This is a genomic window from Kribbella koreensis (genome assembly GCF_039525325.1).
Classification (GTDB): Bacteria; Actinomycetota; Actinomycetes; order Propionibacteriales; family Kribbellaceae; genus Kribbella; species Kribbella koreensis.
Map to the genome: position 1 here is coordinate 55631 of NZ_BAAAHK010000011.1, position 114175 is coordinate 169805.

The 114175-nt window shown below is 67.9% G+C and carries 109 protein-coding genes and 1 tRNA gene (2 of these 110 cut by a window edge); 41 read left to right on the forward strand and 69 right to left on the reverse strand.

Annotated features, from left to right (window positions below; translation table 11 throughout):
- Positions 1-82, forward strand: the end of a protein-coding gene (locus ABD116_RS22215; RefSeq protein ID WP_343973347.1) for an Imm1 family immunity protein. It extends 365 nt beyond the left edge of the window; the window shows 82 of its 447 coding nt (coding positions 366-447); its start codon lies off the left edge, out of view; it ends in the stop codon at positions 80-82.
- Between the two features lie 51 nt (positions 83-133).
- Here the strand turns inward: ABD116_RS22215 and ABD116_RS22220 are convergent.
- The 3 genes from ABD116_RS22220 to ABD116_RS22230 all read right to left on the reverse strand — a co-directional run bounded on the left by ABD116_RS22220 (position 134) and on the right by ABD116_RS22230 (position 1600).
- Positions 134-214 (reverse strand) — tRNA-Leu (locus tag ABD116_RS22220).
- A 307-nt stretch (positions 215-521) separates the two neighbouring features.
- Entirely contained in the window at positions 522-1085 is a 564-nt protein-coding gene (locus tag ABD116_RS22225; RefSeq protein WP_343973350.1) for a peptide deformylase, read from the reverse strand.
- A gap of 8 nt (positions 1086-1093) precedes the next feature.
- Entirely contained in the window at positions 1094-1600 is a 507-nt protein-coding gene (locus tag ABD116_RS22230; protein ID WP_343973353.1) for a glycine cleavage system transcriptional repressor, read from the reverse strand.
- 103 nt (positions 1601-1703) lie between these two features.
- Here ABD116_RS22230 and ABD116_RS22235 point away from each other — a divergent pair, with 103 nt between their 5' ends.
- The 3 genes from ABD116_RS22235 (at position 1704) to ABD116_RS22245 (ending at position 5925) form a co-directional block, all read left to right on the forward strand.
- Positions 1704-2828, forward strand: coding sequence for a sensor histidine kinase (locus ABD116_RS22235; protein WP_343973355.1), 1125 nt, complete (start codon positions 1704-1706; stop codon positions 2826-2828).
- Positions 2825-3490, forward strand: a complete 666-nt coding sequence (locus ABD116_RS22240) for a response regulator transcription factor (RefSeq protein WP_343973357.1) — start codon at positions 2825-2827, stop codon at positions 3488-3490. The genes ABD116_RS22235 and ABD116_RS22240 overlap by 4 nt, the downstream gene beginning before the upstream one ends.
- Before the next feature lie 86 nt (positions 3491-3576).
- A complete protein-coding gene (locus tag ABD116_RS22245; protein ID WP_343973360.1) occupies positions 3577-5925 on the forward strand; it encodes a GH92 family glycosyl hydrolase in 2349 nt (782 codons plus the stop codon).
- A gap of 27 nt (positions 5926-5952) precedes the next feature.
- Here the strand turns inward: ABD116_RS22245 and ABD116_RS22250 are convergent, their stop codons facing one another.
- The 3 genes from ABD116_RS22250 to ABD116_RS22260 all read right to left on the reverse strand — a co-directional run bounded on the left by ABD116_RS22250 (position 5953) and on the right by ABD116_RS22260 (position 9724).
- Complete coding sequence (locus ABD116_RS22250) at positions 5953-7260, reverse strand: NAD(P)/FAD-dependent oxidoreductase (RefSeq protein ID WP_343973362.1); 1308 nt, start codon at positions 7258-7260, stop codon at positions 5953-5955.
- Positions 7261-7455: 195 nt separating this feature from the next.
- A complete protein-coding gene (locus ABD116_RS22255; RefSeq protein WP_343973364.1) occupies positions 7456-8286 on the reverse strand; it encodes a uracil-DNA glycosylase in 831 nt (276 codons plus the stop codon).
- A 19-nt stretch (positions 8287-8305) separates the two neighbouring features.
- A complete protein-coding gene (locus tag ABD116_RS22260) occupies positions 8306-9724 on the reverse strand; it encodes an MFS transporter (protein ID WP_343973366.1) in 1419 nt (472 codons plus the stop codon).
- Positions 9725-9832: 108 nt separating this feature from the next.
- On the opposite strand from ABD116_RS22260, the gene ABD116_RS22265 reads away from it, so the two are divergent.
- The gene (locus ABD116_RS22265) at positions 9833-10411 is read left to right on the forward strand and encodes a TetR/AcrR family transcriptional regulator (RefSeq protein ID WP_343973368.1); all 579 of its coding nucleotides are present in this window, start codon (positions 9833-9835) and stop codon (positions 10409-10411) included.
- Here ABD116_RS22265 and ABD116_RS22270 read toward each other — a convergent pair.
- The 6 genes from ABD116_RS22270 to ABD116_RS22295 all read right to left on the reverse strand — a co-directional run bounded on the left by ABD116_RS22270 (position 10388) and on the right by ABD116_RS22295 (position 15256).
- Positions 10388-11362 (reverse strand): Ppx/GppA phosphatase family protein, encoded by a 975-nt coding sequence (locus tag ABD116_RS22270; protein WP_343973950.1) that lies wholly within the window; start codon positions 11360-11362, stop codon positions 10388-10390. The genes ABD116_RS22265 and ABD116_RS22270 overlap by 24 nt on opposite strands.
- Before the next feature lie 22 nt (positions 11363-11384).
- Entirely contained in the window at positions 11385-11870 is a 486-nt protein-coding gene (locus ABD116_RS22275) for a DUF501 domain-containing protein (RefSeq protein WP_343973371.1), read from the reverse strand.
- Complete coding sequence (locus ABD116_RS22280) at positions 11867-12301, reverse strand: FtsB family cell division protein (RefSeq protein WP_343973374.1); 435 nt, start codon at positions 12299-12301, stop codon at positions 11867-11869. The genes ABD116_RS22275 and ABD116_RS22280 overlap by 4 nt, the downstream gene beginning before the upstream one ends.
- Before the next feature lie 195 nt (positions 12302-12496).
- A complete protein-coding gene (eno, locus tag ABD116_RS22285; protein ID WP_328328397.1) occupies positions 12497-13777 on the reverse strand; it encodes a phosphopyruvate hydratase in 1281 nt (426 codons plus the stop codon).
- Between the two features lie 38 nt (positions 13778-13815).
- Positions 13816-14376 carry an RNA 2'-phosphotransferase gene (locus ABD116_RS22290; protein WP_343973377.1) on the reverse strand — a complete coding sequence of 187 codons (561 nt, stop codon included), beginning with the start codon at positions 14374-14376 and terminating at the stop codon, positions 13816-13818.
- A gap of 7 nt (positions 14377-14383) precedes the next feature.
- A complete protein-coding gene (locus ABD116_RS22295; RefSeq protein WP_343973380.1) occupies positions 14384-15256 on the reverse strand; it encodes a LysR family transcriptional regulator in 873 nt (290 codons plus the stop codon).
- Positions 15257-15326: 70 nt separating this feature from the next.
- Between ABD116_RS22295 and ABD116_RS22300 the strand changes: the two genes are divergently transcribed.
- Complete coding sequence (locus tag ABD116_RS22300; protein ID WP_343973382.1) at positions 15327-15812, forward strand: hypothetical protein; 486 nt, start codon at positions 15327-15329, stop codon at positions 15810-15812.
- Between the two features lie 151 nt (positions 15813-15963).
- On the opposite strand, the gene ABD116_RS22305 is transcribed toward ABD116_RS22300, so the two are convergent.
- Genes ABD116_RS22305 through ABD116_RS22325 form a run of 5 tightly spaced genes read right to left on the reverse strand, consistent with a single transcriptional unit; the run spans position 15964 to position 22511 of the window.
- Positions 15964-16956 carry a nucleoside triphosphate pyrophosphohydrolase gene (locus tag ABD116_RS22305; protein ID WP_343973385.1) on the reverse strand — a complete coding sequence of 331 codons (993 nt, stop codon included), beginning with the start codon at positions 16954-16956 and terminating at the stop codon, positions 15964-15966.
- A 4-nt stretch (positions 16957-16960) separates the two neighbouring features.
- Entirely contained in the window at positions 16961-17602 is a 642-nt protein-coding gene (locus ABD116_RS22310; protein WP_343973388.1) for a hypothetical protein, read from the reverse strand.
- Positions 17603-17631: 29 nt separating this feature from the next.
- Complete coding sequence (mfd, locus tag ABD116_RS22315) at positions 17632-21255, reverse strand: transcription-repair coupling factor (protein ID WP_343973391.1); 3624 nt, start codon at positions 21253-21255, stop codon at positions 17632-17634.
- A gap of 13 nt (positions 21256-21268) precedes the next feature.
- Complete coding sequence (gene pth, locus ABD116_RS22320) at positions 21269-21844, reverse strand: aminoacyl-tRNA hydrolase (RefSeq protein ID WP_343973394.1); 576 nt, start codon at positions 21842-21844, stop codon at positions 21269-21271.
- Positions 21845-21887: 43 nt separating this feature from the next.
- Positions 21888-22511: a 50S ribosomal protein L25/general stress protein Ctc gene (locus tag ABD116_RS22325; protein WP_343973397.1), complete on the reverse strand. Its 624-nt coding sequence runs from the start codon at positions 22509-22511 to the stop codon at positions 21888-21890.
- 343 nt (positions 22512-22854) lie between these two features.
- Between ABD116_RS22325 and ABD116_RS22330 the strand changes: the two genes are divergently transcribed.
- The 9 genes from ABD116_RS22330 to ABD116_RS22370 all read left to right on the forward strand — a co-directional run bounded on the left by ABD116_RS22330 (position 22855) and on the right by ABD116_RS22370 (position 32285).
- Positions 22855-25422: a TIGR03773 family transporter-associated surface protein gene (locus ABD116_RS22330; RefSeq protein ID WP_343973400.1), complete on the forward strand. Its 2568-nt coding sequence runs from the start codon at positions 22855-22857 to the stop codon at positions 25420-25422.
- Positions 25423-25454: 32 nt separating this feature from the next.
- A complete protein-coding gene (locus ABD116_RS22335) occupies positions 25455-26951 on the forward strand; it encodes an anchored repeat ABC transporter, substrate-binding protein (protein ID WP_425552120.1) in 1497 nt (498 codons plus the stop codon).
- The gene (locus ABD116_RS22340; protein ID WP_343973403.1) at positions 26948-27745 is read left to right on the forward strand and encodes a TIGR03773 family transporter-associated surface protein; all 798 of its coding nucleotides are present in this window, start codon (positions 26948-26950) and stop codon (positions 27743-27745) included. Before ABD116_RS22335 ends, ABD116_RS22340 begins: the two co-directional genes overlap by 4 nt.
- Positions 27742-28545, forward strand: coding sequence for an anchored repeat-type ABC transporter ATP-binding subunit (locus ABD116_RS22345; protein ID WP_343973405.1), 804 nt, complete (start codon positions 27742-27744; stop codon positions 28543-28545). Before ABD116_RS22340 ends, ABD116_RS22345 begins: the two co-directional genes overlap by 4 nt.
- Positions 28542-29402 carry an anchored repeat-type ABC transporter permease subunit gene (locus ABD116_RS22350; protein WP_343973408.1) on the forward strand — a complete coding sequence of 287 codons (861 nt, stop codon included), beginning with the start codon at positions 28542-28544 and terminating at the stop codon, positions 29400-29402. Before ABD116_RS22345 ends, ABD116_RS22350 begins: the two co-directional genes overlap by 4 nt.
- The gene (locus ABD116_RS22355; RefSeq protein ID WP_343973411.1) at positions 29389-30030 is read left to right on the forward strand and encodes a choice-of-anchor M domain-containing protein; all 642 of its coding nucleotides are present in this window, start codon (positions 29389-29391) and stop codon (positions 30028-30030) included. The genes ABD116_RS22350 and ABD116_RS22355 overlap by 14 nt, the downstream gene beginning before the upstream one ends.
- On the forward strand, positions 30027-30665 hold the full coding sequence (locus tag ABD116_RS22360) for a choice-of-anchor M domain-containing protein (protein ID WP_343973414.1): 639 nt from the start codon (positions 30027-30029) through the stop codon (positions 30663-30665). Before ABD116_RS22355 ends, ABD116_RS22360 begins: the two co-directional genes overlap by 4 nt.
- A gap of 68 nt (positions 30666-30733) precedes the next feature.
- Positions 30734-31597: a cobalamin-binding protein gene (locus ABD116_RS22365; protein ID WP_343973417.1), complete on the forward strand. Its 864-nt coding sequence runs from the start codon at positions 30734-30736 to the stop codon at positions 31595-31597.
- 10 nt (positions 31598-31607) lie between these two features.
- On the forward strand, positions 31608-32285 hold the full coding sequence (locus ABD116_RS22370; protein ID WP_343973420.1) for a PhzF family phenazine biosynthesis protein: 678 nt from the start codon (positions 31608-31610) through the stop codon (positions 32283-32285).
- Here ABD116_RS22370 and ABD116_RS22375 read toward each other — a convergent pair.
- Genes ABD116_RS22375 through ABD116_RS22390 form a run of 4 tightly spaced genes read right to left on the reverse strand, consistent with a single transcriptional unit; the run spans position 32216 to position 36417 of the window.
- Entirely contained in the window at positions 32216-33010 is a 795-nt protein-coding gene (locus ABD116_RS22375; RefSeq protein ID WP_343973423.1) for a class I SAM-dependent methyltransferase, read from the reverse strand. The two genes, ABD116_RS22370 and ABD116_RS22375, sit on opposite strands and share 70 nt — an antisense overlap.
- Positions 33003-33767 carry an NAD(P)-binding domain-containing protein gene (locus tag ABD116_RS22380; RefSeq protein ID WP_343973426.1) on the reverse strand — a complete coding sequence of 255 codons (765 nt, stop codon included), beginning with the start codon at positions 33765-33767 and terminating at the stop codon, positions 33003-33005. The genes ABD116_RS22375 and ABD116_RS22380 overlap by 8 nt, the downstream gene beginning before the upstream one ends.
- 17 nt (positions 33768-33784) lie before the next feature.
- Positions 33785-34417, reverse strand: coding sequence for a response regulator transcription factor (locus ABD116_RS22385; protein WP_343973429.1), 633 nt, complete (start codon positions 34415-34417; stop codon positions 33785-33787).
- Complete coding sequence (locus tag ABD116_RS22390; RefSeq protein WP_343973431.1) at positions 34405-36417, reverse strand: sensor histidine kinase; 2013 nt, start codon at positions 36415-36417, stop codon at positions 34405-34407. Before ABD116_RS22390 ends, ABD116_RS22385 begins: the two co-directional genes overlap by 13 nt.
- A gap of 143 nt (positions 36418-36560) precedes the next feature.
- On the opposite strand from ABD116_RS22390, the gene ABD116_RS22395 reads away from it, so the two are divergent.
- On the forward strand, positions 36561-37211 hold the full coding sequence (locus tag ABD116_RS22395; protein ID WP_343973434.1) for a hypothetical protein: 651 nt from the start codon (positions 36561-36563) through the stop codon (positions 37209-37211).
- Here the strand turns inward: ABD116_RS22395 and ABD116_RS22400 are convergent.
- From ABD116_RS22400 to ABD116_RS22435, 8 genes are all read right to left on the reverse strand, one after another.
- Positions 37208-38188 (reverse strand): ribose-phosphate diphosphokinase, encoded by a 981-nt coding sequence (locus ABD116_RS22400; RefSeq protein ID WP_328328431.1) that lies wholly within the window; start codon positions 38186-38188, stop codon positions 37208-37210. The genes ABD116_RS22395 and ABD116_RS22400 overlap by 4 nt on opposite strands.
- A complete protein-coding gene (glmU, locus tag ABD116_RS22405; RefSeq protein WP_343973438.1) occupies positions 38185-39651 on the reverse strand; it encodes a bifunctional UDP-N-acetylglucosamine diphosphorylase/glucosamine-1-phosphate N-acetyltransferase GlmU in 1467 nt (488 codons plus the stop codon). The genes ABD116_RS22400 and glmU overlap by 4 nt, the downstream gene beginning before the upstream one ends.
- Positions 39652-39737: 86 nt before the next feature.
- Positions 39738-40964, reverse strand: coding sequence for a hypothetical protein (locus ABD116_RS22410; protein WP_343973440.1), 1227 nt, complete (start codon positions 40962-40964; stop codon positions 39738-39740).
- Positions 40965-41003: 39 nt separating this feature from the next.
- A complete protein-coding gene (locus ABD116_RS22415; RefSeq protein WP_343973443.1) occupies positions 41004-41576 on the reverse strand; it encodes a redoxin domain-containing protein in 573 nt (190 codons plus the stop codon).
- A gap of 117 nt (positions 41577-41693) precedes the next feature.
- Entirely contained in the window at positions 41694-41909 is a 216-nt protein-coding gene (locus ABD116_RS22420) for a hypothetical protein (protein ID WP_343973446.1), read from the reverse strand.
- An 18-nt stretch (positions 41910-41927) separates the two neighbouring features.
- Entirely contained in the window at positions 41928-42569 is a 642-nt protein-coding gene (locus ABD116_RS22425) for a hypothetical protein (protein WP_343973448.1), read from the reverse strand.
- A gap of 13 nt (positions 42570-42582) precedes the next feature.
- Complete coding sequence (locus tag ABD116_RS22430) at positions 42583-43035, reverse strand: aminoglycoside phosphotransferase family protein (RefSeq protein WP_343973451.1); 453 nt, start codon at positions 43033-43035, stop codon at positions 42583-42585.
- The gene (locus tag ABD116_RS22435; protein ID WP_343973454.1) at positions 43019-43468 is read right to left on the reverse strand and encodes an aminoglycoside phosphotransferase family protein; all 450 of its coding nucleotides are present in this window, start codon (positions 43466-43468) and stop codon (positions 43019-43021) included. Before ABD116_RS22435 ends, ABD116_RS22430 begins: the two co-directional genes overlap by 17 nt.
- 34 nt (positions 43469-43502) lie before the next feature.
- On the opposite strand from ABD116_RS22435, the gene ABD116_RS22440 reads away from it, so the two are divergent.
- Positions 43503-44018, forward strand: coding sequence for a DinB family protein (locus ABD116_RS22440; protein WP_343973457.1), 516 nt, complete (start codon positions 43503-43505; stop codon positions 44016-44018).
- A 49-nt stretch (positions 44019-44067) separates the two neighbouring features.
- Entirely contained in the window at positions 44068-44427 is a 360-nt protein-coding gene (locus ABD116_RS22445) for a YciI family protein (RefSeq protein ID WP_343973460.1), read from the forward strand.
- Between the two features lie 534 nt (positions 44428-44961).
- On the opposite strand, the gene ABD116_RS22450 is transcribed toward ABD116_RS22445, so the two are convergent.
- Entirely contained in the window at positions 44962-45465 is a 504-nt protein-coding gene (locus ABD116_RS22450) for a DinB family protein (protein WP_343973463.1), read from the reverse strand.
- 98 nt (positions 45466-45563) lie between these two features.
- Here ABD116_RS22450 and ABD116_RS22455 point away from each other — a divergent pair, with 98 nt between their 5' ends.
- Positions 45564-46226 carry a DUF3558 family protein gene (locus ABD116_RS22455; RefSeq protein WP_343973466.1) on the forward strand — a complete coding sequence of 221 codons (663 nt, stop codon included), beginning with the start codon at positions 45564-45566 and terminating at the stop codon, positions 46224-46226.
- Between the two features lie 10 nt (positions 46227-46236).
- On the opposite strand, the gene ABD116_RS22460 is transcribed toward ABD116_RS22455, so the two are convergent.
- Positions 46237-46719 (reverse strand): DUF6326 family protein, encoded by a 483-nt coding sequence (locus ABD116_RS22460; RefSeq protein WP_343973469.1) that lies wholly within the window; start codon positions 46717-46719, stop codon positions 46237-46239.
- 505 nt (positions 46720-47224) lie between these two features.
- Between ABD116_RS22460 and ABD116_RS22465 the strand changes: the two genes are divergently transcribed.
- Complete coding sequence (locus ABD116_RS22465) at positions 47225-48202, forward strand: acyl-CoA desaturase (RefSeq protein WP_343973472.1); 978 nt, start codon at positions 47225-47227, stop codon at positions 48200-48202.
- 52 nt (positions 48203-48254) lie between these two features.
- On the forward strand, positions 48255-48896 hold the full coding sequence (locus ABD116_RS22470; protein ID WP_343973475.1) for a TetR/AcrR family transcriptional regulator: 642 nt from the start codon (positions 48255-48257) through the stop codon (positions 48894-48896).
- Here the strand turns inward: ABD116_RS22470 and ABD116_RS22475 are convergent, their stop codons facing one another.
- A complete protein-coding gene (locus ABD116_RS22475; protein ID WP_343973478.1) occupies positions 48897-49760 on the reverse strand; it encodes an NmrA family NAD(P)-binding protein in 864 nt (287 codons plus the stop codon).
- A gap of 84 nt (positions 49761-49844) precedes the next feature.
- Here ABD116_RS22475 and ABD116_RS22480 point away from each other — a divergent pair, with 84 nt between their 5' ends.
- The 5 genes from ABD116_RS22480 (at position 49845) to ABD116_RS22500 (ending at position 55882) form a co-directional block, all read left to right on the forward strand.
- A complete protein-coding gene (locus ABD116_RS22480; protein WP_343973481.1) occupies positions 49845-50549 on the forward strand; it encodes a TetR/AcrR family transcriptional regulator in 705 nt (234 codons plus the stop codon).
- A 72-nt stretch (positions 50550-50621) separates the two neighbouring features.
- On the forward strand, positions 50622-51836 hold the full coding sequence (locus tag ABD116_RS22485; protein ID WP_343973484.1) for a sensor histidine kinase: 1215 nt from the start codon (positions 50622-50624) through the stop codon (positions 51834-51836).
- Positions 51833-52504, forward strand: a complete 672-nt coding sequence (locus ABD116_RS22490; protein WP_343973487.1) for a response regulator — start codon at positions 51833-51835, stop codon at positions 52502-52504. Before ABD116_RS22485 ends, ABD116_RS22490 begins: the two co-directional genes overlap by 4 nt.
- A gap of 135 nt (positions 52505-52639) precedes the next feature.
- Positions 52640-53419, forward strand: coding sequence for an ABC transporter ATP-binding protein (locus ABD116_RS22495; protein ID WP_343973490.1), 780 nt, complete (start codon positions 52640-52642; stop codon positions 53417-53419).
- A gap of 3 nt (positions 53420-53422) precedes the next feature.
- Positions 53423-55882, forward strand: coding sequence for an ABC transporter permease (locus ABD116_RS22500; RefSeq protein ID WP_343973493.1), 2460 nt, complete (start codon positions 53423-53425; stop codon positions 55880-55882).
- On the opposite strand, the gene ABD116_RS22505 is transcribed toward ABD116_RS22500, so the two are convergent.
- Both ABD116_RS22505 and ABD116_RS22510 read right to left on the reverse strand, forming a co-directional pair.
- Positions 55883-56230 carry a VOC family protein gene (locus tag ABD116_RS22505; protein ID WP_343973496.1) on the reverse strand — a complete coding sequence of 116 codons (348 nt, stop codon included), beginning with the start codon at positions 56228-56230 and terminating at the stop codon, positions 55883-55885.
- Positions 56230-57018: a trans-aconitate 2-methyltransferase gene (locus ABD116_RS22510; protein ID WP_343973499.1), complete on the reverse strand. Its 789-nt coding sequence runs from the start codon at positions 57016-57018 to the stop codon at positions 56230-56232. Before ABD116_RS22510 ends, ABD116_RS22505 begins: the two co-directional genes overlap by 1 nt.
- A gap of 96 nt (positions 57019-57114) precedes the next feature.
- Here ABD116_RS22510 and ABD116_RS22515 point away from each other — a divergent pair, with 96 nt between their 5' ends.
- Positions 57115-57612 carry a MarR family winged helix-turn-helix transcriptional regulator gene (locus tag ABD116_RS22515; RefSeq protein WP_343973502.1) on the forward strand — a complete coding sequence of 166 codons (498 nt, stop codon included), beginning with the start codon at positions 57115-57117 and terminating at the stop codon, positions 57610-57612.
- A 420-nt stretch (positions 57613-58032) separates the two neighbouring features.
- On the opposite strand, the gene ABD116_RS22520 is transcribed toward ABD116_RS22515, so the two are convergent.
- A complete protein-coding gene (locus tag ABD116_RS22520) occupies positions 58033-59841 on the reverse strand; it encodes an ABC-F family ATP-binding cassette domain-containing protein (RefSeq protein ID WP_343973505.1) in 1809 nt (602 codons plus the stop codon).
- A gap of 12 nt (positions 59842-59853) precedes the next feature.
- Positions 59854-61713, reverse strand: a complete 1860-nt coding sequence (locus ABD116_RS22525; protein WP_343973508.1) for a GTP-binding protein — start codon at positions 61711-61713, stop codon at positions 59854-59856.
- 171 nt (positions 61714-61884) lie between these two features.
- Here ABD116_RS22525 and ABD116_RS22530 point away from each other — a divergent pair, with 171 nt between their 5' ends.
- Complete coding sequence (locus ABD116_RS22530; protein WP_343973511.1) at positions 61885-64383, forward strand: NB-ARC domain-containing protein; 2499 nt, start codon at positions 61885-61887, stop codon at positions 64381-64383.
- Here ABD116_RS22530 and ABD116_RS22535 read toward each other — a convergent pair.
- The 11 genes from ABD116_RS22535 to rsmI form a co-directional block, all read right to left on the reverse strand.
- The gene (locus ABD116_RS22535; RefSeq protein WP_343973514.1) at positions 64380-65306 is read right to left on the reverse strand and encodes a 4-(cytidine 5'-diphospho)-2-C-methyl-D-erythritol kinase; all 927 of its coding nucleotides are present in this window, start codon (positions 65304-65306) and stop codon (positions 64380-64382) included. The genes ABD116_RS22530 and ABD116_RS22535 overlap by 4 nt on opposite strands.
- A gap of 9 nt (positions 65307-65315) precedes the next feature.
- Positions 65316-66134, reverse strand: coding sequence for a 16S rRNA (adenine(1518)-N(6)/adenine(1519)-N(6))-dimethyltransferase RsmA (gene rsmA / locus ABD116_RS22540; protein ID WP_343973516.1), 819 nt, complete (start codon positions 66132-66134; stop codon positions 65316-65318).
- Between the two features lie 87 nt (positions 66135-66221).
- Complete coding sequence (locus ABD116_RS22545; RefSeq protein ID WP_343973519.1) at positions 66222-67334, reverse strand: resuscitation-promoting factor; 1113 nt, start codon at positions 67332-67334, stop codon at positions 66222-66224.
- Positions 67335-67531: 197 nt separating this feature from the next.
- Positions 67532-68146: a nitroreductase family protein gene (locus ABD116_RS22550; RefSeq protein WP_343973522.1), complete on the reverse strand. Its 615-nt coding sequence runs from the start codon at positions 68144-68146 to the stop codon at positions 67532-67534.
- Positions 68147-68158: 12 nt separating this feature from the next.
- Positions 68159-69061: a hypothetical protein gene (locus tag ABD116_RS22555; protein WP_343973525.1), complete on the reverse strand. Its 903-nt coding sequence runs from the start codon at positions 69059-69061 to the stop codon at positions 68159-68161.
- Positions 69055-69969, reverse strand: a complete 915-nt coding sequence (locus ABD116_RS22560) for a TatD family hydrolase (RefSeq protein ID WP_343973527.1) — start codon at positions 69967-69969, stop codon at positions 69055-69057. Before ABD116_RS22560 ends, ABD116_RS22555 begins: the two co-directional genes overlap by 7 nt.
- Before the next feature lie 18 nt (positions 69970-69987).
- Positions 69988-72231 (reverse strand): hypothetical protein, encoded by a 2244-nt coding sequence (locus tag ABD116_RS22565; protein WP_343973530.1) that lies wholly within the window; start codon positions 72229-72231, stop codon positions 69988-69990.
- Between the two features lie 12 nt (positions 72232-72243).
- Entirely contained in the window at positions 72244-72669 is a 426-nt protein-coding gene (locus ABD116_RS22570) for an SRPBCC domain-containing protein (RefSeq protein WP_343973533.1), read from the reverse strand.
- Positions 72670-72754: 85 nt separating this feature from the next.
- Positions 72755-73666 (reverse strand): NADP-dependent oxidoreductase, encoded by a 912-nt coding sequence (locus tag ABD116_RS22575; RefSeq protein WP_343973536.1) that lies wholly within the window; start codon positions 73664-73666, stop codon positions 72755-72757.
- 81 nt (positions 73667-73747) lie between these two features.
- Positions 73748-75319: a methionine--tRNA ligase gene (metG, locus tag ABD116_RS22580; protein WP_343973539.1), complete on the reverse strand. Its 1572-nt coding sequence runs from the start codon at positions 75317-75319 to the stop codon at positions 73748-73750.
- Positions 75320-75341: 22 nt separating this feature from the next.
- Positions 75342-76205, reverse strand: a complete 864-nt coding sequence (gene rsmI, locus ABD116_RS22585) for a 16S rRNA (cytidine(1402)-2'-O)-methyltransferase (protein WP_343973542.1) — start codon at positions 76203-76205, stop codon at positions 75342-75344.
- 38 nt (positions 76206-76243) lie between these two features.
- Between rsmI and ABD116_RS22590 the strand changes: the two genes are divergently transcribed.
- On the forward strand, positions 76244-77920 hold the full coding sequence (locus tag ABD116_RS22590) for a dolichyl-phosphate-mannose--protein mannosyltransferase (RefSeq protein ID WP_343973545.1): 1677 nt from the start codon (positions 76244-76246) through the stop codon (positions 77918-77920).
- On the opposite strand, the gene ABD116_RS22595 is transcribed toward ABD116_RS22590, so the two are convergent.
- Positions 77917-78588, reverse strand: coding sequence for a DUF1707 SHOCT-like domain-containing protein (locus ABD116_RS22595; RefSeq protein ID WP_343973548.1), 672 nt, complete (start codon positions 78586-78588; stop codon positions 77917-77919). The genes ABD116_RS22590 and ABD116_RS22595 overlap by 4 nt on opposite strands.
- Positions 78589-78662: 74 nt before the next feature.
- Positions 78663-80051, reverse strand: a complete 1389-nt coding sequence (locus ABD116_RS22600; RefSeq protein WP_343973551.1) for an alpha/beta hydrolase family protein — start codon at positions 80049-80051, stop codon at positions 78663-78665.
- Positions 80052-80204: 153 nt separating this feature from the next.
- Here ABD116_RS22600 and ABD116_RS22605 point away from each other — a divergent pair, with 153 nt between their 5' ends.
- The 3 genes from ABD116_RS22605 to ABD116_RS22615 are packed head-to-tail and all read left to right on the forward strand — an operon-like array spanning position 80205 to position 82311.
- Entirely contained in the window at positions 80205-80561 is a 357-nt protein-coding gene (locus tag ABD116_RS22605) for a YciI family protein (protein WP_343973554.1), read from the forward strand.
- A gap of 2 nt (positions 80562-80563) precedes the next feature.
- A complete protein-coding gene (locus ABD116_RS22610) occupies positions 80564-81769 on the forward strand; it encodes an RNA polymerase sigma factor (RefSeq protein ID WP_343973557.1) in 1206 nt (401 codons plus the stop codon).
- 35 nt (positions 81770-81804) lie between these two features.
- Positions 81805-82311, forward strand: coding sequence for a hypothetical protein (locus ABD116_RS22615; RefSeq protein WP_343973560.1), 507 nt, complete (start codon positions 81805-81807; stop codon positions 82309-82311).
- 169 nt (positions 82312-82480) lie between these two features.
- Here ABD116_RS22615 and ABD116_RS22620 read toward each other — a convergent pair whose 3' ends face one another.
- The 16 genes from ABD116_RS22620 to ABD116_RS22695 form a co-directional block, all read right to left on the reverse strand.
- Positions 82481-85351, reverse strand: coding sequence for a S8 family serine peptidase (locus ABD116_RS22620; RefSeq protein WP_343973563.1), 2871 nt, complete (start codon positions 85349-85351; stop codon positions 82481-82483).
- A 94-nt stretch (positions 85352-85445) separates the two neighbouring features.
- Positions 85446-86591, reverse strand: coding sequence for an MFS transporter (locus ABD116_RS22625; protein WP_343973566.1), 1146 nt, complete (start codon positions 86589-86591; stop codon positions 85446-85448).
- A gap of 47 nt (positions 86592-86638) precedes the next feature.
- Positions 86639-87451 (reverse strand): Rossmann-like domain-containing protein, encoded by an 813-nt coding sequence (locus ABD116_RS22630; RefSeq protein WP_343973569.1) that lies wholly within the window; start codon positions 87449-87451, stop codon positions 86639-86641.
- Complete coding sequence (locus ABD116_RS22635) at positions 87448-88206, reverse strand: phytanoyl-CoA dioxygenase family protein (protein WP_343973572.1); 759 nt, start codon at positions 88204-88206, stop codon at positions 87448-87450. Before ABD116_RS22635 ends, ABD116_RS22630 begins: the two co-directional genes overlap by 4 nt.
- Before the next feature lie 9 nt (positions 88207-88215).
- Entirely contained in the window at positions 88216-89262 is a 1047-nt protein-coding gene (locus tag ABD116_RS22640; RefSeq protein ID WP_343973575.1) for a pyridoxal-phosphate dependent enzyme, read from the reverse strand.
- Positions 89259-90896, reverse strand: a complete 1638-nt coding sequence (locus tag ABD116_RS22645; RefSeq protein WP_343973578.1) for an ABC transporter ATP-binding protein — start codon at positions 90894-90896, stop codon at positions 89259-89261. The genes ABD116_RS22640 and ABD116_RS22645 overlap by 4 nt, the downstream gene beginning before the upstream one ends.
- A complete protein-coding gene (locus ABD116_RS22650) occupies positions 90893-91699 on the reverse strand; it encodes an ABC transporter permease (RefSeq protein ID WP_343973581.1) in 807 nt (268 codons plus the stop codon). The genes ABD116_RS22645 and ABD116_RS22650 overlap by 4 nt, the downstream gene beginning before the upstream one ends.
- Positions 91696-92634, reverse strand: coding sequence for an ABC transporter permease (locus ABD116_RS22655; RefSeq protein ID WP_343973585.1), 939 nt, complete (start codon positions 92632-92634; stop codon positions 91696-91698). Before ABD116_RS22655 ends, ABD116_RS22650 begins: the two co-directional genes overlap by 4 nt.
- Positions 92635-94173 (reverse strand): ABC transporter substrate-binding protein, encoded by a 1539-nt coding sequence (locus ABD116_RS22660; RefSeq protein ID WP_343973588.1) that lies wholly within the window; start codon positions 94171-94173, stop codon positions 92635-92637. It abuts the gene before it with no gap.
- Positions 94174-94378: 205 nt separating this feature from the next.
- Positions 94379-94942 carry an NADPH-dependent FMN reductase gene (locus ABD116_RS22665; RefSeq protein ID WP_343973591.1) on the reverse strand — a complete coding sequence of 188 codons (564 nt, stop codon included), beginning with the start codon at positions 94940-94942 and terminating at the stop codon, positions 94379-94381.
- Positions 94943-95026: 84 nt separating this feature from the next.
- Positions 95027-95488: a MarR family winged helix-turn-helix transcriptional regulator gene (locus ABD116_RS22670; RefSeq protein WP_343973594.1), complete on the reverse strand. Its 462-nt coding sequence runs from the start codon at positions 95486-95488 to the stop codon at positions 95027-95029.
- Between the two features lie 30 nt (positions 95489-95518).
- The gene (locus ABD116_RS22675) at positions 95519-96283 is read right to left on the reverse strand and encodes a copper resistance D family protein (RefSeq protein WP_343973597.1); all 765 of its coding nucleotides are present in this window, start codon (positions 96281-96283) and stop codon (positions 95519-95521) included.
- A 353-nt stretch (positions 96284-96636) separates the two neighbouring features.
- On the reverse strand, positions 96637-97146 hold the full coding sequence (locus ABD116_RS22680; protein ID WP_343973600.1) for a copper resistance CopC family protein: 510 nt from the start codon (positions 97144-97146) through the stop codon (positions 96637-96639).
- A gap of 2 nt (positions 97147-97148) precedes the next feature.
- Complete coding sequence (locus ABD116_RS22685) at positions 97149-97835, reverse strand: YcnI family copper-binding membrane protein (protein ID WP_343973603.1); 687 nt, start codon at positions 97833-97835, stop codon at positions 97149-97151.
- A 40-nt stretch (positions 97836-97875) separates the two neighbouring features.
- Entirely contained in the window at positions 97876-98721 is an 846-nt protein-coding gene (locus tag ABD116_RS22690) for a hypothetical protein (protein WP_343973606.1), read from the reverse strand.
- Between the two features lie 103 nt (positions 98722-98824).
- Entirely contained in the window at positions 98825-99667 is an 843-nt protein-coding gene (locus tag ABD116_RS22695; RefSeq protein ID WP_343973609.1) for an alpha/beta fold hydrolase, read from the reverse strand.
- A gap of 76 nt (positions 99668-99743) precedes the next feature.
- Here ABD116_RS22695 and ABD116_RS22700 point away from each other — a divergent pair, with 76 nt between their 5' ends.
- From ABD116_RS22700 to ABD116_RS22735, 8 genes are all read left to right on the forward strand, one after another.
- On the forward strand, positions 99744-100271 hold the full coding sequence (locus ABD116_RS22700; protein ID WP_343973612.1) for a SigE family RNA polymerase sigma factor: 528 nt from the start codon (positions 99744-99746) through the stop codon (positions 100269-100271).
- Between the two features lies 1 nt (position 100272).
- On the forward strand, positions 100273-101007 hold the full coding sequence (locus tag ABD116_RS22705; RefSeq protein WP_343973615.1) for a hypothetical protein: 735 nt from the start codon (positions 100273-100275) through the stop codon (positions 101005-101007).
- A gap of 36 nt (positions 101008-101043) precedes the next feature.
- Entirely contained in the window at positions 101044-101889 is an 846-nt protein-coding gene (locus ABD116_RS22710) for an ROK family protein (protein WP_343973618.1), read from the forward strand.
- 26 nt (positions 101890-101915) lie between these two features.
- Positions 101916-102605 (forward strand): pentapeptide repeat-containing protein, encoded by a 690-nt coding sequence (locus ABD116_RS22715; RefSeq protein WP_343973621.1) that lies wholly within the window; start codon positions 101916-101918, stop codon positions 102603-102605.
- An 84-nt stretch (positions 102606-102689) separates the two neighbouring features.
- Positions 102690-104006 (forward strand): MFS transporter, encoded by a 1317-nt coding sequence (locus tag ABD116_RS22720; RefSeq protein ID WP_343973623.1) that lies wholly within the window; start codon positions 102690-102692, stop codon positions 104004-104006.
- 4 nt (positions 104007-104010) lie between these two features.
- Positions 104011-104673, forward strand: a complete 663-nt coding sequence (locus ABD116_RS22725) for a response regulator transcription factor (protein WP_343973626.1) — start codon at positions 104011-104013, stop codon at positions 104671-104673.
- On the forward strand, positions 104670-106034 hold the full coding sequence (locus ABD116_RS22730; protein WP_343973629.1) for a sensor histidine kinase: 1365 nt from the start codon (positions 104670-104672) through the stop codon (positions 106032-106034). The genes ABD116_RS22725 and ABD116_RS22730 overlap by 4 nt, the downstream gene beginning before the upstream one ends.
- Positions 106031-107050 (forward strand): TAXI family TRAP transporter solute-binding subunit, encoded by a 1020-nt coding sequence (locus ABD116_RS22735; protein WP_343973632.1) that lies wholly within the window; start codon positions 106031-106033, stop codon positions 107048-107050. Before ABD116_RS22730 ends, ABD116_RS22735 begins: the two co-directional genes overlap by 4 nt.
- Here the strand turns inward: ABD116_RS22735 and ABD116_RS22740 are convergent, their stop codons facing one another.
- Both ABD116_RS22740 and ABD116_RS22745 read right to left on the reverse strand, forming a co-directional pair.
- The gene (locus ABD116_RS22740) at positions 107051-110584 is read right to left on the reverse strand and encodes a discoidin domain-containing protein (RefSeq protein WP_343973635.1); all 3534 of its coding nucleotides are present in this window, start codon (positions 110582-110584) and stop codon (positions 107051-107053) included.
- Positions 110585-110647: 63 nt separating this feature from the next.
- Positions 110648-111382, reverse strand: a complete 735-nt coding sequence (locus ABD116_RS22745; protein ID WP_343973638.1) for a TetR/AcrR family transcriptional regulator — start codon at positions 111380-111382, stop codon at positions 110648-110650.
- Between the two features lie 57 nt (positions 111383-111439).
- Between ABD116_RS22745 and ABD116_RS22750 the strand changes: the two genes are divergently transcribed.
- Positions 111440-112240: an alpha/beta fold hydrolase gene (locus ABD116_RS22750; RefSeq protein WP_343973641.1), complete on the forward strand. Its 801-nt coding sequence runs from the start codon at positions 111440-111442 to the stop codon at positions 112238-112240.
- Here ABD116_RS22750 and ABD116_RS22755 read toward each other — a convergent pair.
- Positions 112230-113252 (reverse strand): metallophosphoesterase, encoded by a 1023-nt coding sequence (locus ABD116_RS22755; protein WP_343973644.1) that lies wholly within the window; start codon positions 113250-113252, stop codon positions 112230-112232. The genes ABD116_RS22750 and ABD116_RS22755 overlap by 11 nt on opposite strands.
- Before the next feature lie 107 nt (positions 113253-113359).
- Positions 113360-114175, reverse strand: the 3' portion of a protein-coding gene (locus tag ABD116_RS22760; protein ID WP_343973647.1) for a LuxR C-terminal-related transcriptional regulator. 171 nt of this gene lie beyond the right edge of the window; 816 of the gene's 987 nt are visible here — the last part of the coding sequence; its start codon lies beyond the right edge, outside the window; the stop codon is at positions 113360-113362.

A 114175-nucleotide genomic window follows, 5' to 3' on the forward strand; every position in this document is an offset into this window, starting at 1 on the left:
CGCAGTCGCCGAATTCCTCGAGAGCGGTGGCGACCGACCGACCGCATTCGAGTGGTCCGAGTGGCCGACGGATATTGCCTGATGGACGACATTCCGCGGGTGGTTCTCCGCGGAGGCGTCGGTATGAGCGTTGTGCCCGGGACGGGATTCGAACCCGTATGCCTTTCGGCTGCGAGGTTTAAGCTCGCTGCGTCTGCCGTTCCGCCACCCGGGCCTGCGACCAAAGGAGCACCCTACAAGTAGATCCTGGTCACGAACACAGGGTAAGCGGGTGAGGTTGCGTTGGTATGTGCGGACATCCCCTTCTGCAGGTGCTGAGCCAGCGGGCGATGACAGTTCGTACGCGCATGACGTTAGGCACGGGGTGGGTGGGCGGGGAAACCACAGCCGCCCTACCCCAGACGTTTACCCCGCGGGCGGGTGGGCGGGGAAGCCACAGTTGGCTGACACCACACGTCACCCCGACTTGGGTGGTTCGGAGGACGAGGGTTGGTTGCTGGCGGTTCGGCGTACCGGGGTGGTTACAGGTAGACCTTGCGGGGGTAGATGGCGTGGGCGCCGGCTACTCGGTCTAGGAAGAGGGCTCCGGAGCAGTGGTCTATTTCGTGTTGTAGGGCTCTGGCCTCGAAGGCGTCTGTGGTGATGGTGAGTTGGTCGGTGGTGCCGGGGAGGGTGCCGGTGATGGTTAGGCGGGTGGCTCGTTTGACGTCGCCGGTCAGGTCGGGGACGGACATGCAACCCTCGCGGGCCTTTTCCTGGCGGGTGGCTTCCACGATGACGGCGTTGCAGAGGACGAAGACGCCGTGGCAGGTGCGGGTTTTGGGGTGGCCGGTGACGTCCAGGGCGAACATCTGGGCGGCGACGCCGACTTGAGGGGCGGCTAGGCCTACGCAGCCTGGGGAGACTCGCATGGTGGCTACCAGGTCGGCGGCCAGGGCCAGCATCACTGGGTCCAGGGGGTCGACCAGGGCGCCCTCGGTGGCCAGGACGGGGTGGGGGGCTCGGACGACCTCGAGGACGTCGCCGGTGAGGCCTAGTTGGGCGGGGCTCCAGCTGGCGACGGTCTGGTTCAGATGGGCGGTCACCGGGGAGCTCACAGATCGTCGCTTTCGGCCGGGCGCAGGGTTACTCCGACGCCTAGTTCCTCGGCGGTGATCTCCAGGGCGCGCTGGAGCATGCCGAGCTCAGCCGCGGCGGGCAGCTCAACCTCGGCGGTCAGGACGTACAGGGAACCGCTCAGCCGCGTTGTCTGGTCGGTGATCGTGCCGCCGACGCTGGCGATCATCCGGGTCACGGCGGAGACGATCCCGGGGCGGTCGGCGCCGTGCACGCTGAGGATGAAAGGCGCGCCGATCGGGGCGTGGGCGTGTTCTGGGCCCATTTCACGGACGGTGATGACGAGTTCGCCCCGCAGCGGCTCCAGGGCCTCGCGTACCTCGGGGAACGATCCGGAGCAGACGATCATCATCGCGAAATGGCCGCGCAGGAGCGTCATCGTCGAGTCCTCGAGGTTGACGCCGGTCTGGGCGAGGGCCTCGGTGACGTCGGCGATGATGCCCGGGCGGTCCGGGCCGATGACGGTGACTGCGAGCTGACTCATGGGCGGAAACTTACCCGGACCAAAGTCTTTACCCGGTCAAACTTCGGTATCCGGACGGCCCACCCGGCCACAATCCCGCCCAAAAGCTAGTTAGATTCGACCCATGGCAGGTTCAGAAGGTCCGAGGCGCAGCGCCCGGGACTGGGTGGTCGACAGCCTGAGCTTCGTCCTCGCGATCCTGATCAGCCTGGTCGCCTACGACAGCGGCCGCAAAGACCCGATCCCCGGGTGGTTGCACGACGTCGACTTCGTCCTCGGCCTGGCCTTGTGCCTGACGCTGTGGTTCCGGCGGCGCTGGCCGGTCCAGCTGGCGCTCGTCGCGGCCGCGATCTCGGCCTTCTCCGACGCCGCCGCCGGCCCGACCCTGATGATCATCCTCACGGTGGCGATCTACCGGCCGTTCCGGACCACGGTGCTGATCTTCGGCGTCAACACGGTCAGCCTGGCCATCTACATCGCTGTCCGGGACAAGCCCGAGTCCATCCAGGTGACCGCCGGCTGGGCGATCCTGATCTACTGCGCCCTGGCCGGCTGGGGCCTGTACCTCCGTTCCCGCCGCCAACTCCTCCAGACCCTCCGCGACCGAGCCGACCGCGCCGAGGCGATGGCTCTCCTCCAGGCCGAGCGCGGCCAACTGAGAGCCCGTGAGGAGATCGCCCGCGAGATGCACGACGTACTGGGCCACCGGCTCTCCCTGCTCAGCGTCCACGCCGGCGCCCTCGCCTACCGCCCAGACGCCAGCACCCAAGAGGTGGCCAGCGCGGCCGAGGTCATCCGCGCCAGCGCCCACCAGGCCCTCCAAGACCTGAGAGAAGTGATCGGCGTACTACGAGCCCCCGTCGGCGAACTCCCCCAGCCAAGCTTCGCCGACCTCCCCGCTCTGGTCGACGACTCAAGAAAAGCCGGCCTCCCCGTAGCCCTCGAACTCGATGCCCCCGGCAACCTCCCCGAGCACGTCGGCCGAACCGCGTACCGGATCGTCCAGGAGGGCCTCACCAACGCCCTCAAACACGCCCCCGGCGAGCCGGTGAAAGTAAAGGTCGTCGGCTCCCCAGGTAACGGCCTCACAGTCGAGCTGAACAACCCAGCCGGCCAAGCACGACGCGGCGACGGCCAAGGCCTGATCGGCCTGACCGAGCGCGCCCAACTCGTCGACGGCCGGCTCGAACACGGCCGTACCCCCGAGGGCGAATTCCGTCTCGCCGCTTGGCTACCGTGGCCCGCATGACCATTCGGGTGCTGATCGTGGACGACGACCCGCTGCTGCGGGCCGGCCTGCAACTGATGCTCGGCGGCGCGCCGGACATCCGCGTGGTCGGCGAGGCCGGCGACGGCAGCGGCGTACAGAGCCTGATCGACAAGCTCTCCCCCGACGTCGTGCTGATGGACATCCGGATGCCGAACACCGACGGCCTGACCGCGACCGAATCCATCCGCAGGCGGCCGGGCGCCCCCGAGGTCGTCATCCTGACCACGTTCGACGCCGACGAGCACGTACTCCGCGCGCTCCGCGCGGGCGCCGCCGGCTTCATCCTCAAGGACACCCCGCCGGCCGAGATCGTCGAGTCCGTACGCCGGATCGCCGGCGGCCAGCCGGTCCTCTCGCCAGGCGTCACGAAGCGCCTGATCACCCGCGTCGCCGCCTCCGGCCAGGACCAGCGCAAGAGCAAGGCAGCCGAACGCCTCAAGGACCTCAACGACCGCGAACGCGACATCGCCGTAGCCGTCGGCGAGGGCAAGTCGAACGCCGAGATCAGCGCTACCCTCTACCTCAGCATCCCGACGGTGAAGACACACGTCTCCCGCATCCTCACCAAACTCGACCTGAACAACCGCGTCCAGATCGCCCTCCTCGTCCACGACGCCGGCCTCCTCGACGACACCCGCTGATCACCGAGCCTTCACCCGCGCAGACACCACGAAGAACCGATCCGCACTAGCCTCTAGGGGTTTCGTCCGCCCTTGGAAGGTTTCAAATGCGCCTGCTCGTCGGAGGTCTCGCTCTAGCCCTGCTCCTCCCCGCCCTGCCAGCCCAGGCCGTCGATCAACTCGTCACAGACCCGGCCGCGTACGTCGACCCGCTGGTCGGCTCCGCCCGCGACGGAACGACCTGGCCAGGAGCCGTCCGCCCGTTCGGCATGATCTCGTGGAGCCCCACGAGCACCCGCGGCGATCAGACCAGCACGGGTGCCGCCAACGGATACCAGTACGACGTGACGCGGGTGCGCGGCTTCGCCCTCACCCACGTCAGCGGCGCCGGCTGCAACCCGGGCGCGGCCGGCGACATCCCGATCATGCCGTACGTCGGTACCGTCGACACCTCCCCCACCGCCGACACCAAAGACGCCAAGTACGCCAGCGACTTCAGCCACGCCGACGAGATCGCCAAGCCCGGCCGGTACACCGTGAAGCTGGCGAACGGCGTCAAGTCCGACCTCGCCGTCACCACCCGAGCAGGTGTCGGCGACTTCGCCTTCCCGACCGACGGCCAGCCGAACCTGCTGTTCCGTACGTCGAACTCGCTCAACGGCAGCGAGGACGCCGAGATCACCATCGACGCGGCAAACCGCAAGGTGACCGGCTCGGTCCTGACCGGCGCCTTCTGCGGACGTCGCGCCAACGGTGGTACGAACAACCGGAAGACCTACTACCGCCTCTACTTCACCGCCTCCTTCGACCAGCCGGTCGTTGCCACCGGCACCTGGAAGGACGGCACGATCACCCCGGGCGGCACCCAGACCACTGGTGGCGAGGGCTACGCGACCGGCGCCGACCGTGCGGGCAAGGGCTCAGGGGGTTACGTCAGCTTCACCCCCGGCGCCAAGGTCAAGATGCGGATCGGCATCTCGTACGTGAGCGCGCAAGGCGCTGAGGACAACCTCGCCGCCGAGATCCGCCCGGACGCGACCGTCAACCGGATCGCCAACGACGGCTACAAGGACTGGAAGAACGAACTGCAGAACGTCCGGATCACCGGCGGCAGCGACGCCCAGCGCAACACCTTCTACACCGCCCTGTACCACGTACTCCTGCAGCCGAACGTGTTCAACGACGTCGACGGCAAGTACCTCGGCAGCGACCAGCAGATCCACGAGCTGGCGCCGGGCCAGCGGGCGCAGTACGGGACGTTCTCGGGGTGGGATCAGTATCGGGCGCACATCCAGCTGCTCGCGTTGCTGAAGCCGGAGATCGCGGGTGACTTCGCGCAGTCGATGTACCAGTTCGCCCAGCAGAACAAGGGGATCTGGGATCGCTGGCTGCACAACAACGGCCCGACGCACGTGATGACGGGCGACCCGGCCGCGCCGACCCTGGCGACCTTCGCGGCGATGGGGGTCACGAACTTCGATGCCGAGGGCGCTTACGACTCGCTCGTCCACCAGGCGACGGTGCAGAACGCCGATGCCGAGAACGATGGCGGCTGCCCAGGACAGTGCACCGGGCAACGGCCGGCGCTCAACACCTACTTGGCAAAGCACTACGCGCCGCAGGACGCCTGCCACTGCTGGGGTGGAGCGGCGGAGACGCTGGAGAACTCGCTCGCGGACTTCTCCCTTGCCCAGTGGGGATCCCGGCTCGGCAAAGACACCCAGGACCTCGCCGATCGCGGCACGTGGTGGAAGAACACGTACGACCCGGCAGTCGGCTACCAGCGTGCTCGCAAGGCGGATGGGACGTGGCAGCCTGGGTTCACGCCGTCCACCGATGTGGGATTCGCGCAGGGTTCCAGTGCGACGTACACGTGGATGGTGCCGCAGGATGTCTCCGGCCTCGGCGCGGTGATGGGCGGCGATGCGGTCACCAGGCTCGACGGCTTCTTCCACGATGCAGCCGGCAACTGGGCGGTCAAGGGTGGCAGCGCGCTCCGCTATGACCCAACCAATGAGCCGGGTCTGCACACGCCGTGGCTCTACAACGGGCTCGGCGTCGCCTGGAAGACGCAAGCGACGACGCGCGAGATCGTCGACACCGTCTACGGCACCGGGCCGTCAGGCCTGCCGGGCAACGACGATCTGGGGACGCTCTCGGCCTGGTATGTGTTCGCGGCGATCGGCCTCTTCCCGCAGACGCCTGGGAGGGCCGAGTTGCTGGTCGGCAGTCCGCTCTTCCCGAAGGTCGAGTTGAAGCGCAGCAACGGCGTACGGCTGACCATTGAGGCGCCGCAGACGTCAGACGCCAACCAGTACGTCGAATCGCTCGCCCTCAACGGCAAGCCGCGCACCGAGTCCTGGCTGCCGGAGTCGTTCATCACCAGCGGCGGCCGGATCAACGTACAGATGGGAGCGGCACCCACAAGCTGGGGCACCGCTCCCATCGACCACTGAAAAGCAAAAGCAAGGAGGGCGGGGGAATCAGCTGTCGGTAGCCCTGCGGAACTCCTCGCGGGGAGTCTGCAGGCTACCGAGGCTGGTGACCTCACGCCGGAAGAACAGCGCGAGGGTCCAGTCCAGGATGACCCGGGCCTTGCGGTTGAAGGTGGGCACGCGGGACACGTGGTACGTCCGGTGCAGGAACCAGGCCGGCCAGCCCTTCACCTTCACGCCGTACAGCTGGGCGACGCCCTTGTGCAGGCCGAGGCTCGCCACCGAGCCGACGTACTTGTGCTTGTAGTCCTGCGGCGGCTGACCGTCGACCACGCGGAGGATGTTCGCCGCGAGACGGTTGGCCTGCCGTACGGCGTGCTGCGCGTTAGGTGCGCAGTACGCGCCGGTCTCGGACGTCAGGTCCGGTACTGCGGCGTTGTCGCCGGCGGACCAGGCGTCGCTGACCCCTTCGATCCGCAGGTTGGCCAGGCACTTGACCCGGCCGCGCTCGTCCAGCGGGAAGCCGGTCTGGGCGAGCGCCGGGTTGGCCTTCACGCCGGCCGTCCAGACGATGGTGTCGGAGTCGAACTCCTCGCCGTCGCTCAGTACGACATGGCCCTTCTCGCAGGACTCCAGCCGGGTCTCGAGCTTGATGTCCATGTTCCGCTTGCGCAGCTGCTCGACGGTGTACTGGCCGAGTTCCGGGCCGACCTCGGGCAGGATCCGGTTGGTGGCCTCGACGAGCACCCAGCGCATGTCGTCGGGCGTGATGTTGTCGTAGTACCGGGTGGCGTAGCGGGCCATGTCCTCGAGCTCGGCGAACGCCTCGATCCCGGCGTACCCGCCGCCGACGAAGACGAAGGTGAGCGCGGACTTGCGCAGCGCGGGGTCGGGCTGCGAGGACGCGACGTCGAGCCGGTCGAGCACCTTGTTGCGGAGCGCGATCGCCTCTTCGACGTTCTTGAACCCGGTGGCCTCCTCGGCCAGCCCCGGGATCGGCAGCGTGCGCGCGATCGAGCCGATCGCGATCACGATCTGGTCGTAGGCGAGCTCGTAGTCGGGGCCCTCCTCGGGCATCACCTGGGCGACCTTGCGCTCGTGGTCGACGCCGACCACGCGGCCGGTGACCACCCGGCAGCCCTTCAGCGTCTTGCGCAGCGGCACCACCACGTGCCGCGGCTCCACCGAGCCGGCCGCGGCCTCGGGCAGGAACGGCTGGTACGTCATCACCGAACGGGGGTCGACCACGGTGACCCGGATCTTGCCCCGGCGGGCGGCCTTGCGCAGGCCGTACGCCGTGTACATCCCGACGTAACCGCCTCCGACGACGAGGATGTGCGGTACCTGGGCTGCCATTGCCTTCACTCTCCCTGAGTGCTGTTCGAACTTCATGTCCACTTCAGGATACCCGGCTCGTGAAAACTTTCACAAACCATCTTCCGGGTGATCTCAACCACCGGAAGTCCCCCATCAGGGGGACCTTCGTCCCCTATCCTGCGTCCTGCCCCCGCCCACACCTAGCGCTGACCCCACCGGTAACACAACCGCAAGTCACAGACCGGCGATCGTTTTGGCTCGGGTGAGGACCGCGTCGGTCATGGGTTCGGTGAGTTTGCCGGTGAAGGTGTTTTGCTGGCTGGGGTGGAAGCAGCCGAGGACGGTGACTTCGCCGTACGGACCCGGTACTACGTACTCCACCGCGTGCCCGAATTTCGGACGAGGGCTGGGCACCACCCCGCCGACGGCTTGCAGCGCGTTGAGCAGCACGTCGAACCCGAACTTCCCGAGGCAGACGATCGCCCGAGTCGACGGCAGCACCAGCTCCAACTCCGCGTGGAACCAAGGCGCGCAGTTGTCGCGCTCCTCCGGCGTCGGCTTGTTGGCCGGTGGCGCGCACCGGACGGCCGCCATCATCCGCGCGCCGATGAGCCGCAGCCCGTCGCCGGCGTGCTCGCTCGTCGGCTGATTGGCGAGACCAACGCGGTAGAGCGACGCGAACAGCCAGTCGCCCGAGCGATCGCCGGTGAAGACCCGGCCTGTGCGGTTGCCGCCATGAGCCGCGGGAGCCAGGCCGGCTATCAGCACTCGCGGCGACGGGTCTCCCCAGCCAGCGATGGGCCGACCCCAGTACGGCTGGTCGGCGAAGGACTTTCGCTTGCCGAGAGCAACATCTTCGCGCCACTCGACCAGCCGGGTACACGCACGGCAGACGGACACCCTGGCGTCGAGTTCCGCCAGGTCGTCCGTCTGCGCGAGTTTGAGGACCTCGGCCGCGTCGCGTGCGGCCGGAGTACCAACTGCCGCTGGATCTTCGGGCCAGCCGGTTCCCGGTGGTACCGGACTGTCGAACAGCTCCCCGGTCAACGGGTGCGGCAGCTTCATGCCCTCAGCGTAGAGCCGATCAGCTGACCAACTCTTCGAGGACCGGAGCCGGCGTAGCGATCCGGCGAGCGGTCGGGATGGCCAGCGCCAGCAGGACCGCGGCCGCCGAGAAGGCTGCGAGCAGGTAGAAGGTGTCGGTGAAGCCGGATTCGGCGGGCAGACCCGACGGCTGGAGGTGGCCGGTGATGACGGAGCTGGCGACCGCAGTACCGATGGATCCGCCGATGGTGCGGATGTTGGCGTTCATCCCGGTGGCCGCGCCGGTCTGCTCCCGCGGCACGTTCTGCACGATCAGGCTGGTCATGGATGCGTACGCCAGGCCTAGCCCGATCCCGAAGAGCGCCGTCGAGAGCGCGAGCTGCCAGGGCGAGTCGTGGAGCCGCGCGAACAGCAACGCCGCGACCAGGCTCAGCGACGATCCCGTGACCACCTGAGCCTTCGGCCCGAAGCGCGGCGCCAACGGTCCACTGAGCGAACCGGCGACGGCCATGGTGACCAGCATCGGCAGCATCAGGAGTCCGGCCTGCGTCACGCTCGAGCCGAATCCGAAGCCCGCGGCCTTGGGGATCTGCACGAACTGAGGCACGAACGCATAGACGGCGAACATCGCGGCGCCGAAGAGCAACGCCACCAGGTTGGTCGTCCAGACGGCCGGCAACCGCATCATCCGCATGTCGATCAGCGGGTTCTTCGAGCGGAGTTCGACGGTGATCCAGCCGACCAGGAGGACGGCGGCTGTGACGAAGAGGCCGATGGTAAGGGCCGATCCCCAGCCCCACGAGCGGCCGGTGCTCAACGGGAGCAGCAGGGCGATCAGCCAGCCGGACAGCAACAGGGCGGCGAGCCAGTCGATCCGGCCGGGGACGCGATTCGGCGACTCGGGGACGTACCGGCGTACCAGCACTGCGGCCGTCGTGACGACGACGAGCGGGATCCAGAACAGCCAGCGCCAGCCGAGCGCCTGGACGATCGGGCCGGCCAGTACGATGCCGAGCCCACCGCCGGCCGCGATCACGGCCGACACCAAGCCGACCACGGACGGGACTCGCTCGGTCGGGAACTCGTCGCGGATGATGCCGAACGACAGCGGGAAGACCGCGCCGCCAAGGCCTTGGACAACACGAGCTGCGATCAGTACGCCGATGTTCGGCGCGATCGCCGCGAGCAGACAACCGACCGCGAGGGCGACCAGAGCAATGAGCAGCGTGCGCTCCTTGCCGACCATGTCGCCGACCCGGCCGAGCAGCGGGGTCGACACCGAGACCGACAGGAGCAGTGCGGTGAATACCCAGGTGACCAGCGCCGGGCTGGTGTGGAGGTCGTGCTGGATCAGCGGCAGGGCTGGGGTTACCAGCGACTGCAGCATGGAGAAAGCAGCCACGACGGACGCGAGCACAGCCAGCGTCGTACGTGGTGAGTTATGCCTGATTCTGGGCATGCAGAAGTCCTTCAGGAGAGTGTGGGTGTACCCCGATCTGCTAAAGTCGAGGTATGCCTCCAGTATAGCGGAGGAGTGCCTCCGGTTCTAGTAGATAGGGTTGCTGGGGTGACCGAGACCACAAGTGCCCGCGGAAGTCTGGGCGTCGCGATCAAGCGCCCGCACCGCGCGGACGCCCGCCGCAACTTCGACGCCCTGCTGGCCGCCGCCCGGGACGCCTTCGCCGAGCACGGCTCCGGGGCGTCGCTGGAAGACATCGCGCGCCGCGCCGGGGTCGGCATCGGGACGCTCTACCGGAACTTCCCGACCCGGCAGGACCTGTTCGACGCCGTCTACTTCGGCGAGATCGAGGAGCTTTGCCAGGCCGCGGACGAGGTCGCCGATCTGCCACCATGGGAGGCCTTCGAGACCTGGCTGCAGCGCTTCGTCGGGTACGCCGCCACGAAGCGAGCCATCTACGAGGAACTGAACCGCGACTCGGACCTGTTCCGTACCGCCCGCGAGGCGATGTACGACGCCGGTCAGCCCCTCTTCGACCACGCCCAGCAGTCCGGCGCGATCCGCCCCGACACCAACTTCGACGACGTCCTCCGGATGGTCAGCGGCCTGACCGCCGCCGGCTTCGTCGACGACGCCCAGCGCACCCGCGTCCTCAACCTCGCGCTAGACGGTCTCCACCCGCGCTAGCGCCAGGGCCACGCCGTCGAGGATGTCGTGTTCGGAGACCAGGACGCCGTCGTAGTCGAGGCGGTCGTGCAGGCGTTGGAGGATCAGGGCGCCGGCGCCGATGACGTCGACGCGGCCGGGATGGATGGCCGGTACTTCGGCGCGCGCCATTCTCGTCGAGCCCATCAGCCAGGAGGTGGTGTCGAGGAGCAGGTCGGCGGGGATCTTGGCGTGGTGGATCACGCCGGGGTCGTACTCGGTGAGCTTGAGCGCGACGGCGGCCACCGTGGTGACCGTGCCCGCGACGCCGATCAGGCAGCGCGCCTTCGACAACGGCACCACGGTCGAGTCGAGTAGTGCGTCGACGTCCTTGGTCGCGGCGGCCATCTCCTCGACCGTTGCGGGGTCGGAGTGGAGATGCCGTTCGGTCATTCGGACCGAGCCCATGTCGAGGGACTCCGACGCGATGACGCCGTCGGCGTCGCCCAGAACCAGTTCGGTCGAGCCGCCGCCGATGTCGGCCACCAGATACGGACCCGGCACCTCCAGCGCGGCCAGCCCGCTCGTCGCGCCCTGGAAGCTCAGCGCGGCCTCTTCGGCGCCCGAGATGATGTCCGGCATGACTCCGAGCCGCTCGGACACCCCGGCGAAGAACTCGTCCCGGTTGCTCACATCCCGCGCCGCCGACGTCGCGACGAACCGCAGTCGGTCCACACCGGCAGCGCGCACGATTTCGGCGTACTCCGCGCAAGCGGCGAAGGTCCGTACCAACGCATCGGCTGCAAAGGCGCCCGAAGCATCGACGCCCTGCCCCAGCCGAACCACCCGCATCTGCCGATCGACCTCGGTCAACTCGCCATCGGCATAGTCCGCGATCAGCAGCCGGATCGAGTTCGTCCCACAGTCGATCGCAGCGACCCGTACCGACTCCGCCCCACCAGCGGCGTCCGAATCGGCCGAGCCGCCAAGCACATACCCCTCGCCCGGCGCGGCGTCAGACACAGGGCCCCCGTCGGCCCCAGTCGGGGAGCATCGCCAGGGCCTCATCGCCCAGCGGATTCACCCCAGGCCCGGCCGCCAGCGAGTGCCCGACCAGCACATGCAAGCACTTCACCCGGGTAGGCATCCCACCCGCGCTGATCCCCATGATCTCGGGCACGTCGTCACCGAGTGCCTCGCGCCGACGCAGGTAGTCCTCATGCGCCGACCGATACCGAGCAGCCAGCTCCTCGTCCTCCGCCAGCCGGTCCGTCATCTCCTTCATCACGCCGTCCGCCTCCAGCGTGCCGATCGCCGACGCCAGTCGCGGACAGGTGACGTAGTACGTGGTCGGGAACGGCGTGCCGTCGGGAAGCCGCGGCTCGGTCTCGACCACATCGGGCAGCCCGCACACACAGCGATGAGCGATCGAACGGATCCCGCGGGCGGGGCGGCCGAGTTGCTCGCTGACGGCCGTGACGTCCTCGGGTGTAACGCTCACCTGCTGCCCTTCGGTGGTGCGGTCAGTACCGGTTTGGGGGTCGGCTTCGGGGTGGCCGGTTTGGCCGGCGCGGGCGGATTGCCGGCGCCCTCGACGCTCCCCCACAGCTTCGTGTACCAGGTCGGCTTCTGCGGATCGGCATGCGGATCAGCCGGCCCCGCGGGCTCGGGCGGCGCCCCGACAGGCTTGCCGTCCGCGCCGATCACCCGGTACCCGACCTCGCCCGGCATCACCCAGCCGAGCCGCTGCCGGGCCTGCGCCTTGACGTAGGCGTCATCGTTCCAGCGCTCGACCTCTTCGCCCAGCTGGTCGACCCGCGTCTCGCGATCGCGGATCTCCTGCTGCAACGCGCTGATCTGCTGGTGCTGGTCGAACCAGACCCGCAGGCTCTGCGCGTACGAAACGATCAGCGCCCCGAGCACGAGCAGCACGACGGCTGCCCGGCCGGTGAGGTTGCGCGAACCCCTGGTCCGGGGCGTGCCCGGACCAGGGGTTCCCGTCGTACGACGTTTGGGCTGGTTGCCGTCCCTGCGGGCAGGCGGGCGCGACTGGCTACGACTCGTCGGTCGCGAGCCTGGGCGCGCACCTGGATCCCGGCGGGAGGACATCTCCAAAGCCTACGTCGGTCAGCCCTTGAATCGCGGGAAGGCCGAGCGACCGGCGTACCGGGCCGCGTCGTCGAGCTCTTCCTCGATCCGGAGCAGCTGGTTGTACTTCGCCGTACGGTCGGACCGGGCCGGCGCGCCGGACTTGATCTGGCCGCAGTTGGTCGCCACCGCGAGGTCGGCGATCGTGGTGTCCTCGGTCTCGCCGGACCGGTGGCTCATCATGCAGGCGAACCCGTTGCGGTGGGCCAGGTCGACGGCGTCCAGCGTCTCGGTCAGCGAGCCGATCTGGTTCACCTTGACCAGCAGGGCGTTGGCGGCCTTCTCGTCGATGCCGCGCTGCAGCCGCTCGACCTGGGTGACGAACAGGTCGTCGCCGACCACCTGGATCTTGTCGCCGAGCTGGGCGCTGAGGTTCTTCCAGCCGTCCCAGTCCTCCTCGTTCAGCGGGTCCTCGATCGACACGATCGGGTACGCCGCCACCAGGTCCGCGTAGTACGCGATCATCTCGTCGGCCGACTTCTTGCCGCCCTCGAACGCGTACACACCGTCGGTGTAGAACTCGCTCGCGGCCACGTCCATGGCCAGCGCGATGTCCTCGCCCGGCTTGAAGCCGGCCCGCTCGATCGCGACCAGGATCAGGTCCAGCGCGTCCCGGTTGCTCGGCAGGTTCGGGGCGAAGCCGCCCTCGTCGCCGAGGCCGGTGGACAGGCCCTTCTCCTTCAGCACGGCCTTCAGCGCGTGGTAGACGGTCGCACCCTGCATCAGGGCGTCGGAGTACGTCGACGCGCCGATCGGGGCGATCATGAACTCCTGCACGTCGACATTGCTGTCCGCGTGCGAGCCGCCGTTGAGGATGTTCATCATCGGCACCGGGAGCACGTGCGCGTTCGGGCCGCCGACGTAGCGGTAGAGGTCCAGGCCGGCGCTCTCCGCGGCCGCCTTGGCGACGGCGAGGCTGACGCCGAGGATGGCGTTGGCGCCCAGCTTGGACTTGTTCGGCGTACCGTCCAGGTCGATCAGGGCCTGGTCGATCAGCCGCTGCTCGTGGACGTCGTAGCCGACGATCTCCTTGTCGATGTCCTCCAGGATGGCCGTGATGGCCTTCTGGACACCCTTGCCGCCGTAACGGGACTTGTCCCCGTCACGCAGCTCGACGGCCTCGAACTGGCCGGTGGAAGCTCCCGACGGCACTGCCGCCCGGGAGACGGTGTCGTCGTCGAGGAGAACCTCGACCTCGACAGTGGGGTTACCGCGCGAGTCAAGAATCTCGCGGGCGCCGACGGCCTCGATGGTGGCCACATCTACTCCCTTGTTCACACCTGATGTCAGCCCCGAGCCTAGCGGCCAGACCAGTCGGCCCCGTGGACCGCGTCGGTCTTCAGCACTTGGGAGATCGCTCCAGGAGGCACCGACCGGACCAGCAGAACCCCGTTGGGAGCTTGGAAAACCGGCTGATCGAGCTTCGCCGGATCGATCCCGAGCAGCACGTCGACCCTGGATCGCCTGCCCACATGGCTGTTCCGGCTCGGCGCGAGGTGGACGTGGGTACGCCGCCCGGGCTGTAACCCTTCGCGCAGAATCGCCTCGAGGACTGCTTGATTCGTCCCATGCCAGAGCTCTTCGACAGGCCGAACCCGTCGCCAACTGTTCTCCAAAGCTTCACGGGTGACCGGCATTCCCGCCGCGGAGTGCCCCTGACATGCCCGAATTCGCTCTCCGTCGACCTGCAGGCGCGCCTTGTCGTTCTGCTCGACGGCCGCTGCGAGCGCAGTACGGTCCATCTCGAGGAGTTTGCAGACGTCTTCGATCAGCGCCCAGCCGTCAGCACTCATCGCGAGCCCCCGCTCACCGCCTGTATGCCTGAGCAACCTCGAAATCGCCCGGCTGTCCTTGCTCACCGACTCATCATTTCAGGACGTGGCGCTGGAGTAGCTCGCGCAGCAGGTCGAGGCGCTGGTCGGCCGGGCGGTTGCGGCGGGTGACGAGGTAGTAGCGAATCGGTGGGAGGTCCTTGACGGGGATGGTTCGCACGGCGGCCGGCGTACGGACGAAGCCGTTGACGACGGCCGGGCCGACGCCGAGCCGGACGAAGTGGACCAAGAGATTCCAGCCTTCGGCCTCCACCGCGACGGTCCAGTCGACACCGGCGTCGAGCAGGCTGCGTTCGAGCTGCTGCCGATGGGGGCGGGTCTTCGGCGGTACGACGAGCGCCTCGCCATGGAGATCCTTCAGCCGGACCGTACGCCGGTCCGCCAGGCGGTGGCCGGGTCGAACCGCGAGCACTTGCGGGTACTGCGCGAGCGGCTCGCAGTCGAGGTCGTCCGGCGGGATGGTCAGCGCCGTGACCCCGAAGTCGGCGCTGCCGTCGCGGATGGCGGCGACGGTGGCGTCGGAGTCCGTCGTCATCAGCCGAAGACCGGGCTCACGGGCGAGGTAGCGGCGGAGGACATCGCCGATGACATACAGGTATGCCCCCGAACCGGCCGCGAGGACAAGCGGTCGCGGCGGCAAGACGTCGAGCTCGTCGAGGAACGCTGCGGCCCGAGCACGGCTGTCGTTGGCGAAGGCGGCCAGCTGATCACCCGTCGCCGTCAGCAACAGCTTGCGCCCTTGGCGCTCGTACAGCTGTTTCCCCAACGTCTGCTCGAGTTTGCGGACCCTCGCATGCAGCGCGGGCTGGCTCACATGCAACTCGCCGGCCGCGTGCGTGAAGTTCCGATGCTTGGCGAAAACAGCGAAGGCTTCCAGGTCCTCAGCCACCAACCGATCCAGAATCATCACCTCAAACTATAGCTGCGGCGTCTATTAATAGTTCTGTCGACATAGTTCCCCAGCGCACGATCACCCCATGAACAGATTGGGAATCGACATCGGCCGCGTCATCATCAACAGCCCTCCCGGCCAGGACACCGCCTTCTTCGGCGGCACCCCCGAAGCCGCCCTCCACACCCCCGCCGTCCCCGGCGCCTTCGACACCATCCCCCGCCTGGTAGACCTCTTCAACGGCCAAGCCTGGCTCATCTCCAAGTGCGGCCCCCGAATCCAGCAACGCTCCCTAGCCTGGCTCCACCACCACGGCTTCTTCCCCCACACCGGCATCCCCGCCGAAAACATCCGCTTCTGCCTCCGCCGCCCCGACAAAGCCATCCACTGCGCCGACCTAGCCATCACCCACTTCATCGACGACAAGGCCGACGTCCACGCAGCCCTCCGCGGCTTAGTCCCCCACCGCTACCTCTTCGGCCCCCAAAGGTCCGTCCCAGCCGACCTCACCCACACCCCCACCTGGCCCACCGCCGAGGCCGCAATCCGCACTGACCTCGCCCCCAGCTAGGCGATCGGGCGGGCCACTCAGCGGCGACTGGCGGGTTCTTCGACCGCTAGCGCCCTGTGCAGCGCCAGCGGCCGAATAACCCGCCAGCGCCCGCGAGTTGCCGGTCAACCCAACGCTCCACAAGACGGCCGTCGGGCCTGCGTCGGAGGAATTAGCCGGATTCGGCGGTTCGTACCTGGTTGGCTAGGTGGTGGGTTGCTGTGCGGAGGGCTTGTTCTGGGTCTACGCCTAGGGACCGGGCCTGGCGGACCAGGTTCAGGAGCTCGGCTCCGATGCGGGCGTCGTCGGGCGCGGTCGAGGGGGCGGCCGCGAGTGGGGCGTCAGTGGGGAGGATCTTTGCGGCTCGGCCTAGGACTTTGTCGGCCAGGGCCAGGGCGGGGAGGGCCAGGGGGATGCCTTCCAGGACCGAGGTGCGTTGTTTTTCGGCCGCCTTGATGGATTCCCAGTTGGCTTCGACGGCGGCGGAGTCGGCCGCGGTGACGTCGGCGAAGACGTGGGGGTGGCGGCGGACGAGTTTTTCCACCAGGCCGCCGGCTACGTCGTCCATGGAGAAGCCGTCGTCTTCCTCGGAGACCTCTTCGGCGATGCGGGCGTGGAAGGCTACCTGGAGCAGGAGGTCGCCCAGTTCTTCGCGGAGGTGGATGTAGTCGCCGGAGTCGATCGCTTCGAGGGTTTCGTAGGTTTCCTCGAGGAGGTAGCGGGCGAGGCTTTCGTGCGTCTGCTCCTGGTCCCAGGGGCAGTTGCGGCGCAGGCGGTCCATCACGCGGACGAGATCGATCAGGCGGGCACCCGGTACGTCGTACGAGCCGTGGACGATCTCGACCTCGTACTCCGGTCGCGGCTCCCGGCTCAGCTCGTCGGCGATGGTTCGGAGCAGGGCGGGCTCGCCGTCCTCGCCGACCAGCCAGGCGACGCGGTCGCCGGCGGAAGCGGCGGCGACAAGCCAGGCCCACTGCTCGGCGACGTCGCCGTCGATGTGCTGGACGACGAGTCCGGACCCGATCAGCGCCTGGACGTCAGGCCGTGAAGGCCCGGCGGAGGCGCCGATCGCAGAAGCGTCGGTGAAGACCTGCCAGGCGGCCCGGGTGAGCAACCCGGGCGCGACCCGTGGACTGGTCAGGACGACCTTGATCGAACCCGTCAAAGGCTCAGCCCTGCGGCTCGGCCGGCGGCTGCTCGCCCTGGGGCGCGGTCGGCGTCGGCGAGCTCTGCGGGGAGAGCTTCGACAGCGATCCCGAGCCTTCCTTGAGCTGGGTGCCGTCCCAGGTGCCGTAGCGCGGGGCGATGTCGACGGTGATGTTCTTCGACGCCTCCTCGATCAGCTTGGCGCCCTCGGTGCTCTGCTGCTGCGCGTTCGGCTCGGTGACCGACCCGGTGCCGCCGGCCAGCTTGATCTGACCGACCACCGCGCGCGCCGCGGCCCGCAGGAAGTCGTTGGTGACCGGGTTCGCCGCGAACTTCGGGTACAGCGACTGGTCGACGACGACCTTCATGGCCGGTTCGATCTCGGCGTCGCTGACCTTGATCGAGCGCTGGTCGAGGACCTGCGCGGCGACCTCGTTGTTCACCAGGATCTTCAGCACGGCGGCCGGGGCGATCTGCTGCTGCCCGCCGACCGCGCTCTGGATCGCGGCGGTGCTCTTGTCCAGATCGGAGACGCTGATCTCGTTGTCGCCGATCGTCGCCGCCGCGCCCGGGTGGGTGCCCGCGGCGCAACCGCCGAGCAGCAGGACCGAGGCCAGGCCCGCGCCGACTACCTGCGTCGCCCGAAGCCGTCGCGAAGTGCTCACCGAATCTCCTCGAATCTTCCAGTTCGTGGTCATACTGTCGCGCCGACCGGTTCGGCGATCACGTCGTCGATCAGTCTCGCGCACCATTGCAGCAGCTCCTGGTCGCGAAGCGGCTGACCGGCGACCGGCCGGGTGGCAGGTCTCGGCACCAGGATCGTACGCAGTTGCGGCTTGACCAGACTCTTCGGGTACAGCCTGTTCAGCCGGAGCACCTTCGAATCGGGCAGCTCGACCGGCCCGAACCGGATCAGATTGCCCTGCAGGGTGACGTCGTGGAGCCCCGCCCGGCGGGCGTGGTTGCGGAACTTCGCCACCTCGATCAGGTTCAGCACCGGCTGCGGGATGTCGCCGTACCGGTCGTGCAGCTCCTCGACCAGCTCGGCGATGCCGTCCTCGTCCCGTACGGCGGCCAGCCGCTGGTACATCTCCAGCCGCAGCCGCTGCGACGGCACGTAGTCGTGCGGCAGGTGCGCGTCGATCGGCAGCTCGATCTTGACCTCGGGCTCGTCGGCCTGGGTGTCACCCCGGTACTCCGCGACCGCCTCGCCCACCAGCCGGACGTACAGGTCGAACCCGACATCGGCGATGTGCCCCGACTGTTCGCCGCCGAGCAGGTTGCCGGCGCCGCGGATCTCGAGGTCCTTCATCGCGACCTGCATCCCGGCGCCCAGATCGGCGTGCTGCGCGATCGTCGCCAGCCGGTCGTGAGCCGTCTCGGTGAGCGGCTTCTCCGGCGGGAAGAAGAAGTACGCGTACGCCCGCTCGCGGCCACGCCCGACCCGGCCGCGCAGCTGGTGCAGCTGGGACAGCCCGAGCAGGTCGGAGCGCTCGACGATCAGCGTGTTCGCGTTGGAGATGTCGATGCCCGACTCGACGATCGTCGTACAGACGATCACGTCGGACTCCTTCTCCCAGAACCCCTGGATGACCTGCTCGAGCTGGTGCTCGGGCATCTGGCCATGGGCGACCGTGACGCGAGCCTCGGGGACCAGCTGGCGGATCCGGGCGGCCGCCTTCTCGATCGTGTTGACCCGGTTGTGGACGAAGAAGACCTGGCCCTCTCGGAGCAGTTCGCGCCGGATCGCGGCTGTCACCTGGCCCTCTTCGTACGCGCCGACAAACGTCAGCACCGGGTGCCGCTCCTCCGGCGGGGTGGCGATCGTCGACATCTCGCGGATGCCGGTGATCGACATCTCCAGCGTCCGCGGGATCGGCGTCGCCGACATGGTCAGTACGTCGACAGCCGTCCGCAACTGCTTCAGCTGCTCCTTGTGCTCGACCCCGAAGCGCTGCTCCTCGTCGACCACGACCAGCCCGAGATCCTTGAACGCGACCTCGCCGCCGAGCAGCCGGTGCGTACCGATCACCACGTCGACCGAGCCGTCGGCCAGCCCGTCCAGGGTCGCCTTGGACTCCTTGTCGGTCTGGAACCGCGACAGCGGCGCCACGTTGACCGGGAAGGCCGCATACCGCTCGGCGAAGGTCGCGTAGTGCTGCTGGACGAGCAGCGTGGTCGGCACCAGTACCGCGACCTGCTTACCGTCCTGCACCGCCTTGAAGGCAGCCCGTACTGCGATCTCGGTCTTGCCGTACCCGACGTCGCCACAGACGATCCGGTCCATCGGCGTGACGCGTTCCATGTCGTGCTTGACGTCGTCGATGGTGGCCAGCTGGTCCGGCGTCTCCACGAACGGGAACGCATCCTCCAGCTCGCGCTGCCACGGAGTGTCCTTGGCGAACGCGTGCCCCTTGGTCGCCTGGCGCGCGGCGTACAGCTTGATCAGCTCGCCGGCGATCTGGCGGACCGCCTTGCGTGCCCGGCCCTTGCGCTTGGCCCAGTCGCCGCCGCCCATCTTGTCGAGCGTGGGCTGCTCGCCGCCGACGTACCGGGTGACCTGGTCGAGCTGGTCGGTCGGCACGTACAGCCGGTCGCCGGGCTGGCCGCGCTTGCTCGGCGCGAACTCGATGACGATGTACTCGCGGGTGGCCTTCTGTGCGCCGGTACCAACGGTGCGCTGGAGCATTTCGGCGTACCGGCCGACGCCGTGCTGTTCGTGCACCACGTAGTCGCCCGGCGCCAGCTCCAGCGGGTCGACCGTCTTCTTGCGGCGGCTCGGCATCCGTTGCTGGGAACGCCGTTCGGCCGCCGAGCGCTGGCCGGCCAGGTCGTTCTCGGTGAGCACCGCGAACTTGATGCCCTCGGCAATGAACCCGCGATCGAGAGCGCCCTGCGAGATCTGCACGACACCCGTCGGCGGGATGCCGTCGATGCTGTCGACGGTCCGCGCGGGCAGCTCCGCCTCGGAGAACACCTCGGCCAGCCGCTGGGCCGGACCGTGTCCTTCGGTGACGCAGACGACGCGCCAGCCGTCCCGCAGCCAGCCGCGCACATCCTCAACGGCAGCGGCGGTTTCGCCGCGATACGGGTCGACCTCATGGGCCGCGACGATCCGGCTGCGGACCGCGCCGGCGTCCGGGTCGATGTCGAAGGAGACGCGCTCGCCCATCGAGTCGCGCAGCTCCGGCGCATCGGTCGGCGCGATCGCGAACGGCGACATGCTCCACCAGGCCAGGCCCTTGGCCAGCGCGTGAGACCGGACATCGGCCAGCGACATGTACGCCGCTGCGCCAAGGTCGATCGGAGCGTCGCCACCACCGGCGGCCGCGGCCCAGGATGCCTCCAGGAACTCCTGACTGGTCGCGACCAGGTCGTGCGCCCGCGCCCGGACCCGCTCAGGATCGCTGACGACGACGTGCGTGCCGGCCGGCATCAGGTCGACGAGCAGCTCCATGTCGTCGACGAGGACGGGCGCGAGCGACTCCATCCCCTCGACCGCATGTCCTTCGGCCAGCTTCTCGAACAGCTCGGACAGCTCCGGGTGCTCCTTGGCCAGTACTGCGGCCCGCGCGCGCACCTCGTCGGTCAGCAGCAACTCACGGCACGGGGGCGCCCACAGGCCGTGCTGGGCGATCTCCAGGGACCGCTGGTCGGCGACTGCGAAGTACCGGATCTCTTCGACGTCGTCGCCGAAGAAGTCGACCCGCAGCGGGTGCTCCTCGGTCGGCGGGAAGACGTCGATGATGCCGCCGCGGACGGCGAACTCGCCCCGGCGCTCGACCAGGTCGACACGGTTGTACGCCGCTGCCGCCAGCCGCTCGGTGACGTCCTCGAGCTCGACCGAGTCGCCGACGTGCAGCTGGACCGGGCGGAGATCGGCGAGCCCGGCGACCTGGGGCTGCAATACGGACCGTACGGGCGCGACGAGGATCTTGATCGGGCCGGTGGTCTCGTCCGACGGGTCCGGGTGCGCGAGCCTGCGGAGTACGGCGAGACGGCGGCCGACCGTGTCGGAACGCGGTGACAGGCGCTCGTGCGGGAGCGTCTCCCAGGCGGGGTAATAGGCGACGGTGCCGGGCTCGACCAGGCACTGCAGCGCCTCGGAGAGCTCCTCGGCCTCGCGGAAGGTGGCGGTGACTGCCAGGACGGGCCGATCCGCGCCCTGGGCGGCCGCGAGGGCAGCCATCAGCACCGGGCGGATCGGCCCGGGTGCGCTCAGGTCGAGGGTCGTGATGCCGTCGTTCTTGGCGTCACGAACGGCCTCGGCTACCACCGGATCGGTGATCAGGGTGTCGACCAGGCCGGCCAGTTTCACGAGTTGTCCCTCACTAAGAGTTGAACCGTCCTTGGGTTACTTCCAGGCCATCCGTCATCAGGGACTCGACCGCGTCGGCTGTCCGGTCGACAGCGAACGGGAGGTCCTTGCGTTCGGCTGAGGAGAACTCGTTGAGGACGAAGTCTGCGGGGTTCTGCCGGCCGGGCGGGCGCCCGACGCCGAACCGGACTCGATAGTAGTCGCCGGTGCCAACCGACTTGCGGATCGACTTGAGCCCGTTGTGCCCGTTGTCGCCGCCGCCGAACTTGGCCCGGAGGACGCCGAAGTCGATGTCCAGCTCGTCATGCAGCACGATCATGGACTTCGGCTCGACCTTGAAGAACTTCAGCAGGCCGGAGACCGGTCCGCCGGACTCGTTCATGTAGGACCGGGGCTTGGCCAGGATCGTCCGGATGCCGCTGATCCTGGCCTCGACCACCTCGGCCTTGGCCTGCTTGTGCTGTTTCCAGTTGCCGCCGACCCGGGAGACCAGCTCGTCGGCGACCATCTGGCCGACGTTGTGCCGGGTCTTGGCATAGGAAGGGCCGGGATTCCCCAGCCCGACGACCAACCACACGTCGTCCGCCACGAATCCCGGCCCTTCCTGTTGAAGCTGTTGTACTGCGTACTGCTTACGCCTCGGCGGCGACCGGCTCGTCGCGCTCGATGCCGGCCTCGGCCTCGGCCTCGGCCATCTCGGCGTCGGCCTGGGCCGCGGTCTGCGCGGCGGTGATGTTGACGATCAGGGTCTCCGGCTCGACGGCCAGCGTGGTCCCGGCCGGGAGCTTCAGGTCGGACGCGTGGATCTGGGCGCCGGCGTCCAGGCCCTCGATGGAGACGGTGACGCCATCGGGGATGTGGGTGGCCTCGGCCTCGACCAGAACGGTCGCGTTCTCGAGCACGACCAGGGTCTCGCTGACGGCGTCGCCCTCGAGGTGGACCGAGATCTCGACCTGGACCTTCTCACCGCGCTTCACGATGACCAGGTCGACGTGCTCGATGGTGTTCTTGATCGGGTCGCGCTGGACCTGCTTCGGCAGCGCGAGCAGGCTCTCCGAGCCCTCGACCTCGATCAGCAGCAGGGCGTTCGCGGTCTTCAGCGCCAGCATGGTGTCGTGACCGGGCAGCGTGATGTGCACCGGGTCCGTGCCGTGGCCGTACAGAACGGCGGGCACCTTGTGGTCCCGGCGGATACGGCGGGCAGCACCCTTGCCGAACTCCGTGCGCGACTCGGCTTGGATCTTGACCTCGGCCACGAGATGAACTCCTCAAGTGCGTTGCGGTGATTAATCGTCGGTGGTGTTACAAAGTTGCTAGAGCCTCAGCGGGCACGTCTTGACTCCCGTACAGGCGTCAGGCAACGAACCACCGCGTCGATCACGGAGCCGCTCCCGACAGTTCGCGCGTGAGCGCGACTGTGTCCGGGGGGCGTCCCTCGCCGAGGCAACCAAAACAGTTTACCCACGACTCAGCCCAGACAGGAAATCCGTTCTGGGGGTGACTTTGTTCCCTCTGGATCGTGACGACTTTCGGGCGCCGTCCGGGGCAGTTTCGGCATCGCTTACTGAAAATGATTGTCAGATCAGTTAAGTTCCTCCCGTGACCGCCACTCACCCTCGCTCCCCCCTGCCCACCCGCCTCCGAACCCAACTCAGCACCCTCCTGCGCGCCCGCCGTCGCCCCGGCCCGCTCTCCGCCGGTCTCCGCGCAGGCTTGCTGGCAACTGGCGCGGCGCTCCTGGTGCTCGCTCTCGCGCTGGGCATGGCGCTGCAGCCGTTGCGTTCCTATGCGGGCGGGGCGCCGGAGGTGTTGCGGGCGGTCCATACGGACGCTCTGCACACGACGTACGACGGATCGGTACTGCGGCTGAGCACCCGGATCGGCCTGGGCGAGTACCGCGAGGCGGATCCCGCGAATCTGATCTTCAACCTCGAGGACAAGGCGTCCGCCCGGGTCGAACTCCCCGACCTCCCCGCCTTCGCCTTCCTCGGCAAACCCGGCGACCCGGTCTGGATCGCCCCCGAATCCCAGGACCCCGACCTGATCTGGCCCGGCTGGGACACCGAAACCATCACCCCCGGCACCCTCGCCGGCGATGCCGTAGACCTAACCCTCCTGTCGGCATCCGGCCCAGGAAACGTAGAGATCTTCTTCAACTACGACGACTTCACCGGCACCGCCCAACGCCTCTTCTCCGCCGCCGACCCCACCCTCCGAACCCTCCACCAACCAGTAGGCCGCCACGTCCACGCCAACTGGTCCTTCACCGCCCTAGGCACCTACCACCTAACTTTCCAAGCCACCGCCACCACCACAACCGGCACCCCAATCGCCTCCACCCCCACCACCTACACCTTCGTAATAGGCCCCTACACCCCACCCAGCACGCCCACCACCCCACCCAGTACTCCCGGCACGCCCACCACCCCACCGGGCACCCCGCCGACCACCTCGACCCCTTCCAACACCCCCACCGCCACACCAACCGGCCCAGGCCACCCGACCCCCACCGGACCAGAACACCCCACCCCAACCGCCCCCGGCCGAACCACCCCGACCCCGACCGGACCGACGGGACCGACTGGACCGACCGCTCCGACGCCCACCTCAACCCGCACCACCACGCCCACTCCGGCGCCCACCTCGACCCGCACCGCCACACCCACTCCGGCGCCCACCACACCCCCGTCGGCCCCGCCCAGCACGCGCCCGCCCAGCACACCCCCGACCTCGACCCCCACCCCAACCACTCCCCTCTCGCAGCCTCCGCGCTCTTCTGCTTTTTCCGGCGGCGATGAGGAGCACGCGACAAGCGATTCCCCGCCGAACCTCAACAACAGCAACCCGCCACCCGGCTCCCTCCCGCCCTGCCCAACCACCAGCACCCCACCAACCAACCCGACCACCCAGAGCAACCCCACAACCGCACAAACCAACCCACCCGGCACAACCAACTCACCCAGCCCCACAAACCCCTCAACCACCGGCCCGACAAACCCTGCCAACCCCACCAGAACCACCCTCGACAACGGCCACGCCGACTACGCAGTACGCCTCGAAAACGGCCATCTGAACTCCCGCATAAAGGACGGCACCAAACCCGGCACCCCCATCTGGCGCGACCCCTCATCCGTCACCATCAAACTCACCCCAGCCTCAGCCACCCACGCCCCCGGCGGCGCCTTCAACTTCCTCGGCCCGGCCGGCTCCCCCCTCTGGCAGATCCCCCAAACCCAGAAGGACGGCGTAATCTGGCTCGGCTGGAACACCGAAGAGCTCACCAGCTCCCAGCTCTCCACCCCAGTCGACTGGCGCCTGACCAAGGTCACCGGCCCCGGCACCATCGCCGTCTTCGAGTTCGACTCCTTCGGCCAACCCAAAATCATCTTCAACAGCCGGGACGGCCTCCCCGACACCTACAAAATCCCCCTCGGCACCCACGCCCACGGCAACTGGTCCTTCACCAAACCAGGCACCTACCAAGCAACCTTCACCCACTCAGCCACCCTCACCACCGGCACCCACTCCACCACCACCTCCACGCTCACCTTCGTAGTCCCCACCACCCCCTCCAACGCCTCCAGCGGCGCCCACCCCGCAGTCGCCCACACCACCAGCGCGAGCGGCGCAGCTGCCGTCGGCGGCACGGATGGCGCGAGTACGACAAGCACCGCCGCGTCCGCGGGCGGTGCAGCTGCAGCAGATGCAACGCACCGCGTAGGCGGCGGAGACTTCGCGGCCGGCATGGGCAGCCCCGATACCGCGGTTGATGCGGCGGAGCCAGGTAGCCAGGGTTCGGTGCAGGCCGCGAGCGCGGTGCCCGTGCGAGCGGGCGGGCTGGTTGATCCAGCATCGCGGGCGCGGGCGAACGTGCTGGTTGGTGCGACGGAGCCGGATCGGGCGGTGCTTGCTGCGGGGTCGCAGCTACGAGCGAGCGTGCTGACTGAGGCGACGTCGCCGGATCGGGCGGGGCTTGATGCGGCGGGGCCGGCGGGGAGTCGCACCGGGGTTGCTGGGGTTTCGCCTTCCCGGGGTGTTGTGGAGGGATGCCGGTTGGCTTCTACGGGGGCTGAGGTTGGGCCTGCGTGGATTGGTGCGGGCGTGACCTTGTTGGTGATCGGGGTTGTGACTCTGGTTGCTACTCGTCGCCGTCGGGGTGACGCGTGAGGCGCGGCAGGCAGGTCAGCGCCGCGGTGGTTGTGTTCGTAGTACTGGCGGCTGCTGGGTGCGCGGGAAGCGCGCCTGGAGCCGGCGGCAAGGTCGATGTGGTGACGACGACTGAGATTTTGGCTGACCTGGTGCAGCGGGTTGGTGGGGATCAGGTGTCCGCCACCTCACTGGTGCCGGCCGGTGGGGATCCGCATTCGTACGAGCCGACGCCCGCGGATGCCAAGCGGGTCGCCAGAGCTGACGTCACCTTCACCAATCACCTGCTGCTGGAACCGCAGTCGCTCATCAAGACGATCGACGCGAACGCCCCGAAGGACGCACCCAACATCTCGCTCGCGGAGGCGGCTGAGTCGTACGGCGCGCACGTGATCCCGCTCGTCGAGGACATCGGGCTCGACGTGCTCTGGCTCGGCCTGCGCGTACGCGGTACCGGCAAAGCGCGCGGCGCCACCCGCACCTCATCGATCCACCTCACCGCCACCAAGATCGACGGACCGGGCAAGCTCGTCGCCTACCTCACCGAGTCCCTCGGCCAACCTGACCTGTACTTCGATTCGAGCAACCCAGCCGACAGTACGACGCTCCCGCCCGCCGCCCATACCCATCTCAACTGGGCGTTCACCAAACCCGGCGTCTACCACCTCACCCTCGAAGGCAGGCTCGACAACGGCCGACCACTCGGCAAGGGCACCTTCACCTTCGCGGTCGGCGTCGAACCGCACCAGGTCGAACCGGCCGACGGCGGCAAAGCGACAGTGCTCGACGACGGGCACACCGACCTCACCGTCGACCTCGACAGCGGCCAGGTCTACGCGTACTCCGATGCGCAGCGCGTCGGCGCGGCGCAATCCGTAGTACCGGCCGGCCGGGTCGTCATCGATGTGCCCGGCAAGGCGCTCGAGACCGTGCCGGACGATCCGCGGTTCGCGTTCCTCGGCAAGGCGGGGGCGCAGATCCATCAGCTCCCGCAGGCGGTGCTCGGCAAGCACGTGCACGGCGAGATCGACCCGCATCTGTGGGAGGACGTGGCCAACGCGAAGGCCTACGTGCAGTTGATTCGCGACACGTTGATCGAGGTCGATCCGCAATCGGCACCCACCTACAAGACCAACACCGACGCGTACCTGCGTGAGCTCGACGAGCTGGACGAGTACGTCCGGTCGCAGCTGGCGAAGATTCCGGCCGACCGGCGGCAGCTGATCACCACGCATGACGCGTTCGGGTACCTGGCTTCGGCGTACCAGCTGAAGGTCGCCGGGTTCGTCGTACCGAATCCGGCGCAGGAGCCGAGCGTCGATCAGGTGCGCAGGCTGTCCGAGACGATCCGCAACCTGAAGGTGCCTGCCGTCTTCACCGAGCCGAACCTGGCGCAGCGCGCGTCCGTGCTGACCCAGGTCGCCCGCGACAACGGCGTCCGGGTGTGCTCGATCTACGGCGATTCGTTCGACGAACACGCCCGGTCCTACGTCGCGATGATGCGGCACAACGCCGACGAGCTGCTGCTCTGCCTGGGGGAATCTCGATGACACCGTTGTTTTTGTTGCCGCTAGCAATTACCTCGATGGCGGCCGCGCCGGCGCCCCCTGACGCGCAGGTGGTGATCGCGGACGGGCACGTCGATCTCGGACCGCGGTTCGTGGACGGCAAGTGGACGATCCAGTTGCGCGACGACACCGCGGATCCGGTCGTCTGGCGGCCGCTGGAGAACGTCGTCGTCCAGGCGACCGGCAAGGCTGAGCTGTCGGTGCCCGCAGATCCGGCCTATGCGTTTCTGGGCAAGACAGGTCAGAAGATCTGGGTGATCCCGCAGGTGCAGCAGCCGGGCGTCGTCTGGCCGGGCTGGAACACGCAGGATCCCGAGGTCGCCAAGCGCGTCGACCGTGAGGTCACCTGGAAGCTCAACGGTGTCGACGGTCCGGGCACGTTCACGCTCTTCCTCAACTCGGACTTCGGCAAGCCCGCCCCGGTCTTCGACAGCCGCAAGCCGTACCCGCAGGAGACCGGTATCGACGTCAACACCCACGTCCACGGCAATTGGACGTTCTCCGCCGCTGGTACCTACCTCCTCGACATCACCATGACAGCCAACCTCACCGACGGCACCACAGTCACCGACCGCCGACCTCTCCGCCTGCACGCCGGCCCCGGCGATGCCCGAGACGCTTTCAAGACGACAACGATCGACGAGCAGGCCCCATCGAGTTCAGCCGGCGGAGGACGCGGGCGGGACGTTGCTGTGGCTGGGTTCGCCGTGCTGCTGGCGGTCGGCGTTGGCTTCGCCGTACGTCTGCTTGTACGCCGGAAGCGAGCGACCGCATGAACAGCCGGCGTGACCCAGCGCGGCCGAAGGCCGACGCCGACCAGCAGGCGAGCCAGGGCGTGCTGCGCCTTGGTGGGGTTGCTGTTGAGCTTGCAGGGCGGCAGGTGCTGCATGACGTGGATCTACTGGTTGGGCGGGGCGAGCAAGTTGGGCTGATCGGGCCCAACGGGGCCGGGAAGACGACGTTGCTGCGGGCGCTGCTTGGGCTGGTGCCGACCACGCGGGGCAGCATCGCGATCGACGGGCGTACGCCGCGGGAAGCGCGGGGCAGCATCGGGTACGTCCCGCAGCGGCACGAGTTCGTCTGGGACTACCCCGTCGACGTCCGTACCGCCGCGATGACCGGCCGTACCCACCGCATCGGCTGGCTGAGACGACCCGGCCGAGCAGACAAAGCAGCTGTGGACGAGGCGCTGGAGCGGGTTGACCTGGTCGATCTGCAACGCAGGCCTATCGGGGAGCTGTCCGGTGGGCAGCGGCAGCGGGTGCTGGTTGCCAGGGCACTCGCTCTCCGGCCGAAGCTGCTGTTGCTGGACGAGCCGTTCACCGGGCTCGACGTACCGACGCAGGAGATTCTCACCCGGTTGTTCCGGACGTTGACCAGTGAAGGCACCGCCATTCTGATGACGACACACGATCTGCCGGCAGCAGCAGATACCTGCAGCCGGCTGTGCCTGCTCAACGAGACAGTGATTGCCGACGGTCCGCCAGAAGAGCTACGCGACCCAGCCGTGTGGCTAAGGGCCTTCGGAGTCGCGCGTTCCGAGCAGTTGCTGCACACGCTCGGGGTGGCCCGATGATCGAGTTCTTCACCGAGCCGTGGGACCACGTGTTCATGCAGCGCGCGTTCCTCGTCGTACTGATGTCAGGCGTCGTCTGCGGCGTCATCGGCAGCCACGTCGCACTCCGCGGAATGGCCTTCATCGGTGATGCGGTCGCGCACGCGGTCTTCCCCGGCATCGCGATCGCCTTCGTCCTGCACACCAGCCTGGTCGTCGGCGGCATCGTCGCCGGCCTGATCACCGCACTCTCCGTCGCTGTCTTCTCCCAGAACCGGCGGCTCAAGGAGGACACGGTGATCGGCGTCTTCTTCGCCGCCGCGTTCGGGCTCGGCATCGTGGTGATGAGCACCGCGCCCGGGTACGGCGGATCGCTCGAGTCGTTCCTCTTCGGCTCGGTCCTAGGAATCGGCAACGGCGATGTCGTCACGGTCGCGATCGCCGGCGCCGTCCTGCTCCTGATCACCGGCGCGCTCCACAAGGAGTTCGTCACCGTCGGCCTCGACCGCGAGACGGCCCGCTCGGTCGGCCTGCCCATCTTCTGGCTCGACATGGCCCTCTACGCCATGGTGACGATCGCCATCGTCATCTCCATCCAAGCGGTCGGCAACATACTGGTCCTCGCCCTACTGATCACCCCAGCCGCCTGCGCCCGGCTCCTGACCGACCGGATCGGCCGGATGATGCTGATCGCGCCACTGATCGGCGCGTTCTCAGGCCTGGTCGGGCTCTACCTCTCCTACGCGTTCAACCTCGCCGCCGGCGGGTTGATCGTGCTGACGGCGACCGTCGTCTTCATCGCCTGCTGGGTGTTCGCTCCCCGGCACGGCCTCCTCAAATTTGCCCAAGTAAGAAAGGAAAGTCATGCGCACAATTAACCGCGTTGCGCTGCCCGCTGCGGCGGTGCTCGCGCTGACCGGCCTGTCCCTGCCGGCCGATGCCAGCCCGAATGTCACCCTCGACCAGGGTCACGTCGACGTGATCGGCATCGCCTTCGAGGACGGCGCCTTCAACCTGCACATCCATGACGAGGAGCACGGCGTCGAGTACGCGCCATCCGAAGTCGACCTGGTTGCCAAGCCCGGCTCGGAGATCGCAGTCCCCGACAACCCGCAGTACGGATTCCTCGGTACGCCGGGCAGCCGCGCCTGGGTCCTGCCGCAAGTACAGGACCCCGACCTGCTCTGGCCCGGCATCGGCGCCGAGGAGATCGAGCCCGGTGTCTTCAAGGACGACGCGCTGAAGGTCGACGTCATCGACGTCACCGGCCCGGCCGACCTGAGCGTCTTCACCACCGACGCCTTCGGTTCGCCGACCGTACTGGTCGACAGCGGCAACGGACTCCCGGACCGGATCAACACGGCCGCCGGCGGCCACCTGCACGCCAACTGGGCGTTCGAGGCGGCTGGCACGTACAAGGTGAAGGTCAAGGTCTGTGGCACGCTCGCCGCCACCGGCAAGACCGTCTCCGCTGTCGCGACCTACACCTTCAAGGTGAACCAGTGAAGGCCCGGGTGCTCGCAGGCGCCGGTACCGCCGCGCTGGTCGCCATGCTCCAGGTACTGCCCGCACATGCCCTCACCACCATCTCCGCCGGGCACGTGGACGCAGTAGACGTCGACTGGACCGGCTCTGCCCTCACGCTCGACCTGCGCGACGGCACAGTCACCCCCAACGTCGACCGCAACCCGGCTGACGTAGTACTGAACGCAGTGTCGGCCAGTAAGACGACAGTGCCGTCCGGATCGGCGTACAGCTTCCTCGGTACGCCGGGGAGCGCCGTCTGGATCCTGCCGCAGACCCAGGTGAGTAACATCGTCTGGCCGGGCTTCAACACCGAGGGCGTGCCCAGTGGCGCGCTGCAGGGCAACACGCTCAACGTGAAGCTGATCTCGGTCAGCGGACCGGCCGACGTGAGCGTCTACACCACCAGCTCACTCGGCAGCCCGACCATCTGGTTCGACAGCGGCAACGGTCTCCCGGACACCCGGGCGATCGCCATCAACACGCACGCCCACGCCAACTGGGCGTTCGAGGCGGCCGGCACGTACACCGTCGTCTTCGAAGCCACCGGTACCACGGCGGCCGGCGCCGCGGTCACCACCGGCCAGAAGACCTACACCTTCACCGTCCAGCCCTAACCCCGATCCGTCGTGGAGGTGCGGCGCCGCACCTCCACGGCCTACCGGAACCCCTTAGGGTTGTGAAAATGAGGATTGTCTCTCTGCTGCCGTCGGCCACCGAGATCTGTTTCGCTCTCGGAGGCGGCGACGACGTTCTCGGCGTGACCTTCGAATGCGACTACCCGGCCGAGGCGCGGGCCCGGCGGATCGTCTCCACCACCAACCTCCCCGAAGGCCTCACCCCGCTCCAGATCGACACCGCCGTCCGCGAACGCGTCGCCGCTGGCGAGGACCTCTACAAGCTCGACCGCGACGCGCTGCGCGCCCTCGACCCCGATCTCGTCATCACCCAGGATCTCTGCCAGGTCTGCGCGATCGACGTCGACGACGTCGAGGAGGCACTGTCCTACCTCGGCTGCCAGGCCGAGGTGGTGACCACCGACCCACACGACCTCGACGAGGTGTTCGACTCGATCGAGCTGATCGGCAACGCCATCGGCCGCCCGGCCGGCCGCTTCGTCGAGGACCTGCGCAAGCGCCTGGCGAAGGTCCGCATCCAGGGCAGCACGCGGGTGATGCTGCTCGAGTGGACCGACCCACCGTTCGCGCCCGGCCACTGGGTCCCCGAGATGATCGAGTACGCCGGTGGCGTCAGCGTCCTCGGCACGACCGGCCTCCGCTCCGTACGCACCACCTGGCCCGCCATCGAGGCTGCTCACCCGGAGGTGATCGTCTCGGCCCCCTGCGGCTTCGACCTCGACGCCGCAAGCGCCCTCACCCAAGAGCTACTCGACCAAGGCCACCTGCCGACCGGAGTACCAGTCTGGGCCGTAGACGCCAACGGCTGCTTCGCCCGCCCCGGCCCCCGCCTGGTCGACGGCGTAGAAGCCCTGGCCGCCCTCCTCCACAACGGCCCAGTAGACCCGACCGTCGCACGCCGCCTCAGATAACGTCAGCTGTATGACTGACGTGCAGGTGGTGCGGGTGTTCGCGGATCCGGCCGGCAATTTCGGGAACAAGCTCGGGGTGGTGCTCGACGGCGCCTCGATCGCTGACCCAGGCGACCGGCAGAAGCTTGCGGCTGAGCTGGGCTACCCCGAGACGATCTTCTTCGACGATCTCGAGCGGGCCGACTTCAAGATCTACACCCCGGCGGTCGAGCTGCCGTTCGCCGGTCATCCGTCGGTTGGCGCGGCGTGGGTGCTCACTCGCGAGCTGGGCAAGGCGCCCGCCGTACTGCGGCCTCCGGCCGGCGAAGTACCCACCTGGCAGGAAGGCGACGACGTCTGGGTCCGCGGCCCTCTCGCCTCAGCACCGCCGTGGTGGCACGAGCGCCTCGACTCCCCCGAGGCCGTCGACCAGCTCACCGGCCCACTCGCCCCGGAGCAGGACGCGACTCAGCTCTGGGCCTGGGAGAACGAGCAGGCGGGCACCGTCCGGGTCCGCGTCTTCGGCCGCCGCTTCGGCATCCCCGAAGACGAGGCCTGCGGTTCAGCCTCGATGCGCCTCGCCGCCGCCCTCGGCCGCCGCCTCACCATCCACCACGGCAACGGCTCGCTCGTCCTCGCTCAGCCCGGTCCGCCGTCGTACGCCGAAGTAGGCGGCCGAGTCGTCGCAGATTCGCAACTGCAGAGCTGAACCTGCGAATCCGCGGTAAATGGCCGGCCGGACCAATCACCGAAGCGCTCGACCAACTGAAGGCCGCCGAGGGAGACGAGTAGTGGTAGCTCTTGCGGGAAGATGCTCCTGATCTCGAGGGGCGCGACGACGAAGTCCGGCTCGGCGTCGGTTGAGAGGTACCAGGTCCCGCGGGTGACCTGCGCGGCCGCGTCGTAGGTCTCGGCGACATCGACGCTGACCTTGCCGCGGTCAGGATCCTCGAACGACAACGTCTCCCGGGTACGCCGTACGCCGTCGGCCTCGGCCAGCAATTGCACGCTCGGGTTGAAGACATCGAAGACCAGCCGTGCTCCGGGCACCAGGTGTCGGCGTACCGACTGGAAGCAGCTCACCAGATCATCGGCCTCCTGCAGATGCAGCAGGGAATTGGCGGTGATGTAGACGAAGTCGAAGGTGCGGCCCAGGTCGAAGGACCGCATGTCGCCCTGGATCCATTCGATCGCTACACCGCGCCCGTCCGCCTTCCGCTGAGCCTCGGCCAGCATGTCCGAGGAGAAGTCCAGGCCTACGCACGGATGCCCATCGGCTGCGATCGGGATCAGCTTCTGTCCGGTACCGCAGCCGAGTTCCAGTACGCTCCCGCCTTGCCGGTCGGCCTCGGCCCGGTAGAAGTCGACGGCCGGCCCGCCGCCCGGGAACATCAGGTCGTACAGCCTCGCGTGCGAGTAGAACTCATCACTCATCAAGTCTGCTCCAGACTTTGCGGAGGGCTCGTGCGGCGTCGCCTTCTAGGCCGGCGGCGTCCAGCGTCTCCCCCAACTCGTCGAACTCGGGTCCCCACCGCCACGCCACGCTCCGCAGCGCGTCGGGCAACCCCGGATCCTTCAACGACCCGGCGTCCGCGCGCACCTGCTGGGCCGTCAGCGCGTCGGTGACGCCATGCTTCTCGGCGAGCTGGAAGGCCAGTACCGCGAGGGCGGCTTTTCCCTTGTTGTAAAGCGCGTACGCCGACTTCGCCGCCGACGCGGCTCCAACGGTATCTCCTACGACCATCGGAGTCACCGCAGTTTCTGCCCAGAGGTCAGCGGCTGCGGCGGCGGCTGGGCCGGAGAGCATCAGGTGGGTCGGGCTCGGGCCGCCGGTCGGTGGTGGGCCGACTACGCCGGCGTCGACGAAGGTTGCGTCTGGCAATGCGTCTTGGGCTGCTTGGAGGGACTTCGGGGAGAGGGGGTTGGCCTCGATGTAGATTCCGGCGAAGCCTGCTTCTCCCACCAGGCGCGCGACGTCGACGGCGCCCTGGGGTGCACAGGAACAGAGAACGGCGTCGGCGGTCGCGATCGCGTCAGCGAACGTAGTACCGATCAAGCCGGCGGCCTCGGCGCGCTCGACCGATGCCTGGCTGCGGCCGTCCGGCACCCATCGCACTTCGTGGCCTGCGGCAACCAATTGCGCGGCCAGTTGGGAACCCATTGCGCCGGGGTGGAAGACAGCGATTCGCATTCAGCACATCCGTTCGGTCAGTTCTGGCCAAGATATGCCAGTACTGCGAGGACGCGGCGGTTGTGTTCGGCATTCGAGTACAACCCGAGCTTGCTCATGATGCTCGCGACGTGCGTCTCCACGGTCCGCTCGTTGAGCCACAGCCGGCGGCCGACTCCCGCGTTGGTACACCCCTCGGCCATCAACGCGAGCACCTCCTTCTCCCGCGGCGTCAACGCGGCAAGGCGATCCGCCCGCCCCAGCAGCCGCCCGACCACCTCAGGATCCAACGCCGAACCCCCTGCGGCGACCCGCGCCAACGCATCCAGGAACTGATCGACGTCCAGCACCCGATCCTTGAGCAGATACCCGAACCCGCCAGTGCTCACCAGCTCCACCGAATGCCGCGTCTCCACATGCTGCGACAACAAGACGATCCCGAGCGATGGGTACGACGTCCTGAGCTGCCGCGCCGCCCGAGCCCCGTCATCGGTGTGGTCCGGTGGCATCCGAATGTCGATCACCGCGAGATCCGGCGAGGTCTCCGCCACCACCGTCAACAGACTCACCGCGTCGCCGGCCCGCCCGACCACCTCATGCCCGGCATCGTCGAGCAACCGTGCGAGTCCTTCACGGAACAGCGCCGAATCCTCCCCGATCACGATCCGCACGGCAGCACCGCCTCGATCGTCGTACCGCGCCCAGCCGGACTGTTCATCGACAACGACCCGCCGACCGCCGCGACGCGATCCACCAACCCACTCAGCCCCGAACCAGGCCGCGGGATCGCACCCCCACACCCGTCGTCCTCGACCCGAATCCTCACATCGCCAGCCGACTGCGCCACCCGTACTGCGATCGACGTCGCGCGCGAGTACTTCGCCGCGTTGGCGACCGCCTCGGCGGCCACGAAGTACGCCGTCGTCGCCAGGTCGTCCGGCAACTCCCCAGGCCCGATGTGCAGCTGGACGGGGATCGGCAACGTCTGCGTGATCGCCGCCAGCGCCGCGTGCAACCCGTCGTCGAGGCTGGTCGGCCGCAGCCCGTGCGCGATCTGCCGAAGCTCGGCGATCGCCGTCGCCAGCTCAGCGACACCCTGGTCGAGCAGCCCGTTCACGTCGACCGTCCCGTCGTCGAGGTGGCGCTGCGCCAGCCGCATGGCCATGCCGAGCGAGACGAGTCGCTGCTGAGCACCGTCGTGGAGATCGCGTTCGAGCCGTCGGCGTTCCTGGTCGCCGGCCTGGACGAGTCGGGTGCGGCTGGCTTCCACCTCACGCAGTGCTCCGGCCAATTCGGCTCGCAGGCGACTGACCTCGACGAGACTTGCGGCGCTGGTCGCGACAGCGCGGAGTACGGCTGGACCGGTCTCGCCTTCCAGCAATCCGATCTGAACGCCGCCGAGCATCACCGGCACGCCACCGCTGACCCCGACCGGACGGCCCTTGGCGTCGATGAAACCCGAGGCGCCAGGCACCAGCAGTCCGACCCGGAGCGTTGGGTCCCGCAACGCAGTCTGCAGCGACTTCTCTAGCTCCTCCGGCTGGGCCTGATCCGTGTGGATCCGGCGCTGGAGATCCTCGATGGCCAGCAATGCGGCCCGGCGGGGCGGGTAGAGGCGGCGGTCGACGAAGCGTTGCAGGCGTGCGCGCAGGGGTGCGAGGACGAGTGCGCAGGCCGCGGTGGCGATCGCGGCGGCGGTGGCAGATCCCTTGCCCAGGAAGAGTCCCAGGGTCAGCGCGGTCACGGCGTACGTACCGAGCAGAACGACCATGACGATCGCGTAGGTGACCGTGTCGGCGACCACCCGGTCCACGTCGTACAGGTCGTGGCGGAGCATGGCGACCGCAACCGAGGCGGGCAGGGCGATCAGGGTGGCGATGCCGAAGACCGTCGAGACCGAGGCCGTATCGCCGGTGAGGACGATCTCGGTGAGGCAGACGAACGGGTACGTGACGACGGCGAGGCCGGCGAGTGAGAGCCATTTGAGTTGGGCCCGCACGCGACCGGTGGACCGGCGGAAGCGCACGAAGAGTGAGATCGCGGCCGCGATGAAGAGCGCCAGCATCAAGGCGAAGACGACCTCGCTGAGCGCACGGATCGCCAGGGGTGGCCGGCCGAAGGGTCTGGGGAGATCCTGCAATGGCGCTGGGAACGGGATCGTAGCGACGGCTCCGAAACCTTGCTGGGCGAACCCGAGCACCACCAGGCTCACCGCTACCGTCCGCCAGCGACGGCCGGAGAGTAACCCGTCGGGGAAATGGAGGAGGAGCAGAGCAACCGCAACGAAGAGCCACCACCCGCTCTCGTCGAGCAGCGCGACGACGCGACTGTCGAACGGGAGCACGGCTCCGTCGGCCACCACACCGGAGGTCGGCGGAACGGCGCCCGGCACACCGGCCGCGGCGACGATCGCGTAGTAGACGTCGCGGGCCGCCAGGAACATGGCGATTGTGCCTACCCAGGTGAGAAGTAGGCCGACCAGGTTGTCAGGCGCCTTGCGGTTGATGAGCAGACCTAGGACAGCGATTGCCATGCTGACGGCGCCGAGGGCGATGAAGTTGCGGGCGGTGTGCTCGCCGGCAGGGTGGGTGAGCAGCAATGAGCCGCTCCCCGCTGCCATCGTCAGGACGAGCAGGAAGAGGCCGAGCGTCGCCCATCGCGGCCACCGCATGTCGTCAGAGTAAGTCCGCGAAGGCCGCCCCGGCTCCGGGTTACCACGGAGATCCATCTCCGCGCCCGCTCCGATGTGCCCGCCCACCCCCAGCCGCTTCGCTGAGAAGGTCCGCGATTCTGCACCTCAGGGGGTACCAGAAAATGTCCACCGAAACGCTCACCCGCACCGTCGCCCCACGCCGCGTCGGCTACGTCGCCATCGCTCTGGCGCTCACCGCCCTGGCCGCCCTCCCCGGCGGCCTCCTTTGGCCCGAGCCATCCGGCGGCGGCGAGACCTACTCGTACGCCGACATCCAGCCCCACCGCACCCTCTGGTGGGTACTCCTCGTCGCACTGGCCACGAACCTGGTCATCAACGTCCCGGCTCAGGCGCTGCTCACCGTCTACCTCGTCAAGGCACGCGGCGCCGCCTGGGCGACGGTCGGCGGCATCATCATGTGGATCGGCACCGCCCTGTACGCCGTCGGCGGGGGCTTGTGGGCGTCGGCGTACTACTTCGCCACCGCGCCGGGCGTCGATCCGTCGGTGATCGAGCGGGTCAACGACGACCTGGCGCACATCTTCGGCGTGTTGATCCCCGGCTCGCTACTCGTTGCCATCGGCACCGTTGTCCAGGCGGTCGGACTGCTGCGCTCGCGCGCCGTCCCGCGCTGGATCCCGGTGCTCTGGCTGACGATCGTGGCGACGTTCGTCGTACCGGGCAACGGGGTCGCCGGTCTGATCACCGCCGTACCGATGACCGCCGCCAGCCTCGGTACGGCGTACTACGCCTGGAAGAAAGCGACGGTCTAGGCGCGACCGTCGAACAGCTTGGTCACCGAGCCGTCCTCGAACACCTCGCGGATGGCTTGGCTGATCAGCGGCGCGATGGTCAGCACGGTCAGCTTGTCGAACTCGCGCTCGGCCGGGATCGGCAGCGTGTTGGTGACGATCACCTCGGTGGCCTGGCAGTTCTTCAGCCGGTCCACCGCCGGACCGGACAGAATCGCATGGGTCGCGGCGATCACCACGCCCGCGGCGCCGTCGGCCATCAGCGCGTCGGCCGCCTTGGTGATGGTGCCGCCGGTGTCGATCATGTCGTCGACCAGGATGCAGACCCGGCCCTTGACCTCACCGACGACCCGGTTGGCGACGGTCTCGTTCGGCCGGTCGATGTCGCGGGTCTTGTGGATGAAGGCCAGCGGCGCGTTGTTCAGCCGGGCCGACCACTGCTCGGCGACCTTGATCCGGCCGGCGTCCGGCGAGACCACGGCCAGCTGCTGCTCGCCGTACTTCTCCCGCACGTAGTCGGTCAGGATCGGCAGCGCCATCAGGTGGTCGACGGGTCCGTCGAAGAAGCCCTGGATCTGCGAGGTGTGCAGGTCGACGCAGATCAGCCGGTTCGCGCCGGCCGTCTTGAACAGGTCGGCCATCAGCCGGGCCGAGATCGGCTCCCGGCCGCGGTGCTTCTTGTCCTGCCGGGCGTACCCGTAGAACGGCAGCACCACGGTGATCCGCTTGGCCGACGCCCGCTTCAGCGCGTCGACCATGATCAGCTGCTCCATGATCCACTCGTTGATCGGCGAGGTGTGGCTCTGGATCACGAACGCGTCCGAGCCCCGGACCGACTCCTCGAACCGGACGTAGATCTCGCCGTTGGCGAAGTCGTACGCCGACGTCGGCACCAGGCCGGAGCCGAGCTCCTCCGCGACCTGCTCCGCCAGGGCCGGATGGGCCCGTCCGGAGAACACCATCAGGTTCTTCTCGGTCGCCCGTTTCATTCCACTCATGGCCGCGCCTCCCGTTGGTCCTTCTCGCCAGTGTCACCCTGGAGCGCCTCTTCCGCAGCCTTCGCGGTCTTGGTACCTGCACGCTTGCGGGCGACCCAGCCCTTGATGTTGCGCTGCCGGACGCGGGCGACGGCGATCTCGCCCGGTCCGACCGGTGTGTCGATCGCGCTACCCGCCGCGATGTAGGCGCCGTCGGCGATGTCGGCCGGTGCGATCAGCACCGAGTTGCTGCCGACGAACGAGTACTTGCCGATGGTGGAGTGGAACTTGTTGACGCCGTCGTAGTTGGCGAAGATCGTGCCGGCGCCGATGTTCGCGCCCTCGCCGATCGTCGCGTCACCGGCGTACGTCAGGTGCGGGACCTTGGCGCCGTCCGCGATGGCGGCGTTCTTGGTCTCGACGAAGGTGCCGATCTTGCCCTTCACGCCCAGCGTCGTCCCGGGCCTCAGGTACGCGAACGGCCCGACGCTCGCTCCGGCGCCGATCACCGCGCCGAACCCGTGGGTGCGGATGATCGTGGCCCCCTCGCCGACCTCGATGTCGGTCAGCGTCGTGTCCGGGCCGATGGTGGCGCCGGTGGCGACCTTGGTGGCGCCGTGCAGCTGCGTGTTCGGCAGCAGGGTGACGTCGCGGTCGAGGGTGACGGTGGAGTCGACCCAGGTGGTGTTCGGGTCGACCACGGTGACGCCGGCCCGCATCAGGGTGTCGAGGGTGCGGCGGTTCAGCTCGGCGCGCAGGGTGGCCAGCTGGACCCGGTCGTTCACGCCCTCGGTCTGCATCGCGTCCTCGGTGACGTACGCACCGACCCGCTTGCCGTCGCTCTTGGCGATCGCCAGTACGTCGGTCAGGTACAGCTCGCCCTGCGCGTTGTCGGTGGTGATCCGGGTCAGTCCGTCGCGCAGGGTGGCCGCGTCGAACGCGTAGATGCCGGCGTTGATCTCGTCGATCCGGCGCTGCTCGGGGCTGGCGTCCTTGTGCTCGACGATGGCCGCCACGCTGCCGTCGTCACCGGGGATGATCCGGCCGTAGCCGGTCGGGTCCGGGACCCGCGCGGACAGCACGGTGATCGCGTTGCCGCTGCGCTCGTGCTCGGCGACGAGCTCCTTGAGCGTCTCCGCCTCGAGCAGGGGGACGTCACCCGACGTGACGACGACAGTACCGTCGAAATCGGCCGGTACGGCGGTGAGGCCGGAGCGGACCGCGTCGCCGGTGCCCAGCTGCTGCTCCTGGACGGCGGTACGGACTCCGGGGTCGACCTCAGCCAGGTGCGCCTCGACGAGTTCACGGCCGGTACCGACCACGACCACGAGGTGCTCCGGGGCGAGTGCCCGGGCGGCGACCACGGCGTGCCCGACGAGAGTGCGCCCGCCGATCTCGTGCAGCACCTTGGGGAGGGCGGATTTCATCCGGGTCCCCTGCCCGGCGGCCATGATGATGACGGAGGCAGGACGGTGGGAAGTCACTCGGTCTTCTCCTCGAGTTCCCGGCAAGTTCGGCTGGAACAGCTGTCTACGGACACTCGGAACGGTGCCCTGGTCAGCCTACTTGCTCAGCCGGCGGACCCTCGCACGGACTCCACCAGCCGCTCCTCTGTGAAACCGGTGTATTCCTGCATCAGACGGTCCCTGGCCGCGTCGTTGTAGCCGCGACGGGCGACTTGGCGGTAGTACTCCGTGACCGGTTTCACTCCCGCTTCAGCGATCAACTGCTCCACGGCACGGAGGCTGATGGCCTCATTGACGGGCTCGTCGTCGTCCGGGAGGCGGGTGAGCTGGGCGACCTGCTGCTTGCTGAGCTCGGCGCGTCTGGCTTGTCGCTCCGCGCTGGGGAGGGCCTGGATTTCGGCGTACTGCGCCATGCCCTCGGCCAGCCAGTGGGGAGCGCCGTCGCCGAGTCGGACGGGGAGGAGGTGCATGAGGACGTGGTTCAGCTGGGCCGGGGTGAGGGTGGTCTGGCGGAGTACGACCCAGCCGCCCGCGGGCTGGATGGAGCCGATGGCGGGGCTGAGCATGGCGCGGACCTGGGCCGGCTCGGCGCCGGGGAGGGTCGGCGGGATCTCGGTCAGGACCTGGGGTTCGCGCAGCGCAACGACGTACGGGACGACCTGCAACTGGCCCGGCCAGATCGCCCTGACCCGCTTGGCCGCCGCGATTGTCTCGGTGGCGAGACGCTGGGCCTTCGCCAGCTGGCCTTGGTTGGTGATGACGACGACGTTGGGCTTCCGCAGTACCGCGATCGGCCCGAAATCCCATGGCTGCCGATTGGACCCGATCTCGTCGTCAAGCGCCCGATCAGACGTCATCCACAGGCGGCCTTTCCGGATCACATAGCTGTAGCCGACGTCCGTAGCCGCCTGATCGAGCCTGCTGCCTGTCAGCGTGAACCGCATGCTGACCCGGAAGGTGCCCGGCTGCCCCTTCAGGTTCTCCCAGGGCTCGGCGCGCCGATAGACCACGCTCATCCCGATCGCCCGGAGATTCCGGAACAACTGCGCCTGCCTCGGTCGCAGCGCCGGCACCACATCCTGCAGAAACAACTTTTCGTTGTTGGTGTCGATGGCGATCCCGCGCCGCGCCAGATTCGCATCCACCGCGCTGGCCAGCACCGGATCCACCTCACCGGTCCGGCTGGGCCACATGGTCTGGAGCGACACCCCACGAGTCGCCTCGCTGGTGAGCCGCGCAGTACTAGCGGCCGGCGTGATCGCCAGCCACAGCCCACCAGCTACCACCAACGCCGCAACGACCGGCGTCAACGCCCCTCGCAACCCACGCACGCGCCCATCGTCACGTACTTACTGTTGGGACACCAATTCCTAGGCCTTGCGATCCCACCCGTGGAACTTCGAATGATCGCCCGAGTCCCAAGCCTCCCGGAGCCCAGGCTTGCTGAGATCCCAGTCCGGCCGTACCTCAGCCGATGCGGCCCGTAGATCCCGCCACAACTCGTCGGTGGACGGCCGCCCCCAGAACCAGTACCCGTTGTAGACGCTGTGCACGACCAGCCCCGGCTTGAGCACCAACGTATGCGGAATCATCGGGTCGTTGTCAGGATCCGTGTACTCCTGAATCTCCAGCTCCCGCTGCACGATCCGTCCCGGATCCGACAAGAACGGCCACTGCGCCCCCACCGATGCCCGGAACTCCTGCATCGTGTGATGCACGTCGGTGGTGATCGTCACGATCTTCGTGTAAGCCACCGCCAACTTGGCCTGCATCCCCGCCAACTCCAGATGCTGCAGATGCTCCTTGGGGCAGTAATGCCCCCGAGCCAAGGTCAGAATCATCGGATCCCGCCCCTGAATCTCACTCAACTTCCGAACCACTTCATCCTGATCCGGCAACGAATAGTCCGGAAACACCCCACCCGCAGCAATGTCCGCCCGCATCACAACCACCTCTCGGCCGCCCGATTCCCCGCCCCACCACTCTCCGCCCGAAACCCACCCTGCACCAGCCCCGCTCGCGGGCCCGAGACCACCGTGAAAGGCTCCACCTGACCGCGGCTATTCGATGTAGCCGGTCGTGAGGTCGACCTGCTTGAGGAACGAGCGGATCGACTCCTCCATCGAGGCTGTACTCAGCGGCGACCCGTCTGACGTCGCCGAGCTGAAGCCGTAGCCCGGGTTCGGGCCGGAGATCCAGTCGAAGTGGTAGTGGCCGGGCTGGTCAACCCGTACGTCGAACAGTTCACCGTCGACCTCGACTCGCTCCGCTTCCATAGGTACAGAAGGTAGCTGTTAGGGCGTGATGGTGAGGTCCAGCGGGGCGGACAGCAGGCTCTCACCGCCGACCTGAAGTTCGATGATCAGCTCCCACTGTCCGGGCGGAACCGCATACGGCAGGTCGGGCACGACCGAGGCAGTGCCGATCAAGACGGGCAAGGAACGGGTCTGGTGAGGTGCGATCTCGAACCCCATCAGCGACAGGGGCTGCGGGCCGACGAACCTACCGACCACGTTGCCGGAATCGTCGGTCACCACCGAGGACAGCTCGCCGTTGCTGGACAGCACCTGGGGATAGGCAGCCCGATTCGTCACCAGTACCTCCCTGCGCGACGTCCGCCCGCTCCGGACCGACAACGGCGCCGCCGAATCGACCTCGAACCTGGTGGGTTCAACCGGTACTCCGTACAGCTGGTCCCAGCGCTCGCCGAGCCAGAACTCGCCCGCTGGAAAGGTCATCGCCCCGACGCGCAGGTCGACGAGCTCTCCGTACTTCGTATGCAGCGTCGCCGCGATCTCGGTCGCCCAGGCGTCCAACTCGATGTGGATCCGCGTCTCGGACCGCTCGCTGTCAGGGTCAGGGCCCGACATCAGCGCGTCCGGCGACTCGGCGTACAGGCGTCGCAAGTCCTCCCGCAGGCTCTCCCAACCGGCCATGCCTGACGATACGTCAGGCGATAGCTGCGACGGTCTCGCTCACTCCGGCTCCATGTTGCTCGCCGTACTCGGCGCTCCAGAGGGTGTCCTTGACCGCGCACGCTTGGACCCAGCGGACGACTCGCTCGTGCTCCAGCTCGGCGGCCTCCGCGAATGCCGCCAACTGATACGGCAGCGTCTTCGCCAGCTCCGGCATCGTGTGCCACCGGTCCCGCAGCAGGTTGACAGCGTCGTACGCCGGATCCCCCGCCCACCCTTTCGGATCGACCACCAGCCAAGGCTCGCGCCCACCCCTGAGCACATTGCTGAAGTTCATATCCCCATGCACCAACAGATCCGGCTGATCCTTCGCCAGCTCACGACAACTCTCCAGCGCTCGCCCGACGAGCCGATCCGGCAGCTCGGTCCGTACCTTCCCGTACCGCGACTCGATCTCCCGCGCCCACTCGTCAGCAACCCCCTTCAACGACGGAAACTCCTCCCCCCGCCGTCACCGCCAACCGCCGATTCAACCGCCCCGCGACCACGACCCGCTCAACCGCATCCGGCAGGTCCCGCAGCGACTCGCTGCCCGCCCTCTCCAACACCATCGCGAACGCCGCAGCATCGTTCTCCAGCAACTGCACAGCCCCGCGCCCAGCCCACACCGCCAGCGCCTTCGGCTCAGCCACATTCCCCGGATGAGGAAACGACACCTTCAAAACAGCAGCGGTCCCATCCACCCGCTCCACCGGTACGACGACCCCAACCGCCCCATGCATCACCCCACCCGACGGCGTCAACTCCCACCGAGCCAACGCGCGATCGACCAGCCCCGGCAACGCATCGATCCACTCCCGCCCCCGCTCGCCTTCCCGCTCACAGGTCTCCGCCACGAACGCCCCAGGAACCGCGATCATCACCCCACCCTAGGCTCCACCAGGGAGGTACCAAGTGACCGTCGACCTGAAACCCGAACTCCTGAAAGCCCTACGCAACAACCGAGCCGCCATGCTCAACAACCTGACCGGCCTACCGGAGTACGACCAACGCCGCCCCCTGACCCCAACCGGCACAAACCTGCTAGGCCTCGTCAAACACCTGGCCGGCCTCGAGTACGGCTACCTCGGAGAATCCTTCAACCGCCCACCCCTCGAACGCCCGACCTGGTTCCGCGACGACCCCTCCACCGAGATCGACATGTGGGCCACCCCCGACGAGTCGACCGCCTACATCACCGAGACCTACCGCAAAGCCTGCACACATGCCGACACCACCGTCACCGAACTCACCCTGGACACCCCAGGCCACGTGGCCCACTGGCCCGCCGGCCACCAGGAAACGACGCTAGGCGTCCTCCTGATCCGGATGACCGCCGAGACAGCCCAACACGCCGGCCACGCGGACATCATCCGCAGACTGATCGATTTCCGGCGCGACCCTGTCGTATCCACCCCACCCCGTTCGTAGCGAAGGTGGAGGCGGACACCCGTACCGCTAGCAACCCGAAGGAGCACCCATGCCCGAGTACCTCATCTACTTCAACCAGCAGTGGGTAGGCGACCACACCGAGGAATGGTTCGCCAGCCGCGGCCCGCTCGCCATGGCCGTCGTCAACGAGATGAAAGCAGCCGGCGTCTACGTCTTCGCCGGCGGCCTGGAGGAAGAAGACGGCCCCGTCTACACCGCCAACCCCACCAGCGGCGAGATCGTCATGACCGACGGCCCCTACATCGAAACCAAAGAGTTCCTAGGCGGCTTCGCCCTGGTGAGCGTCCCCGACGACGAGACCGCCAAATTCTGGGCAGCCAAGGTAGCCGAAGCCTGCGGCTGGCCCCACGAAGTCCGCCGCTTCAAACCCCAACCCCGTACCAACTGAACCCCGCTCAATCCCCCGGCGACCGCCGTCGCGGCAAACTCACCAACGGCCACCACACCGCAATGATCCCCATCCCACCCACAACGAACCAAAGCCCCGCCCCAACCACCCAGGGCCACCACCTATCCCCATCCTCCGACGCCACCGCCGCCCCACCCAACAGCGCACCAGTCGGCCCAAGAACCAACACCCACAGGAACCGCAACAGATGAAACTCCACACCCTCACCACTAACCCGAAGCCGCCCCCACCATCTCCCCCGCGACCTCTCCATACTCTCGATAGTCCGCTCCCCGACCGCCCGCAGCAATGCACATAGCTGCAACACGACTCGCCAAGCCCGGCTTCTGTGCCCGTCGTGGAGGGGAGCAGCCCGTTCGAGCCGGGCCCGGGCGGCGTCCACTCCTACATGCGCTGTCAACTGTGGCCGAGCCGTCTCCTGGATCGCCAGCACAAGATTGACGGGCTTGTTGTTCTCACCGAGGTACGCCGGTACGCCGCCCGCGACTGGTTCGAGCGGGCGCAGCACAAATTTCACCCGGTCTGGCCGTCGATCGACTCCCTGATCAGGTCGGCGTGGCCGTTGTGGCGGGCGTACTCCTCGATCATGTGAACCAGGATCCACCGCAAGGTGAAGGTCTGCGCGGTCTTCGGGCTCCTGCGCACCGACTCCTCGTCGAGTCCGCCGCGAGTGAGCGCTTCGTCGACGACGGCGTCCGAGCGCCTGACGGCCTCGTCAAAGAGCGCCCGCAGCTCCTCAGGAGTGTCGTCACGCGCCGATTCGAATTCCCAGTCGTCCTCGGTGACAGCCCAATCGACACCGTCAAAGGGCGGCGCGTACCCCGCATCGCGAAACCAGTGATCGAACCACTGAGACTCAACCAGCGAGAGGTGCTTCATCAGACCACCCAGCGTCATACCGGTCGGCGGACACTGCTGCGCCAACTGCTCCCCGGTCAGCCCCGCGCACTTCCACCGCAGCGTGTCACGCTGGTACGCCAGCGCCCCACGCAAGATCGCGACTTCGCTGCCGTGCAATGGCGCTTCGATCCGCGCAGTGACGTCAAAATTCCTGTGCCTCGCTCACAGGTGCGCATCGTACGGCGACCACCGCTCAGGTGTGTGACACTTCCGCGGTGCGTACTCTCATCGCCGCCTTGGCGCTAGCGCTGGCGACCGGCTGCTCATCGGCGGACACCTCTTCGCCGCGCCCGGAGTCGACGCCGACTGTCACGGTACCGGCCTCGCCGGCGGTCGCGTCGAGCTCGGCTGTTGCACCTGACGCCTGCGGCCTGCTGACGACGTCCGAGGTTGCGCAACTCCTGGAGGGCGCCGGACCTGCGAAGCCCGGCCTGACAGGTGCACTTCCCAACTGCCAGTGGAGGGCGCCCGACGGTCAGTTCGCGCAGGTGATCGGCCTCGATGCCTCGGAGTGGGCGCGATCCCTGCCGGAGGCCATCCGGGCTCTTCAAGCCTCAGGGCAGTTCTCAGATACGGAGAACATGCGAAAGCTTCGTGCCGCGGTGAAGCTTGTCGAGGCCGGCCAAGACGTCGACCCGACCGAGGCGTGTTCCTTGTTCTCGCAGATGCTTGAGCTGCAGGGTCTCCCGCCGAAGACCCCGCTCGGTGTATCGGTGCTCCCCACGCGCTCGGATCCGAAGGCGGTATCGGGTCAGATGTGCAGCGGCGGGGTCTTCGCCTCGGTCCTGGTCGCCGACTCGAACGGGCTCGTCGGCCCGCTACCCGTCGACGCGATCGAAACCCTCACCAAGTCGGCCCACCGCCGAGCTATCGGCTGACGGGCATCATCTACACGACCGGCCTCTGGGCACGGACGGTTTCGCGGTCCGGGGTGGTCGCCGACAGTGTCATGCGGGGCCAGGTCCAGGCGTAGCGCAGGATGAGGGCGAGAAGGACCAGTTCCAGCACGACGCCGAGTCCGTAGAAGTACGTCCAGGACTCGCCCACCACGTTGAACGCCGAGACGGGGACGTAGACCGAGGCCACGATGAGGTTCGTGATGCGGTTCGCCCCGGCGGGCAGCATCATCGACAGCACGACCATCAGGATCGGGATAGCCACGAGGGCCAGCGCCGCGGTCGAAAAGGTCTGCGAGAGATCGAACTCGAACACCTTGCCGTCGAGAATGTCTTTGATGACGCCGGGCGTGAAGAAGTTGAGAATGTCCACGTAGGCATACAGGAACATGAAGCTCGTCCAAGCCGCGGCGAGCTTGGCCCTCACCGGAACCGGCTGTTCGTCCAGTGTGGTGGTGGCTTGAAGTGTTCTCATCCTGGGCTCCCGTTGTCGTGGTGAGGATCGGTACCTCCACGATCGCTGACCCCAACGGCGCCCATATCGGCCCGCAGGCCAGACTTCACCCGGCCAATGGCACGGCCTCCCCCTCGTACTTTCGGCCGAACCAGCGCCACCGCACCCAAGCGCCACAACCGCCCCACGAGTCCCGTACGCCGGTACGCCACCCCGCCAGTGGTCCGCGCGGGCTCAAGACGCCAGCGCGCGATACGAGTACGGGTGGGCCTCGGATGGGCGAAAGAGAAACCCCAGGTCAGAGTTGCCTCTGACCTGGGGTCTTGCGTTGCTCCCCCGCCTGGTTTCGATCCAGATCTTCGAGATTCAAAGTCTCGCGGGCTGCCGATTACCCCACGGGGGATCGCTGGTACGCCGGAACAGTCTGCCATGGGTGGGCAAGGTGACACGCGAAGGGGTTCCTTACCTACGACGCCGTAGGTTACGGTTGCGTAGGTAAAGCCGTCCTCCACCACGAGGGAAAATCATGACTCCAGTTGCGGCTCCGGAGGCGCCCACCGGCGCCCGGCAGGCTGGCGAGTTCGACACCGACCACGGGACGCGCGGCGGTGAGCAGAAGGGGCCGTGGGAGCAGATCGCCCTGGCACTGTTCATCGGGATCCCCTTCCTGGCGGTGCTTGCGGCCGTACCGATCGCGTGGGGCGGCTTCCTCAGCTGGCGCGACATCGTGATCGCGGCCGTGTTCTACACGATCTCCGGGCACGGCATCTCGATCGGCTTCCACCGGTACTTCACCCACAAGTCCTTCAAGCCGAACCGGCCCCTCAAATACGCCCTCGCGATCGCCGGCTCGCTCGCGATCGAGGGCCCCGTCGTCCGCTGGGTAGCCGACCACCGCAAGCATCACAAGTTCTCCGACCGCGAGGGCGACCCGCACAGCCCGTGGCGCTACGGCAGCAACCTCAAGGCACTGACCAAGGGGTTCTGGCACGCCCACATCGGCTGGCTCTTCGACACCGAGCAGACCCCGCAGCGGCAGTACGCGCCGGACCTGCTGAAGGACCGCGACATCGTCAAGGTCTCCCGGATGTTCCCCTTCCTGGTGCTCGTCTCCCTCTTCGCCCCAGCCGTCATCGGCGGCCTGTGGTCCTGGTCGATCGAGGGCGCGCTGACCGCGTTCTTCTGGGCCAGCCTGGTCCGGATCGCGCTGCTGCACCACGTGACCTGGTCGATCAACTCGATCTGCCACACGATCGGCAACCGGCCGTTCAAGTCCCGCGACAAGTCAGGCAACGTCTGGTGGCTGGCGATCCTCAGCCAGGGCGAGTCGTGGCACAACCTGCACCACTCCGACCCGACCTGTGCGCGCCACGGCGTACTGAGAGGCCAGCTCGACACCTCGGCCCGGACCATCTGGTTCTTCGAGAAGCTGCGCTGGGTCAGCGACGTCCGCTGGCCGGTCAAGGAACGCCTCGAGGCCCGGCGGGTCACCGCTCAACCGTAAATCTCCCACCCTCTAACCCCGATCTGCGGCATGATGCTGACGTGATCCCGAAGTGACCGACCCCAAGCCGCGCCGCACGACCAGAGTCCGGATGACCAGTGCCGAGCGACGCGAGCAGCTGATCGTGATCGCCCGTGGCCTGTTCGCCGAGAAGGGCTACGAGGCGACGTCCGTCGAGGAGATCGCGGCCCGCGCCGAGGTCTCCAAGCCGGTCGTGTACGAACACTTCGGCGGCAAAGAGGGCCTGTACGCCGTGGTCGTCGACCGCGAGGTCCGCAAACTACTGGACACCGTGACAGCCAGCCTGACCGCCGGCCGCGCCCACGAACTCGTCGAGCAAGCGGCCCTCGCCCTGCTGGACTACATCGAGAACTCCTCCGACGGCTTCCGGATCCTGGTCCGCGACTCCCCCGTCGGCTCGTCCAGCGGCTCGTTCATCTCGATCCTGAGCGACGTCGGCACCCGGGTCGAGCACATCCTCGCCGAGGAGTTCAAGCGCCGCGGCCTGGACCCGAAGTTCGCCCCGATGTACGCGCAGATGCTGGTCGGCATGGTCGCCCTGACCGGCCAGTGGTGGCTCGACGTCCGCCGCCCGAAGAAGACCGACGTCGCCGCCCACCTGGTCAACCTCGCCTGGAACGGCCTGTCCGGCCTGGAGACCAAACCGACCCTCTCGACCCGCCCACACAAGTAACTACGAGATCCGCTCCAGAGTCCCTTCGAGAACCACCCGAACCGGCGTGACCGGCCGCTCGAGCAAGCTCTCCAGGTCGGTCCCCGTGACCGCGAACTCCCCCCGGCGCGATGCCCGGAACATCCCGAGCAGCATGCTCGCCTGCGCCTGCGGAACCCCGTGCCCGACCAGCCCTGTCACCCACTCGTCATCGTCGACGACGACGCGGTGGATCGAGCGGCCGGTCAGTTCAGCCAGCAGCCCGGCGACATCCTTGAGATCCAGTGCATCGGGCGCGGTCAACGCCGGCGTCGCTCCCTCGAACCGCCCTGGCGTCGCCAGCACGATCGCCGCCGCCTCCGCGAGATCGGCATGCGCCGTCCACGACACCGGCCCATCGGCGGGCGCGACCAGCTCACCCGTCTGGACCGCCTGCCCCAAGAGCAGTGGCACGGTGCTCGCGTAGAACCCGTTCCGCAACGCGGTGAACGTCCCAGTCGCCGCCAGATACTCCTCCGTCGCGGCATGGTCGGGCATCGGCGCGAACAGCGAGTCGGCCGCCGCGGCCTGATGACTCGTGTAGACCACCCGCCCGGCACCCGCCGCCCGGGCGGCATCGATCGCCGCGACGTGATGCGCGATCGCCGCCGGCCCGGTATCACTCGCCGAAACGACGAGCACCTGGTCGGCTCCCTCGAACGCCTCCGCCAGCGAGGACGGATCCCCGTAGTCCCCTCGCCTGACGCGTACCCCGAGGGCAGAAAGCTCACCCGCCCGTTCGACATCGCGAACGCTGACTCCCACCTGATCCGCGGGAACCCGCTGGAGCAGTTGCCGAACGATCTGCGAGCCCAACTGCCCGGTACCGCCGGTCACAACAATCATGCGCACCTCACTTGTTATCAACGGAACGAAATATTGATATCAACGATACTACATCGATATCAGAGACGCGTTATCATTGGAAACATGGTCGATACGAAGGACAAGACACGCGGGCACCTGATCGAGGTCGCGGCCCGGCTGCTGCGGACCGAAGGGCCGGCCGCTGTCACCACCCGGGCGGTCGCCCACGCCGCCGGGGCGCAGGCGCCGACCATCTATCGCCTTTTCGGCGACAAGGACGGCCTGCTCGACGCCGTCGCCGAGCACGTCTTCGCCACGTATGTCGCCGAGAAGGCGCTCACTGCCGGCCATGGTGACCCGATCGCCGACCTCAGAGCGGGCTGGGACGCCCATCTCGACTTCGGCCTGGCCAACCCGGCGCTCTTCGCCCTCCTCATCGATCCGCGCCGACCGAGCAGTTCGACCGTCGCCGCCGGCTTGGAGGTACTACGCACCCGCGTCCGCCGGGTGGCCGCGATCGGCCGGCTCCGCGTCCCCGAGAGCCGGGCCGTCGAGCTCATCCACGCCATCGGTACCGGCGCGGTACTGACGCTGCTGTCCCAACCGGCGCAGAGCAGGGATCTCGGCCTCGCCGACGCCTTGTACGACACCCTGACACGGGCGATCCTGACCGACACTCCCGCGCTCACCGACGACAGCACGACGGCATCCGCGGTCGCCTTCCGGACCGTCGTACCGGAGTTGCCCGGGCTGACCGCGACCGAGCGCCTGTTGATGTCAGAGTGGCTCGAGCGGGCCAGTGAAGCCGGTGCGGCCGCACAGACGTGAGACCGGAGTAGTACAGCGACATCCCCCCGCAGCATGACCAGCCAGGCAAGATTTCGCCGTAACCTGGCCACCATGACGGGGAGCATCACGGGCAGCCTCGCTGGGATCCTGGCGCCCCGGCGAGAGATCGGCGCGCGCAGCCAGGCCTTCGACCTGCTCTTCGCCGGCGCCCTCACCTTCTTCCTCGGCCTGATCGGTTTCGCCCAGGCAGGCTTCGGCGGCATCCTCGGCCTCGGCATGCTCGCCCCACTGGTCTGGCGCCGCAGCCGTCCCGAGCCGGTCTTCTTCGTCGTCTCCGCGGTCGCCGTCCTGCAGTGGCTGGCCGGAGTCGAGTTGCAGCCCGGCAACGTCGGCCTGCTGGTCGCCCTCTACGCGATCTCCGTCTACGGCGAGGTCCGCTACAGCCGGATCGCGCTCGGCATCGGCGGCCTCGGCGTCCTGATGGCGACCTCCCGCTACTGGAGCGGCTCCGACTGGCGCCAGCAGATCACCATGATGGTCGCGCTCGGCGCCCTGGTCTTCGGCGTCTGGGCCACCGGCGAACGCCGCAGAACCAGAGGCCTGTACGTCGCTCAGCTCGAAGAACGCGCCATCCAGGCAGAGCGCGACCGCGACCGCGAGTCCAAACTCGCCGTCTCGAACGAGCGCACGCGCATCGCCCGGGAGATCCACGACGTCGTCGCCCACGGCCTCTCGATCATGATCGTCCAAGCCGACGGCGGACTGTACGCCGCGGACGCCTCCCCCGAGCAGGCCAAGAAGGCCCTGGCCACGATCGGCGACACCGGCCGTGCCTCACTGACCGAGATGCGCAAGATGCTCGGCCTGCTAAAACAAGACGCCCAGCAGGAGCTCGATCCGGACCAGCCCCGCCCGCAACCCGGGATCTCGTCCCTGCCTGAGCTGATCGACAACGTCCGCGACGCCGGCCTCACCGTGGACTACGAGGTCACCGGCACCCCTCGCGACCTCCCCGCGTTGCTGGGCCTGACGGCGTACCGGATCGTGCAGGAGGGGCTGACCAACACGCTGAAACACGCCGGGCCGGGAGCGCGTACCTGCGTCCATCTCGACTTCGGGCGCGAGATGCTGACCGTGATGGTCAACGACGACGGCCGTGGTGCCGGCGTCGCGCCGAGCAGCGATCCCGGCCACGGCCTGGTCGGGATGCGGCAACGCGCATCCATCTCCGGCGGTACGGTGAACGCCGGACCCAAGGCGGGCGGTGGTTACGAGGTGATCGCCAAGCTGCCGTACAACCTGCCCAACGGAGGAGGAATTCAGTGACCGACGACAACGTCATCCGGGTCTTTCTGGTGGATGACCAGGAGCTGGTCCGCGCCGGCTTCACCATGCTGGTGGATTCCCAGCCGGACATGCGGGTGGTCGGTCAGGCCGGTGACGGCGGCGAGGCGCTGGAGAAGCTCCAGGTCACGGCCAGCGACGTCGTACTCATGGACGTCCGGATGCCGCGGCTGGACGGTGTCGAGGCGACCCGGCAGCTGCAGTCGTTGCCCGAGGCCCCCAGGGTGATCGTGCTGACCACGTTCGACCTGGACGAGTACGCGTTCGCCGCGATCAAGGCGGGCGCGGCCGGCTTCCTGCTCAAGAACACCCCGCCGGCCGACCTGCTGAGCGCGATCCGCCAGGTGCACTCGGGCGACGCGGTCGTCTCCCCCAGTACGACGCGCCGCCTGCTCGAGCACTTCGCCGGCTCGCTCCCCGACGGCGAGACCGAGCGCCCCGACCTCGGCGACCTGACCGCGCGCGAGCGCGAAGTACTGGTCGAGGTCGCCCGCGGCCTGTCGAACACGGAGATCGCCACCCTCTTCACGTTGTCCGAGGCAACCGTCAAGACCCACATCGGCCGAATCCTCGCCAAAACCGGCCTCCGCGACCGAGTAGCCCTGGTAGTCCTCGGCTACGAAACCGGCATCGTCAAGCCCAGCAGCTGATCCGTCAGCTTGCTAGTACGACTCAGGTCGTACGCACAGTCCATTCCCTGGTCCGACTCTTACGGCGGCCAACCTCAGTAACTTCTTGGAACGTGGGTGAGAACGTCTTGCCCCCGGCACTTTCCGAGGAGAACGATGACCATCCAGACCGGCGAACTCGCGCCCGGGCGGCTGCCCCAGGACGCACCCGACCGTACTGCGATCCGTGCGCACGAACTTCGCAAGGTTTACGGCCAGGGTGACACCGCGGTCGCCGCTCTCGACGGTGTCTCCGTCGACTTCGGGGTGGGCCGGTTCACCGCGATCATGGGCCCGTCGGGCTCCGGCAAGTCGACCCTGATGCACTGCCTGGCCGGCCTGGACACCCCGACCTCGGGCCAGGTACTGCTCGGCGAGACCGAACTGACCCAGCTCCCGGACGCCGCGCTGACGAAGATCCGCCGGGACCGGATCGGGTTCGTCTTCCAGTCCTTCAACCTGCTGCCGATGCTGTCGGCCAAGGACAACATCCTGCTCCCGCTGGAGCTCGGCGGCCGCAAGCCCGACCAGCAGTGGATGTCGACGCTGATCGACGTCCTCGGCCTGCAGGACCGGCTCACGCACCGCCCGTCGGAGCTGTCCGGCGGTCAGCAGCAGCGCGTCGCCGTCGCCCGCGCACTCGTCGGCCGGCCCGAGGTGGTCTTCGCCGACGAGCCGACCGGCAACCTGGACTCGCGCTCCGGCGCCGAAGTACTGGGCTTCCTGCGCAGGAGTGTCCGTGAGTTCGGCCAGACCGTCGTGATGGTCACCCACGACCCGCTGGCTGCCTCGTACGCCGACCGCGTAGTGATGCTCGCCGACGGCAAACTGGCCGGCGAGCTGACCGATCCGACCCCGGAGTCCGTACTCGGCGCCCTGCGGCAGCTGGGGGCCTGACCCGTGCGACGCTCGATCCTTTCCTCCCTGCGCGCCCATCTGGGCCGCCTGGTCGCTGCCTGTCTGGCGATCGTACTGGGTGTCGGCTTCGGCACCCTCGCGATGACCGCGCACTCGTCGGCCACCCACGGCATCGACGAGACCATCGGCAAGCAGAACGCCGGCGTCGACGCGGTGATCCAGTCCGACCGCGAGACCGTCACGGCCGCCGACGTGGCCAAGGTCAAGCAGCTGCCGCAGGTCGCCTCGGTGGTGGCCGAGACCTCGGCGTACATGCAGGTGCAGTGGGCTGGTCAGGTCCGCCCGGACAGCCTGGCCGTCGCTGCCCGCTACGACACCTCGAAGATCGCCGGCCCGACCACCAGCTCCGGGAAGTTGCCGGAAGCAAAGAACGAGATCGCGCTGCCGGCCAAGCTGGCCGACAAGTACAAGATCGCGCTCGGCCAGGAGATCAAGCTCAGCACCTGGCAGGGCAAGGCCTACCTGGTGAAGGTCGTCGGCCTGCTCGACGACACCACTTCGATCGGCAGCGCGAACGCCGTCGCCACGGCCGCGACGGTCAGTACCTTCGAACCGCAGTCCTACATCAACCAGGTCAAGGTCGCCGCCAACCCCGGCGTGACCCAGCCGGCGCTGGCCGCCGCGATCACCGCCGCCGTCGGCCAAGGCCTGGAGACCTTCACCGGCGAGGGCTGGATCGACCACGAGGTCAAGCAGATCACCAACGGGATCGATGTCCTCGGTGGCGTCTTCGGCATGTTCGCCGTCATCGCGCTGTTCGTCGCCTGCCTGGTGATCGGCAACACCTTCACCATCGTGATCGCCCAGCGGACCCGCGAGATGGCGCTGCTGCGCTGCGTCGGCGCGTCCCGCAAGCAGGTCTTCTCCTCCGTACTGGCGGAAGCGACCATCGTCGGGCTGGTTGCCTCAGGCATCGGCGTGGTCTTCGGTGTCGCCCTGTCCGCGATCGCTCTGACGCTGGCCCGCTCGTTCGACTGGGGGCTGCCGCCGGTCGACCTGCACCTCGATCTCGCGTCGGTGTTCATCCCGCTCCTGCTCGGTACGATCGCGACGATCCTGGCGGCCGTAGTACCGGCTCGTCGGGCGACGCGGGTGGCTCCGCTGGCCGCGCTCCGGCCCGAGGCGGCTCCGGTCGCCAAGTCCAAGGCCGGGATCGTACGACTGGTCTTCGGCTTCCTCCTGCTGGCCGGTGGCGGCGCGCTGCTCGCCCAGGGCGCCAGCTCGCACCAGGTCATCATCGGGGTCGCCGGCGGCGTGATCTCCTTCGTCGGCATCCTGTCGATCGGCTCACTGCTGGTGCCCGCGCTGGTCAAGGTGCTGGGGGCGTTGCCCGCGCGGACCGGAGGGGTACCCGCGCGGATCGCCGTCGCCAACGCAGTCCGCAACCCCCGGCGTACTGCGGCGACCACGTCGGCCCTACTGATCGGCGTCACGCTGATCAGCCTGACCTGCGTCGGGATCGCCTCGGTCCGCAAGACCTTCGACGTCACGATGGACAAGGAGTACCCGGTCGACGTGACCATGACGGTGGACAACGAGAAACTGCCGGCCACCGCGGCGAACCAGCTGAAGAGCATCAAGGGCATCACCGAGGTCGTACCGATCCGCACCGCGCTGGTGAAGTCCGGCCAGAACACGCTGGAGGTCACCGGGGTCGACCCGTCGACCGCCGGCTCCGTGATCCACGACCCGGCGCTGGTCAAGCAACTGCAGTCCGGTACGGCCCTGGTGGACCAGAACACGCTGTACGAGCTCAACGTCAAGGACGGCGCCGTCGTCACCATCGTGTCGGGCAAGCAGAAGGTCAACTTCAAGGTGGTCAAGGCCAACGGCCTGGCCCGGATCACCCTCACGACGGCCGACCTGCAGAAGCTCGCGCCGACGGCGGCGGTGACCGGCTACTGGCTCGCCTCCGACCCGAAGGCCGACGGCCCGAAGGTGATGGACGAGCTCAAGCAGTCGCTGCCGACGGTGAAGAACCTCAACATCTCGGGCGGCCTGCCCGAGCGGAGCTTCTACACCAAGGTGTTCGACATCCTGCTGCTCGTCGCGGTCGGCCTGCTCGGGGTCTCGGTACTGATCGCGCTGGTCGGTGTCGGCAACACGCTCAGCCTGTCGGTGCTGGAGCGGACGCGTGAGAACGCCCTGCTCCGGGCGATGGGCCTGACCAGGCCGCAACTGCGGGGCATGCTCGCGGTCGAGTCGTTGCTGATGGCACTCGTCGCGGCCGGATTGGGGATCGCCCTCGGGTTGATCTACGGCTGGTCCGGGACCGCGGCCCTGATGGGTGGCCAGATCGACGGGCCGATCTCGTACGCCGTACCGGGCCGGCTCCTGATCACGATCGCGCTGGTCGCCGCGGTCGCCGGTCTGCTCGCGTCGATCCTCCCGGCCAGGCGCGCCGCGAAGGTCGCACCGGCCGGGGCACTGGCCACCGAGTAGTCAGACGATCTCGACCCGGTTCCCGTGGCCGTCGGCGGTGTGAAACCGCCGGCGGCCCGGAATCGTGTCGTTGTCCCAGGCTACGGAATATCCCTTACCCAGAAGGGTTTCGGCGACAGCATCGAGATCGTCGACCGCCAAAGCAGGATGAGCCTTCAATGCCGGCTTGAAGTCCTTTTCGACCCCGACGTGCACCTCCGCGTCGCCGTCCTTGAACCAGCAGCCGCCACGGGCCGCCAGCAACGGCGGCTTCTCCAGCTCGGTCATCCCGAGCGCGTCGCGGTAGAAGGCGCGGGCCACCTCCTCACCGCCAGGCGGACAGGACACCTGCACGTGATCGAGTCTCATCAGCACTCCTTCTTCTGGGCGACGGCGAAGATCCGCCGGAACGGCAGCAGCGTGCCGAACTCCCGCCGCGGATAAGCCTCATTCAACCTCGCCCCGTACTCCGCTTCGAACCGCGCGCGCAGCTCATCGGGCAACGACTGCAAGACGGGCCGGGCCCCGGTCCCCTTCACCCACTCGAGCACCGCGTTGTCGCCTTCGAGCAGATGGCTGTACGTCGTCTCCCACGCATCCACCGTGCACCCTTCGGCGCTCAGTGCTGCGACGTACTCCGCCGGCCCCGGCACGTCCGGCCGGAGCGACTTGTCCTTCGCGTACTCGGCGTACGGCTCCGTCGCGGCCAGCTCGCGCAGGATGGCATGCGACGGCGCGTTCCCGTTCCCCGGAATCTGGATCGCCAGCCACCCACCCGGCTTGAGCGCCCGCACGAATCCCGGCAGCAACTCCAACTGCTCCGGAATCCACTGCAGCGTCGCGTTGGTGACGATCACGTCGATGGACTCGGCCGGGGCGGTCCATTCGTACAGATCGCCGACCTCGAAGGTGAGCCGCTCGTTGGCCAGCGGTTGCGCCGTCTCGATCATCTGCGGCGAGCTGTCGATCCCCTGCACCTGCGCGGTTGGCCAGCGGTCGAGCAGCGTGGCGGTCAGGTTGCCCGGCCCGCAGCCGAGGTCGACCACCGTCGTGGGTTCCTCCGCCCGGATCCTGCCGACCAGATCGGCGAACGGGCGGCCGCGCTCGTCGGCGTACTTGTTGTATTGCTGGGGGTTCCAGACCGGGGACGTGCGCATGGGGCGAGCCCTTCTGCCGAGATGTCTTGACGTCGAGATACTTTACGCCTGTGAGTTGTCTTGATGTCAAGAGTCTTGATGGCATACCCTCGGGCTATGAGAGACGAGGTCGACCGGCTGATCGAGGCCTGGCGCCGGGAGCGGCCCGATCTCGACGTGGCGCCGATGGAGGTGCTGTCGCGGGTGACCCGGCTGGCGCGCCATCTCGATCGCGCCCGGAGCCATGCGTTCGAGACGCATGGGCTGGAGTCGTGGGAGTTCGACGTACTGGCCGCGCTTCGCCGGGCCGGCAAGCCGTACCAGCTCTCGCCGGGACGGTTGCTCAAGGAGACGCTCGTGACGTCGGGGACGATGACGAATCGGGTGGACCGGCTGACCGCCCGCGGCCTCGTCGAGCGACTACCCGACCCGGCCGACCGGCGCGGCGTACTGGTCCAGTTGACCGACGCCGGCCGCGACTCGGTCGACGCGGCGATGGCCGATCTGCTAGCCCACGAGCGCACCTTGCTCGGCTCGATCAGCGAGCGTGACCAGGCCAAGATCGCCCGCGTGCTGCGTGAACTGGTCGGCCCGTTCGACCAGGAAAATCACTGACGCCGTATTTCTTCGCGGCCGCCAAGTTACTCGCCGGAAATGTGTCGGAATAATCCGAAAAGACGACCCGTCACTTTATGTGTGCGCCGATCGTTGCTAGTTGCAACGAGATCGAGAGATTGCTGTAGCTCACGACTATCGACAGTGAACGACCGCTCCAACTAGGGTCGTGACCGTTGGTGATCAGGCGGCTACGCAACGTTCTAGAGATCGGTGTCTTCGGCGGCAAGAGGTGGTTCGCCGAAGCCGGTTGGTGGTGTCCGGGGCTCGGGGCTCGGACAACCCGGCCGGTCGGGGCCCGCTCGCCCGCAGGCGCGGCATACCCTCCCAATCACAGGGGATCGGAGGGTATGCCGCGACTCAGGTCCCGAGGGATTTGATCATGTATACATTTCTCCGTCGCCTGGAGAATGTGCTGGCCTATTCGGCCCGCTCGGCCGCTTCCAGCCAGGCTGTTTCCAGCGTGGCGCGTTCCTCGGCGAGCTTGCGCAGATCGGTGTCGAGCTCGGCCAGCCGTTCGTAGTTGCTCGCGTTCGCCGCCAGTTGGTCGTGCAGCTTCGCTTCGTTGAACGTCAGCTTGGACAGCTGGCGCTCGATCCGGTTCAGCTCCTTCTTGGCAGCACGAGCCTCCGCCGCGTCGACGACAGGCGCGGCCGCCGACGGTGCCGACGGCTTGGGCTTGGTCTCCACCGAAGGTGAGTCGACCCGCCGTACCGGCGTACCGGACTGCAGTTCTTCGAGGTACTGGTCGACGCCTCGCGGCAGGTGCCGGACATTGCCGTCGCCGAGGATCGTGTAGACCATGTCGCTGACCCGCTCGAGGAAGTACCGGTCGTGGGTGACGACCACGACGACGCCCGGCCAGTTGTCGAGGAAGTCCTCGAGCACCGTCAGCGTCTCGACGTCCAGGTCGTTGGTCGGCTCGTCGAGGATCAGCACGTTCGGCTCGTCGAGCAGGATCCGGAGCAGCTGCAGCCGGCGGCGCTCGCCACCGGACAGGTCGTTGATCCGGGTGGTCAGCTTGTCGCCGGTGAAGCCGAAGCGCTCCAGCAGCTGCGAGGAGTTCATCTCGCCGACCCCGGCCGCCAGCGCGGCGACCCGGCGGATGTCGGTGATGTGCGCGAGCACGGTGACCGAGCCGTCGAGATCCTCCAGGGTCTGCGAGAGGTTGGCGATCTTGACCGTCTTGCCCTGCTTGACCTTGCCGGAGTCCGGCGGCAGCAGGCCGGTGAGCACCTTGAGGAAGGTCGTCTTGCCGGCGCCGTTCGGGCCGAGCAGGCCGATCCGGTCGGCCGGGCCGAGCCGGAAGGTGACGTGGTTGAGCATCACCCGGTCGCCGAACTTCAGCGAGACGTCCTCGGCGTCGAAGACGTCCTTGCCGAGCCTCGAGGTGGCGAGCTGGGCCAGCGCGAGCTTGTCGCGCGGCGCCGGCTCGTCCGCGATCAGCGCGTTGGCCGCCTCGATCCGGAACTTCGGCTTCGCGGTCCGCGCAGGAGCGCCCCGGCGCAGCCAGGCCAGCTCCTTCTTGACCAGGTTCTGCCGTTTGCCCTCGACGACGGCGGCGTTGCGGGATCGCTCGGCCTTGGCCAGCACGTACGAGGCGTAGCCGCCGTCGTACGAGTTGACCTTGCCGCCCTGGACCTCCCAGGTCTCGTTGCAGACGGCGTCCAGGAACCAGCGGTCGTGGGTGACGACGATGAGCGCGCTGGCCCGGTCAACGACGTGCTGGGCGAGCCAGTTGACCGCTTCGATGTCGAGGTGGTTGGTCGGCTCGTCGAGGATCAGCAGGTCGACCTCGGTCATCAGCAGCTTCGCCAGCGACGCGCGCCGGCGCTCACCACCGCTGAGGGTGCCGACCAGCGCGTCGTGGTCGACGCCACCGAGTAACTCCTCCATCACCTCGCGCGCCTTCGGATCGGCGGCCCAGGTGTAGGTCTCGACGTCGCCGAGGACGGCGTGCGCGACGGTCAGCTCGGGATCGAGGCTGTCGACCTGCCCGAGGAAGCCCAGCCGCAGGTCACGGTTGTGGGTGATCCGCCCGCTGTCGGGCGTCTCCTCGCGGGCGAGCAGCCGCAGCAGCGTGGACTTCCCGTCCCCGTTCCGCCCGACCACCCCGATCCGCTCGCCCCGGCCGATGCCGAGGGTCACCCCATCGAGCAGGGTGCGGGTCCCGAAGCCTTTGGAGACAGCTTCCAGATTGACAAGGTTGGGTGCAGGGGTAGCGGCCATATCCCCTCAAGCCTAACCGGTGATCGGCTGGTACCCGTCGAAGGTGGTCAGCAGGACCCCCTCACCGTGGGTCAGGCCGGGAAGCTGCGCTTCGAAGGCGTGGATCCGGCCGACCGGGATCCGGCCCTTGAGCGTTGCCCGGTCCGGCGCGACTTCGGTGTTTTCCAGGGCCGCGTTGGCCTCGGCGAGCTTGGCGATCACCGATGCGACAGAATCCGGCGGCAGCTCCAGGTCGAAGGAGTTGACCGGCTCGTACACCCTCGTCCCGGCTTCCTGCAGCGCCTGCGTGAGTACCAGCGGCACGAGTCGGCGGAAGTCCGCAGCGACGGTGACGGGCGACACGTAGTTGGTGCGGATGAGGTCCACCCGGCAATCCACCACCTCCCACCCCTGCAGCCCTTGCTGCTGCAGGGTGAGCCGCGTCGTCTCCTCGATCGCGGTGTGGAACGCGCGCGGCAACCCGCCGAGCTCGACCTCCAGGCGGTAGTCGATGCCGGTACCAACGGGTGCCGGCCGGATGCGGAAGCCGACGGCCGCGCACCACTGGTTGCCGGGTTCACCGATCTCGCGGACCGCGGTACCGGTTCCGATCGGTCGCTCGACGTGGATCGGCGTCGTCTCACTGAAGCTGACCGCGAGCCCGTACTCCTCCTCCAGCAGCGACGCGATCACCTCCTTCTGCACCTCGCCGTACAGATTCACCGAGATCTGCCCGCGGGCGTCCTTCCGCACCCGGATCAACGGGTCCTGCTCGGCAAGCTGCTGCAACGCCTGAAACAACTTCACCCGATCCTGCGCCCGAACGACTGTCTCCAGCGTCGGCGGCGCGAAGAGCTGCCCGCCCTGGCCGGTCGGCACCCCGAGCTGGTCCCCGATCTGCACCTGCTTGAGCCCGCGCAAGGCAACGATCCGCCCCGCCTCGGCGGTGTCGGCCGTCCGAGTGCCGCCGCGATCGAATACCTGCACCGACGTCGGCTTGACCTCGTACGTCGATGCGCCGCGGCCGGCGTCCTGCGTCGCACCGTGATGCACGGCGACCGGCTGCCGCGCCTGGAGTCGCCCGGCGAACACCCTCGCCGACGCGATCCTCTCCCCCGCGGGCCCGCGTTCCACCTTGAACACCTGGGCTCTGAGTGGCTCATCATTGTTGCCAGTTGCCCGTGGCAACCACTCGCGGATGCCGTCGATCACCTCGGGCACCCCTTCGCCGGTCATCGCCGAGCCGAAGTACACCGGATGCACACGCAACCGCCGTACCTGCTCGACCAGCTCCCGCCGGCAGTCCTCTGGCTCTATTTCATCATCCAGGTACTTGGCCAGGAACTGGTCATTGCCCTCCCCAAGCAGCTCCTTGAGCGCCTTGTTTTCCAGAGGAAACGGCTGGTACTTCGCCTGCCTGGTGCCGAGGTCGGTCACGGATCCCATCGGTACGGCGGACGGTGTGAGGAGCCGGGCGATGTCCGCCAGCAACTCGTCGTACCGGGCTCCCATCCGGTCGATCTTGTTGACGAACAGCAGCGTCGGGATGCGCAGCCGGGTCAGCGTGCGCATCAGCAACCGGGTCTGCACCTGGACACCCTCGACCGCCGAGATGACCAGCACGGCACCGTCCAGCACGGACAGCGCGCGCTCGACCTCGGCGATGAAGTCGGAGTGCCCGGGGGTGTCGATCAGATTGACGGTCAGGTCACCCAGTTCGAACGAGACGACCGCCGAGCGGATGGTGATCCCGCGCCGGCGTTCGAGGTCCATCGAGTCGGTACGGGTACTGCCGTCGTCGACGCGGCCGACGTGGTCGATCACGCCCGCGGCGTACAGCAGGCGTTCGGTCAGGCTGGTCTTACCGGCGTCGACATGCGCCAGAATGCCCATCGTCAGAGTATTCAAGGGTCCTCGCGGGTGCGTCGCAGCGATCAGGAGTGATGGCGTAGACCGACGCTCGGCGCATCTGAGACTCCTTCTCTGCGGTACCGCGGACGACTGACTTTGCGAGGATAACCTGCCGGTGAGGCGCTGGCGATCGAGTTTCGGAGAGGACGGCCGATGGACCCGGACTTCGCAACCCTGCTCCACCGCCACCGCAAAGCAGCCGGCCTCACGCAACAGAAACTCGCGGAGCTGACCGGGGTCAGCCTCGCGGCGATCAGCGCGCTGGAGCGCGGCGTCCGCCGGTTCCCGCGGGCGGACACCGCGAACGCGCTGGCCTACGCCATGGGTCTGACCGCCGATGAGCGCCAGGCTTTCAGCGCAGCCGCGCGCCGTCAGCGGCGTCCAAGGTCCGATGGGCAGCCGTCGACCAGCAACGCAGTGTCAGGGAGGGCACGGTCGGGGTCGGAGCCGGCGGGCTCGGGGTCGGAGTCTGGTTCGGAGTCGGGGTCTGGTTCGGGGGCGCCAGGCTCGGGGGCGGGATCAGGGGCGGCGGGTGAGGCGGTGGTGCCTCGGCAGTTGCCGATGCCAGATGCGGGGTTCACCGGGCGTACGGGCGATCTTGATGCGTTGCACTCGGTGCTCACCAGTGGGTCTCGCGTCGCGATCGTCGCCATCACGGGGATGGGTGGTGTCGGCAAGACGACGCTCGCGGTGAAGGCCGCGCACTCGGCGATCGCGGAGTACCCCGACGGCCAGGCCTACCTGGATCTCCACGGCTACGACACCGAAGCGGCTGTCTCGCCGCTCGAAGCCCTCAACTACCTCCTCCGCGCCTTTGGTCTGTCCGGCCCGGACGTACCAGTCCAGGTCGACGAGGCCGCCGCCCGACTGAGGACGCTGCTCGCCAGCCGCCGAGCGCTGATCCTGCTCGACAACGCGCGAGACGCAACCCAGGTCCAGTCCCTGCTACCCGGCACCGGCCGCTCCGCCGTCATCATCACCAGCCGGCACGAGCTGTCCGGGATGCCGACCGCGCAGATCCTGCGCCTCGGGCTGCTGACTCCATCAGAAGGCCTCGACCTGCTCCGTACGGCCGTCGGCGCCACCCGGGTCGACGCCGAACCGCAGGCCGCGCAATCGATCGTCGAGGCCTGCGGTCTCCTCCCCCTCGCCCTGAAGATCGCCGCCGGCCGCCTGGCGGCACGACCCCAATGGCCGCTGGCCCACCTCGCCGGTCTGCTGCAGGACGAGCGCCGGCGGCTGGATCAACTGGAGGATCACGAGCTGGGAGTACGGGCCAGCTTCGACGTCTCGATCGACGACCTGGCGGCTGGGCCCAGCGACCGCGAGCAGCGGGCGGCAGGGGCGTTCGCGCTGTTCGGAGTACCGGATGGACCTGATCTGACCGTTGAAGTCGCGGCCCGGCTGCTCGATTGCGATGAGCATGCGGCGTTGGATGCGCTCGAGGACCTTTGCAACCTGCATCTGATCGAATCGCTGGCGCCACGGCGGTACCGACTGCACGATCTCCTGCGAATGTATGCGAGAGAGCGGGCGCACGCGAGCGTCAGTCCGGAGCTGCAGGCTGCCGTGATCACCCGGATCCTCGACCTGTACGCATCGGCGGCCTGGCAGTCGATCGAACTCGCTTTCCCCCGATCCGGTCGGCTGCCCTGGTACCGGGCTCAACCGCCGATCGTCAACGGAGGCCGGAAGTACGAGGACGGCGGCGCGGCCCTGTCCTGGCTCGACGGCCAACGCCCGCACCTCGTCGCACTGGTCTCCCAAGGCGCACGAACTGCTGACGTGCCAGTTGTCGCAGTGATCCGCCTGGTGATCGGCCTGCACACCTTCTACGCCACCCGGGGCCACTGGCTCGACTGCCTGCGAATCTTCCGTACTGCGCTCGAAATCGTCGACGACCCCCAGGCCGAAGCCCACATCCGCAGCGACCTCGGCCTGGTCCTCTTCGACCTCGCCCGCTCCGGCGCCGGCCACCCCGACGACTCCATCGCCGAACTCCACCGCAGCCGCGACCTCTTCGAATCCGCCCACGACCTGGTCGGCGAGGCACTGGCACTGGCCAACCTGAGCCACGTCCTGGACCTCAACGGCAACTACCAACAAGCCATCAACGCCGGCCGACAAGCCCTCACGCTCTACCGCGAACTAGATGACGCGCCCGGCGCGACCATCGCCCACATCAACATCGGCAACTCCCAAGGCCGCCTGGGCCAAGCCGCAGCCCAACGCGCGTCCTACGACGAGGCCATCGCCCTCAGCACCCAGAACAACGCCCACCACCACCTGGCCATCGCCCTCCTAGGCTCCGGCGTCGCCTACCAACAAGCCGGCGACCTGGCCTCCTCGGCAACCCACCTCCACCAAGCCGCCACCAATTTCAAAACCCTCAACGACCAACTGTCCCTAGCCGAAGCCCTGGACGAACTAGGCGTAACCCTCCGCCTCGCTGGCGACCTCCCCACCTCCATCCACCACCTGGAAGAGGCCCTGACCATCGCCACCCACTACGACGACGGCCAACGCCACCACCTCATCCTCACCCACCTAGCCGACTCCCTAGAAGCCGCCGGCAACCCCACCGCAGCCGCCCTCCACCGCACCCAAGCCGAAGAGATAAACCGCGGTCGCGGCAGCTCGCACGACGCTTAGCGGGGGATGGGGGCTGGGAGGATTCTGGCGCCGGGGACTGGGCCTTCGGCTTGGCGGACCATTCGGCAGAGGCCGGATTCGGCCAGTTCTACTGCCAGGTCTACGGCTCGGCGGCTGTCGGCGGCCAGGAAGAGGCAGGTGGGGCCGGAGCCGGAGATCATGGCGGCCAGGGCGCCTTGGTCCAGGCCGAACTGGAGGGTGGCGGAGAGTTCGGGGCGTAGGGAGAGGGCGGCGGCTTGCATGTCGTTGCTTAGGGCAACTGCCAGGGCTGCGGGCTGGCCGGAGAGTAGGGCGGTGAGGAGTTCGGGGTGGACTTCGGGGGGTTCTACCCGGCGGAGGGGGCGGAGGCGGTCGAGTTCGCGGAAGACGGCGGGGGTGGAGAGGCCGCCTTCGGCGATGGCGAAGACCCAGTGGAAGGTGCCTCGGGACATCACCTCGGTCACCTGTTCGCCTCGGCCACGGCCCAGGGCGGTGTGGCCGACGAGGCAGAAGGGGACGTCGCTGCCCAGGTCGGCCGCTAGGTGTTCCAGTTCGGGCTGGGTGAGCCCGAGGCCCCACAGCCGGTTGCAGGCGACGAGGGTGGCAGCGGCGTCCGTGGAGCCGCCGGCCATACCGCCCGCGACCGGGATGGTTTTGCGGATGACGAGGTCGACGCCTTCTTCGACGTCGTACTCCGCCTGCAGCACCCGGGCCGCCTTGACGGCGAGGTTCGTGCTGTCGGTCGGGACGTCCGCGGCGAAGTCACCGAGCACCTCGACGGTGACGTCGGAGTCGTCGCGCAGGGTCGCCGTCACATCGTCGTACAGGGCAACGGCCTGGTACACCGTCGCGAGCGGATGGAAACCGTCCGGACGCGGCGGACCGACGGACAGGCCGAGATTGATCTTGGCCGGCGCCCGGACCGTGACCTGATGAGCTGACACGGGCACAGGCTAATGCCCAGCGTCGGCGATCGCGGCGAACTGTTCGATTCCCAACATCTCGCCGCGCAGCGAGGGGTCGACGCCGGCCTGCGCAAGAGCGGCGTCGAGGCGGTCGCGGTCGGGCATCCAGCGGGCCAGCGCGGAGCGGACGGTCTTGCGGCGCTGGGAGAAGGCGGCCTCGATCACCTTGAAGACTTCTTCGCGCGATGCGGTGGAAGCGGGTGGTTCGCGGCGGGTGAAGGCGACCAGGCCGGAGTCGACGTTCGGCGCCGGCCAGAAGACGTTGCGCCCGATCGGGCCGGCTCGGCGCACGTCGGCGTACCAGGCGGCCTTGGCGGACGGTACGCCGTACGTCCGTGAGCCCGGCGGCGCCGCGAGCCGGTCAGCCACCTCCGACTGCACCATCACGAGCCCGTGCCGCAACGACGGCGAGATCGCCAGCAGATGCAACAGGACCGGCACTGCGACGTTGTACGGCAAGTTGGCCACACACGCCGAGGGCGAGCCGATCTGATCCGGTACGACGGTCATCGCGTCCGCCTCGACGACGGTCAGCGCAGCGGCCTGGTTCGGCGCGTACTCCGCGATCGTGGCCGGCAGCGCCCCGGCCAGCACCGGGTCGATCTCGACCGCGGTGACCCGGTGGCCCTCGGCAAGCAACGCGAGCGTCAGCGACCCCAGCCCCGGCCCCACCTCGAGCACGGTCTCACCGTCGGCCGACAGGTCGGCGGCGCGGACGATCCGGCGGACCGTGTTCGGGTCGATCACGAAGTTCTGGCCGCGCTGCTTGGTCGGGCGGACCCCGAGCTGCGCGGCCAGTGAACGCACTTCCGCCGGACCGAGAAGTCTCGGTCCGGCGGAAGTGGACGAATCAGCGCTGGTCACAAGCGCCAGTCTCGCAGGTCAGGCTCAGAATCAAGCCTTCTTGCCGCAGACGGGCCAGGCGCCGTAGCCACCGCGGTCGGCCTTGACCTTCTCCGCGATCGCGATCTGCTGCGCCTTGGACGCACCGTTGGCGTTGTTGGCGTACGCCGTACCGCCGTACGCGGCCCAGGTGCCGTGGTCGAACTGCAGGCCACCGTAGTACCCGTTGCCGGTGTTGGAGGCCCAGTTGCCGCCCGACTCACAAGCGGCGATCCGGTCCCAGGCGCCGGCGTTGCCACCGGTGGCCGGCGGAGTGTCCTCGACCGGCTTCTTCTTGGTACCGACCGTGACGAGTTCGTCGACCGGCGCGGTGACGACCGAGCTGGTGACGAGCTTCTTGCTCGCCAGCTTGCCGTCCAGGTAGGTGAGCAGGTACTTGACGCTCTTGGAGCCCGCGACGCCCTTGGCGGTCGTCTTGGTCTCGCCCTCGAGCATCGTGGCGTCCTTGGTCTCCTTCTTACCGAAGGCGATCGCCTGCTTCTCGGTGACCGACTTCGTCTCGACCTTCACCACGGTGACCCGGGTGATGCTGCCGGGCTTGAGCACGGTGGCCACCGCCGGGACGATCCGGTCGTTGGAGTCGAACGGGATCTTGGCGCTGGTCAGCGCCTCGCCCACCGTCGTCGCCATCGACTTCACCGCGACCGCCTTGCCGAGGCGGACGATCTGCAGGGTCTTGGGGGTGCGAACGGTCAGCTCCAGGCCCTCACGCCCGATGGGGGCGCTCCGACTGGTGGAGAAGACTGCTCCGTCATATCGAAGGCCCAGGTCGGTCATCGCCTCGCTGAGGCTGTCCGCCGTGGTCCAGAAGCTTCTCTTCGTGCCATCCGCGTTGACGGTGAGCTGGCGGCCGTACTGCACCGCGATCTCCTGCCCGTCCTGCAGCTTGGCGTCCAGCGAGGGGGCCACCAGGTCACGCTCGCCGACCTGGATCTTCTTCGCCTTCAGGGCGTCCCCGACGGTCGAGCCGAAGGTGTGCACCTTCTGGACCTGGCCATCGATGGACAGACTGACGGTCTTGCTCTTGGTCGCATAGGCCACGGAGCCGCCCACGACGGCGAACACAGCCGTGGCGCCCACGGCCGCGATGATGGACTTACGCACTAACGCTCCCAGGTAGAGCTACCCGGGCACGGGGTGGGACGACACAGGAATCGGTCCGCGTTGCCGGGGTCCGACGCCGAGGGGCGTGCCGTCCGGAACCTTCCCCGATCCCGGCCAACATCACGGGACAGTAACGAATAAGTCGCCAGAGTGCCAATCCCCTAGTCGGCGTGGCGCAAAAAGGTGTAACGGGCCGCTCACGCCTGGTGACGGCCCCAGTGCCCCCGATGCACCACTTCGGCAGTACTGCGACGCCCTCTTTTGAGCGACGGCGACCTCTTGTCGGGGGCCCGGTAACCGATCGAGATGACCCCGATCGGATCGAAGCCGTCCGGTACTCCGAACTCCTCCTTCAACCGCCCGACCTTCTCCGCCGGAGGGCCGAAAAGGCAAGCACCCAAGCCTTCGTCGACCACCGTCTGCAGCATCAGCAGCGCCGCCATCCCGGTATCGATGTACCAGTACGGCGCAGTCCAGTGCTTCTCGTCGCGGTCGGTCCAGCCCTTGTCCGGCGCGGTGTACCGGTCGAGGTACGCGTCCTTGTGGGCGAAGGCGAAGATCAGCAGCGGCGCGCGCCGCAGCCCTGTGATCCACTCCACATACTTCTCGTCCGGATCTTCGGCCGCGATCCGCCAGTACCGCTCCCGATCGTCGCCCTCGATGGTCAGGAACGCCCAGCCCTGGGTGAACCCGCCGGACGGCGCCCGGAGACCGTTTTCCAGGATCCGCTCCCGGATCTCGGCAGGCACCGGCCGGTCCGGATCGTAGTTTCGGACCATGCGCCGGCGCCGGACGACCTCACTGAACTCCATGAGGCCTGTCTATCAGCCCAGCAACTTGGCCAGCAGGTACGTCTCGGTCCCCGCCAGCCCCACCGAACATAAGACCACCGTCTGCCCGGGCAACGGACCAGGCACATCTCCAGCCAGTACTGCGCCCAGACTCACCAGCCGGTCGTGTTGCAGCGTCCCGGTCAGAATGAAGGGCGGGTCGTATGCCGCGGTCTGGGCCAGCGAGTCCGTCACGGCGACGTCCGCCCGCGCCACCAGGTCAGGTCCGAACTCGGCCCGCCCGAACTGCTTCGGCCCGAGCGTCGTCACGTAACTCCCCGGCGCGATCCACGACGCGTCGATCACCGGCACCGGACTGTCCGTCGCGAGCACCACCAACTCCTTGCCCTCGACCGTCTCCCGGGCCGACGGCGCCGCCACGACCGGCAGCCCCAACTCCGCCGAAACCCTTGCAGCAAAGGCGTTCCGACGCTCCACCGACCGGCTGAAGACGGTCACCTCGGTCAACTCGCGAACCACCGAGATCGCCCACAACTGGTTCCACGCCCGTACGCCGGTACCGACGACGCCGAGCGTGGACGCCCCGGCCACAGCCAGCGCGTCGACCGCGACCGCCCCGATGGCTCCCACCCGTCGCGGACCCAATTCATTGCCCACGGCAACTCCACGGACGATCCCGGTCCGCAGGTCGTGGACCACCACGACCTGCGCGCCCGGCGATGAATCGAAGGAGTCGTACGAGCGGTACCCGTACCACTCCCCCTCCAGCGCCCCGGTCGTGAACACCAGTCGACCGTCCCCCAGCGACGTACTGACCCGCGGTGGCGAGTGCAGCTCACCCCGATGCGCGGCGAGCAGTGCCGAGCGCATCCAGCCGACAGCCGTGCGCGCATCCAGCCGCGCGGCGATGTCGGAGTCGGTGAGAACAGTTACCACGAACCACCGAACGCGCGGTCGGCGTTGTCGGACAGCGCCTGGCACAGCTCGGCGACCGAGATGTTCAGCACGCCGGCCATCTTCCGGACCGTGTGCGGGATCAGGTACGACGCGTTCGGCTGGCCGCGATGCGGCGACGGGGTCAGGTACGGCGCGTCCGTCTCGACCAGCACGCGATCCAGCGGCGTGACCGCGAGCGCGTCCCGCAGCGACTGCGCGTTCTTGAACGTTACCACCCCGGCGAAGCTCAGGAACGCGCCCCGGTTGACGCATTCGCGGGCGAACTCGGTGTCGCCGGAGAAGCAGTGCATGACGAGCCGGTCCGGCACGCCTTCGCGGTCCAGGATCTTCAGGATGTCGTCGTGCGCGTCCCGGTCGTGGATCATCAGCGTCTTGTCGAGCCGCTTGGCCAGCTCGATGTGCGCGGCGAACGACTCATGCTGCGCGGCCCGGCCGTCCTCACCGGTCCGGAAGTAGTCGAGGCCGGTCTCTCCGATGACCCGGACCTTGGGCGAACTCGACGCAAGCCGCTCGATCTCGGCCAGCGCATCGTCCAGTTCGCCGACAGCGGCAAGCTTGGGCGCTTCGTTGGGATGCAGGGCGATACCGGCGATGAGGTTCGGATACTGGTCGGCGGCCTCGACCGCCCAGACCGCGCCGGGCAGATCGCAACCGACCTGGACGATCCGGGTGACACCGACCGACGACGCCAGCTTGATCGCCTCGGCGGCGGCCAGCCAGTTGCCGTCCTCGCCGTCGGCGATGTCCAGATGGCAGTGCGCGTCGACCACGCTCATCGGCAACGGGTCCGGCACCGCGGGACGGCTGCGATCGCGTGACCGGCCGTCCTCCCCGATAGCAGCACGTTCCCGCGTCGGGCGAGCGACCTCCACACCGTCGGTAGACATGGGGTCCAGACTACTTAGTCATTTGAGCCGGTAGATCCGGATGTCTTGGTTCCGGTAGATCGGGATGGCCAGCTGGTCCAGCTTCGGTGAGACCGGGCCGGCCCGCAGATCCCCGATGATCAAGGTGACACCGACGTCGCCGGCCAGTTTGGCGAGGTGTGCCTCAGACGGTTTCTCGACGGCGATCCGGCTGTCCAGCACTCGGTCGGGCCAGGGCGACTGCTGAAGCAGGAAGCTGTGCTTGTGCTCGGTGGCGGCCAGGTTGGCCGGTGCATAGGCCCAGCCGCCCATCCACATCTGCACTCCGCTGAGCCCGGACATCCAGTACGCATCGTTGGGGCAACCCGGCCGGTACGGGACCGGCATGCAGAAGACGTTGCTGACGGCCACATCGTTGGGCTCGAGGTGCTTGCTCAGCCAGAGCATCGCGCTCTGCTCTTCGCGGGTGAGATACGTCCGGTACTCGATGTTCGGCGGCGGCAGCGGCTTCGACGCGTCCCGCAGCGCGTCCCCGATCACGATGAACTGCACCGGCAGACTGGCCGCGACCGTCAGCACGATCACCTGCACTGCGGCCGAGGCGGCCTGCCGCGTCCGGTTGATCCCCAGGATCACCAGGCTCCCGACCAGGGCCAGTACTCCGAAAGGCGCCAGCAACCCGGCTGCTGCGCGCGCCACCGTGTGGGTCTCGGTGTCAGTGGGCCAGAAGAGGTAGAGCGCAACAGCCGTCGCCAGCCCGGCCACTGCGACGATGACGAGGTCCCGAGGCCGCGTCTGCCCGGCCAGGTTCACGCCAACGGCCACCACGCCGACAATCCCGAGCGCCAGGATCGCGCCGAGGAAGTGGTACTCCGAATAGCCCGTGTGCGAGAACACGAGCGTCACCCCGGTCCCGGCCGCCACACAGCCACTGATCCACCAGTACGCCGGGTCGCGGCGCATCGGCGACATCTTCATACCGAGCAGCGTCAGCAGCCGGGGCGCGTCGACCAGTAAGTAATAGGTCACGAGCACGACCGCGAAGAGGATCATCCGGGCGTCGCCGTGCTCCAGCGACGGCAGCACCCAGTTGCCCGTGGCCGGGTAGGACTTGTCGCCGGTGACGGCCTGGTAGTACGGCTGGACCCGGAGTGCGGCGAGCAACTGGAACCGGCTGCCGCCTGTACTACCGGTCAGCGCGAACGAGGAGGCCAACAAGAAGGTCGCCGTAACACCGGTCAACGCCGCGATCCGCCATGGCGCCTCGCGCTCGGCAACCCAGGCCACGCCGCCTGCCAGCAGACAGCCGGCCAGCATGATCGGGAGCAAGGTCGGCTTCGTCCCCGTCGCCAAGGCGAGCATCAGGACCATCACTGTCCAGACACCTCGTCCTGCCTGGCGTCGCAGGATCAGTACGGTCGGCCCGAGCAGGCCCAGCATCACCACCGCCGCCATGGTGCCGGTCGGTCCCTGCACCACCTGAGCAGCCGACATGTTGGCCGTTGGGGTGTTGACCAGTTGGATCGCACCCGGCAGGACTCCAGCGAGCAGGCCGGCGAGCGGTGCGGCCCACTTGCGCTCGCTGAGCAACTCCCCGGCCGCCCAGCCGACCAGGACCAGCGTGAGCAGCATGGTCAGCGGCCACTGATGAATGAGCACCGTGGCCGGCCGAACGTCGGCCATCACGGAGCCGCTCGCCATGGAGGCGGTCGCGAACCAGTGGTAGATCAGAGGCTCGCCCAGCACCCATGGGTCCCGCGGCGTGACGTCGTGCAGTAGCTGCTGGACCAGACCGAGTTGGTACCAGATGTCTTGGTGGCGGGTCGCCGGCAGCGGCGGGAGCGGGACGGGGCGCAGGAGGACGAGCACGGTCCGGACCATCGCCAGTAGGAGGCTGGAGACGAGCAGTACGTGCCACCAGCGTGGTGGGGCGGCGACCGGCGGTCGCAGTGCCTTGTTGAACGCGAAGAACAGCAGTAAGCCGGCGACGAAGGCCCACTGGAGTAGCGGGAGGCCGAGCGCCGTACAGATCGCCCAGACGGCCAGTTGCCAGGCGAGCCCGAGCACTGCGCCGAAGCCCAGGTCCTGCGTCAACGAGCGGCCGCCGGCCAGTGCGCGCCAGAGGAGCGTGCCTGGCAGGAGTACAGCGATCAGCCAGGTGAGCACCCAGCGGACGCTCTCGCCGGTCGAGTCGCCGATCCGGACCAGCAACAGGACCGCGCTGAGCGGCACCAACAGCCACCACCCGAGCAGCCCGATGCCAGGCCGTAATCGACTGGTCACCGTCGGATCTTACTAGCCTTCGGAGGCCTCCTTGACACCCTTCACGAGCATCTCCCACATGCCGCTGGAGTGATCCGCCTCTTCCTGGCTGCCGTTGTTGTCCTGGGTCAGCTTCAGCCGCGTGCCGCCTTCGGTGGCAGACAGTGAGTAGGTGAGCGTGTGGTAGTTCTCCGGTACGTCGGGCTGCCCGCTCAACGGGCTGTAGTGCGTCACCTTGAGCAACCGGGCCTTCTCGACCGCGACGATCTCACCCTTGTCGGTGTACTGCTTGCCCTCGTACTCGCCCTGCCAGGTGATCGGGCTGCCCGGCTGCCAGTCGGTCTCCACGTCGGCCCCGAACATGAACTTCTTGATCTGCGCCGGGTCGGTCAGGACGTCCCAGACCCGCTCGGGCGACGCGTCGATCTCGGTCTGCGCTGTGGCCAGATAGTCGGCCATGATGTCCAACTCCCATCGGTGTCTTCTGACAAGACCGTACGACGTCACCGCCGTACGGTCTTGTAGAAAAGCGTCACCGGACGGGTCAGACCACGATGACGAGCTTGCCGCGGTTGTGCCCGGCCTCGCTGACCCCGTGCGCCGCGCGGGCCTCGTCGAGCGTGAAGGTCTTGGCGATGGCCGGCTTCAGCTTGCCATCGGCGACCAGCTGGACCTGCTCGGCCAGACCGGCCTTCTTGACGTCGTCCGCCACGCCCCCACTGGAGACGGTCACGCCGATCTCACCGGCCGCCATGTCGGCGATCGTGACGATCCGGTCGGTACCGCCGCGCAGCTCGATCGATTCCTGCAGCCCGCCCTTGCCGGCCGCGTCGAAGACGGCGTCGACACCCTGCGGAGCGACCTCCTTGACCCGGTCGACCAGGCCCTCGCCGTAGGTGATCGGGATCGCGCCGAGCGAGCGCAGGTACTCGTGGTTGGCCTCGGACGCCGTACCGATCACGGTCGCGCCGAGCGCGACGGCGAGCTGGACGCCGACCGAGCCGACCCCACCGGCAGCTCCGTGCAACAGCAGCGTCTCGCCCTCCTTGAGGCCGAGCTCGTTCAGCACCCGGGCCGCGGTCTCACCGGCGACCGGGACGGCGACAGCCTCTTCCCACGAGACGTTCGCGGGCTTCTTGGTGGCCACACCGAGCAGCGCGTACTCGGCGTACGAGCCGCCCTGGGACCAGCCGACGACCTCGTCTCCGACAGCGAACTCGGTCACGCCCTCACCGATCTGGTCGACCACACCGGCCACCTCGGCTCCCGGGATCGCCGGGAACGTGGTCGGCATGAAGCTGTCGAACCAGCCGTACCGGACCTTGAAATCCATCGGGTTGACGCCGGCGGCCTTGACCGCGACCCGGACCTCGCCCTGGCCGGCCTGCGGCTCCTTGGCGTCCTTGACCTGCAGAACCTCGGGCCCACCGAACTCTTCGAAGACAACCGCTCGCATCGCACTGCTCCTATTCATTGAAGCGTCAAGTGAAGTACTTGAGTCTTCAATGACAGGAGCGGCGCGAATATTCCCGGCCGGCTACGCGTCCGGGTCGGCCAGGCGGGGGAAGAGGGAGTCGCCCTTGACCAGGATGGAGCCGACGGGGAGTTGAGCCCAGGTGCCGGCTTCCTGGATTCGCTGGTCCTTGAGGGGGCCCAGCTTGGCTTCAGCGCCTAGGAGGGTCCAGAGCTTGGCGGCTGTTTTGGGCATGGTCGGGTTGTGCAGGACGGCGACGGCACGGAGTACCTCGGCCGAGGTGTAGAGGATGGTGGCCAGGCGGGCCTTCTGGGACTCGTCCTTCGCCACCTTCCAGGGCTCCTGCTCGGAGACGTAGCCGTTGACGGCGCCGACGAGGTCGTTGATGGCAGCCAAGGCGTCGTGGAAGGCCAGGGAGTCGATCGCCTTGTCAGCGGCCGCGACGGTCTCGGCGAGCTTGTCGGCCAGGGCCTGCTCGGCGGGGCCGTGGTCGGTGGGCTCGGGCAGTTCGCCGTCGAAGTACTTGTTCACCATCGCGGCGATCCGGCTGGCCAGGTTGCCCAGACCGTTCGCGAGCTCGGAGGTGTAGACGGCGTTCAGGTGCTCCCAGGAGAAGGAGCCGTCCGAGCCGAACTGGATCGTCCGCAGGAAGTAGTACCGGAAGGCGTCCGAGCCGAAGTGGTCGGTGATCTCCTTCGGCGCGATCGCGGTCAGCTTCGACTTGCTCATCTTCTCGCCGCCGACCAGCAGCCAGCCGTGCGCGAACACCTGCTTCGGTACGGCGACGCCCGCGGCCATCAGCATGGCCGGCCAGATCACCGCGTGGAAGCGGAGGATGTCCTTGCCGACCAGGTGCACGTCGACCGGCCACAGCTCCTCGAACCGCTCCGGGTCGGTGCCGTAGCCGGCCGCGGTGACGTAGTTGAGCAGCGCGTCGATCCACACGTAGAGGACGTGGTCCTCGTCCCACGGGACCGGGATGCCCCAGTCGAAGGTCGACCGGGTGATCGACAGGTCCTGCAGGCCCTGCTTCACGAACGAGATGACCTCGTTGCGGGCGCTCGACGGCGCGACGAAGTCCGGCTGGGACTCGTACAGCTCGATCAGCTTGTCGGCGTACGCCGAGAGCCGGAAGAAGTAGTTGGTCTCCGAGACCGTCTCCAGCTCGGTGCCGTGGATCATGCACCGCTGGGTGCCGTCCTCGTCGGTCCGGATGTCCGCGGGGAGCTTGAACTCCTCACAGCCGACGCAGTACAGGCCCTCGTACTCGCCCTTGTAGACGTCGCCCTTGTCGTACAGCGTCTGCCAGAAGTCGCGGACCCGCTCGGTGTGCCGCTTCTCGGTCGTCCGGATGAAGTCGTCGTAGTCGATGTCGACGTCCACCCAGGCCGGCTTCCAGGCCTCCTCGACAAGCTTGTCCGTCCACTCCTGCGGGGTCATGCCCTGCGCCTGAGCGCTGCGCATCACCTTCTCGCCGTGCTCGTCGGTACCGGTCAGGTACCACTTGCGCTCGCCCCGCTGGGCGTGCCAGCGGGTCAGGACGTCCCCGGCCACCGTCGTGTAGGCGCTGCCGATGTGCGGCGGGGCCGTGACGTAGTAGATCGGGGTGGTGACGTAAAAGGCCTTCTCGGACATGTCTAAAGGGTAGTGGGCCGGGCTAGCTGGTCTTACCAGGGTCTCGGGCGGCCAGTACGGCGTCGTAGACCGTTCTCTTCGGTACTCCGAACCGCTTGGCGACATCCGAGATGGCCTGCTTACGCGGGGTGCCCGCTTCCTCGTCGGCGGCTACCTCAGCGGCCAGCTCCTCCGGGCCGAGTTCGCGGGCGGAGGGGTCGGCGCCAGCCACGACGATGGTGATCTCGCCCCGGACGCCGTCGACCGCCCATTCGGCCAGCTCGGCGGCCGTGCCCCGCTTGACCTCTTCATACGTCTTGGTGAGCTCGCGGCAGACCGCAGTACGGCGATCCTTGCCGAGCGCGTCAGCCAGATCCTGGAGCGAGGCGGCCAGCCGATGCGGCGCCTCGAAGAAGATCATCGTCCGCTGCTCCCGGGCCAGCTCCTGGAACCGTTTAGACCGCTCCGCCGACTTCCGCGGCAGAAACCCCTCAAAGGTGAACCGGTCCACCGGCAGCCCGCTCAACGCCAGCGCCGTCAGCACAGCCGACGGCCCAGGTACTGCGGTCACCTGTACGCCGGCCTCGATCGCGGCAGCCACGAGCCGGTAGCCGGGATCCGACACGCTAGGCATCCCCGCATCGGTCACCACCGCCACCGTCTGCCCCTCGACCAGCAGCGCGACCAACTCATCGGTCCGCTGCCGCTCGTTCCCCTCGAAAAAGCTCACCACCCGCCCGCTGACAACGATCCCCAACTCACTGGTCAGCCGCTTCAGCCGCCGCGTATCCTCCGCGGCCACCACATCCACTTCCCCCAACACCCGCCGCAACCGCGCGGACGCATCCGAAAAGTCCCCAATAGGAGTCCCCACCAACACCAATCGCCCGGTCACACCGGCCATCATCGCAGCCGGGGAGGCGGTGGTACCGCATCCTCCGTACCATGGCCGACGTGACTGCCGTGATCGAGGATGACACCGCCCAGCCGGCTGAGCTGCCTGGGGAAGATCGGGAGACGCTCGGTCGGGACGTTCTCGGTAGACGGTTGCCCCCGCTCAAGGAGCGGCTCTACCCGCCGATGCCGAAGGACTTCGAGGGCGGCTGGATCGCGACCCTGGCGATCACGGCGCTGGCGGCGATCCTGCGGTTCTGGAACCTCGGCAACCCGGTGAAGTTCGTCTTCGACGAGACGTACTACGCCAAGGACGCGTACTCGCTGCTCAAGCACGGGTATGCACTGCAGTTCATCGACAAGCCGGAGGGGGCCGCCGACAAGGCGATCCTGGCCGGCAACCTGGACGTCTTCAAGGACACCCCGAGCCTGACCGTGCACCCCGAGGTCGGCAAGTGGATGATCGCGGCCGGTGAGCAGCTGTTCGGGATGAACACCTTCGGCTGGCGCTTCATGCCGGCGCTCTTCGGCACCTTGACCGTTCTCCTGGTGATCCGGACGGTACGCCGGATGACGCGCTCGACCCTGATCGGCTGTATCGCCGGCCTGCTGCTCGCCGTCGACGGACTGCATTTCGTGATGTCGCGGGTCGCCCTGCTCGACATCTTCCTCGCCTTCTGGCTGGTCGCCGCCGTTTCGTGCCTGGTGGCAGACCGCGACTGGACCCGGCGCCGGCACGCGGACTCCCTCGAGCACCGCGACGGCAGCCGCAAGATCGGCCGCTGGCTGCTGATCCGGCCGTGGCGACTCGCAGCCGGCGTCTGCTTCGGGCTGGCGCTCGGTACCAAGTGGTCGGCCGTCTGGGTGATGGCCGGCTTCGGCATCCTCGTCTTCGCCTGGGACCTCGGCGCCCGGCGTGCGCTCGGCGCCCGGCGCGCGTTCATCAAGTCGGTCTTCGTCGACGGCCTGCCCGCGTTCGTCAGCATCGTGCTCGTCGCCGGCATCACCTACACGGCGACCTGGACCGGCTGGCTGCTGCACGACAACGCCTACGACCACGACTACGCGGCGAACCATCCGGCGCACGGCGTGATGAAGGTGATCCCCGACGACTTCCGGTCGCTGATCCGCTATCACCAGGAAGTGCTGGCGTTCCACACCGGCGACTACATCAAGAACGCCACCCATCCGTACCAGTCGCACCCGGCCGGCTGGCCGATCGTCGCCCGCCCGATCGGGTTCGACGCGGTCAACGACATCAAGCCCGGTACGGACGGCTGCACCGCGAAAGCCGGGGTGAACTGCCTGTCGGTGATCTCAGCCGTCGGTACGCCGCTGCTGTGGTGGGCCGGCGCACTGGCCCTGATCGCCGCGCTGGTGTTCTGGATCGCCCAGCGCGACTGGCGGTTCGGGATCCCGATCGTCGGGTTCTTCACCTGCTGGATCCCATGGTTCTTCTTCGACGACCGGCCGATCTTCTTCTTCTACGCCGTCACGATGATCCCGTTCACCTGCATGGCGCTGGCGATGGTGCTGGGCAAGATCCTCGGCCCGGCCAGACAGGCGCTGCAGGCGTCGACGCCGCGCCGGCTGGTCGGCAGCGCGGTCGTCGGCGCCTTCGTCGTCCTCGTCGTGCTGAACTTCGCCTACATCTGGCCGATCCTGACCGACAAGGTGATGCCGCATCCGGACTGGCTGAACCGCATGTGGTTCAAGTCCTGGATCTAGTGCAGCTGGCCGTGCCCCTGGCCGCCCTGGTCGCGGAACCGCTTCTTGTGGCGGCGCGAGCTGACCTGGCCACCGACGCCGCCGAACAGCGCGATGCCCTTGACGATGACAACCGGAGCGTTCGGGTCGGGTGACTCGCCGCCGCGGGCGCCGAAGCCGCCGAAGATCCCGACGCCTTCGTTGCGCACCTCGACGCTGTCCGGCACGGTGATGTCGATCCCGCCGAACATCGCGAACGCCCAGATCGTCACCTCGCGACCCTCGAAGACGGCATCCGTCATGTCCAGGTCGTGGCCGCCGAAGACGCAGATCGCGTTGATCCGCCGCTTGACCCGCCAGCGGCCCTTGCGCTCACCGCCACCGAAGACGGCGACCATCGCCTCGAAACTGTCGGACGGGTTGGCCGGCTCCTCGATCGGCACCGGACTGTTCGACGCCGCGGCGACCGGCTGGAACGGCTGACCCGGTACCGCCAGGTCCTGGGTGATCGGCTCGAGCTCCCCCAAGGTCCTGGCCTGCAACGTCTGCTCGAGCCGCTCAGCGTGCTCGTCCTGCGTCAGCCGCCCGGCCATCAACGCATCCCGCAACACGTCGACGACCTGGTCCCGATCGGTGTCGGAGGCCCGCAGATGTGCATGCGGATTCTGGCGCTCGGGCAGATTGTCCATAACCCCGAACGATATCCCCACCGCCCGGCCACCGGAACGAGATTTCCGCCGATCTCAGGGGGCACCCAGGGCGTTCACCGAGACGACCGGAGCAACGAACTCGGCCGGTACTTCGTGAAGCCAGGCTCGCGCACCGCGTCGCCACCGGTGGCGAAGTCGAACACCTTGCTCCAGCGCTCACCGAGCGCGCTTGCCTTGGCATTCAGCTGAGCCGGATCCGTGCTGGGCCAGCGGCCGGTGGTGATGCGAGTCAGGAGCGTTTGGAGGGCGACGCCTTCCTCGCCTACCGTGAAGGCGCAGTGGGTGGCGCGGGCGACGAAGAGCTGGCGGAGGTCGGCCGGACTGCCGTGCTGGCGGACTTGGGTTGCGTACCAACGTTCGTGATCCGGGACCGCAAGGTCGGCCGTGTTGTGCAGCGTTACGACCGGCGACGGGGTGGTACCGCGAGGCACCGCATGGCGCAGCATCCACTGCCTGGCTTGGCGATCCGGGCTGATCCGGGGAGCCGCCGCCAGCCGCGCGAGGTCTTTGCCCAGATCGAGACCGGCCTCTTTGTAAGCCTTGCGGACGAAGGGCAGCTGGTCCGACTTGGCCAGTTGCCGCGCATAGTCGACGCCGATGTTGTACGAAGGGTTGCCACCTGCGTGTCCGGCGAGGTCCGCTTGGCCGACCGCGCCGAAGACGCCCACGGCGCCGTACAGCTGGATCTCGTAGAGCGCCCGCGCTTGCCCTTCGACCGAGGCAGGCTTGGGATCGAGCGCCGAGTTCCAGCCGGTCACGTTGCCGAACGCGCTCGCCAACGCGATCCGCGCCCGGCCCTGCGGGGTCTCCACCTGCGTCGTCATCACCTGCTGCAATCGCTGCACGCTCCCTGCTGGATCCTTCGCGTCGACCAGCTCGACGTCCTTGGCGCCAAGCAGCGTCTTGAGTGCGAAGTTGATATCGAGCGACATGTTCATCTGCCCGTACAGATCGATCGGCGTGCACATCGCCAGCACCCCGTCGATCCGGTCCGGGTGCTTCTCGGCCAGCAGCAGCGAGATCGCGCCACCGCCCGACGACCCGGTCGCGACCGTACGCCGCGGCTTGCCGACATGATCCTCGAACCAGTCCAGTACGCCGATCTGATCCCGCACCGCCTCCTTGACCACGAAGCCCGTGCGCCCCGTGAAGTCGGACGCCGCCAGCGCGTACCCCTGCTCGAGCAGCCACTCCTCGCTGTCGACCCGATTGCCGTTCCCGGGCGGGAACTCCGGCATGTCCGCCGGGTAGTACGGGTGGCTGTAGATCAGCAGCGTCCCGTTCCACCGCACCGGCGTCTCCACCTTGTACGCCGCTCCGCCGATCGTCCCCGTATACGTGTGACGACCCACGGCCTGCTCGGCGGCGATCGCCGCGGTACCCGACACCGCAACCAGCGCCATAGCAGCTGCCGCCGCAAGCGCTCGACTTGCTCTCTTCATCGTCCTGCTCCTTCTCGGTGGGAACCTTCATCCACCTGGTCGGAGCCATCTGCCGGAGCGGGACATGCGAGAAGATGTCCCTGCAGCGGACCTGACTCCGACTACTGGACGAGAGGCCCCCAGCAAGGGAGCCGCGTCGGCGAGGAGTGCGAGATGAAATTCATCATGCTGGCCTACACGAACGCCCAGAACTGGGTCGAGGGCACCTGGGACCCGGAGGAGGTCCAGAAGGCCTGCGACTTCTTCGAGCAGCTCGGCAAGGACCTGGCCGCGAGCGGCGAGGGCGTCTACACGGCCGGCCTCGGCGACCCGTCGCTGACCAGGACGATCCGCGAGACCCCCGGCGGCACGGTCGCCGCCGACGGCCCGTACGCCGAGGTCAAGGAGGTGCTGGCCAGCTTCGGCATCGTCGACGTGGTGAGCGCCGACCGGGCGTACGAGATCGCCCAGCAGATCGTCGACGCGGTCGGTGACCTCGTCGAGGTGCGGCCGCTGATGGACGGTTCCTGACCGTGACCGGCTTCGAGCACCTGCTGCGTGAGCTGACGCCGCAGGTGCTCGGCGCGCTGGTCCGGCGGTACGGGCACTTCGACGCGTGCGAGGACGCAGTACAGGAAGCACTTCTGGCGGCGTCGCAGCAGTGGCCGCGCGACGGCGTGCCGGACCAGCCGCGGGCATGGTTGATCACCGTCGCGTCGCGGCGGCTGACCGATGAGTTGCGCAGCGAGGAGGCGCGGCGGCGGCGTGAGAACGCTGTGGCGGTGGAGGTTCCGTTGGTTGCCCCCGGCGCCGATTCTGCCGGCCCTCGCGACGCTGACGACACCTTGCTGTTGCTGTTCCTGTGTTGCCATCCGTCGCTGAACCGGCCGGCGCAGATTGCTCTCACCCTGCGCGCGGTCGGCGGTCTGACGACTGACGAGATCGCCCGCGCGCTGCTCGTCCCCGAAGACACCATGCGCAAACGCATCACCCGCGCGAAGCAGAGCGTCCGGGCGTCGGGCATCCCGTTCCGGCCGCCGCCACCGAGCGAGCTGGCCGCGCGGCTGGCCGCAGTACTGCAGGTTCTGTACCTGATCTTCAACGAGGGCTACACGAGCACCGACCGCGTGGACCTCGCGGAAGAAGCCATCCGCCTGACCCGCCTGCTCCCCATCAACGGAGAAACAGCAGGCCTGCTGGCTCTCATGCTCCTGACCCACGCCCGCCGCTCAGCCCGTACCACCCCCGCCGGCGACCTGATCCGCCTGGACGAACAGGACCGCAGCCTCTGGGACGCGGACCTGATCGCCGAGGGCACCACCTTGATCACCGACGCGATGACCCGCTTCCCGCTGGGCGCGTACCAACTCCAAGCCGCCATCGCCGCGGTCCACAACGAAGCGAAAACCCCGGACTCCACCGACTGGCCACAGATCGTCGCCCTCTACGACCTCTTGATCCGCTTCGACGACACCCCCATCGCCCTCCTCAACCGCGCGGTCGCCGTAGCCATGCTCCAAGGCCCCCAAGCCGGCCTGAAGCTCATCGACGACCTGGCCAAAGACCCCCGCCTGGCCAACCACCACCGAGTAGACGTAGCCCGAGCCCATCTACTCGAACTGGCCGGCGATCTCCCAGCAGCCCTCACCACATATCTGGCCGCAGCCCGCAAGTCCACCAACCTCCCCGAACAGCGCTATCTGAACACCCGAGCCGCCCGCCTGAGGACCTACTCTTAGCCCTGATCGGGGTGGAACAACTGGGGGTATGGGCAATGGCGGGGATCGGTGACGGCTGGCCGGATTTATGGTCGGCGACGCTGGAACGCGACGGGCGGGTGATCTTCCCGATCCGCGCGGCTGCGGTTTGGCGGGAGCTGGGCCTGATCTGGCTCATCGTCGCCATCACCCAGACGCTCTCATTCAGCCAGTCGTGGGGAGAGGGCGACACCCGGCAGTACCTCGCACTGGCTGTGGTGCTGTCGGCCGTCGTGGTGACCTTCTGGCACACCTCGCGGCTCTATGCCCGCTACCCGGCCCTGACCGTCGACGAGTTCGGCCTGAAGATCGGCCTCAAGAAGTCCATCGGCTGGTCCGACCTGGGCGCGATCGGCCTGCTCCGCGGTGGGAGGTTGCCGATCATCCCGAAAGACGCCTGGGGCAAGGAGCTGATCATCCCCGCGACCGCCGCCAAGGACATGCAGGCCCTGCAGCAGTGGTTGGAGGAGCTGCTCAAGAACCACCGCACGGCTGAACAGTCCGCCGCAGAGTCCTCGGACTGACGCTGCGACCGCCAGCCCATCAATCGCCCGTAGATCGGCCGGATACACCAAGGTAGGCGCTTACCTGTCCGCCATTGATGGGCTGGGCGTCCGGCAGCTGCCATCCGCAACCACGTGCGTGGAAAGAAAGCGCGCCCCGGCCGCGAGGGCCGGGGCGCGTTTGGGTGAGCTAGCTGACCTTCACGATGCGCTGCGGGCTGAGCGCCTGGGCGTGGTCTGCGTCGGCGGTGAAGAGGACGCGGTACGCGAAGGAGCCTCGGGTCGTCGGCTTGATGCCGAAGGCGTAGCCGCCGGTGGTGGTCAGTTTGACCGAGGCGATGTTCTTCCAGGTCCTGGCCGAGTAGAGCTGGAGGTAGACCAGCTTGCCGGCGTGGGCCGGGGTGACGACTCCGGAGAATCTGGCCGTCTTGCCCAGGGTGATGGCGGTCGGGGAGAGAACCGAGGTGACGGTCGGCGCGACGGCGACGTTGAGGTCGACGGTGCGGGTTCCCATCAGGTCGGCGTTACCGACGAAGACCATCGTGTAGACCGACGAGGTGGTCGGCTTGATCGCGTAGCTGACCGCACCGGTGGAGCTGGTCGTCAGCGTGGTGATCAGCTTGAGCGCCGCCACGTTCTTGGCCCGGCCGTACAGCTGGACCGGCAGGCCCGCGTACGCCTTGTTGTCGATCCGCAGCACGCTGCCCTTGAGCGTGATCGTGCCGCCGTAGTTGATCGCCGCGGCGGTCGTGGTGATGCTCGACTTGACGCCGTTGACGGCCTTCGAGGAGATCGGGCTGAGCTTGCCGCCCTTGTCCCTTACCCAGCCGGCGTACGTGTAGGTCGTCGCCGCCTTCAGCCCGGTCACCTTCACCGACGTCCCGGTGCCCGTGTAGACAGCCGTTCCGGTGTTGATGGTCGGGGCGACGCCACCGACGTTCTGCCGGATGATCACCTGATCGAGATCGGTGATGTCCGGGAGCGTCCACGCCACGTTGGCGGCCAGGTACGCCCCGGTCGCGGTGAAGGTCGGCAGCTTCGGCGGGATCAGGTCGCCGGTGCTGAACACGATCGAGAGCGGCGCCAGCGGCGTACCGGCCGTCTCCTCCACCCCGGAAATGATGATCTTGTACGCCGTTGCCTCCGGCAAAGCAGCGGCCGGGGTGATGGTCGCCTTCAGCGTCGCGGGGTCGTAGGCGACCGTCGCGGGCACGGTGGCGCCCGTCTTGCCGTTCTGCAGCATGACCGTCGCGGGGGTGACCGTCGACTCGGCGACCGGGCGAGCGAACGTCACCACCGGCGTGGTGTCCGGGGTGGCGACCGAGGACAGGTGAGCGGGCGTGACGTCCCGGATCGGGTACGCCGGCTCGGTGCTCGTCCCGCCGGAACCGGCCTCGGTCACAGACAGGCTGTACGACCGGCTGTCCCAGGACCCGTTGTTGTTGCGGACCGCGATGTAGGTCTGGCCGACGGTGGCGCTGACGTCGACGGACGCGGTCAGCGGGCCCCAGATCGGCTCCTTCGTGGTCGGGTTGATCGGCGGGAAGGCGTTGACGTCGCGACCGAGCGACTGCAGGTCGCCGTTGTAGACGTCGACCTCCGGGCCGACGTTCGCCCAGTTGCCGGTCGACTCGTCGAACCGCGCGCCGGTCACCGAGACCCGCAGGTTGCGCGCGGTCTCGGAGTTGATCGAGTACCAGTCGACGTCGCCCTCGGTGCTGATCAGCCCGGAGACGGGAGTCAGGCCGATGTGGGTGGAGCGGGACGGTTGGTCGTTGCCGTCGGCGGCACCACCGGCGAAGTCCGTCGTCGTCTTGCCGCCGAGCGCCGCGAACGCGTCGACGATGCCGGCGCCGTAGTACCGGTCGAAGCCACGCGGGCCGGCGTCACGCGACAGCGCCATCAGGCGCTGACGGATCTGGGCCGGGGTGAACGCGGGGTACTTGTTGCGGACCAGAGCCGCGATCCCGGTGACGATCGGCGCGGAGCACGACGTACCGGTGCAGTACCAGTACGGCAGGTAGTCCGGGTCCGTGAGGGCGCGCGAGCCGGTGCTGAGCAGGTGGACGCCCGGTGCCGCGACGTCGACCCAGTCACCGAACGAGCTGAAGTCGGACAGCTTGCCACGCTCGTCGGTGGCCGCGACCGCGATCACCTCAGGGTAGGAGGCCGGGTACTGCAGGACCGAGTTGCCGTCGTTGCCGGCAGCAACCACCACGACGACGCCGTTGGCGACCGCCTGCGCGATCGCGTCGTGCAGGACCGGGTCGTCCTGGTCGCTACCGAGCGACATGTTCACCACGTCGGCGCCGTGCGCGACGGCCCAGTTGAGGCCCCTGACGATGTCGGAGTCGAAACCGTTGCCCTCGAAGTCGAGCACCTTGACCGGCATCGCCTTCGCCGTCCAGGCGACACCGGAGACACCGATGGCGTTGTTGCCGGCGGCGGCGATCAGGCCGAGCGTCATCGTGCCGTGGCCTTCGTCGTCGATCGGCTGGCTGCCCGGCGAGATCGCGTTGTAGCCGGCGACGAGGCGGCCGGCCAGGTCCGGGTGACCGATGTCGACGCCGGTGTCGAGCACGGCGACGATCTGGGTGCCGGAGGTCTTCGAGAGGTCCCAGGCCTGCGGCAGCCGGACCGTGCTGGCGAAGATCGACTGGTCCTCGCCGTAGTACTCGTCGTTCGGGATGGCGGAGATGTGCCGCTTGTAGTTCAGCGAGGCCAGCTCGACGGTCGGGTCGGCCTTGACCTTCTTCAGCAGCTCGGGAGCGGGCAGCTCACCGGTGACCTCGACGGTCTCGGCCGTGACCGAGTCGTCGGTCTTGCTCTTGAACCGCGACAGCGCCGACTGCCGGGCCGCCTTGGTGGCGGACGGCTTGAACTTCACCACGACCGAGTTCGGGTCGTACTTCGGTCCGGTGGCGTCGTGCGCTGTGAACTTCGGTGTATATGGACCCGGCTGGGCCGCTTGGCTGGCGGAACCGGTGACGGCTACCAGCGTGGCTGCGACCAGGGCGGCAGGAATGCCGAGGCGCAGGAGATGGGCAGGACGGAAGGACACAGGACCCCCCCAAGGGTCTCAGAAGTGACAATGAGCCGGAGTATGGCAGAGGTACGGACCAGAACTCGCCCCGGATCCATGTCAATAGCTGCAACTAAGGCCTTACCCGTAAGGCGAGCAGGACGCCGGCCAGGGTGACGGCGCCGAAAATCAGCGCCAGGCCGGGATATCCCCCGAATCCCAGGCCGACGCCGCCCAGCGCTGCACCCAGGAAGGTGCCCATGCTCATGCCGGCGGCGTTGACGCTGAGCGCCGAGCCGCGGAGGTCGCCACTTCGGCGTACCAGGAGGGTTGTGACGCACGCCGCAACGGTGGCGTGGGCGGCGCCCATGAGGGCGGTCAGCAACAAGGTGACCGGGAGGCTCGGAGTGAAGTAGAAGGTGGAGACGGCGAGCAGGGCGGCGAGGAGGCCCAGCAGCAGGGTCTTCTCAGGGCGTACGGCTGCTACCAGGTATCGGCCGGCGAAGAGGTTGCCTAGGAAGAAGGACGCTCCGCTGAGGGACCAGACGAGGGCGAACCAACCGGGGGCGAGGTCGAACTTCTCGTCGTAGAAGGCCGCCAGGTAGGCGAGATAACCCATGAAGGCGGCCGTCCGCAGCATCGCCACCCCCAGCAGAGGTAGCGCTCCGGGGATCTTGGCCAGCGCTCGGTAGGTGGCCAAGTAACTCGTGCGCTGCGTTGCCGTCAGGGGTGATTTGCGGCCCCGGCCGCGCCAGAAGAAGGCTGCCGACAGCGTCAGCGCAATGGCGGAGGCGGCAAGTAAGTTGCCACGCCAGCCCCAGAACAGACCCGGTACTGCGAGCACCGGCGCCGCGAGCATCGCCATCATCGACGTGGTTGCCGACACCAACGTGGCTGCTCGTCCCGCAGCCGCCGGGGTCTTGAAGCGGTCCGCAGCGGCCGCGCCGATCGACGGGCCGAGGATCGAAGTCGAGGCGCCGATCAGCAGGCAGAAGGTGGCCAGCGCGAAGACGTTGCCGATGGCACCCAGCGCGGCCGAGATCCCCAGCAGCGCCAGACCGCCGGCAGCCACCAGTTCCCTGGCGAAGCGGTCGATGAGCGGTGCGAGCGCGATGCCAACGATGAGGGCTGCGAGGCCTCCGAGTCCCCGCAGTCCGCCGATCTCGGCGACGCTCCCGTCCGCGGCCGCCGCGATCGGCACCAGGTACATGCCGAAGACGGTGAACGGGATCAGGCTGACCGTGGAGGCGAGCAGGAACGGCCACAGCCGTTTCGCCATCCGCCAGTCGCCCGGCACTTCTCCTGTCCTGCGAACTTCAGTGGTGCTCACGGCGTCTGTGGTCCGTTCTGGCGGTAGCGGTAGAGGGAGGTCGGGCGGGCGCTGAACTGGGAGAAGGGGAAGGGCTCCGCGGACAGGGCGGTGACGCCGGCGCCGAGGAAGGCGCGGGCGACGGCGCTGCCGGTCTGAGCATAGATGGCCAGCGGCTTCGATTGCTCTAGGCAACTATCGAGCAGAGTGTCGAAACTCCCGTTGCTCAAGGTCATTCCGGTCGCCACGACGGCGTCGGCGGCATCGATAACCGCCGTCATGTCGCGGGAAACAGGGAGTCCGGACGCGGTCTCCCGGAGGTTGAAATCGCAGGGCAGACAGGTGCCGCCCAGAGCGGTGATCGCGTCGACCAGCGGGTTGACCACGCCGATCAGCGCGACCTTCGAGCCTTCGGCGACTTCGAGCAGGCCGGCTACGGCGGCGTCGCGGGCCCGGGCACGGACGTCCGGCGTACCGGCGGGAAGGATGACTTCTTCGGCCTGGGCTGACAGGTGGTGGGGCTCGACGGCGGCCAGGTACGCATCCAGCGCGGCGATCCGGACCGGAAGGGGGCCGTCGGCAAGCAAATCGGACAGGGGCCGGCCGGAGGCGTCGGCGCAGTAGTCGGGATCGACCTCGCCGGCCTCGAAGGAGCAGGCGCCGAAGACCTCGCCGACCCGCAGGAGGACGTAGTAGTTGCGGTAGGTGACGTCTGCGCCGGGGAGCCTGGTCGTGTGGTGGAGCCAGAAGGCGCTGGTCACGCTCAGGGACGATGGAGCAGGTCCGTGTGATCCGGCGAGGACGGCGGCGGTGAGTGCGGCGACGGTCATGGCAGATTCCTCAGCTTCTCGGCGTCGTAGGTCAGGGCGGACAACTCAGGACGGCCTGCAGGCTGGAAGCAGTACAGCAACGACCTGCGATCGGAGGCGGTCCGATTGGGGGCGGACCGGTGCACCATCAACCCCGGGAACATCAGCACGGAGCCGGCCGGGGCCGTGACGGTCACCGTTGTCGCTGGATCCACCGTCGAGGGATCCACGAGTAAACCCGTCGGATCGCGCGGATCCCTTGGCGCCGGGCCGTTGCGCTGGCTGCCCGGAACCAGGGTCATCGCGCCGTTTGACGTGGTGTTGTCGTCGAGCATCACGATCGCCGTCGCGATCTCGTACGCCGCGTCGCCGGCGCAGCAGTACCAGTACGGGAAGTCCTGGTGCCAGGCGAACTCCGAGCCGACGCCGGCCCGCTTGAAGTTCAGCTTCGACACGAACGGGCCGACCTGCTTGCCGATCAGCTCCGCCATCGGCTTCGTGAGCCTCGGCTCGGTCCACAACGCGATGAGCGCCGGATGCAGGTGAGCGACCGGCGCGAGGCTCCGGACAGCCTTGCCAGATGCGTCCGGTTCCCAGTGGATCGTCGTGCCGCGGATCTCCTCCAGGCGATGACCGTCCGGCCAGATCGTCACCTTCGTCTGACCGGACTCGGCGGCCGACACCACTTCGGCGTGCACCTGCTCGGCCGCGTCCCGCAGCCGGCCGACTTCCGTTGCCGTGAACAACTCCGGCAACACCAGGTACCCCGCATCCATGGCAGCACTCTAATGCGACGGTGTCGCAGATGGGAATTCGCGGCGCTCGGCCCAGGCCGATTGGCGCCGGTCCCAGGACATGGCTGACCAGGGGACGGCGAGCTCGTCGAGCGAGTCGATCTCGCGCGGGCGCATGGTGTCCATCGGGCGCGCCTCGGCGTACCGGGAAAAAGCGGACTCGACGTACCGGGTGCCGGTGTCGGCGGCCAGGAAGACGTGCGTGCGGCTGCTGTCGCAGTTGTGTTCCCACAGTGCGGACAGGTACGCCGCGCCCGCGGACAGCCCGGCGAAGACCCCGCTCGTCCGCAGCAGATCCACGGCCGCCGACATCGCGTAGTCGAAGGAGACCCAGTGCAGCCGGTCGTACAGCTCGTGCCGCACGTTGCGGAACTCGATCGAGCTGCCGATCCCCGCGATGATCATCTCCGGATCCTGCGTATGCCCGGCGCCGAACGTGATGCTCCCGAACGGCTGCACGCCGACCAGGTTGACGTCCCGCCCGCGATCCCGCAGGAATGCCGCGATCGCGCCGGTCGACGCGCCCGTGCCGACTCCCCCGACGAGACACAGCGGGCCGGCCGGCACCAGCTCGGCGACGAGATCCGCGACTGCGCCGTACCCGAGGTAGTGGATGTCGTCGTGGTACTGCTGCATCCAGTGGTACGACGGGTTGTCGCGCAGGATCTCCCCGATCCGGCGGACCCGGAGGTTCTGGTCCAGCTGCAGGTTGTTGGACGACGGCACCTGCTCGACGGTCGCGCCGAGGATCTCGAGCTGGATCTTCAGCGTCCGGTCGACCGTTGTGGAGCCGACGATGTGGCACTTCATCCCGTACCTGTGACAGGCAAGCGCCAGGGCGTGTGCGTAGATCCCGCTGGAGCTGTCGATCAGGGTGTCGCCCGGCCGGACCGCGCCCGTCTCCAGCAGGTGGCGTACGGCGCCCAGCGCGGAGTACACCTTCATCGTCTCGAACCGCAGGCAGATCAGGTCCTTGCCGACACGGATCGGGTCCGGGTCCTTGATCGCCTCCGCCAGGTGATCGTGCAGTTGCTTCATCGGTGCGGTTCGCTCCTCGTGTCGGCACTACTGGTCAGCACGGGCGGAGGCTCTGGGGGTCGATGCCCGATCCGGGCGGCCCTCACCAGCCGCTGGGTCAGTTCGGTGTCGGGCTTGGTCATGACGGTGGCCGGCGGGCCTTGTTCGACCACGCGGCCGGCGTCCAGCACCAGGACGTGATCGGATACTTGGGCGACCAGGCCGAGGTCGTGGCTGATCCAGACGAGGGCTGTGCCTTGCGTCTTCAGCTCGTTGAGTAGCTCGACGACCAGGCTGGTGCCGTGTTCGTCGAGGGCTGTGGTGATCTCGTCGCAGATGAGTACTTCGGGGTGGGCGAGCAGCGCTCTTGCCAGGGCTGCTCGCTGGAGTTCTCCGCCGGAGAGGCGGCTTGGCGGTCTGGCTGCCGTGTGGGCAGAGACGCCTAGACGGGCGAGGGTTGCTACGGCCTCCGCCCTTGCTTTCGACGGCGTGACGCCGCGGAGGCGGATCGCGGTGCGGGCTACTTGTTCGTCGACGAGTCGGCGCTCGTCGAAGGAGCCGCGGACTTCCTGCCAGACGTATTGGACTTGGCGGGTCTGGTCGGGGGTGCGCTTGCGTAGTACGGGGAGGTCTTCGCCGGCGAGGGTGATGCGGCCGGCGTGACGTTCGTGGAGGCCGGCGAGGCAGCGGGCGAGGGTGGTCTTGCCGCTGCCGGACCGACCGACGACGCCGACGCAGCCACCGGGCGGCACGGCGAGATCGACCTCCTGCAGGATGGGGTCGCGGCCGCGGGTACGCAGCGACGCGGAGATATTCATTGCCTGGAGCAACGGCTCGATTCGTTGCTGGGTTCCCTTTGTTGCTGGAAGTTGTGTTGCGGTTGGAAGAACATCACCGACCACCCGCCCGGCGTCGAGCACGACGACCCGGTGAGCCAGCGCCCGGACCAGCTCGAGATCATGACTCAGCAGCAAAATCCCCAACCCCGCGGCCGCCAGCTCCTTCAACTCCTCAACAAGCTGCAGCCTCGTGATCGAGTCCAGCCCAGTGCTCGGCTCGTCCAGCACCAGCACCTTCGGTCGGCAGGTCAACGCCTGAGCGAGCGCAACCCGCTGCCGCTGCCCACCCGAAAACTGATGCGGAAACCGCCGCAGCGTGGCTCTGTCGGAAGGCAACTGAGCACCCCTCAGCGCCTCACCCACCACCTCTTCCCCAGGATGATGAAGCTTGCCCAGCTCATTCAGACCGGCCCCGATCCGCCGAGCCGGATTGAGCGCACTCCCCGGATGCTGAGGCATATAAGCCACCACCCGCCCCCGCACCCCCACCGCAGCACCCGCCACGCCATTGCTGTCGACAACCAGTCGCCCATCAACCTCCACCGATCCACTCAAAGTCACCCCCTCGCTGTGCTCCCCCAGCAGAGCCAGAGCAGAGGTCGTCTTGCCCGACCCTGATGCACCGACGAGTGCCGTAACCTCGCCCGCCCACACCGCGAAGTCGACACCGTCGACGAGGATGGCCCCGCCAGCCACCGCCGACAGCCCGACGACCTCGACCACAGGACGCTGCCGCTCGAGCCCGCTCGCGCCCCGGCGGCGGCCGTCCGGCTCACTCTCCACTCCACCGCGGTCGGCCCGCTCCACCCCTTTCATCGGGTTGCCTTGGCCAGGCTTCTGGTGCGGTGGACCACCCGATCGGCCAGCAGGTTGAAGCCCAACGTGAACGAGACCAGCAGGAGCGCCGGAGCCAGCACGGCCCAGGGCTGCAGCAGCAAACCCTCGCGGTTGCGGGAGACGCTTACTGCCCAGTCGGGGGCGGTTGGGCTCAGGCCCAGGCCCAGGAAGTTGACTGAGGCGACCAGGAAGACGGCGAGGGTGATTCGGGTGCCGATGTCGGCGGCGACCGGGCCGAGCACCGCCCGGCCGACGTACCCGAAGTGGATGCCGGCCCAGCTCTCCCGCTGCATCCGCAGTGCTTCGACCACCGGACCGCTCGCCGCATCTAGCGCCGCCGCCCGCACCAACCGCGCCACAGTGGGCACATTCACCGCGGCAACCGCCAACGTGATGGCCAGCGGCGACGCCCGCCACCCCACTGCGACCACGCTGATCACCAGCAGCGAAGGCAATGGCAGCAGCACATCCAGCGGCCGGATCAACAGCTCGTCAACCCAGCGGTGCCTGGTCGATGCGGCGACGAGCCCGATCAGCCCACCAAGGACATAAGCGATCAGCACAGCGCCCAGCGCCATCCCCAGCGCCGTCCGCCCGCCCACCAACAGCAACCCGAAGACATCTCGCCCAAGACCATCAGTCCCGAGCAGCCCCGTGCCCTCATAAGGCAGCCCGGCTTTCGCCGTCACGTCGACGAGTGGCCCGAAGACAGCCACCAGCAACGGCACCAGCACGAGCAGCGCGGAGACGGCGAGCGGCGTACGGGATCGAAGCGCTCTCATCGCAGCAACTCCGTCCGCGGTACCAACCGGTTGCAGACGAGGTCAGCACCAAGGTTGATCAACAATGCCGCCACCGCCAGCACCAAGGTCAGTCCCTGGACAACAGGCACATCCCGCGTCTCCACCCCATCAACCAACGCGGTAGCAAACCCAGGGATCGCAAAGATCGCCTCCACCACCAACACCCCGCCCAGCAAGGTGTCCCCGGTCCGCGCCAGCTCCTGCACCCCAGGAACAGCCGCATTAGGCAACACATGCCTGAGCAGCAACCGCCGCCGCGGCACCCCTAACCGCCGAGCCTGTACGACGTACTCCGCGTGCAACGCGTTGATCGTCCCCGCCCGCACCTGCCGCGAAAGCAAGCAAACCGTCCGCCCGAGCAACACAGCAACCGGCAGCACCAACAACACAGGCGACGCCACCAGTGACCCACCAACCCAGGTCGCCGGCAGCCACCCAAGCTTCAGCGAAAACAAGGCAACCAGCACGACAGCGATCACGAAGTCAGGAATCGCACTCAACGCCAGCGTGATCGACGTGATCGTCCGATCCAGCCGCCCGTTCTCCCGTGTCCCCATCAAGATGCCGAGGGCAACGGCCAGCGGTACCACCACAACCAGCGTGGCAACCGTGAGCACCAACGTCGCCCCCACCGATGCCTTCACGATGTCCAGCACCGGCCCGCCACTGATCAGCGAAGTACCGAGATCGCCGCTCAGCACATTGCCGAACCAGTGCACGAACCGCTCGAGCGCAGGCTGATCCAGCCCGAGCTGTTCCCGCAACCGCGCAACCTGCTCAGGCGTCAGCGTCTCGGTGAAGCGCATGTCCGCGGCGTCCCCCGGCAGCAACGCGGTGAGCACGAAGACGAGGACGGAGAGAACGGCCAGCTGGACGATCGCCAATGCAGCCCGCTGGGCGGCATACGACCGCATTCAGGCCAGCCACACCTTGTCGAACCGGCCCGAGTCCAAGGTGTTCGGCGGGACCGCCTGGACACCCTGCACCTTGGCCGAGACGGCGACCAGGAAGTCCGGGTGCCCCCACGCGAGGATGCCGCCCTGGTCCCGCAACGTCTTCTGCAGTTCCCCGTACTTCGCCGCGCGCGCCGCCTCGTCCGTCTGCACCTGCGCCGCTGCGAACGCGGCGTCGAAGGCCGGCCGACGCCAATGCGTCACGTTGAACGGCGACTTCGACAGCAACCGATCGGTGACGTACTGCGGGATCGGCATCGCCCCCGACCGATGACTGCCGATCGCGCCCTTGGTGAGCAGGTCCTTGGCATAGGTCTGCGCCGAGCCGGTGGTCACCTTGAGCTTCACGCCCGCCTCGCCGACCTGCTCCGCGAACAGCGTCGCCGCCTCGACGAAGCCCGCCGAGGCGTCGGAGGTGAAGATCTCGACCTCCTTGTTCAGTAGGCCGGCCTTCTTGAGCAGCGCCTTCGCCTCATCCACGTTGCGCTCGCGCTGCGGCAGATCGGCCGGGTAGTACTGGAATCCCTTGCCGAACAAGTCATTGCCCACGACCCCACGACCGGCGAGGACGACATCCACCAGCCGCTGCCGATCCGCGAGCAGCTTGAAGGCCATCCGTACGTCGGGATTGTCGAACGGCGGCTGATCCACCTTCATCACGAACGCCTGCGTCGTACTGCCCTTGGCCGCGACGATCTTGACCGTCTTGCCGGCCTCGGCGGTCCGCGCGAAGGTCGCGGTCATCTCGTTCGCGTACTCCGCCTGTCCGCCCTGCAGCGCATTGGCCCGCGCCTCGGCGTCGGCGGACAGGATCTGCAGCTCCTCGATCTTCGCCGCGCCGTCCCAGTAGTCGTCGTACCGGTTGGCCACCAGGGACCGGCCCGCCTCGAAGGAGACGAACTTGAAGGCGCCGGTACCGACGGGCTTGGCCGGGTCCTTGAAACCGTCCCGGACGATCTGCGTGCCGATGCCGGCCAGCAAGGCGGGGAACTCGGCGTTCGGCGCGGTCAGGACAAGCTCGACCGTCCGCTTGCCGATCGCCTTGCACCGCTTGAGATCGAGCGCCGCGAGCGAGGACTGGGCGACGCGTTCGGGGGTGTTCGGGTCGGCGATCCGGGCGAGGCTGTAGAGGACGTCCTCACTGGTCAACTGCTTGCCGTCGTGGAAGGTGGCATCTCGCAACGTGAACCGCCAGGTCGCCGCCTGCGCGTCTGGCTCCCACTTCTCCGCCAGCCGTGGCAACGGTTTCAGGTCCGGCCCGAGCTCGACCAGCTTCTCGTAGATCGCCTTGTGGCGGGCGATGTCGACGAACAGGCTCTGCACGTGCGGATCGAGCACCTCTTTGGCGCCGCCACCGGCGAACACCGCCCGCAACCGCCCGCCGGCCTTCGGTCCAGCCACCGATCCGCTAGCGCCGCCGGACCCGCAACCGGCCACCACGGCCAGCCCCAGACCACCGGCCAAGCCGAGAAATCCCCGCCTGTTCAGAGCATCGGACATCCGCATTTCCTTCACGGTGAGGGGGCCCCGACGAGGAGTGGTCGCCGGCTCGAATCCTGCCGTTAATGAAAATAGTTGTCAAATTCAGGCGCATCTGAACGGACCCTCATCATTCTTCCGGCACACTCCCCCACCCCGTCGCCCGTGACGGCGTGTCACCGCGCACGGACGCCGGGTACTGGGAGTTACTACCGGTTCGCCAGGGTCAGGCGGCGGTGCGGACGGTCGTCAGGGCGTTGCTCCAGGAGACGACCTGGTCGAGCAGGGTGGTGACTTCGGCGACGTGGTACTCGGCCGGGGTGAACTCGCTGAAGTTCTTGAAGTCGGTCATCAGCGAGAGGGCGACCTGGGCGCGGACGGTGGCGACCTTGAGCTCAGCCATCACCAGGCGAAGGTGCTCGACGGCGCGGGTGCCGCCGGCCGAGCCGTAGCTGACGAAGCCGGCCGCCTTGTCGTTCCACTCGGCGAAGAGGAAGTCGATGGCGTTCTTCAGCGCGCCGGAGGTGGAGTGGTTGTACTCGGGGGTGACGAAGACGTAGCCGTCGAACGAGCCGATCTTCTCGGCCCACGGGAACGTGTGCGGCTGGGAGTACTGGCCGGCCGCCGGCGGGATCGCCTCGTCCAGGTGCGGCAGCTTGAAGTCGGCGATGTCGACGAGCTCGAACTCGGCGTCGCTGCGCTGCTTCGCGATGTCGAGCACCCACTTGGCCACGGCCTCGCCGTTGCGGCCCGGGCGGGTGCTGCCGAGGATGATCGCGATCTTGGGCATGTTCTTCCTAACGCTGTGGGGTCTTGTTTTGGTGACGCATCACCAAAAGTAGCAGATTTAGATGACGCGTCAACCTAAGGGGTTTCAGCAGTCCGCGGCGGGGAGGTCGGCGAGGACGCGGTCGAGCATCTTGGTGAGCTGTTCCTGCTCCTCGCGGGTCAGCTTCTCCAGGAAGTGGGTCCGGACGGCGTCGACATGATCGGGCGCGGCGGCCTCGATCGCGGCCCGGCCGGCCGCGGTGATCCGGACCATCGAGCCGCGGGCGTCGGACTCGCACTCCTCGCGGACCACCAGGCCGCGCTTCTCCATCCGGCTGACCTGGTGCGACAGCCGGCTGCGCTCCCAGCCGATCGAGCGGCCGAGGTCGCGCGTGCGCAGTACGCCGGCTTCGGAGCTGGACAGCGGGTGGAGCAGGGCGTAGTCCGCGCCGGACAGGCCGGAGGCGATCAGGCGGGCCTCGAGCGTCGCGGTCAGCTCGCGATAGGCGTCACGGTAGGTCTGCCACAGATGCGACTCCCGCGCATCGAGCCACCGTGTCTGCGTCATCCACCTATCCTACGTGCTTCTGTTGACATGTCACGGTGTGCGCGACAACGCCACGGCGAGTCCTACCGTGCCGGCCATCACGAGGAGTTCGACCGCCGCCAGGCGCCAGAATGCTGCAGGCTCGTTGGCGGCGAGGGCGGGGAGCGTCGCTTGGCGATGGCGCCGGCCGATGTAGACGAGTACGGCGAAGGCGATCGCCTTGGCGAAGACGAGAGCGCCGTAGCCGGTGGTCACCCACTGGGTGATGAGCCCGAAGCCGTCCTCGCGGCCGCCGAGATGGATCTCGGCGGTGAGCAGTCCGGTGGCGCCGATCGTCAGCGCGCAGACGAGGGCGAGCCGGCTGAACTTCTCGATTGCCGCCTGCTGATCACGGCCGTACCGGATCAGCGAGCCGAGCCCGCCGATCCACGCGGTCGCGCAGAACACGTGCACCACGAGGGAGGCGGTGGCAAGCACCGACCAGAAGGCAGTCCGCTCGATCGCGCCATGTCCGGTGAGCAACGGGCCCGTGAGGGCGGCGGCCGTCAGCAGCAAGGCCACCTGCGCGGTACGGACGGTACGAGCACCAGAGAGCACCACAGCCAGTACCGCCGTCAGCACCACCGCAACAGCAAGCGCCCGCACTTGGTTGACCCCGCCGGCATCGCCGGCCCGAGCCCCCAGCTCCGAAAGTGGCACCCCAAGAATCACCGAAGCAGTAACCAGCAACCCCCCAACGCTGGCCACAGCCCAAACCCCAGCCGCCACCGCCGCATCCTGGCAGGCGCGCAGGCCCTGCGGGCCAAGCTGCTGCACGCGGCGCACCGCCTCGCCCCGCGCGATTCCGCCCTGCGCCTCCCCGCCTCGGACGCTTCCAGCCCGCGGCAGCCCCCGCCCGCTTCCGCTCTGCGGTTCGCTGGCGTTTGTTGCTGGGAGCAACCATGCGGCAGCCAGCACAGCGCCACCGGTGGCGATTGCGGATAGGTCGGCGAGGACTCGTAGTACGGGGACTGCCCATGCCACAGGCCGGCCTGCGCCCGCGAGCCCTGGGGGTAACGGCTTAGGAGCACCTCCCCCGGCTAGGAGTGCCACGACCACGACCACGAACGCAGCCGCGACGACTCCCAACCCCAGCAGCTTCCCCGACACCCGAGGCGCCGTCTCGACGCTCATTGCGGCGCGGGCCGGCGGCGTACGATCACGATCGCCAGCGCCACAACCACCAGCATCACAAGGCCCATCGCGACGATCACCACGACATTCGAGCTGCTCTCCGACGTCGGCGGTTTCGCGGCAACCGGAACCGCCGGATGACCCGCATGGGTGATCTTGAAGCTCCCGCCGACCGTGATCGGGTGACCGTCGGCCGAGACGATCCGCGCGACGACGGTGTACTCACCGACATCGACCAGCCCGTCCACAGGTTGGGTGACGGTGTTGTCGATCACCTTGATCTCGCCGGCGGAGACATTCGTGCCCTTCGGCGACGTGACCTGGACCTCGGCGCCGGTACTTCCGACCGGCTCGTTGAAGGTCAGCACCACCTGCGTCGGCGGCGCCGCCTGGGTCGAACCGTCGGCCGGCGTCATCGAATCGAGTTTGGCGTGCGCCGCCGCCGTCCCGGTGGAGAACACCAGGACGAGCAGCGAAGCACCCAGCAGAGCGAACAGGCGACGCACGATTACGGCGTCACCTTCCGCGTCCGGCCGGCGCGCAGCCCGAGGCCGAGTCCGACCAGGCCGAGCAGTAGCCCGGCCCCGCCGAGCACGCGGGCGAGCGTGTCCGACGAACCGCCCTTGTCCTCCGTGGTGGCGGCGACCGGCGTGATCGCGGTGGCGAGCTTCAGCGACGGCGCCGGGTGTTCCGGCTTGTCCGAGGCGTCCTTGGCGACCTGTTGCCACTTGACCACCTCCCCATCGCTGTAAGTCTGTACCGCCGGGAAGTCGAGCGAGTCGACGCCCTCGGGCAGCTTGCCGACCGACAGCCCGAACTCGTCGAAGTCGTTCGGCGGTACGCCGCCGGCCTGCGCGGTCCAGGTGATGGTGGTGATCGCCTCGGTCAGCGTCACGTCGCCGACCTTGACCGCCTGCGGCAGCTTCTCGGTCGTCTTCACCACCTTCCACCCGTCCTTCACCTGCGCGCCGACATGGGCGAACGGGTGATCCTTCGGCAGCGTGACGACCAGCTTGGTGGTACTCGCCGTGTCGGACTCACTCGGCACCCGGAACACGAGCTTGGCGTACCCACCAGGCTTCGCGTCCGGCGACGAGACGGTCACATGGGCAGACGCCGAGCCGGCAGCACCGACCAGGACGAGCGCGGTCGCCGCGGTGATCGCGGCAGCACGCAGGACAAGACTCTTGGGCATGACTGGAAACCCTCTCTAGGGCAACGGTTCTGGGGGCGGATCAGTAAGAAGCTGCAAGAACTCCGCACCCAGGCGGCCCCCGCCGCGAAACCCCAGAAACCAACCACCGCTGAGTAAGTCGCGGCACCTCCGGTACGCCGACCAGCACTGCACCGACACCGGGCACTGCAACCGGCATAGCCGGCACCTGCGGCACCAGCCGAGCCAGAATCCCAGCCACCCGGTGCACCCACCGATGAGCCTGGGTAACCAGCGCAACCCCCACCAGCAACACGAACAGGTGCGCCGCCGACATGCTCACCACGCCAGCAAGCCCACTGTGCATAGCCCCTGCCATGTCACCAGGCGCAGCGCTGACCAGCCCGTCGGACGCGGAGTGAGCGACGCCGCCAGAGGCGGCATCAACCAGGCCGCCGGAGGCAGCGCTCGCCAAGCTGCCGGAGCCGACGGCCGCCGAGGCGTCGACCCCAGGCATCGCCATCCCGGCCATGTCATGCATCCCAGCCATCCCGGCCATGTCGTGCATCGAGCTGTGGCCCATGGCCGCGTGGTCCATGGCCGCGTGGCCGACGGCTCCGGGCTCCAGCGCCGCGCGCTGCGCCGTGCCGTCCGTCGAACCGGCCGCCGCCGTGGCGATGGACGTGGGGGCGCGGTGGCTGGCCTCCAAAGCTAGGTGGGTGATCAGTTGGAGGGCGCCGAGAAAGCCGAACGACAGCCAGCGGCGGCCGGCCACCTGCTCACCGAGGGACCAGCCGAGGGCTGCCAGTGCGATGAGTTGTGGGAGTGCTGCGAGGGAGATGGTGCCGCCCGCGACGGCGTGGCCGGCTGCCGCGACAGCGACGCTGAGCGTCGCGATGGCGGAAGTCGCACTCGTCTCGGCACGCAAACCCGGTCACCTTCGTCATTCGCAGTGATGGCAGCGTGACCGACGGTGGGCGGGCCGCGCTCCAGACAACTCTACGAGTGGACGGGGGCCGGTGGTTCCCGTCTCAGTGTGCCGCTGCGAAACGTAGTACGGACCCGAAGAACCGCTCCGGCTCCTCCAGATGCCCGAAGTGCCCGGAATCGGCCAGTACGACGAGCTCCGACCCCGCGATCCCGTCGTGCAACTGCCGCGCGAACTTCTCCCCACAGATGAAGTCGTACGCACCGACGATCACCAGCACCGGCGCCGTGATCTCGCCCAGCCGATCGCGCACATCCCACAACGCGGGCTGCCGCTGCGGATCGATCGTGATGTCCATCGTCGGGAACCACGAGGTCAGCCGTGGCGAGATCTCCTCGAAGTCCTTGAAGTAGACCGGCAGCAACCGCCGCAGATTGTCGAGATGCGCCTCCCGGCTGTCCGGCAGCTCCGAGTCCTCATCCCAAGCCGCCTGTACCTGAGCCGCCAACGCATCCCCGGCCGGCCGTCGAGCCACGTACGCCGCCAGCTGCCGTCCAGCCTCCTCGCCAAGCTCCGGCCCGTTGAACGCCATCCCGTCGTACACGATCACCCCACGCAAGAGCTCGGGATAATCCAACGCGAACTGCAGCGCCACGAACCCACCATGCGAGTGCCCGAGGAAGAACACCTTCTCCTCGCCGAGCTGCCGCGCCACCTGCGCGGCGTAGTACGCGTACTTCGGCATGCTGTAGTCGCCATCAGGCAACAGATCCGACGCACCCGTCCCCACCGGCTCGATGTAAACCATCGTCAGCTGCTGCTCGAGCTCCGGCATCCGCAGATACCCGTAGTGAATCCCCGGCCCACCCGAGTGCACCAGACACACCGGCCCCGCCCCCGCGACGTGATAGCTGACCTTCACACCATCGACGCTCAGTTCTGACATGTCGCCAGTTTGCCCGACCATGCAACCGATTCACCGCCCGGCACGTTTGTAAGCCGACCGCTAGAGAGAGGTGACCGTGAGAAGCGAGGCTGAAGCCGAGTACGTCGACTTCGCGACCCACCACGCCGGCCGACTCTGCAATACCGCCTACCTACTGTGCGGAGACTGGCGGCGCGCCGAGGACGCGACCCAGGAGGCGCTGCTCAGGCTGTACCGGAACTGGCCGCGACTCCGACGCAAGGGCGCCATCGGCGCCTATGCCCGCAAGGTGGTCGTCTCGACCACGCTGGAGGGGCTGCGGCGCCGGTCGAGTACCGAGGTGGTGGGCGGCGAGACCTACTTCGCCTCCAAGGCCGACCCGTCCGACCCGGTCGGCCTGCTGGAGAGCCGGCTGCTGATCGTCGAGGCACTCGCCGAACTCCCTCCGCGCCAGCGCGCCTGCGTGGTGCTCAGGTACTTCGACGAGCTCTCCGTCGACGAGACGGCCGAAGCGCTCGGCTGCAGCACGGGAACGGTCAAGAGCCAGACCTTCCGCGCGCTGGACAAACTCCGCCTCAATCCAGCCCTTGCCGACCTCAGCGATTTCGCCGGAATGGGAGGTTGAGATGACTCGCCAGCTCAAGGAACTGATGGACGAGGCGACCGACCGGCCGGCCTTCACCCCCGATGTCGACCGGCTGGTCGCCACCGGGCGCCGGCAGGTCCGCAAACGGCGACTGCTCACCTCGATCGCGACAGCAGCCGCCGTCGCCCTGCTCGCAGGCGGAATCACCGTCGCCCTGACCACCACCAACCAGTCAGCCCCCGCGCCCGCGGTGAACGGACCCAAGCCGGTCGCCCCGGTCAGCTTCTGCGAGACCGACAAAGTGGCTGCCCCTCGTCCGCCCAGCAGCACTGACCCCACCAGATGGTCAGAGGTGGTCCTCGTGACGGACGACGCCGACGGCACCACCTCGGTCCGGTTGTCGCCGGCCACCGGCCAGATCGCCTATTGCACCACCTGGCTCGGCATCGAGGGAAGCACCCGGAAGCCCCGGCCGACCGGCTACTGGACCATCCCGCTCGGACGGATCAACATGGTGCACAAGTTCGAGGCCACGGGCTGTGGCAGCGCCGCACGCAAGGACTGCGACGGCATCTCCATCGGCTTCGCCGGCCGGCTGCCGAAGCGGGTCACCCGGGTCACCCTGGTGGGGAACGGCCAGACCGTGGACGCCGTCCTGAGCAACGGCTTCTATGTCGGCCGCTACTTCGCACCACGATCGAGCGGTCAGTACGTCCCGATCATGGTCAAGATGTACGTTGCCTCCGGCAAGCTGCTCGTCCAGGCGACGGGCTGAGCGAGTCCCGCTGCTTCATCAGGGATGATAGGCGGTATGAGTTCGGGTGTGCCGGTCCTGGAGGTCGGCGGAAGTCACGTGACGGCGGCGGTGGTTTCGCCTGCTACCGATGGAGTGGAGGGGCTGTACCGCGCGGGGCTGGATTCGAAGGCTTCGGCGGAATCCATCATCGGGGAGCTGTGCGCGGCGGCGAAGCAGTTGCCGTTGGCAAAGGGGCTGGCGGTGGCGCTGCCCGGGCCGTTCGACTTCGCGGCCGGCGTTGCCTGGTACAGGCTGGACAAGTTCGCCGCGCTCTACGGGCACGACCTCGGCCGGAGTCTGCGGGAGCGGCTCGGGCTCGACCGGGTCGTCTTCCTGAACGACGCCGAGGCCTTCACGGTCGGCGAGTGGTCGGTGGGCGAGTTGCGTGGGCTCGACCGATGCGTCGGGATCACGATCGGCACCGGGATCGGCTCGGCCTTCCTCGACGACGGGCGCGCGGTCCGTACCGGCGACTCGGTCCCACCGGGCGGCGAGCTCTACAAGACCTCGTACGACGGCCGCCCGATCGAGGACTGGATCTCCGCCCGGGCCATCCTCCGCCGGTACGCCGAAAAGCTCAGCGACCCACTGCCGCCGGCAACCGGGGTCAAGGAGATCGCCGAAGCCGCCCGAGCCGGCGATGCCGTCGCCAAGAGCGCACTGGTGGAGTCGTTCCAGGTGCTCTCCGATGCGCTCGTCCCCTGGCTCGAGCGCTTCGAGGCGACCCGCGTCGTGCTCGGTGGCTCTATCGCCGGCGCCTTCGACGTCGTCGCCGAGGTGTTCCCGTTCCCGGTGAGCGCGACCGCCGACGCCGAGCACTCCGCCCTGATCGGGGCCGCGGAGCACTACCTCAGAAACTGACGGAGCCTGCCGCTACGGTGGCCGGCATGCCTCCCCGCAAAGCCACCACGAAGCTCGCCGCCCCTCGCCTCCGGGCGCAGCTCGACGAGCGGACGCTGACCGCGGGCGAGGTGGACGACGAGGACCGCCTCACCGATCTGGCCCTCACCGACCAGGACCTCGGCGGCCTGCTCGCGGAGCACGTCGAGCTCAGCGGCTGCCGGCTCACCAGGGTCAATCTCGGCGGCTCGGACCTCGACAAGCTGATCCTGGTCGACCTCGAGCTCGACCACTGCGACCTCGCCAACGCCCGCTGGGCCGACGCATCCGGCACCCGGCTGGCGATCACCTCATCGCGGCTGACCGGGTTCGCCGGGTCCGGAATGAGCCTCCAGCACGTCACTGTGCGGGACTCTGTGCTGGACTTCAGCTCGTTCCGGTTCGCGAAGTTCCAGCGGGTCGAGTTCACCGACTGCCGCCTGCAGAGCGCCGACTTCGTCTCGGCCGACCTGACCGGCACGGTCTTCCGCCACTGCGACCTGACGTCGGTCGAGTTCTCCCAGGTGACCGCCACCGGCGCCGTCTTCATCGACTGCACCTGGGACGGCACCCGCGGCATCGGCAGCCTGTCCGGCGCCACGATCGCCAACTCCTCCCCGATCGACACCCTCGCCGTGACCGTCGCGATGGCCACCGCCCTGGGCATCACGCTGGGCGACCCGGAGGAGCTCTCTTAAGGCGAGTTAAGGATGCGCGAGGTGACCTTGCCGCCACGGTCCGTCGCTCGGACAGTTGCGGGCACAAGGACACCTGGAGGCATCGTGCAAACACCAAGCAGTTCACAACGGGTCGTCAGCAACATCTTCAAAGGCTCGATGGGCAACCTGGTCGAGTGGTACGACTGGTACGTCTACACCGCCTTCGCGATCTACTTCGCACCCGTCTTCTTCCCCTCCGGCAGTCAGACCAGCCAGCTGCTCAACACCGCGGGCGTCTTCGCGGTCGGCTTCCTGATGCGCCCGGTCGGCAGCTTCCTGCTCGGCCGGTACGCCGACCGGCACGGCCGGCGAGCCGCCCTGACCCTGTCCGTGACTCTGATGGCCACCGGCTCCCTGGTCATCGCGTGTACGCCGGGTCACACGACCATCGGCATCGCCGCACCCGTGTTGCTGGTGACAGCACGGTTGCTGCAGGGCCTGTCGGTCGGTGGCGAGTACGGCACCTCCGCGACGTACATGTCCGAGGTGGCGTCCGAGGGTCGGCGTGGATTCTTCTCCAGCTTCCAGTACGTCACCCTGGCGGCGGGTCAGTTGGTGGCGCTCGCAGTACAGATCCTGCTGCAGCAGACGCTGTCCAAGAGTGACTTGGCGTCATGGGGGTGGCGGATTCCTTTTGTGATCGGGGCCGTTGCCGCGGTCATCGTGTTCTGGTTGCGGCGGTCGATGGACGAGTCGGCCGAGTTCGAGGCACAGCCGGCGTCGCGGCGGTTCCGGCAGGGCTCGCTGGCCGAGCTGGCCAAGCACCCGCGCGCGGTCCTCACGGTGGTCGGCCTCACGCTGGGCGGCACGGTGGCGTTCTATACCTTCACGACGTACCTGCAGAAGTTCATGGTCAACACGACCGGCATCCAGAAGACGACGGTCACCTGGATCAACTTCTTCGCGCTGCTGCTCTTTGTCGGGCTGCAGCCGCTCGGCGGGATGCTGTCCGACCGGATCGGCCGGCGGCCGTTGCTGATCTTCTTCGGCGTCGGTACCACCGTGCTGACCGTCCCGCTGCTGACGGCGCTGGAGGACGCGACCCCGCTGCGCGCGTTCCTGCTGATGCTCGCGGGGCTCGTCGTGGTCACCGGGTACACGTCGATCAACGCGATCGTGAAGGCGGAGTTGTTCCCGACCAGCATCCGGGCGCTCGGGGTCGGGATGCCGTACGGCGTGACGGTGGCGGTGTTCGGTGGGACCGCGGAGTACGTGGCGCTGTGGCTCAAGAACGCGGGTCACGAGTCGGCCTTCTACTACTACGTCTCCGGGTGCGCGGCAGTCAGCCTGATCGTCTACCTGACCATGTCGGAGACGCGCGGGAAGTCGCTGAGCAGCGCTCGTCCGGTACACCGTGAGCGGACCACAACGGCACAATGACGCAATGCGCACTCTCATCGCGGAGGACGACAAGCTGGTCGGCCGGGCCCTGCGGGACGTCCTGAGCGCCAACGGACACACCGTCACGCTGGTCGACTGCGGTGCAGACGTACTGCTCCGGCACGCCGAGGCCCAGGTCATCCTGCTCGACCTGGGCCTGCCGGACATGGACGGCCTGGAGGTACTGCGCAAGCTCCGCCGGGTCGACGACGTGGTGGTGATCGTGCTGACCGCCCGGGACGATGAGCGTTCGGTGGTACTCGCACTGCGGCTCGGCGCGGACGACTACCTGACCAAGCCGGTGCGACTGGCCGAGCTGCTGGCACGGATCGAGGCGTCGGTACGCCGGTCGCGGCGGGCTGAACTCGACGACAACGGTTACGAGTCGGGCGGGCTGCGGATCGACTTCGGGTTGCGGCAGGTGGTTGTGGATGGCGTGGTGCTGCATTTGACGCCGTTGGAGTTCGACCTGCTCGCAGTACTGGCTCGGCGGGCCGGTACGGCGGTGAGCCGGGAGGTGATCCAGGACGAGATCTGGGGCGACGCGTTCCTGACCAAGTCGAAGGCGCTCGACGTCCATCTTCACCAGTTGCGGATGAAGCTCGGCAAGCCGGTCATCACCACCATCCGCGGCTTCGGGTATCGACTGGAACCCCTCGACGCATGAGAGCCCGGCTGATGAGCGTGCTCGCGGTCGTCTCCTTTGTGCTGCTGGCGGCTCTGGTACTGCCTTTCCTCTTCGCCGTCTCCGATGCGCAAACCCAACGGCTACAACTGACCCGGAGCGCCGCGCTGGACCGCTTCGCCGGTCTGGCCGATCGCGCCGACTACAGCTCGGTCCGGATCGAGGCCGAGCGACACCAGGAGCTGTACGGCGAATCGGTACTCGTCATCGATGCCTCCGGCAACGTCGTCGTCGCCACCGGCGGCCTCACCCAGTCATCACCCGGCGTCGCCGCGGTCGCCGACCTGGCCGCGCGCGACCTCCCGCAACTGAGCATCAACGCCCTCCGCCCGTGGAGCTCTGCCCACCCGCTGATCGCCACACCGGTCGGCTCACCCCACGAGCCAGAGGGCGCGGTGGTACTCGAGGTCGACGCCTCACGGGCGGTCGGATCGGTACGCCGACTGTGGCTGGTCATCTGCTTGGCAGCCTTTGCTGCCGCCCTACTACTGCTCTTCATGGCATCCCGTGCCGCCCGCTGGGTGATCCGCCCCGTCAAACAACTCGAAGACGCCGTAGTCGAACTAGGCCGCTCAGCCACCTGGAACCAATCCCTGGAAGCCAGCGGCCCACCCGAACTACGCCGCCTAGCCCAAGCCGTAGAGGTCATGGGAGCCACCGTCCAGCATTCAATCGACGTCCAACGCCAAATGGTCGCCGACTCCTCCCACCAACTCCGCAACCCCCTGGCCTCCATCCGCCTCCGCATAGACGGCCTGGCCCCCGAACTCCGCGACCCCAACAGCCCCGCCTTCTTACACCTCCAGGACGACCTGGAACGCCTCGAAGACGTCCTCAGCGACCTCCTGAAACTAGCCGCCCTAGAAAGCCGGGTAACCGACCGCCTCCCTCTCTCCCCCGAGCAATCCCTCTTGGAAGCCGTACTAACCGAGGAACTGGAAATCTGGCGCCCCGCCGCCACCTCCGCGGGCGTAACCCTCACCCTGCAAGCCGAACCCGGCTTAGTCGCCGCCGCATCCGAACACGACCTACGCCAATTAGTAGGCGCCCTACTGGACAACGCCATCAAGTACGCAGGCAAGTCAGCAACCGTCGCCCTGACAGCTACCCGGGCACCCGACGGCCTACAGATCCAAGTCTCCGACGACGGCCCGGGCCTTCCAACCGAGCAGCTACCGCTGGCCACCCAACGCTTCTGGCGCGGCGGTGTCTCCACCCTGGGCACCGGCCTCGGCCTGGCAATCGCCGAACAAACCGCACTGGCTGTGGGCGGAGAGCTCACCCTGTCCCACACCGAGCCCCACGGCCTGACCGCCACCATCCACTTGCCGGAGGCAACATGACCCTCCTCGGCAACACCCCCACCCCCGACTCCCCGACCACCCAGCCCAGCCCCACCACCTCCCCAACCACCGGCACCACCCCTCCAGCACCGCAGTCGAGGCTTGCCCGGCGCACCGCTCTTGCGGCCCTGGCAGCCGCGACCGCAGCGTTTGCTGTGGCCGCTTGTAGCAAAGGTGAGGGTGGGAGCGATCGGCTCACCATCGCAGCGGGTGAGCCGGGTGGGTTCTACTTGGAGTTTGCTCAACTGTTGGCGGCTCAGCTCAACCTGGCCGGGGTTGCCAAGGAGGTCGTGGTGCTGCCGACGCTTGGCAGCAAGGACAATCTGCGGTTGCTGCAGGACCGCAAGACGGATCTCGCATTGAGTCTGGCGGACGCGGTCTCGCCCAACCCGCAAGTGAAAGCGCTGGGGCGCGTCTACGAGAACTATCTGCAATGCGTGGTGCGCGCGGACAGTACGTACAAGACGCTTGCCGACCTAGCAGGTACCAGGATCTCCGCAGGTGCCGCCGGGTCCGGCGCAGCGTTGACGGCTGCCCGCATCCTCACCACCGTCGGCGTCGACTGCACCGTCGACCATCTGTTGCTGGAGCAAGCGACCAAGTCGCTGGAGTCCCGAGGGATCGCCGCGATGTTCTGGTCAGGCGGCGTACCGACCTCCACCCTCGACAAGCTCAGCCAGCGCGTCCCCCTCCGGCTGATCCCGCTCGACGGCCCACTACCCGCACTCCGGCGTACCTACGGCCCCGTCTACCAAGACGTGCGAGTACCGGCCGGCGTCTACCGCGGCACGGCACCGGTGAAGGTCGCCGGCATCCCCAACCTCCTCCTCTGCCGCCCCGACCTCCCAGTAGCCACCGCGCGCCGCGTCGTAGAGACCCTCGTCCGGCGCGCCAGCAACCTGGTGCCACCGTCGGCCGTCGGGGCGCAGTTCCTCAACCTGCAATCGCTGGTCGTCAGCGCCCCGATCGACCTCCACACCGGCGCCATACAGCAGTACCGCCGGATGTACGGATGACTAGCTGTTGTACGGCTCCACCAAGAGCTTCAGGCTGGCAGTCGTGTCAGCCGTGACAGTCACCGTCCGGGACTCACCCGGTAACAACCAGAAGTAGTTGTCGGAGTACAGCGCCGGCAACATCCGCTCGTTGTTGCGATCCCGCAGCGAGAGCCGGGTCAGCGCAGCCACCGACGTACCGGTGTTGCGAATGGTGGCGGTGAGTTTCCCCTTGCCGGCGGTGCTGTTGACGCTCAACTTGGCCTTCGCCAAAGCATTGACCGCCTGTACGTCGGCCGCCTCGCGATAACGCCAGTAGGTGTTCTCCGACAACACCTTCCCCTGAGCATCGGTCAGCTTGAGCCGCAGCAAATGCAGAGCCGGCAAATCCGCCGAGTTGGGCACCGTGAACGAGTCGGCCTTCGCGGACGCGCCAACGCTCACCGCCTGCTGTTGCGTCGGCTTGAGCTTCACACCCTTCAGGTCATACAGATCCGCAGTAACGGTTGCCGCCAGCACCTTCGCAGTGTGGTTGATAGCAACGATCTTCCAGTCGGTCTGATTGGCCTGGACGTGAATCGCCTCGCACCCCTTGCGAGCCCCGTAGTAGCTCCCATTCACATCGAGGTCGTAGTCGTACGTCTGCCAGACCGTGCTGTGCCACGCCGGATGCGACATCCACAGCAGCAGCGCCGACGCGTCCTCCCACAGATTCGCGTTCCACGCCTCGAACATCGCCCGCATGTTCTCGTAGTTCACGAACTGCGCCTTGCGAGTGAACTCCGCCAGCCCACTCGACGACCCGAGCCGGTCATCGATCGCGCCCAGGTACGTCTCCGGATGCTGGTTGCCGTTCGTCGACCAGTCGTGGTGATACCACGGCGTACCGATCGGCCACCCCGGTTCGCCCTTGCCGACCAGGTTCTGCATCGACTCGATCACCGGGATCGTCGGCATCCCGATCTCGGTGTGGAAGCCGAAGTTGACCGTGTCGTAGGTGAACTTGTCGAAGTACTTGGCCGGATCGACCCAGTAGTACGGACCATGGCCGGAGACGAACCCCGCCGCCGAGTCCGGCAGGTAGAGGATCTCGCCGTCCTCCTCGGCCGCCGCGTCGATCAGCCCCTGGTTGATGCCGCCGGGCGGGTGCTGTTCGTTGGCGCCGCACCAGATCACGATGCTGGGATGCGTCCGGTAGCGGACGATCGTGTCGCGGGCGATCTCGACGTACCCGGGCAGGTTGTCGGAGAACTCGCCGGCCTCCCAGAAGTCGTTCCAGACCAGGATGCCGTTCTCGTCGCAGGCCTGGTAGAACTCCTCGCGGGTGCTCGAGCCGATCCAGTTGCGGATCATGGTGAAGTTCATGTCCCGGTGCATGCCGATCAGCGCGCGCATCTTCGCCGGCGAGACACGACGGAGCAGTTCGTCGTACCCCCAGTTGCCGCCGCGGCAGAAGACCTGGACTCCGTTGACGCTGATCTTCAGCGGGACCGGCGCGTTGCTGACCTCCTTGACGTCGGTCCAGTCCTGGCCGTTGTCGGACACCTGGACCACGAAGGTCAGCGCGTACGCCGTCTCCCACAGCAACTCGACCTGGTCGAAGGCCTTCGCCTCGCCGAGGTCGATCTGGACCCACTCGTCGTCGTTGTACTGCGACGACCAGCGGCTGCGGTCGTTGCCGTCGTTCACGTTCGTGGCCGGGCTGCCGTCGTCGGACGAGGCGGTCGCCGTGCCGGCGCGAGCCAGGTCCGTTGCCGCATTGGCCGAGTCCTTGATCGCCAACGTCCAGAGGGAGAAGCCCCAGCCGGTGGCGCGACGGCGGCCCTGGATGCGCAGGTACCGCTTGGTCTGCTTCGCGAACTGAACCGTCTGGGCCGCGCTGTTGGTCGCGGGGTCGATCTTGATCGGCAGGTCGTAGCTGTAGCCGAACTCGCGGATGCCGAAGGTCGTCGTCCGGCTGTCGCTGACCTTGCCACCGATCGCGGCGCTGAAGGTCAGGGTGTGCAGGTCGGGCGCGCCGTAGCCGTTCGGCCACCAGAGCTTGGGATTCGTGACGGTGACCGCGTCGAAGGCGACGTTGCTCTGCTCTCCACCTTTGAGGGTGACGGTCTTGGTCAGCGTGTTGCCGTCGAAGACCGCCTTCACCGTCACGGTCCGGTCGGCGGTCGCCGCGTTGCGGACCGGGATGGTGACCGCGACGGTCGCCCTGCTCGTGTCGGGCACCTTGCTGACGACGCGTGCGTCGCCGAGCACCGCGTCGCCGGTCGAGCGCAGGCGGACGTGGTTCCAGATCCCGGCCGCGCGGTCCCGTACTGCGGGCATCCAGTCCCACCCGGACGCCGAGAGCAACGTCGGCGAGTCCTGCCAGAGCTTGCCCGACTGGACGAAGGCGTCACCCTTGTCGCCCTTGTCACCCGGCGACCCGGGGTGCGGCATCGGCGTGATCTTCACCGCGAGCGCATTCTTCGCCTTCAACGCTTGGGTGATCTCGAACGAAGCCCTGGCGAACGGCGACTTCAAAGTCCCGACCTGTACGCCGTTGAGCCACGCGTCCGCCTGGTGATTGACCCCGTCGAACTCCAGCCAGATCCGGCGACCCGTGCTGACGTCGAGGCCCTTGGGGAGGTCGAAGGCGCGTCGGTACCACCAGGCGTGGCGGCTGAGCGCCTCGGGGATCTCCAGGTTGTTCATGCCCTCGGCGGGCTCGGGGAAGTGGCCCTGCTCGACCAGGGTCGCGAGGACCGTGCCGGGGACGACCGCTGGTAGCCAGGTCGAGGTGTCCTGGGTGGGGCTGGAGAGGGCGGCGCCATCCGTAGTACCGGCGAAGTCGTCCATGGTGAGGGTCCAGCCGTCTTCGACCGGGACTGTGCCGTCGGCTGCCTTGACCAGAGCGGGCGCGGTCCCGTGGTGGGTGCCCCAGGAGGTCCAGCCGGTTGCCGCGGGGCGGGAGCCCTGGGCCGTGCCGTAGACCTGGAAGCCGTTGAGGCCGAGCGGATTGCCGTTGGCCTGCTTGGTGCCGGTCAGGCGGACGTACCGGGCACTGGTTGCGGTGTCGAGGGTGATGTCGACTACTCCGCCGGGGCTGTTGGTCGCCTGGTGGACCGTGCGCCAGGAACTGCCGTCGGTCGATACGTCGATGCGGAAGTTGGTGGGCGAGCTGGAGAGGATCTCCTGGCCCTGGGTCTGGCCGTAGGGGTTGCCGCCGGACAGGTCGAAGGTAGGGTCACCAGCCTTGCCTTCGAACGTCAGCGTGAGCGCCTCGACGCGGCATTTGGCCTGCAGGTCGACCGTGATCCACTGCGGATCAGTGGTCGCGGCACGCCAGCCGGAGCCCCGTACGCCCGTCTGCGCGAGGTTGTCGACGGCGAACTGGGGCGGGGTGGCGGCGTACGCGGTGGAGGATGCGGTGACCGGGCGGTAGAGCGCGAGGTCGGTCCTGGTAGCAGCCTGGGCAGCGAAGGCCTCGGTGGGGAGGGCCGAACTCAGGGTGATGCCGGCGAGCACTCCGCCGGTCGATGCGAGGAAGGTCCGGCGGGACAGCGGATCGGACGGCACGTTGTGACTCCCAGGGCGGTGTGGGGTTTTATTTCGTAATTAACGCAGATCCGGGGACTTACTTCAATCCCTCAATTTATCCATGCCGGCGATCAGGAGGTCGATGGCCCTGGTGAATGCCTGATCGGCTGCCGTCACCCAGGGCTGCGCGCCGTACTCGCGTTGCCTCGTGGCGATCGCCGCCGATTCCGGGAAGCGCTCGGCGAAATCCGGCGCGGCCTCGGCGAGCGCCTTGCCTGCGGCAGCCCACCACTCGGCGTCGGCCTTCGCGATCGCCGCCCGGGCGTCGGCGGCCTGCCTGGCCGCGCCCTTGACGATGCTGAACAGCGCGCTGGTCGCCGCCTGCCGATCCTCGAACGCCAGCTCCGCGGTCGCCAGAATCTTCAGCAAAGACTCGAGCGCCTGCTGCTCATGCGGACCGAGCACTGGTCGCGCCGACTGGATCTCGAGCAGCCATGGATGCTGCAGATAGAGGTCGCGAAGCTTGCCGCTCCACCGCGCGACGGCCTTCCGCCAATCGCCGCCGGCGCGGACCTCGCCCAGCTCCGCATGGACGCTGTCGTACATCAGATCGATCAGCACATCGCGGCTGACGACATAGGTGTAGAGCGACATCGCGGTCCGGCCTAGTTCGTTGCCGACGGCCCGCATCGTGACCGCCTCAAGCCCGTCCGCGTCGGCGATCCCGACCGCGGAGGCGACGATCTCCTCGACACTCGCAGCCTGCTTCGGCCCGCGCCGAGGGCTCGCGACCTGGCCCCACAGCACCGCGATCGCCCGCGCCGGATCAGTCCGCATTTTACTCCTTACGACGTAAAGTGTTACGGTAACGGCTTACAGCGTAAGGAGTTTAACGTGATCGACTTCGAAGTCCACGGCACCGGGCCGAATCTCTTGCTACCGGTCAATCCTGCCCCACCGGCCGAAGGTCCGGAGGCCGATCAGATGCGCGCCTGGGGCGCCGATCCGGGGCTCGGCCACAGCTTGGTCGAGGGATTCAGCAAGCGGTTCCGGGTGATCGCCTTCGACTACGAGGGCTTCCTCCAAGCACATCCGAAGCCGACGACACTCACGCCTTCGGTCCTGGTCGACGACTTCCTGGCGGTCGCCGATGCCGCCGACGCTCCATCCTTCGCCTACTACGGCTACAGCTGGCTCGGCATGGCCGGCTTACAACTCGCCATCCGCACCAACCGCCTGACCGCCTTGGCAATGGGCGGCTACCCACCCCTCGACGGCCCGTACGAAACAATGCTCGCCGTCACGACCGCGACCCACGCCGAGGCCGGCCAACCGGTCACGGGCGCCGTCATCGAGCCCGGCGACTGGGACAGTACGGAAGTTCCCCTGACCAAGGAACAGACCCAGCAATTCGTCACGCTCTACCAAGCCCTACAGGGTTTCGACGACCACGCGGTCACGTTGACCATCCCGCGGCTCTGCGTCGCCGGCAGCGCAGACAACATCCAGTACGGCGAACGCTGGGGCAACACCCTCGTCAGCATCGGCACGCCGGTGCTTGAGAACCGGGCCGAGCTGGAGCGACTCGGCTGGACAGTGGAGGTGCTGGATGGCCTGGACCATATGCAAGCGATGCAGGCCGCCCAGATCTTGCCGGTGGTCGAGCCCTGGCTGGCAGACCAGCTCAGGAAGTGAACGGCACCCTGGTCCAGCTCAGGACGTCGCGGTTCTTCGGGTCGATCGTCACCCGCAGGTAGTTGTTCACCGCGGTCGAGCCGTCGATCGTCACCCGCGTCAGGTTGCTCACCGGCTTCGTGACGCCGTACAGGGTGAGCCACTTCGACCCGGCCGCCAACGGCTGGTCGGCGTTGTACTGGTGGCTGTCGCCATTGAACAGGTACACCGGACCGCGGAAGGCAGCCGACTCCTGGGCGATCGCCTGCACGACCGGCTGGAATGCGTACCAGTCCGCGTACGCCGGGGCGGTCACGGTCGGGTCGAACATGTCGGCCTGGGTCAGCAGGACCACTGCCCGGTTGTGCTCCTCGCGCGCCCGCGCGAAGGTGTCACGGATCTCCTGGATGACGCCGGCGGTCCGGCCGAGCACCTCGGCGGTCTGCTCCGGCGTCGGCGCCGTTCTCCCGGTCCACGGCGCCAGGCTGTTGTTGCTTCCGACGACGTGCACCGCCGCGAACGCCACGTCGGCCCGGGTGAACGTCACGTCTTCGGGAAGGCCTTGCCCGGCCTGGCTAGTCACCTTCGCCGGGTGCTCACCCAGCGTCCGGCCCGGCGTCGGGAAGAACACCGACCGGATCTTCGCCAGCCGCTCGAGCGGGTTGTACGCGCCGTTGTTGACCCGGTGGCAGTCGGTCCACTCGTTGTCACCGACGGTGTAGACGAGCGGATCGGAGAACTTGTCGAACTGCGTCTTCACCTGCCCGAAGTACTCGTCGGTGCATTGCGACGAGCCGTCCTTGATGTCCCCGAGATGGCTGACCAGCCTCACCTGGGGGTCGGCGTTGATCTGCTGGACCACCTTGGGGAACGCCGCGATCTGCGCCGCCCCGTAGGGGATGTCGCCGATGACGGCGAAGGTGTACGGCTTGTCCTCATGACTCGCGCTGGTGGCGGTGGCGGACGGAAGACCGACCGTCGCGGCGATCAGCGCGACGGATCCGGTGATGAAGGACGCACGGCGAAGTCTCACGAGTTGCTCCAAGTTCAGCGGGGATACCCGCCCACTTTTCGTTCCCTCGATGAACTCCACTTCACGGCCGCATGAATATCGCCGCCTGAGTGCCGGCTGAGAGCAGGTCAGCGGGCGAGGTACTTGCGGACGTCGTCGGCGACCTGGGCGCGGTGGACCATGCCGTACTTCTTGAGGATCGCGCTGAGGTGGGTCTTCACCGTGTTGAGGCTGATGCCGAGTTCGGCGGCGAGCTGGTCGTTGTCGAAGCCGTCGACGAGAAGGACCGCAACGCCTTGCTGGGCCTTGGTCAGGGTGGCGTAGCGGCGTTCGGGGCCCTGGTCGGTGTCGAGCATCATCTCCATCAGCTCCGACTGGATCTGCTCGGTCGCGCGAACCAGCCGGCTGAGGTGTCCTTGGACGGCTGGACCCGACCCTTCGGGCTCGGCCATCGCCTCGACGGCGATCGCCCGAAGCGACGCGATCTGATGGCCGAGGTACTCCATCACCCGATCGGAGGTCAACAGGTTCTGCCCTTCGTCGCCGGCCGGCAACCGGCGGAGCGCCTCGGCGTCCTCACCCTCCCGGGTCAGCACCCGCGCCACGAATCCGCTCAACCACTCGAACGCGCGGACCGCGTTGTCGTCATAGCTGTTCGGCTCGTAGCTGTGCATCGACAACATGCCGAACAACCGGTCGGTGCCGCCCTCGCCGGCCCGGAAGATCGGTACCGTGACGGCATCCGCGGACAGCCGGCTCAGATCGCCGAACTGGACCCCCGTGTGCAGGACGGCACCGTTGTCATAGGCGAACCGGTAGGTCTGCCGGTGCTTCAGCAGCCACGCGGTCTGACCGTTGGGCCCGAAGTTGTGCGTATCCGGATCGAGGTAGGTGCCGGAGTCGTAGCCATAAGGGAACCGGACCCGGTTCGTGCCGTGCAGGAA

Excerpts from the sequence above, each read along its gene's own strand:
- ABD116_RS22230 (WP_343973353.1), bottom strand. The coding sequence starts at position 1,600 with ATGAGTCAGCTCGCAGTCACCGTCATCGGCCCGGACCGCCCGGGCATC.
- ABD116_RS22235 (WP_343973355.1), top strand. The coding sequence starts at position 1,704 with ATGGCAGGTTCAGAAGGTCCGAGGCGCAGCGCCCGGGACTGGGTGGTC.
- ABD116_RS22240 (WP_343973357.1), top strand. The coding sequence starts at position 2,825 with ATGACCATTCGGGTGCTGATCGTGGACGACGACCCGCTGCTGCGGGCC.
- ABD116_RS22245 (WP_343973360.1), top strand. The coding sequence starts at position 3,577 with ATGCGCCTGCTCGTCGGAGGTCTCGCTCTAGCCCTGCTCCTCCCCGCC.
- ABD116_RS22250 (WP_343973362.1), bottom strand. The coding sequence starts at position 7,260 with ATGGCAGCCCAGGTACCGCACATCCTCGTCGTCGGAGGCGGTTACGTC.
- ABD116_RS22255 (WP_343973364.1), bottom strand. The coding sequence starts at position 8,286 with ATGAAGCTGCCGCACCCGTTGACCGGGGAGCTGTTCGACAGTCCGGTA.
- ABD116_RS22260 (WP_343973366.1), bottom strand. The coding sequence starts at position 9,724 with ATGCCCAGAATCAGGCATAACTCACCACGTACGACGCTGGCTGTGCTC.
- ABD116_RS22295 (WP_343973380.1), bottom strand. The coding sequence starts at position 15,256 with ATGATTCTGGATCGGTTGGTGGCTGAGGACCTGGAAGCCTTCGCTGTT.
- ABD116_RS22300 (WP_343973382.1), top strand. The coding sequence starts at position 15,327 with ATGAACAGATTGGGAATCGACATCGGCCGCGTCATCATCAACAGCCCT.
- ABD116_RS22340 (WP_343973403.1), top strand. The coding sequence starts at position 26,948 with ATGACACCGTTGTTTTTGTTGCCGCTAGCAATTACCTCGATGGCGGCC.
- ABD116_RS22345 (WP_343973405.1), top strand. The coding sequence starts at position 27,742 with ATGAACAGCCGGCGTGACCCAGCGCGGCCGAAGGCCGACGCCGACCAG.
- ABD116_RS22350 (WP_343973408.1), top strand. The coding sequence starts at position 28,542 with ATGATCGAGTTCTTCACCGAGCCGTGGGACCACGTGTTCATGCAGCGC.
- ABD116_RS22355 (WP_343973411.1), top strand. The coding sequence starts at position 29,389 with ATGCGCACAATTAACCGCGTTGCGCTGCCCGCTGCGGCGGTGCTCGCG.
- ABD116_RS22365 (WP_343973417.1), top strand. The coding sequence starts at position 30,734 with ATGAGGATTGTCTCTCTGCTGCCGTCGGCCACCGAGATCTGTTTCGCT.
- ABD116_RS22370 (WP_343973420.1), top strand. The coding sequence starts at position 31,608 with ATGACTGACGTGCAGGTGGTGCGGGTGTTCGCGGATCCGGCCGGCAAT.
- ABD116_RS22375 (WP_343973423.1), bottom strand. The coding sequence starts at position 33,010 with ATGAGTGATGAGTTCTACTCGCACGCGAGGCTGTACGACCTGATGTTC.
- ABD116_RS22380 (WP_343973426.1), bottom strand. The coding sequence starts at position 33,767 with ATGCGAATCGCTGTCTTCCACCCCGGCGCAATGGGTTCCCAACTGGCC.
- ABD116_RS22390 (WP_343973431.1), bottom strand. The coding sequence starts at position 36,417 with ATGCGGTGGCCGCGATGGGCGACGCTCGGCCTCTTCCTGCTCGTCCTG.
- ABD116_RS22395 (WP_343973434.1), top strand. The coding sequence starts at position 36,561 with ATGTCCACCGAAACGCTCACCCGCACCGTCGCCCCACGCCGCGTCGGC.
- ABD116_RS22400 (WP_328328431.1), bottom strand. The coding sequence starts at position 38,188 with ATGAGTGGAATGAAACGGGCGACCGAGAAGAACCTGATGGTGTTCTCC.
- ABD116_RS22415 (WP_343973443.1), bottom strand. The coding sequence starts at position 41,576 with ATGCGGGCGGACATTGCTGCGGGTGGGGTGTTTCCGGACTATTCGTTG.
- ABD116_RS22420 (WP_343973446.1), bottom strand. The coding sequence starts at position 41,909 with ATGGAAGCGGAGCGAGTCGAGGTCGACGGTGAACTGTTCGACGTACGG.
- ABD116_RS22425 (WP_343973448.1), bottom strand. The coding sequence starts at position 42,569 with ATGGCCGGTTGGGAGAGCCTGCGGGAGGACTTGCGACGCCTGTACGCC.
- ABD116_RS22435 (WP_343973454.1), bottom strand. The coding sequence starts at position 43,468 with ATGATCGCGGTTCCTGGGGCGTTCGTGGCGGAGACCTGTGAGCGGGAA.
- ABD116_RS22445 (WP_343973460.1), top strand. The coding sequence starts at position 44,068 with ATGCCCGAGTACCTCATCTACTTCAACCAGCAGTGGGTAGGCGACCAC.
- ABD116_RS22460 (WP_343973469.1), bottom strand. The coding sequence starts at position 46,719 with ATGAGAACACTTCAAGCCACCACCACACTGGACGAACAGCCGGTTCCG.
- ABD116_RS22465 (WP_343973472.1), top strand. The coding sequence starts at position 47,225 with ATGACTCCAGTTGCGGCTCCGGAGGCGCCCACCGGCGCCCGGCAGGCT.
- ABD116_RS22475 (WP_343973478.1), bottom strand. The coding sequence starts at position 49,760 with ATGATTGTTGTGACCGGCGGTACCGGGCAGTTGGGCTCGCAGATCGTT.
- ABD116_RS22480 (WP_343973481.1), top strand. The coding sequence starts at position 49,845 with ATGGTCGATACGAAGGACAAGACACGCGGGCACCTGATCGAGGTCGCG.
- ABD116_RS22485 (WP_343973484.1), top strand. The coding sequence starts at position 50,622 with ATGACGGGGAGCATCACGGGCAGCCTCGCTGGGATCCTGGCGCCCCGG.
- ABD116_RS22495 (WP_343973490.1), top strand. The coding sequence starts at position 52,640 with ATGACCATCCAGACCGGCGAACTCGCGCCCGGGCGGCTGCCCCAGGAC.
- ABD116_RS22505 (WP_343973496.1), bottom strand. The coding sequence starts at position 56,230 with ATGAGACTCGATCACGTGCAGGTGTCCTGTCCGCCTGGCGGTGAGGAG.
- ABD116_RS22510 (WP_343973499.1), bottom strand. The coding sequence starts at position 57,018 with ATGCGCACGTCCCCGGTCTGGAACCCCCAGCAATACAACAAGTACGCC.
- ABD116_RS22515 (WP_343973502.1), top strand. The coding sequence starts at position 57,115 with ATGAGAGACGAGGTCGACCGGCTGATCGAGGCCTGGCGCCGGGAGCGG.
- ABD116_RS22520 (WP_343973505.1), bottom strand. The coding sequence starts at position 59,841 with ATGGCCGCTACCCCTGCACCCAACCTTGTCAATCTGGAAGCTGTCTCC.
- ABD116_RS22525 (WP_343973508.1), bottom strand. The coding sequence starts at position 61,713 with ATGGGCATTCTGGCGCATGTCGACGCCGGTAAGACCAGCCTGACCGAA.
- ABD116_RS22530 (WP_343973511.1), top strand. The coding sequence starts at position 61,885 with ATGGACCCGGACTTCGCAACCCTGCTCCACCGCCACCGCAAAGCAGCC.
- ABD116_RS22550 (WP_343973522.1), bottom strand. The coding sequence starts at position 68,146 with ATGGAGTTCAGTGAGGTCGTCCGGCGCCGGCGCATGGTCCGAAACTAC.
- ABD116_RS22560 (WP_343973527.1), bottom strand. The coding sequence starts at position 69,969 with ATGTCTACCGACGGTGTGGAGGTCGCTCGCCCGACGCGGGAACGTGCT.
- ABD116_RS22570 (WP_343973533.1), bottom strand. The coding sequence starts at position 72,669 with ATGGCCGACTATCTGGCCACAGCGCAGACCGAGATCGACGCGTCGCCC.
- ABD116_RS22575 (WP_343973536.1), bottom strand. The coding sequence starts at position 73,666 with ATGCGAGCGGTTGTCTTCGAAGAGTTCGGTGGGCCCGAGGTTCTGCAG.
- metG (WP_343973539.1), bottom strand. The coding sequence starts at position 75,319 with ATGTCCGAGAAGGCCTTTTACGTCACCACCCCGATCTACTACGTCACG.
- rsmI (WP_343973542.1), bottom strand. The coding sequence starts at position 76,205 with ATGATGGCCGGTGTGACCGGGCGATTGGTGTTGGTGGGGACTCCTATT.
- ABD116_RS22590 (WP_343973545.1), top strand. The coding sequence starts at position 76,244 with ATGGCCGACGTGACTGCCGTGATCGAGGATGACACCGCCCAGCCGGCT.
- ABD116_RS22595 (WP_343973548.1), bottom strand. The coding sequence starts at position 78,588 with ATGGACAATCTGCCCGAGCGCCAGAATCCGCATGCACATCTGCGGGCC.
- ABD116_RS22600 (WP_343973551.1), bottom strand. The coding sequence starts at position 80,051 with ATGAAGAGAGCAAGTCGAGCGCTTGCGGCGGCAGCTGCTATGGCGCTG.
- ABD116_RS22605 (WP_343973554.1), top strand. The coding sequence starts at position 80,205 with ATGAAATTCATCATGCTGGCCTACACGAACGCCCAGAACTGGGTCGAG.
- ABD116_RS22615 (WP_343973560.1), top strand. The coding sequence starts at position 81,805 with ATGGCGGGGATCGGTGACGGCTGGCCGGATTTATGGTCGGCGACGCTG.
- ABD116_RS22625 (WP_343973566.1), bottom strand. The coding sequence starts at position 86,591 with ATGGCGAAACGGCTGTGGCCGTTCCTGCTCGCCTCCACGGTCAGCCTG.
- ABD116_RS22630 (WP_343973569.1), bottom strand. The coding sequence starts at position 87,451 with ATGACCGTCGCCGCACTCACCGCCGCCGTCCTCGCCGGATCACACGGA.
- ABD116_RS22635 (WP_343973572.1), bottom strand. The coding sequence starts at position 88,206 with ATGGATGCGGGGTACCTGGTGTTGCCGGAGTTGTTCACGGCAACGGAA.
- ABD116_RS22640 (WP_343973575.1), bottom strand. The coding sequence starts at position 89,262 with ATGAAGCAACTGCACGATCACCTGGCGGAGGCGATCAAGGACCCGGAC.
- ABD116_RS22645 (WP_343973578.1), bottom strand. The coding sequence starts at position 90,896 with ATGAAAGGGGTGGAGCGGGCCGACCGCGGTGGAGTGGAGAGTGAGCCG.
- ABD116_RS22650 (WP_343973581.1), bottom strand. The coding sequence starts at position 91,699 with ATGAGAGCGCTTCGATCCCGTACGCCGCTCGCCGTCTCCGCGCTGCTC.
- ABD116_RS22655 (WP_343973585.1), bottom strand. The coding sequence starts at position 92,634 with ATGCGGTCGTATGCCGCCCAGCGGGCTGCATTGGCGATCGTCCAGCTG.
- ABD116_RS22660 (WP_343973588.1), bottom strand. The coding sequence starts at position 94,173 with ATGTCCGATGCTCTGAACAGGCGGGGATTTCTCGGCTTGGCCGGTGGT.
- ABD116_RS22665 (WP_343973591.1), bottom strand. The coding sequence starts at position 94,942 with ATGCCCAAGATCGCGATCATCCTCGGCAGCACCCGCCCGGGCCGCAAC.
- ABD116_RS22670 (WP_343973594.1), bottom strand. The coding sequence starts at position 95,488 with ATGACGCAGACACGGTGGCTCGATGCGCGGGAGTCGCATCTGTGGCAG.
- ABD116_RS22685 (WP_343973603.1), bottom strand. The coding sequence starts at position 97,835 with ATGCCCAAGAGTCTTGTCCTGCGTGCTGCCGCGATCACCGCGGCGACC.
- ABD116_RS22695 (WP_343973609.1), bottom strand. The coding sequence starts at position 99,667 with ATGTCAGAACTGAGCGTCGATGGTGTGAAGGTCAGCTATCACGTCGCG.
- ABD116_RS22705 (WP_343973615.1), top strand. The coding sequence starts at position 100,273 with ATGACTCGCCAGCTCAAGGAACTGATGGACGAGGCGACCGACCGGCCG.
- ABD116_RS22710 (WP_343973618.1), top strand. The coding sequence starts at position 101,044 with ATGAGTTCGGGTGTGCCGGTCCTGGAGGTCGGCGGAAGTCACGTGACG.
- ABD116_RS22715 (WP_343973621.1), top strand. The coding sequence starts at position 101,916 with ATGCCTCCCCGCAAAGCCACCACGAAGCTCGCCGCCCCTCGCCTCCGG.
- ABD116_RS22725 (WP_343973626.1), top strand. The coding sequence starts at position 104,011 with ATGCGCACTCTCATCGCGGAGGACGACAAGCTGGTCGGCCGGGCCCTG.
- ABD116_RS22730 (WP_343973629.1), top strand. The coding sequence starts at position 104,670 with ATGAGAGCCCGGCTGATGAGCGTGCTCGCGGTCGTCTCCTTTGTGCTG.
- ABD116_RS22735 (WP_343973632.1), top strand. The coding sequence starts at position 106,031 with ATGACCCTCCTCGGCAACACCCCCACCCCCGACTCCCCGACCACCCAG.
- ABD116_RS22745 (WP_343973638.1), bottom strand. The coding sequence starts at position 111,382 with ATGCGGACTGATCCGGCGCGGGCGATCGCGGTGCTGTGGGGCCAGGTC.